The following is a 113,281-nucleotide window of genomic DNA, read 5'->3' on the forward strand; positions in this document are numbered from 1 at the left end:
ACGACCGTGATATTACCCGCTCCTGCAAAGGTTATGCTATTTAAAGTATTACCCGGTCCGACAATACCTAAAGTTCCTGCGCCAGCTATTTTCAGAGTTTCACCGGTATTAATGGCAGTTATTGCAACTATACCGCTACCAGCAGCTCCCGGGTCTAAATTTCCATTTAAATTTATAGTAGTATCGCTCCCTGCCGGAGCGGAAGATTGCAGTTGTAAAACAGAGGCTGCATTAGGAAATTTTATACCTCCAGCATTCAAGTTAAAAGCACCACCTACAGCATTTTTGGCATCTAAAGCATAAGTTGCAGCATTCGCCGGCACTCCCGCTTCACCAATATTTATTGCTGCTACATTTGTGGTGCTAAGGCTGTTATCCTGAAATATAGAGCCGGCTTTCATGTTTAACGCAGCTGTTCCTGCGAGATTTAAGCCTGGCTGCGCTATAACACCACCTATAATATTTATCGCATCTAAGATATTACCTGCGCCAATGGTTTTATTTCCTGCTACTACTAAAGCACCGCCGGTTCCATTAAATGTAACGCTTCCTCCTTGCCCGCCTGTCGTATTAGTTACATTATTACCAAAAGTGAATGTCTGAGCTGCACCGGGTGCTATAATCAATTGCGAGACAGCAGTATTTATATTAATGGGACTATTAAAGGCGACATTCCCCGGAACAGTAACCGTAAGCGACCCATTACCGCCAATATTATTACCGATATTAATTGTCGCAAGTGTTCCGATATTCGCATTAGTAGCAAGAAGGTTAGTAAAAACATCTAATGTACCGTTATTACCGTTAACTATAGGACTATTAAAAGTATAAGGACCCGCCGCGCCGTTAAATTGAAGTGTACCCGCAGCATTGTTATAATTAACCCCTGCCGTTGCAGTTAACGTCCCACCAATACTCGCTATCCCGTTACTAGTAAAATTAAAGTTATTAACTGTAACATTTCCTTGTAAATCAACTGTTGTAGCGTTATCACCTTGGATATTAAATACACCGACCGGATAACTCCCCGTTGTGTTCCCTCCAATCCCGTTAAGACCGCCTACATTACCGGTAACCGTACTATTATCAGCAAAATTTATCGTACCGGTTCCACCGGCTACTGAATTAATTATATTACCGGTTACATCAACGTCATTATCTAGTATAGCGGTCGCATCTGTACCGTTAAAATCCATATTGGAAGTTATGTCGTCCTGAAATTGCGATATAGAATTTGTCGTAAATTGCACCAAACCACCTGCACCGGTATTAATAGGCGTTGTCCAAATAAGTTGAGTATCACCGATAGCGACCTTAGTACCATCCGGATTCTGAGCAATTTCAATTTTTTTAGCAAAAATATTGCCGGTAATGGTTGTTATATTAAGTCCGTCCGTAATAAAGGCTTGGAGTCTCTTAGCATTAGTACCGACATTTGCTGAAATCTCGGTAGCAGATGTCGAGACGTGAAATGATACTATACCTTGATCATCTGCTCCGCTAACTATACCCTCAGTTGCTACAAATTTGTTACTATTAATATTTTCATTACTAAAGTTAACTGCAGAATTTGCTCCTTTAAAAATGAGCTGATTAAGTGTAGGTTGTACGTCAATATCATTGGCATCATTAGTAATATATTCATACTTTACACCATTAGCAATATTAATAGTCTTAAGCGTTGCCCAAGTTATATCCCTTACGGTCAGCCCTGAATTAACATTTAAGGTAGCCGCTGCAGCATTTTCTAACGTAGTTGAATAGGTGTTTGCATTTAATTTAATTGAGTTGGTAATTGTAGGGTCACTAATGTTTAGCGCCCCTGCACCATTGGCAAAATCAATATTATTTATATAATAAGTATCGGCAGGAACGGCATTACTGTCGGCGAATGGGCTAGCAGCACCGTTCGCATCCAAAGCACCGGCGGCGACAGGCTGAGTTATACCGGCACCGGTTAAAGTTTCATTAACACCGTCAGCAATGACAAAATTTACCTTTTGTATATCGGCACCATTACCATTTACATTATTAAATAGAGCCGAAGGTACTATCTACATTACAGTTAATGATTACACCGTCACTGCCATCCGGTAAATATATTGAAGCGATCTGCCAAGGGGTAGGACCGTCAAGAGTAATAGTGTGTGCTTTATTTACTACAGTAATAGCAGAACCGTTAGCAAATGGTCCTGGTACATCGAATCCTAGACCGGTAGATAAATTAGTAGCTGCGGTAGTAGTGCTATTCACTAAAGCCGCTGGCGCCCCGAATGCGCTACCTCCTGAAAGCATCAAGGCAGCGGTGGAAAGAGCCGAGGCAGCAAACATACTTTTTTTGAATATTTTTTTCTTTAGACTTTCTTTTTGACTTGACATAACAATCTCCTATTTTTCCATTAATTTATTTTCAATTTTCTTAACTTATGTTTCGAGAGCGATATTTTTTAGCAAGCATTTATAAGAGGAACGCCTTGATGTTATTTCTAAAATATTTTTTAAGTAAAAATTCAAGACGATTTAAACAGTGATATACGCGGATTTAATACTTAAATTATTAGAAAAACTAGTTCTAAGTTATTTACCGCAACGTATTTAGTTCCCAAAAAGCAATTTTTTAAAGATTTTACTCTTTTAAATATTAATTTTACTTTCGGTTTAATTTGATTAAATAATAAAACACGACGCTAGGAAATAATTAACGATTATAAAATAAGAAAAAGTTTTTAACTGCCGATATTGTTGATATAAATAACACAAGCTTATTAGTTGAAAAACTAATAATTTATTGCTATACCGCAACAGTAAGCCTTAGTTAATCTTTATTATATTCAGTATTTAACAACTTTAGCCATACAATTAAAAGTTACATTTTTATATTAAAAAAAATTAAATTATAGTGCTTTTTAAGCAATTATTTTATAAATACAGGGGTATTTTTAAGACAATGCCTTTGCGTGGGTAGCTGCAACGTCTTGTGAGGAGGCAATGCCCGCGTGAGCAGATTAAAGCACGCTCTATGTCATTCCCGTATCCTTGTATGTCATTCCCGCTAGCCCTATGTTATTCCCGCCGCCCCCTATGTCATTCCCGCGCAGGCGGGAATCCAGAAAAATTTATAGTCATCCTGAATTTATTTCAGGATCTACTAAAAGAGATGCCGCAAACTTGTTCAGCATGACAAAGAAAAGCCTGGATTCCCGCCTGCGCGGGAATGACATAAGGGGCAGCGGGAATGACACCGAGAGCGTTTTTAACCATCCACACAACAACGCCTTTGGTCGCTCGCCATGACGTTTAGGGTATCCACGCAACAATGCCATGGTATGACACCGAAGCGTTTTGCAAAATTTTTTAAATAAAAAATTGATTTGCGCGATATTATGAGGTATATATTATTTTTATAAGAGTATTTTATATAAAATTGCTCGTAAATCTTAACTTTACAATTTTCGGGGCATAGCGCAGCCTGGTAGCGCATCTGGTTTGGGACCAGAGGGTCGGGAGTTCAAATCTCTCTGCCCCGACCATATATATAATAGATTTTTTCTTTCTATTATGTCATTCCGTGATTTATTCACGGAATCCAGTCTTTTTATTAAGGTTTTTTCTGGATACCGTGGTCAAGCCCTCTAGTGTACGAACGTTTAAATAAAGAGGTAAAAATTCTGTCATTCCGTGGCTACGACCACGGAATCCAGCTTATAATATCATAAAAAGACTCTAAAATAAGTCTAATATGGCTTTATTTTCCTGGATGCCGTGATCAAGTCACGGCATGACACAGCCTTTTTTCAACGTTCGTACAGTAGTGGGTCAAGCCACGGTATGACACCGAGGACGGTTTGGGTATCCACGCAACAACACCGCCTCATAATGACAAGGTAAAATCGATCTTGAAATACGAGCAGCATAACAATGTCTCTACTGCACGCCTCAATCCTTACCGTTTTTCCCGAAATGTTTCCGGGACCGTTAGGTTTATCTCTGGCCGGTCAAGCATTACACAAAAATATCTGGTCATATGATATTGTTAATATCAGAGATTTCGGCATAACTAAGCATAAAAATGTAGACGACGAAGCTTACGGCGGCGGCGACGGCTTAATAATGCGGCCGGATGTTTTAGGTGCTGCTATCGATTATAGCCTATCTTTAAATCCCGGCAGTAAAATCTATTATCCGTCACCAAGAGGCAAATTATTTAATCAAAGCCTTGCAAGGGAAATGATCCGGCTAAATTCAGAAAGATTTAGACAAGATGAATTTAATGGTGAGCTGGCTAGGCGTACCGGAGTATGTGAGCACAGGCGAATCCAGAAAAATTCGCTTGTATCAAGCTTTATGAATGACGCTGTACGTCAAGATAAAATAATAATTTTATGCGGTCGCTATGAAGGGATTGACGAACGCGTAATTGAAGAGTATAATATCAATGAAATTAGCGTAGGGGATTACATCCTATCCGGCGGTGAACTGCCTACTCTTACTATCCTTGATTGCTTAATTAGGCTATTACCAGGCGTTTTAATAAATCAAAACACGTTATCCTCCGAATCTTTTGAGCAGGACGGCGAGTTTGCCGGTTTATTAGAATGTGCTTTATATACCAGACCCGAAAATTGGCGAGGAAGAAAAGTACCGAGTGTTTTACTATCGGGCAACCCTCGATTAATTAATGAATGGAAATGCCGGCAATCTACTGAGGTTACCAAATTACGTCGTCCGGATTTATTAACACGGATTTAGGATAGCTTTGTTGCGTGGCTCGAATTTTTGCAAAGTGTTCGGTGTCATACCGTGGCTTGACCGGCGTTGTTGCATGGATGGTAAAAGCAGCAATATGTCATTCTAGCTAAAAGCGGGAATCTAGAAAAAACACTTAAAATAAACAAAATTATATAAAAATTTACTATATAATTCGCTTAAATATTTTCTGGATTCCCGCTTTTAGGGCGTTGTTGCATGGCTACCAGAATCGTCATTGCGAGGAGGCATTTATGCCGACGTGGCAATCCAGTTAAACATATTTTTATACTAAACTTGTTTAGTATTCTAATTAAATCCCTCATTACATTCGGGATAGCCTGGATTGCCGCAGCCACTTCGTGGCTTCGCAATGACGGGTTTTTTATTAATTTTCGAGCCATGCAACAACGCCCGCTTTTAGCTAGAATGACATCAAAAATTTGATCCATGCAACAACGCCGCCGCTGCAGGCGGCGTGGCAATCTAGGCTCTCCCGAATGTAATGAGGGATTAATTAGAATATTAAACAAGTTTAGTATAACTGGATTGCCACGTCGGGACTACGTCCCTCCTCGCCATGACGGCATTTTTTGCAACGTTTTTGATCCACATAATTTTTTACTAGGAGTTAAATAAATGAATATTATTGACCAGTTTGAACAGGAACATATTTCCCGGCTTATCGCAAATAAAAAAATTCCTGCTTTTAACGCCGGTGATACCGTTAAAGTTACCGTCAAACTAATTGATAGATCAATAGAGAAAGACGGTAAGGAAAAAATAATTGAAAGATTTCAAGCTTACGAGGGCGTAGTAATCGCTAAAAGAAATAGAGGAGTTACTTCTTCTTTTCTAGTGCGTAAAATTAGCCATGGCGAAGGCGTAGAAAGGCGCTTTATGACCTACTCGCCGATAGTACACTCTATTGACGTAGTAAAATACGGCGTGGTTCGTCGTGCTAAGCTTTATTATTTAAGACAAAGAAGCGGTAAATCAGCCAGGATTAAAGAAAGGTTTGTGCATGCTAGTAAGAACCCTAAAGCTAAAGCTGTTTAATAGAAAATAGTATTATTGGATGTATGTCATTCCTGCGAAGGCAGGAATCCAGGTTTTTCTTTGTCATGCTGAAACAAGTTTAGCATGACGAGTATTAGATTGCCGCGTCTAGGCTTAAGCACCTCCTCGCAATGACATCATACTATAATACTCACAATATTCCCTAATCGGACAAATAGCACATTCCGGTTTTCTGGCTTTACAAATATATCGCCCGTGTAATACCAACCAGTGATGGGCATGTGCCAGCCATTTCTTACCGATAATTTGCAATAATTCGGCTTCCACTTTTTCGGGACTATTACCTTTGGCAAGCCCTAGCCTTTTTGCTACTCTAAATACATGAGTATCAACGGCTATGGTTGGCTGCTGAAATAAACAATTTAATATAACATTTGCTGTTTTTCTGCCTACTCCCGGCAATTTAATTAATTCTTCAAAGCCGTGCGGTACGCGGCTGTGATAATTATTTATTAGTAGGCTACACAAAGAAATTATATTTTTTGCTTTAGCGTTAAATAACCCGATAGATTTGATATAATTTTTTAGCCCTTCTTCGCCGAGCCGTAAGACTTTCTCCGGCGTGTCGTAAACCTCGAATAAGGATTTCGTCGCTAAATTTACCGATATATCAGTAGCCTGCGCCGATAATATTACCGCTACCAATAAAGTAAAATCATTCTTATATTCTAATTCCGTTTTAGGATTTTCATTATTATCGCTTAAAATTTTAAAAATTTTATCAACCCATAATTTATCTTTTATTTGTGCTTGCATAATACGCTATTAAAATGGTAAAATTTGACTTTCAAGAATAAACCTCTTGCATAACTTGCTTCTAAAGGTAATTTGTACGTCAAGCAGATAGCTGAATCCTCACGTTACTTGCGTGTACGTTGCGGTTCTGCGCTTCGTGTTTCCTTCAAATTCCTCTTTATTAGCTACGTTATGCAAGAGGTCTAATTAAAGTTTACTAGGTTTTAAGATGACTGAAAACAAAAATTTTGCCAATAAGAATTTTGAATTTATAAAAAATGAAATAGACAATAATAATGTTGTGCTATTTATGAAAGGCACTAAAGAGTCGCCTATGTGTGGGTTTTCCGGTAGTGTGGTTGCTATTTTAGAAAAACTAGATGTAGAATTTCGCGATATTAACGTGCTTAGCGATCCGGAACTTCGGGAAGCTCTAAAAATTTTTAGCGATTGGCCGACCTTTCCACAACTATATATTAAAGGTGAATTTATCGGCGGTTGCGATATAGCCAAAGAAATGTATCAAAGCGGCGAACTTGCAGCGTTGTTAGTGAGAGTTTAAGAGATATTTTCTCGCACCTGTATTAGTAGAATGCATTTTGAGCAAACATCCCCGATGTCATTCCCGTGAAAACGGGAATCCAGGCTTTTCTTTGTCATGCTGAACTTGTTTCAGCATCTCTTGTAGTAGATCCTGAAATAAATTCAGGATGACTTTTGAATATTTTTCTGGATTCCCGCCTGCGCGGGAATGACACCGAGGGCGTTTTTAACCATCCACGCAACAACGCTTGTAGCTTCTCGCAATGACGTTTTAGGTATCCACGCAACAACACCGGCTTGACCCACTACTGTACGAACGTTGAAAAAAGGCTGTGTCATGCCGTGACTTGATCACGGCATCCAGGAAAATAAAGCCATATTAGACTTATTTTAGAATCTTTTTATGATATTATAAGCTGGACTGAAGTGGTCGTAGCCACGGAATGACAGAATTTTTACCTCTTTATTTAAACGTTCGTACAGTAGTGGGCTTGACCACGGTATGATATTGTATTTATAATAACTATAAAAAATTAAAACCAATGAATAAAAATTTAATATATCCCGAAATTAACAGTAAAGAGCTACCGCCGAAAAGACTAGCGGTATTATTGCACGGCGTCGGTTCCGACGGTCACGATTTGATAGGGCTGGTGCCGTATATCAAAGATGATTTACCGGATTGTTATTTTATTTCTCCGCATGGGGTTGAGCCTTACGATATGGCACCTTACGGGCGGCAATGGTTTAGTTTGCAAGATCGCACTCCTCATAAAATGCAAAAATTACTGGAAAATAATGTTGCGCTTCTTGCAGAGATAATTAAGCAAAAACAAGCCGAGTTAAACTTGACTAATAAAGATACTATTATTATCGGTTTTTCTCAAGGTACGATGATCGGGCTATATTTAACGCTTGCTAGCCAAGAGCCGTTTTTATGTAGTATAGGTTTTTCAGGATTACTAGTTGCACCGACTGAATGCATTAATAAATCGACTCCTATTTGCTTAATTCATGGAGAGCTTGATGAGGTAGTTAGCATTAGCGAAATGGATAATGCCGCAAAATATTTATCCAAATATCAAATACCTTATGAAAGTCATAAAATTCCCAGGCTTGCCCACTCTATTGACGCAAAAGGGCTAGAATTTGCAATTAATTTTATTAAAAAACAATAGCGTTGTTGCCTGGATTGGAAAAATCTATAAACTCGTCATTGCGAGCGAGGATTGTTGCGTGGCTTGACATAAGTAGCAGTATGTCATTCCTGCGAAGGCAGGAATCCAGGCTAAAAAGCCTTAGCTTATAAGGCTTTTTTCTATATAATTGTAAGTTATAGTTACATCTTTAGTTTAATTTTTCTGGATTCCCGCCTGCGCGGGAATGACATAAGGGGCAGCGGGAATGACATCGAAAATTCAAGCTATGCAATAACGCCTTTAGTCGCTCGCAATGACGCGGTGTTAATCAAGCTATGTAACAACACTAAAAACAATAGGATAAATGAATGGATATTTTTGGCAATAAATTAGCAGATACTGATAGAGAAATTTACGAAATAATTAATAGTGAAAAGCATCGACAAAGAGACGTGGTTGAACTTATTGCCTCGGAAAATTTTACTAGCCGTGCCGTGCTAGAGGCTCAAGGCTCGGTACTTACTAATAAATACGCTGAAGGTTATCCGGGGAAGCGTTTTTATAACGGTTGCGAGGAGGTAGATAAGGCAGAGCTACTCGCCATAGAGCGAGCAAAAAAATTATTTAATTGTCAATATGCCAATGTTCAGCCTCATTCAGGCTCGCAGGCTAATCAAGCAGTTTTTTTGACGTTATTACAGCCGGGCGATACTATCCTTGGTATGTCTTTAGATAGCGGCGGGCATCTGACGCATGGAGCAGCTCCAAACATGTCCGGTAAATGGTTTAACGCGGTTTTTTACAGCGTTGATAAAGACAGTTATTTAATCGATTATGATGAAATAGAAAAACTAGCAATATTACATAAACCAAAGCTAATTATTGCCGGTTATTCCGCTTATCCAAGAAACTTAGATTTTGCCAAGTTCCGAGAAATTGCCGACAAAGTAGGTGCATATCTTATGGCAGATATTGCTCATATCGCAGGACTTGTGGCTGTTGGTGAGCATGCAAGCCCTTTGCCCTTTGCACATATTGTAACTTCCACTACCCATAAAACTTTGCGAGGTCCAAGAGGCGGCTTAATTTTATCGAACGACGAAGAGCTTGGGAAAAAAATCAATCTTGCTTTATTTCCCGGAATACAAGGCGGGCCGTTAATGCATATTATAGCTGCCAAAGCCGTAGCCTTCAAGGAAGCCTTACAGCCTGAATATAAAAACTACATAAAGCAGGTTTTAAGTAATGCTAAAGCTCTAGCGCAAAGCGTACAAGAAAGAGGATATGATATTTTAACCAAGGGTACCGATAACCATATCGTGTTAATAGATTTACGCAAAGACGGTATCACCGGCAAAATAGCCGCCAACTCTTTAGATAGAGCAGGCATTACCTGCAATAAAAACAGCATCCCGTTTGATGAAACCTCGCCCTTTATTACCTCAGGAATTAGGCTCGGCAGCCCCGCTTGCACAACTAGAGGATTTAAGGAACAAGAATTTATATTAGTCGGGCAAATGATCGCCGATATATTAGATAGCCTTAAAGACCATCAGAATAATAGCAAATGCGAGGAAAAAATTCACGCACAAGTAAAAAATTTAGTCAAAAACTTTCCTTTTTATAGTATACTCAAATGATGCAGAAGAGTATGTAGGTTTTTGGAAGTTGTAAAAGTATAGTTATGAATACAAAATTAGTCTTTCCGGGATTTTCGTCAGAAGTAATTAATTTTCTTCAACAATTACAAGCTAATAATAACCGTCTATGGTTTAAAGAAAATAAACATATATTTAAGGATTTATTAGAGCCGGCAGCTAATATATTTGTTGAACAAATGACTCAAAATCTTCAGGAAATTGCCGAAGAACCTATGCAAGGCAAGATTTTTCGTATTTATCGTGATGTACGCTTCAGTAAAAATAACACTCCTTACGACCCGTCTTTAAGAATAGGATTCACCCGCCTAAATACTAAGCAAGCTCAATGTAGTGATTACCCTATGTTTTATTTGTCACTACAACCGGACAAGCTTATTCTCGCTTGCGGTCTACGTGAGTTTTCTAAAAATGGGTTAATTGCTTACCGCGAAGCGATAATTGATAATCAAAGAGGGGCAAAGCTTGAAACTCTTCTCAACAGCTATATCAAGAAGAATTTCAAACTTGATCCGCCGGACTTAAAAAATATACCAAGCGGTTACGATAAAGATCATCCTAGAGAAAATTTATTGCGTCGTAAAAAGCTTGCTATATGGAGTTATTACTCCTCCCTAGATAACATTACTACCCCGAATGCCTTAAAATTTTGTCTTGAACAATATCGTATCATGCAACCTATTTATGAGTGGCTAAAGATACTCACTAGCTTTAGAGAAGAATCAGCTATGCGTAAATATAGCTTCGCTTATTAAGGTCTATATACAGCGTCATCGCGATCGCTTGATACAAGCGAATTTTTCGGCATTCGCCTGTGCTCACGTACTTTAGTACGGTAGCTTAGCTCTTCCTCAAATTCATCTTGTCTGAAACTTTCTGAATTTAGCCGTACCTAGCGAAACCCGTCATTGCGAACGACTGGAGGCGTTGTTGCGTGGATGGTTAAATCGCTTAAAACTTGTCATACCGTGGTCAAACCCACTACTGTACGAACGTTGAAAAAAGGCTGTGTCATGCCGTGACTTGATCACGGCATCCAGGAAAATAAAGCCATATTAGACTTATTTTAGAATCTTTTTATGATATTATAAGCTGGACTGAAGTGGTCGTAGCCACGGAATGACAGAATTTTTACCTCTTTATTTAAACGTTCGTACAGTAGTGGGTCAAACCGGCATTGTTGCATGGCTCAAATTTTTGATGTCATTCTAGCTAAAGGCCATAACTGTCCGAAGTTGAAAAATTAAGATTATTAAATAGTACTTTTTTTGCCGTTAATGCTAAAAATACTACTATTTTGATATATAATAGAGTGAAAAACTCAAACAGTTTCTCTATTTATTTTTCAACTTCGGACAGTTATGGCTAAAGGCGGGAATCCAGATTTTTCTTTGTCATGCTGAACTTGTTTCGGCATCTCTTGCAAAATATCCTGAAATAAATTCAGGATGACTATTATTTTCTAGATTGCCGCGCTCCTTGCAGTCGCTCGCAATGACGATTATGGTAACCACGCAACAACGCCTCTTCGCGGGAATGACATACTGCTGCTTTTATCGAACCGTGCAATAATGCCGGTCAAGTCACGGTATGACACCATACTTGTAATAACTATAATGCGGTAAATTATGAGCCATGCAACAACACCGGCACCTTACAATGCCTCGGTATAACAAATTTTAAGCGTTTTCTTGATCAAGTTTTGCCGCAAGCTTACGCATTTTATTCATATAGAAACCTGTTCCTGCCGGTACTAAACGTCCGACAATAACATTTTCTTTTAATCCAAGCAATTTATCCACTTTCCCGGCAATAGCTGCTTCGGTTAAAACTCTTGTAGTTTCTTGGAACGAAGCGGCAGAAATAAATGATCTCGTTTGCAGCGAAGCTTTAGTAATACCTTGCAATATTGCTTGAGCTTCAGCCGGTTTTAGATTGTTTTTAATAGCTTTCTCATTTATTTCGGTGAATTCACGACGGTCTATTTTTTCACCTATTAATAAGGTAGTTCCGCCGGAATCGGTAACTTCCACTTTTTGTAACATTTGACGAATTATTACTTCTATATGTTTATCGTCAATTTTTACACCTTGCAGGCGGTATACCGCTTGAATTTCTTTTACTATGTAATTAGCAAGTATTTCTACACCCATTACTTTTAAGATATCTTGCAATACCGGATTACCGTCAATTAATAAGTCACCTTTTTTAACAAAATCACCTTCATTTATTACTACGTGCTTACCTTTCGGTACCATATATTCAATAGGGGTTGAGCTATCACCTGGGTGAATAACTATACGCCTCTTGGACTTATAGTCTTTACCGAATTCAATTCTACCGTCTATCTCGGCAATCACGGCATGATCTTTTGGACGTCTTGCCTCTACTAGTTCGGCAACTCTAGGCAGCCCGCCGGTAATATCTTTGGTCATAGTCGATTCTTTCGGAATACGCGCTACTATATCGCCTACCGATATCTGCATTCCGTCTTCCACACTTAAAATTGCCCCGACCGGTAAGTAATATCTAGCTTCCAAGCCGTTTGATAACGTAATGACTTCTCCCTTGCTATCAAGTAATTGAATACGAGGGCGTAACTCTGCGCCGCGTGAATATTGCTTTGATTCAATGATAACTTTGCTGGCAATACCCGTTGCTTCGTCGGTTACGTCACGAATTGAAATACCCTCTACCATGTCCTTAAACAAGACTTTACCGGATTTTTCGGTAATAATCGGCACGGTATAAGGATCCCACTCAGCCAATTTTTGTGTTTTAGTAACTATATCCGTATCATCAACCAGCAATCTAGCACCGTACGGTATTTTATGACGAGCTTTCTCGTTACCTTTAGTATCAAGTAACAATAATTCACAGTTACGACTCATAACAATCTTGCGCCCTTCAGAATTAATAACTACGTTACGGCTTAAGATTTTAACTTTTGCATCGTAAGAAGCTTCTACCGAAGATACTTCCGCACCCTTAGTTGCCGCTCCTCCGATATGGAAAGTTCTCATAGTTAACTGAGTACCGGGTTCGCCGATAGATTGGGCGGCAATCACTCCGATAGCCTCGCCTTCGGCTACTAACGAACCGGTAGCAAGATCTCTGCCATAGCAAGTACTACATAGACCGGTAGCACTTTCACATGTTAAAACGGATTTAACCATGAGCCTATCTAAGCCCGCAGATTCAATTTCTTCTAATTTAGCTTCGTTAATCAGCTCGCCCCTGCTAAGAATTAAATCATTAGTAACCGGATGATAGGTATTAATAGCAACGGTACGCCCTAAAACTTGGTCGGCAAGAGCTACCATAACTTCACCGCCGTCGATAATAGATTTTACTTCAATACCTTTATTTGTTCCGCAATCTTTTTCCGTAATGATACAATCTTGCGCAACGTCAACTAATTTTCTTGTTAAATACCCTGAACTTGCTGTTTTTAGAGCTGTATCTATCTGCCCTTTACGCATTCCGTTGGCTGAGTTAAAGCACTCAAATTCAGTCAGTCCCTCACGGAAATTGGAAATAATCGGCGTTTGAATAATTTGTCCGTTTGACTTAGTCATCAAACCGCGCATACCGCCTAACTGCTTAATCTGTGCAAAAGACCCCCTCGCACCTGAAATAGCCATCATATAAATAGAATTTATTTTTTGATGACTTGGATCATCATTAACCGCGAGCGTCGCAATTTCTTTCATCATGTCATTTGCCACTCTTTCGGTACATCTTGACCAAGAATCCACTACTTTATTATATTTCTCGCCGTAGGTAATTAAACCGTTAGAATATTGTTGTTCAAATTCTTTTACCTCAGTACGCGTTTCTTCTATATGAGTACCTTTAGATTTCGGTACGACCATATCATCCATCCCGAAAGAAATACCGGAAGAACAAGCATATTTAAAGCCGAGTTTCATTAATTGGTCGGCAAAAATTACCGTAGCCTTTTGACCGCAATGACGATATACCAAATCTATTACCGCAGATATATCTTTTTTAGTTAGCGGTTTATTAATAAATTTAAATCCTATGTTAGGACTAGCCGGCAATAATTCACCGACCATTAACCGCCCAAAAGTAGTATCAACTATAGTAGAGGTCATTTCTCCTTCTGCATTTAATTGATTCCGGCGAAATTTTATTTTTGTATGGATAGTTATAAATTTCTCATATAATGCATGTTCCATTTCCGCTAAATCGGCAAATATCATCCCTTCACCGACTTCATTATCAAAAGCAAGAGTTAAATAGTAAAGACCAAGGACTATATCTTTATCGGGAACAATAATCGGTCTGCCGTTTGCAGGGCTTAAGATATTATTAGTAGACATCATAAATACCCTAGCTTCAAGCTGTGCCTCAATCGACAAAGGAATATGTACAGCCATCTGATCACCGTCAAAATCCGCATTAAAAGCGGCACAAACTAACGGATGAAGCTGAATAGCCTTGCCTTCTATCAATAACGGCTCAAATGCTTGTATCCCTAGGCGGTGCAATGTAGGAGCTCTATTAAGCAATACGGGATGTTCCCTTATAACCTCTTCTAATATATCCCAAACTTCCGGTTTTTCCGATTCAACCATTTTTTTGGCCGCCTTGATGGTGGTAGCAATTCCATATAATTCAAGCTTAGAATAAATAAACGGCTTAAATAATTCTAGCGCCATTTTTTTCGGTAAACCGCATTGATGCAGTTTAAGCTCAGGTCCTACCACAATAACCGAACGACCGGAATAATCGACCCTTTTGCCTAAAAGATTTTGACGGAAACGTCCTTGTTTACCTTTTAACATATCACTTAATGATTTAAAAGGACGCTTATTTGCATTTTTTACCGCTTTTCCGCGACGACCGTTATCAAATAATGCATCAACCGATTCCTGAAGCATTCTTTTTTCATTTCTGACTATTATGTCGGGTGCTCTTAAATCAATAAGCCTTTTTAAACGATTATTTCTATTAATTACTCTGCGGTAAAGTTCGTTAAGATCAGACGTTGCAAATCGCCCGCCGTCAAGCATAACTAGCGGTCTTATTTCCGGTGGAATCACCGGTAGGACGTTCATAATCATCCATTCAGGCTTATTTTCCGATTCAAGAAAATCTTCGACTAATTTTAAACGCTTTACTAACTTTTTCTTTTTAACCTCTGAAGAAGTATTTAATAATTCTTCATATAATTGTTCTTTTAATTTGGAGAAATCTAGCTCGGTAAGCATTTGCTGAACAACTTCAGCTCCTATAGATGCAGTAAAACTATCTTCTCCGTACTTATCTTTAGCTTTCTGCAATTCTTCTTCCGATAAAAGCTCGCCCTTTTGAAGGACTGACAGACCGGGATCAACAACTACATAACTTTCAAAATATAATATCTTTTCTATATCTCTCATCGTCATATCAAGAAGCGTACTAATTCTTGACGGTAATGATTTTAAAAACCATATATGAGCAACCGGCGCAGCAAGTTCTATATGCCCCATTCTTTCACGCCTTACCCTAGAAACAGTAACCTCAACGCCGCATTTTTCACAGGTAATACCGCGATTTTTCATACGCTTATATTTACCGCAAAGACATTCATAATCTTTTACCGGACCGAAAATTCTAGCACAAAATAAACCTTCTTTTTCCGGTTTAAAAGTACGGTAGTTAATAGTTTCCGGCTTTGTTACCTCACCGAAAGACCACGAACGTACTTGATCGGGGCTGGCTATATTGATCCTTATTTGATCAAATTGTTGAGTACTACTCAGTTGCCCGTAAAAATTTACCACTCCAGTCATAAATATTTTTCCTTAAAATTTATAAGACGGTTTATATTACTCGTATTTCAAAATATATTCGATATGTAGGTCGTCATTGCGAGCTAGCATTGTTGCGTGAATACTCAAACGTCATTGCGAGCCGCGTAAGCGGGCGCGGCAATCCAGGCTATCCCGAATGTAATGAGGGATTTAATTAGAATGCTAAACTTGTTTAGCATAAAAATATATTTAACTGGATTGCCACGTCGGGACTATGTCCCTCCTCGCAATGACGATGTTTCTGTAACGATTTCAATCCCCTCAACAATTCCCTATCACAATGATAGCCTGAACAAATCCCTAACTTGAAGTTGTATCCTCAAGTTTTACGTTAAGGCATAACGATCTAAATTCTTTTATCATTACATTGAAAGATTCAGGGATACCGGATTCAAAATTATTATCACCGCGCACTATAGAATCATAGATTTTGATCCTACCGTTTACATCATCCGACTTAACGGTTAACATTTCCTGCAATGTATAAGCAGCACCGTAAGCTTGCAGCGCCCAACATTCCATTTCTCCAAAACGTTGCCCGCCGAAATGTGATTTTCCGCCTAAAGGTTGTTGAGTTACTAAACTATAAGGACCGATAGAACGAGCATGAATTTTGTTATCGACCAAGTGATGTAATTTTAGTAAATATTTTTGCCCGACCGTAACTCGGCGATCAAAATATTCGCCGGTTCTACCGTCAATTAATTTTACTTGACCTGAAGTATCTTGATCGGCAAGCTTTAGCATTTCCTTAACGTCTTCAACTTTTGCTCCATCAAATACCGGCGTCGCAAAATATACCCCTTTACTATTTTCTCGACAGAAATTAATAATTTCTTCATCTGACATTTTTAGTATTTGGTTAGCAGTTTCACCGTATAAATGGGATATAAAAGATTTAACTTCCTTTATACTAATTTCTTCATTTTTATATTGAGTAACTAACCCGGATATTTTTTTAGCTAAATTGACCGATGCCCAACCGAGATGCGTCTCTAAAATCTGCCCGATATTCATCCGTGAAGGAAGCCCTAAAGGATTAAGCACAATGTCTACTACTGTCCCATCTTCTAAAAACGGCATATCTTCTTCCGGCATTATACGAGAAATAACCCCTTTATTACCGTGCCTTCCGGCCATTTTATCGCCGGGTTGTAATTTATGTTTAGTAGCAATAAATACTTTTACTACTTTTAAAGCCCCTTGCGGTAAATCATCACCACTTTGCACTTTTTCAACTTTAGTGGTAAATCTTTTATTAAGAATATCTTTTTTCTCATCGTAATGATGTTTTATTTGCTCAATTTCATTCATTACTGTTGAATCTTCAACTATAAGCTGCCAGAATTGACCTTTAGATAAATCTTCTAACATTTTCTTAGTAATCTCTTGACCGACTTTTACTGATTTAGGTCCGTTAACAATTACTTGCCCTGTTAGAATTTTTTCTAATCTGGCAAAAACAAAATGTTCAATAATTGCTAGCTCATCATCTCTATCTTTAGCAAGTTTTTCTATTTGTTGTTTTTCGATAGCGATTGCACGCTCATCCTTTTCAACTCCTCTACGAGAAAATACTCTAACTTCTACTACCGTGCCGCTAACCCCTGAAGGTACATGCAATGATGAATCTTTAACGTCAAAAGCTTTTTCTCCAAAAATTGCTCTTAATAATTTTTCTTCCGGCGTAATCGGCGATTCACTTTTCGGCGTTACTTTTCCGACTAGAATATCACCGGCTTTTACTTCCGCACCGACATAAATTATGCCGACTTCATCAAGATGGCGAAGGTTTTCTTCACTAACATTAGGTATATCACGGGTAATTTCTTCAGGTCCAAGGCGGGTATCTCTTGCGATTACTTCAAATTCTTCAATATGAATAGAGGTAAAAACATCTTCTTTTACTATACGTTCCGATATTAAAATTGAATCTTCAAAATTATAGCCGCTCCATGGAATAAAGGCAACAAGCACGTTTCTACCTAAAGCAATTTCACCGTTATCGGTACTTGGTCCATCAGCTATAATATCGTTTTTCTTAACATGATAACCGACCTTAACTAAAGGCTTTTGATTGATACAAGTATTATGGTTAGATTTCTGAAATTTTAATAAATTATAGATATCAACAGAAGGTGATCCATCGGCTTTTTGCTGAGTAGTTCTAATTACGATTCTATTTGAATCAACTTGCTCAACTATGCCGTCATGCAGAGCTAATACGGACGCCCCCGAATCCTTTGCTACTACCCCTTCAACCCCCGTACCGACAAAAGGCGCATCCGATTTAATTAAAGGGACTGCTTGCCGCTGCATGTTTGAACCCATTAACGCTCGGTTAGCATCGTCATTTTCTAAAAAAGGAATGAGAGAGGCCGCAATAGACACGATTTGCATAGGAGTGATATCAATAAAATCTACTTCATTCGGTTCCGTCAAAGCAAAATTACCGCCTTCAATCCGGCAATTAATAACTTCATCCTGTAATACGCCGTTTTTATCGACTTTAGAATTAGCTTGCCCGATTTTATATTTTCCTTCTTCAATAGCAGACAAGTAAACTACTTCATTAGTTACCTTACCGTTAGCGACTTTTCTATAAGGACTTTCAATAAAGCCGTGTTTATTAATTCTAGCATAGGTAGCCATTGAATTAATTAAACCGATATTTTGACCTTCCGGCGTCTCAATCGGGCAGATACGACCGTAATGAGTAGGATGTACGTCACGTACTTCAAAGCCTGCTCTGTCACGACTCAAACCGCCGGGACCAAGTGCCGACAATCTTCTTTTATGCGTGATTTCCGATAATGGATTAGTTTGATCCATAAATTGAGATAGTTGTGAGGTACTAAAAAATTCTTTTACTACGGACACTAAAATTTTAGAATTCACTAAATCATGAGGCATTACGGTATCAACATCACCCGCCGACATTCTCTCAACTACCGATTTCTCCATCCGAACCAGCCCTATCCTAAATTGATTTTCAATCAATTCTCCGACAGACCTAACCCTTCTATTACCTAAATGATCGATATCGTCGATAATTCCCTTACCGTCTTTCAGCTCTACTAAAACCCTTAAGATATTTTTAATATCATCAGTGGTAAGAACTGTATTTTCTTCAGGAATAGTCAACTCTAATCTGGAATTCATTTTTATCCGACCGACTTCGGAAAGATCGTATCTTTCAGGCTCAAAAAATAAATTATGGAACAAGCTTTCGGCCGCTTCAATATTTGCCGGCTCTCCGGGTCTTAATACTCTAACTATATCAAATAAAGCCGATTCACGATCTTGATTTTTATCGGCAAATAAAGTATTCCTTATATAAGGACCTGATTGAGGATTTATGACTAACACGCCGATAGACGTAATTTTAAGTTCGGCAATAACCTTTAACATATCGGCAGTGATTATTTCACCGACACTCGCCAATATTTCTCCGCTAGCCGGATCTACCAAATCTTCCGATAGATATTTACCGATTAGGGATTCATGCATTACTAAAATATGCTTTATTCCTTCGCTTGAATATTTTTTAGCTAAACGCGGAGTAACTTTTTGACCTGCCTCAAGTATTATTTCACCCGTATCGGCATTTATTAAATCAGTTGTTAAACGATGAGCAGTAATAGATTTCGGCATGAACTCAACCGCCCAACCTCTATCTTTCGCTTGATAAGTTACCGTCTGATAGTAAAATTTTATAATTTCACTAGTATTCATCCCTATTGCTCTAAGTAAAGTAGTAGCATAGAGTTTTCTTTTTCTATCTATTCTAAAATAAACGATATCTTTAGCATCAAATTCCAAATCAAGCCATGATCCTCTGTAAGGAATAACTCTAGCGGAATATAAAAGCTTTCCCGATGAATGTACTTTCCCCTCATCATGATAGAAAAACACCCCAGGGGAACGATGCATTTGAGAAACTACTACTCGCTCCGTACCGTTAATAATAAAAGTGCCGTTTTTGGTCATTAACGGGATATCTCCCATATAGACTTCTTGCTCTTTAATCCCCTTAATTTCCCTTGCGCCGGTATCCTCATCAATATCCCAGATACTTAATCTTAAAGTTACTTTAAGCGGAGCAGCATAGCTAAGACTTCTTTGACTACATTCTTCTACGTCATATTTCGGGGTATCAAATTCATATTTAACAAATTCTAAATTAGCAATATTTGAAGGGTCGGAAATGGGAAAGATAGAGTTTAATATGGATTGCAATCCTTTATTTTTTCTTTCAGGATCTTTTACCGTAAGCTGTAAAAAATTCTTCTCGTAGGAATTTTTTTGAATTTCAATTAAATTCGGTATATCCGCTACTAGATTTATATGTCCAAAATTCTTTCTTATTCGTTTACTATTCGACAAGGGCTGAGTTGTGATATTATCCCTTAATGAAGCCATATAATCTCCTAATAAAACTGTTGCCAACGTTATTTTAATAACAAAAATGAGCTATTTAGTATTCTCTAAATTAACCGGCGTTGTTGCATGGCTCGATCTTACCCCGTCATTGCGAGGATATGCTAGCTATCTCCGTGGCAATCGAGTCTTTGTCATGCTGAACAAGTTTTGCGCATCTCTTGCAAAATATCCTGAAATAAATTCAGGATGACTATTATTTTCTAGATTGCCGCGCTCCGCGCAAATGCTCGCAATGACGATTCCGGTAGCCATACAACAAAGCCAAATTAACTATAATATTTTCTAATTGTGTACAGCTAAATTCAGAAAGATTTAGACAAGATGAATTTAAAGGTGAGCCTGCGCTAGCCGTTAATAATACGTGAACACAGGCGAATCCAGAAAAATTCGCTTGTATCAAGCTTTCTGAATTTAGCTGTAATAACCCTAAAAAATAAAATATCTATAAGCTTCTTCTATACAAAAGAAATTTACAGAAACTTATAGATTTAACTTTAAAAAATTGGTTATACTAAACTATTACGAAACATAATTTTATATAAAAATAATATTGAGTTGCCGATTATATCAGCATTTTTATCAATATATTTTTTTACTTTTAACTAATTAATATTACAAAAATTTATTTTTATAATTTATTTTATTCTTTAGAAAAATCAGCATTTTATATTTAAATATATAATTTACTAAATTTTAATAATTTACAAAAGTGACTTTATTTACTTTAGCAAGTTAAATAATCTAAGTGCTATGCTATAGAGTTTGCTATCCTTAAATGGACGTTGTTGTATGGCTCGATAAAGCAGCAGTATGTCATTCCTAGCTAAAGGCGGGAATCTAGAAAAAATACTTAAAATAAACAAACTTATATAAAAATTTACTATATAATTCGCTTAAATGCTTTTCCGGATTCCCGTTTTCACGGGAATGACATCAAAAATTCGAGCCATGCAACAACGCCCCTTAAATGCGGATAGGGCGACAAATTATCATAAAGCTGATTAAAATAGAACAATCAAGGGTAAGGGGACTTAACCTTGATTGTAAATTAAAGGCTCAAATAATAGCGAAAAGCTAACATTTTTAATGGCAATAACAGATTTAATAATTTTAAATAAAAATAACTATTTGAGGTAAGCCAAGATTTTTTTAATAAAAAATTTTATAAATTTAATATTAAAAAAATACGGCTACTAATTTATAATTAAGAACTAAATCTTAATTACTTTAATTCAACTTTTGCACCTGCAGCTTCTAAGCTTGCTTTGATTTTTTCAGCTTCTTCTTTATTTACGCCGTGTTTAACCGGCTTAGGAGCTTCGCTTACTAAATTTTTAGCTTCTATCAAGCCAAGTCCGGTAATTTCTCTTACTACTTTAATTACTTCTATTTTTTTATCACCGCTACTTACTAATATTACATCAAAATCTGTTTTTTCAGCAGCCGCTTCAGCAGCAACCGGCGCAGCAGCAGCCATTGCCACAGGTGCGGCAGCAGATACGCCCCACTCTTCTTCAAGAGCTTTTACAAGCTCAGCTGCTTGTATTAATGTCAGGGATGATAATTCTTCTTTAATTTTAGCTAATTTTGCCATAGTTTTTTCCTTTTTACTTTAATGTCTTAATTAATTTTTACTAACATACGCCTGTATCACTCTTGCCAAGCTTGATGCCGGCGCTTGTAATACACCCACTATTTTCGTAGCAGGAGCTTGTAACAACCCTATAATTTTACCTCTAAGCTCGTTTAGCGACGGTAACTTAGAAAGCTCTCTTATTGAATGTTCATTTAATAGTTGGTCATTAACTATACCGCCTACTATTTTAAGATTGTCATTAGATTTAGCAAAATCTACAACAAGTTTTGCTACTTCAACCGGATCTTTAGAATAAGCAATAGCAGTAGGACCGGCAAATAAATTAACGGCACCGTCTAGCCCCGATTTATTAGCAGCTATTTTAGCCAAAGTATTTTTAACAACTTTAAAACCGGCTCCTTTAACTTTAAGAGACTCTCTAAGTGAACTAATTTGACTAACCGTTAACCCATGATAATGAGCAACAATTACGGAAGTTGATTCCTTATAAACCTTTTCAAGCTCTTCTACGACTATTGGCTTTTCCGATCTTAACACTTTTTAATTCTCCTTGAATAGTATTACAATATACTGGCTAAATCTATTTTTACTGATGGTCCCATAGTAGAAGACAAATATACCGCCTTTAAATAATTTCCTTTAACACCGGCAGGCTTTGCTTTAATTACCGCAGTGATTAAAGCTTGTAAATTTTTTCGTAAATCTTGCTCCGGAAAAGATAATTTTCCGACGCCTGCATGGATTATACCAGCTTTCTCTGCTCTATATTCCACTTGTCCGCTTTTGGCATTTTTTACGGCAGTCGTAATATCTAATGTTACGGTACCAAGCTTTGGATTAGGCATTAAACCTTTAGGTCCTAAAATTCTTGCAACCGAACCGATGACAGACATCATATCCGGTGTTGCTATGCAGACATCAAAATTAATTTTACCGGCTTTAATTTCTTCAATAATCTCTACCGAGCCGACCATATCTGCTCCAGCTTTCTTCGCCTCTTCTATTCTTTCTTCTTTGCAAATAACTGCAACTTTCACGGTCTTACCGGTACCGGCAGGCAAAGTAATAACTCCTCGTACCATCTGATCGGAATGCCGAGGATCTACACCTAATTTCATTACTATTTCTAAAGTTTCGTTAAACTTTACATATGATGCAGATTTTAAAAATTCAACGCCGCTTGTTAAATTATATAAAGCGGATGAATCTACTTTTTGCCTTGCTTCTCTTATTTTTTTACCGCCGCTAGCTTTAGCGGTAACAATTTTTTTATTTATTGACATATGATTAATTCCCTACAACTTCCAATCCCATGGATTCAGCAGTACCGCGAATAATTTTCGCCGCTGCATTAATATCGTTAGTATTAAGATCAACTATTTTAAGTTTAGCAATCTCACGACAGTCATCCATAGTAACTTTCCCGATCACGACTTCTTTTTTAGTAGCTTTCGATCCTTTTTCAATTTTGGCATATTGCTTTAAATAATAAGATGCCGGCGGCGTCTTAATTTTAAAAGTAAAACTACTATCTTCATAAACGGTAATCACGGTCGGTAAAGGCGTGTTAGGCGCAATACTTTGTGTCGCGGCATTAAAAGCTTTACAAAATTCCATAATATTTACCTTCCGCTGACCGAGCGCAGGTCCGATAGGCGGAGCAGGAGCAGCCTTAGCTGCCGGAATAATTAAATTAATATAACCTTTTATTTTTTTCGCCATTGATAAATCCTTACTTTATTCACGTATGTTATTTGTGAGTTTTATTACTTTTTTTATATCATTCCAGACGTTTTTACTTATCGCTGCCGACTTTGTTGCATGACTCGATACAAGCAACAGCATGTCATTCCTAGCTAAAGGCCGGGCTTTGTTGCACGGCTCTAAAAAAGTGCCGTATGTCATTCCCGCGCAGGCAGGAATCTAGCCGTATTTATGTCATGCTGAACTTGTTTCAGCATCTTTTAGTAGATCCTGAAAAAATTCAGGATGACTTAAAAAGTATTTTTCTGGATTCCCGTTTTCACGGGAATGACATCAAAAATTCGAGCCATGCAACAACGCCGAAGGCAATGCTCGCGTGGATACCGGAATCGTCATTGCGAGGAGGGACGTAGTCCCGGCGCGGCAATCCAGAAAATAATAATTTTCATAGCATTTTTTGCTATTTTTTTCTCCAGATTGCCACGTCGATGCTCCGCATCTCCTCGCAATGACGGGGTAAGATCGAGCCATACAACAACACCCAACCTTCACGAGAATGACAGAGAGCATACTTAACCTGTCCACACAACAACGCCGCCTCGCAATGGCGATTTTTAACCTCGTCAATTTCTTCTTTTACAAAACTGTATAGTACTAATTTATTTTAGTTATTTTTTTTCACTTGCGTAAAATTTAATTCTATCGGAGTTGCTTTACCGAAAATTGATATTGAAACCCTTAACTTATTTTTTTCTTGATCAACTTCTTCGACCATACCTGCGAAAGTTTCAAATGGTCCCTCTGTAACTATAACCGACTCGCCGATTTCAAATAATTTAAAATCCTTAGCTTCTTTAGCTTCTGATTCCAACTTACTAAAAATATTCTGTATTTCGCTTTCAGTAAGAGCTTGTGGAGTAGTTTTACTTCCTAAAAACCCGGTTACCCCCGGTATATTTTTTACTAAATGCCAAGATTTATCGCTCATATTCATCTTTATCAAGATGTAGCTAGGCATAAATTTTTTTTCAGTCTTAACGTTTTTGCCTCGCTTAACCTCAGGCACTCCGAAAACCGGTACTAATATATCTTCAAAAAATTCAGACATTTTTTGCTTAAGTATCTTATCGAGTATCATTTGTCTTATGCGTTTTTCAGAACCCGATAATGTATGAATAACGTACCAACGCATTTCATGTTTTTGAGAATCAGTTAACGTATTACTAATGCTTTGCTCTGTCACAATTTTCCCTATTTACCGGCTATTTAGCAATGTTAAGTAAAATTTGTATTATATTATGTATAGTGTAATCTAGTACTAAACAAATTAAGCTAAAAATAAAAACCGCGACCACTACTATAGATGTTGAAGCAATTAGTTCTTTTTTAGCGGGCCAAACAACTTTATAAGTCTCTTGTTTGACTTGCTCAAAAAATTTATAGATTTTATTTTCTTTAAACATATCCTAAATTGCTAATTCCAAACTATAGCTTCAACCATTAAGGTACAGCGTCATTCATAAAGCTTGATACAAGCAAATTTTTCCGGATTTGCCTGTGTTCACGTACTCTAGTACGGTAGCTTAGCTCACCATTAAATTCATCTTGTCTAAACCTTTCTGAATTTAGCTGTATATACACTAAATTTTGCAAGTTTCGCTTGTGCTCACGTTATTTAGTATACGCGTAGCTTAGCTCGCTCTGAAATTTAATGTCTATACCTTAATGCTTTTTGCTATACAAATCAATTTTTTACTTCTGCCTAAAGGTGGCAGGAGCGACAGGCATCGAACCCGCAACCTCCGGTTTTGGAGACCGGCGCTCTACCGATTGAGCTACACTCCTATCATATTTTAAAAAATAAATCAATATATATTTATTAAAATCCAACTATAAAGGTCTCTAAAGTCCGTCATTGCAAGGAGGCACAGGCGTTGTTGCATGGCTCGAATTTTCGATGTCATTCCTAGCTAAAGGCGGGAATCCAGACTTTTCTTTGTCATGTTGAACTTGTTTCAGCATCTGCTTGTATTAGATCCTGAAATAAATTCAGGATGACTATAATTTTCCGGATTCCCGTTTTCACGGGAATGACACCGAAAATTCGAGCCATGCACCACCACCACTAATGCTTCACAATGGCGTTTTCTATTTCTTAGCTTTGATAGTATCCGCTATTTGAGCCGGTACTTGGTCATAATGAGAGAATACCATGCTATATTGAGCTCTTCCTTGAGACAAAGACCTAAGCATATTGACATACCCAAACATTTCGGCTAAAGGAGCATTGGCAGTAATTACTTGCGCATTAGCACGCGGTTCCATACTTTGGATCGATCCTCTACGACTATTCAAATCACCGATAATATCACCCATATACTCATCGGCGGTAATAACTTCAACTTTCATAATCGGCTCAAGTAATTTTGGGCTACCTTTCGGCATACCTTCTCTGAAGGCAGCTTTTGCCGCAATTTCAAACGCCAAAACGCTAGAATCTACATCATGAAACGCGCCGTCAATTAAAGTAGCTTTAAAATCAATCATCGGATAACCGGCAATAACACCGGTTTCACGAATATTATTTAATCCCTTTTCAACACCGGGAATATATTCTCTTGGAACAGAGCCGCCGACAATTTTACTTTCAAAAATAAAAGTTTTACTTTTATCTTCATCTTTTAAGTCTTTTACCTCTTTTAGAGGCTCAAAAATAATCTTTACACGAGCAAATTGACCGGCACCGCCTGATTGCTTTTTATGCGTATAGTCAATTTCACAAGTCTTAGTAATAGTTTCACGATATGCTACTTGAGGAGCGCCTATATTCGCTTCAACTTTGAATTCTCTTCGCATACGGTCAATGATGATTTCTAAATGAAGCTCACCCATGCCCTTAATAACCGTTTGACCTGTTTCTTGATCGGTTGATACTCTCAATGACGGATCTTCAGAAGCAAGCCTTGCCAGTGCCAACCCCATCTTTTCTTGATCTGCAGTTGATTTAGGCTCTACGGCTAGCTCAATAACCGGCTCAGGGAACTCCATCCTTTCCAAGATAACTTGCCTATCGGCATCAGATAACGTATCACCTGTAGTGGTATTTTTAAGACCTGCTAACGCTACGATAGCACCTGCTCCCGCTTCCTTTACGTCTTCACGATCGTTAGCATGCATAAGCAGCATTCTACCGACTCTTTCTTTTTGTCGTTTTACGGTATTAATAACTGTTGTACCGACACTAATTTTGCCGGAATATATTCTAATAAATGTTAAAGAACCGACAAACGGATCAGTCATTACTTTAAAGGCTAAAGCAGAAAAAGGCTCGGTTACCGAAATTGGAAAATCCCGCTCTTCTTCCGTATCGACATCTATACCTTTTACCGTACCGATATCAACCGGTGAAGGTAAATAATCTACTACGGCATCTAACAAAGGCTGCACGCCTTTATTTTTAAAAGCACTCCCACATAAAACCGGATAAAATTTGCTTTCTATCGTACCTTTTCTTATTAACTTCTTAATTTCCTCTGCCGCTACTTCTTCGCCCGATAAATATTTTTCCATTATCCGATCATCTAAATCAGCAACCATATCAAGCAAACCGGCTCGGTATTTTTCAGCTAACTCTAACATATCCGCCGGAATTTCTTCGTAAAAATATTCAGCTCCTAAAGATTCATCTTTCCAGATCACGGCTTGCATTTTTACTAAATCTATTAACCCTTTAAAATGTTCTTCAATCCCGATAGGTAATTGTAGAACAAGCGGTTTTGCACCCAAACGATCTTTTATCATCTCTACACATCTGTAGAAATCCGCACCCATTCTGTCCATTTTATTGACGAAACACATCCTAGGCACATTATATTTATCCGCCTGCCGCCAAACAGTTTCCGATTGCGGCTCAACACCGGCTACACCGTCAAATACCGCAACCGCACCGTCAAGAACGCGCAACGACCTTTCTACTTCGATAGTAAAATCAACGTGTCCCGGCGTATCGATAATATTAATTTGTTTCCCGTTCCATTCGCAAGTGGTAGCAGCCGAAGTAATAGTAATACCGCGCTCCTGCTCCTGCTCCATCCAGTCCATAGTCGCGCCGCCCTCGTGGACTTCACCTATTTTATGAGACTTTCCAGTATAATATAAAATACGCTCCGTAGTAGTCGTTTTGCCTGCATCAATATGCGCACATATACCGATATTACGAATATCGTTAAGCTTCGCTTTTTCACTCATTTTTAGTTTACCTTATTTCATTTTTTTAGGACTAAAATGAGAGAAAGCTTTATTAGCTTCAGCCATTTTATGAGTATCTTCTTTCTTTTTGATAGCGGCGCCTCTATTATTTGATGCTTCAAATAATTCTTCAGCTAACTTATCGATCATCATTTTTTCGGATCGCTTTAATGCGGCATTAATAATCCAACGTGACGCCAGAGCATACCCTCTTCTTTCATCCACGGGAGCCGGTACTTGGTAATTAGCTCCGCCCACTCTAACCGAAGTCACTTCAAGATAAGGCTTTACATTATTCATGGCATTATTAAAAGCCTCATAAGGTTCTACCTTATGTTTTCTTTCCATCTTATTAAAGGCTGAATAAACTATTTTTTCCGCAAGAGATTTTTTACCTTCTTTCATAATATTATTAATAAATCTTGACAGCAAAGTACTGTTATATTTCATATCAGGTAAAATTACTCGCTTTTCCGCGGCGTGACGACGTGACATTTATTTTTCTCTCTATCTATTAATTATTTTTTTGCAGCTACGGCTTGTTTACGGGAAGCACCGTAACGTGAACGGCCTTGCTTACGCCCTTTAACACCTTGAATGTCATAAGCACCAAGTACTATATGATATTTCACCCCCGGAAGATCAGGAACCTGTCCGCCTCTAACTAATACTCTATCATGCTCTTTTACGCTATGTTTTTCACCCGGTATATAAGCATTAACGCTTCTTTTATTACTTAAACGTACCGTGGCAATTTTACGGAGAGCAGAGTTAGGCTTTTTAGGGGTCACCGTTTTGACTACAAGACAAACACCGCTTTTAAAAGGATTAGCCTCTAAGGCAGGAGATTTTGTTTTACGAGTTTTTGATTTTCTCCCAAAACGTACTAGTTGATTATATGTCGGCATTAAAAAAACACTCCAAAAAACTTTATTCAAAATATACTGTTCGTAAATGAAGAGTTGTCACCTCGTGACTTGTTGCACGGCTTCCAGAATCGTCATGGCGAGGCGCCTCTTGGCGCCGTGGCCATCCAGTTTTTGTCATGCTGAACTCGTTTCAGCATCTCTTATAGTTATATCCTGAAATAAATTCAGGAGGACTATTATTTTCTAGATTGCCACGCTCCTTGCAGTCGCTCGCAATGACGTTTGGGATATCCTCGCACCTCAGACAGCACTAAATTTAAATTATAATTACTTTTTCCATAAAAGCAAGAACGTTTTAATTAACAATTAGCTTTTTCTCTATTATTTTTGCTATATTGCTGATTATCATTACTAAAATGTAATAACAAAAAGCCGCAACAAGTGCGGGCAAAAAATAATTATACGTTTCACCCGACACTATGCTCGCCCTACGCATTAAATCCATCTCGCCGAGCGTCGAAATAATTGCCGATTCTTTTATCAAATTAACCAGCTCGTTTATTAGCGAAGGAAATATATTTTTAATTGCCTGCGGTAAAATTATATCTTTCATTATTAACGCCTTAGGTATAGCAAGAGCTTCCGCCGCCTCAACTTGCCCTTTATCGACGGCATTAATTCCCGCTCTAATTATTTCCGAAACATATGCCCCAGAATTAAGGGAAAAAGCCGTAACTCCGGCGACGAAAACGCTAAATTTAATACCGATTAAATAAGGTAAACCGAAATAAATAATACTTAACTGAATAAGTAAAGGTGTGCCACGAAAAATAGAAGTATAAAAATTTGCAAATAACCTTAATATAAAATTTTTGCTTACTTTACAAATTGCTAATAATATTCCTATTAGCAAGCCTAATATCACGGCAATCACACTATATTTTAAAGTTATTAACGTTCCTTTAACAATAAAAAGGATATGAGGAGAAAATTTTATAAAATATTCAAACATTATAATTTTGGAATAAAAATAAGTGGGGATAAGATAACATCTTGAAATATTTTTTGCAAGGAATCTAATAACTAGCTAGGGCATCGTCAAGTTAAGTTTATGTGCGTTAGATATTATACAGCTAAATTCAGAAAGATTTAGACAAGATGAATTTAAAGGTGAGCCTGCGCTAGCCGTTAATAATACGTGAGCACAGGCGAATCCAGAAAATTCGCTTGTATCAAGCGATCGAGAGGACGCTATACTATCAATATATTACCTATTGATTAGCGTTGTTGCATGGCTCGATAAAAGCAGCAGTATGTCATTCTAGTTAAAGGCGGGAATCCAGACTTTTTATTGTCATGCTGAACAAGTTTTGCGCATCTTTTTTAGTAGATCCTGAAATAAATTCAGGATGACTTAAAAATATTTTCTGGATTCCCGCCTTCGCGGGAAGGCGTTGTTGCGTGGATCGGAAAACAGTGATTTTTTGACCATCTTTACAAAGCCTCGGGGGAATGACATCGAAAATTCAAGCCATGCAACAACACCCTATTGATTAGTATAATTGCTAAGAATTCTTGCTCCTTTTTTAGAGGCTATTTTACCATAATTAAAAATTATTTCTAAAATATAATATAAATTATATATGCTTTTCTAAAGAATTATCTCTAAACTATTTAATTCCATTAATAAATTGAGGTATAAGTTAGTATGTCGTATATAAAATATATAGTTTTATGGTTAATTATATTAACTAATGTTAATCTTTATGCTGATAGCAAAGATATAATTTCCGGCAAGGAAACTTTAAAAGTACCGGTAAGTAACGAACATCTTCGTACTCTTAATATAGCTTCTACTCTTCTTATTTCTTGTGTAGATTTTCGTCTAAAAAGTGAAACCGTTGAGTTTATGAACAAATTAAATTTACTAGAAGATTATGATGAAGTATCGCTTCCCGGCTCTTCCCTTGCTTTAGTTAACAATCAATATCTTTATTGGGGTAAAACAATTGAAGATGTTATTGAGATTTTACAAAAACTACATAATATTAAACAAGTTATCTTTCTCGATCATCGTGAATGCGGAGCGTATAAACTTCTTGTTGGAGCAGAATATCTTACAACGCCTAAAAAAGAAACAGATATACATACGGAAACTTTAAATAAAGCACGCAAAATCATTAACAAAAAATTTCCAAATTTGAAAGTCTATACTTTTTTAATGGGACTTGACGGGGTAATAGAGCAAGTTTACGATAGACCCAACTAATATATAATGAGTTATGTAACCCCAACTATGGATAAGTTGTAGCTTAAAAATTTATCCATAGTTCGCGTTATGTATGGTCATTGCCTCATTTATACGGCGTTGCTGCATGGCTCATAATTTACCGTATTATGGTTATTATAAGTACGATGTCATACCGTGGCATGACACCGAAACACTTTGCAAAAATTCGAGCCATGCAACAAAGCCTCCGGTCGCTCGCAATGACGATTCCGGTAGCCACACAACAACGCCCATTTATACTTAACTTGACAATGCCGCTCGCATAGATTATGATACGTCCGTAGAGGATTTTAATACATTATGGGCAAAAACGAAGATTTTTGCTGCGTGATTCTTTAATTCTCACCGGAGCTAGTTTCAGAATGGGGGTAGTATGTTACGTCATAACAATTTAGCAGGAACTCATAAACAAACTACACCGTTAAATAATACCAACCCAGCTTCAGAAAAGCACGTGTTAGTATCCATTATTGCGAATTCATTATTCAAAGAATCTAATATAAATAATCAAGGGACGCAGAACAATAGCGTATATTCAGAGAATAATATTACAGATGCCGATGATCATAACACAGGGTGCGGTATGTGTAACTGTCTCGGAGTTATAGCTACCGTCTGTTGTGATATTTTATTATTCCTATGTGAGTAAAAAACCTAGATATATACTATAGTAAAGTAGTTTTCATAATTGATTTCCTTATTACATTCGGGGTAAGTTGGATTGTCACGCAACTTACAGCAGCGGCATTGTTGTGTGGCTCGAATTTTTGATGTCATTCTAGCTAAAGGCGGGAATCCAGAAAAATTATAGTCATCCTGAATTTATTTCAGGATCTACTAAAAAAAGATGCTGAAACAAGTTCAGTATGACATAAGTAAGGCTAGATTCCCGCCTTTAGCTAGAATGACATACTATATTAACCGATATATTCTGCAATAACACTCAAATAATCATCTAATATCGATTGGTTTTTATTAACGAATCTTAAAGCATTTTCTTGATAACCTTTTAACTCCTTCTTATTACTCGAAGTTAAGAGATATTGCAGCTTCGCGAGTAAATCATTCTCGTCTTTAATTTGAATTGCCGATTTGTTGTTAATCGCACCACTCGCAATATCGGTGTTTTTACTCATATCAGGGCCGAATATAATACAATTAGCAAAATATGCCGCTTCTAATATGTTATGCCCGCCTTGCTTAAACGACCCGCCGATAAAAGAAATTGTCGCTAAAGAAAAAAACAACCCCATTTCACCGAATTTATCGACAATATAAAGGTCATCGCTTAAAATCGGCAAATTATTTTGTGATTTAGCGGTAATTGCTAAATTTAACAAAACACAATTATCAATTATTGACTTTACACGCTCAGGGTGACGCGGGATTAAAATAAAATAACAATCTGAAAATTGCCGTTTTAAGATTTTAAGAATAGGAAAAATTACTTTTTCATCTTCCGGATGAGTGCTGGCAAACACGATAATCCGCTTATCCTTAAGGTGCGCAGCTAATATAGCTAATTCTTTTTCATTTACCTCAAGCTTTTGATTAGCGAATTTAATGTTACCTAAATTAACTACATCGGTAACGCCTAGATCGTTAAATTTTTGTCGATCGACTTCACTTTGTACAATAATCTTACTAAAATTTTTAACGATCAAGGCGAAAAAACTTTTTCTTTTTTGCCAAGATTTAAACGATTTATCGGAAATACGCGCATTTAGTAATAATAATTTACTATATTTTGCCCCTTCGCTAATCATGCACGGCCATAATTCGGATTCTATAAAAATCCCTAAATCAGGTCGCCAATTTTTTAAAAATTTCTTAACAAAAATAATGTTATCGATCGGCAAAAATTGATGAATAGCTATATCCGGCAATTTAGCTACTAACATTCTAGCAGAGCTTGTTGTCCAAGAAGTGACTAAAAAACGTATTTGCGGAAATCGGCTATTTATGCTTCTAATTAAATTCAAAGCAGCTACCGATTCCCCGACGCTTGCCGCATGTATCCATATTAAAAACTCTTCATTACTTCTTTTTTGCCCTAAAGCAAATCGTTCTTTTAGTCGACTTATATCTTCTTTACCTATTAGCAACCGAATAAAAATTATGATAAAATATATCGGTAACAGTACAAAACTTAACAGATGATATAAATATAATATTGCCTGCAAATGAAGAATTGGTTTTTGTGGTATCATTTTCCTACTTTCTCAATGTCATTCACATATTGTATTGTTGCTCGAATCGCCTCATCACAAGCCATTGTTGGCGTTGTTGCATGGCTAATAATTTACCATGGTTATTATAAGTACAGTGTCATGCCGTGGTCAAGCCCACTACTGTACGAACGTTGAAAAAAGGCTGTGTCATGCCGTGACTTGATCACGGCATCCAGGAAAATAAAGCCATATTAGACTTATTTTAGAATCTTTTTATGATATTATAAGCTGGATTCCGTGGTCGTAGCCACGGAATGACAGAATTTTTACCTCTTTATTTAAACGTTCGTACAGTAGTGGGTCAAGCCGGCGTTGTTGCATGGCTCGATAAAAGCAGCAATATGTCATTCCCGCGCAGGCGGGAATCCAGAAAATTATAGTCATTCTGAATTTATTTCAGAATCTACTAAAAAAGATGCGCAAAACTTGTTCAGCATGACAATAAAAAGTCTGGATTCCCGCCTGCGCGGGAATGACATAAGAGAGCAGGGAATGATATCGAAAATTCGAGCCATGCAACAAAGCCTGCTATCGCTCGCAATGACGGGCGTTTTGTATTACGTAATTGAAGTACACCTCATTTCGGTAAACTCTGTGTTAAACTGCTTAGCTGCTTCTCAAGGTTAATATCGTTTTGTTCTTTATTATCTGTAAAATTTAGAGGCGAGCCGACTATGACGGTTATAGTGCCGAACGGCAGCGGCATTATTAATTTATCCCAACTTTTTAACAAAAAATATCTCGATGTATTACTAACGATCGGTATTAATTTTTTATTATATTTACGTGCAATTTCGGTAATACCGCTATTTATTTTGTAAACCGGTCCTTTGGGACCGTCCGGCGTAATTATTACATTACTGCCTTTGGATAATTTTTGAATAATTACTTTCAATGCCCCAATCGGATTTTTATTAGTAGAGCCGATTATAACACCGCAACCGAATTTGCTAACGATATTATTTAGAAATTTGCCGTCTAAATGAGGAGATATTAAAGCGTAAACATCCGTATGTCCTTTAAACATACATGGACTTAAGGCAAGCATATTATGCCAAAAAGCAAAAATTACTCCTTGCTCTGCTAAAAATTTTTTCTTATCGCTTCCTTTTGGAAATATAAATTTCCGCCTTGAAGTAAAATAAACAAATTTTAAATAACCATATAGTAAAATCGTGATTATATTAACCGCACAATTATTATTTTTTAGAAATCTTTTAAAAGCTTTTCTCATTATTTTTTATAGTTAATTCAATCCAAACGTCATTGCGAGGAGGTGCTTTAGCGCCGACGTGGCAATCCAGGAAAAAATTAGTACAAAATGCTATGTAAATTATTATTTTCCGGATTGCCGCGCTCCCTTTGGTCGCTCGCAATGACGTTTGGGTATCCACGCGGGAATGACACCGGAAGTGCTTATAATCTAAAATACTTTAATCAACTTGTTTTAGTATACTACAAGCTTTTTCTATTCTAACACATGCTTCTTTTAAATCCTCAATAGACATAGCATAAGAAATTCTAAAATACCCTTCTAAGCCGAAAGCAATCCCCGGTACTACAGCAACTTTAGCCTCTTCAAGTAAATACTTGCCTAAATCATTACTATTTTTTATGATTTTACCGGATAAAGCTTTCAATCCAAATATTTTTTCACATTTAACAAACAAATAAAACGCTCCTTCCGGTTTATAGCAACTAAAATATTTTATCCTTTCTAAAATCGATAAAGCCAAATCACGTTTTTTCTGAAAATTTAAAGCATTTTGCTTAATAAAATCTTGCGGACCGTTTAAGGCTTCGATAGCAGCCATCTGACTGATAGAACAAGGATTTGAAGTACTTTGCGATTGGATAATAGCCATTGCTTTAATTAAATCCCTAGAACCCGCGCCGTAGCCTATTCGCCAACCCGTCATCGAGTAAGCTTTGGATACGCCGTTTACGGTAAATATCCGCTCCTTTAAATCACTAGCTATTTGCGCTAAAGTATAAAATTTAAAATCGTCAAAAATAATATGCTCATAAATATCGTCCGACATTATGTTAACATGCGGATATTTTCGCAACAATTTAGCAATATTTTCCAGCTCTTCGTAAGAATAGCTAGAGCCGGTCGGATTACTTGGGGAATTAATAATCAGCCATTTAGTTTTAAGCGTAATTAACCGCTCTAACGCTTCGCTACTTAACTTAAAATTACTTTCAATTCCGCAATTAGCAAAGACGGGCTTACCTCCTGCAAGTAAGACCATATCGGGATAAGAAACCCAGTAAGGTGCCGGAATAATAACCTCATCACCGTCATTTAAAGAAGCCGTAAACAGATTATATATAACCTGCTTGCCGCCGCTACATATTATTATCTCATCAAGTTCATAATCTAAATTATTCTCACGTTTAAATTTATTTTGCACTGCTTGTTTAAGAAGCGGCATACCTTCAACATTCGTATATTTAGTAGCACCATCCCTTATTGCTTTGATTGCCGCCTCTTTAATATTATCGGGCGTATCAAAATCAGGCTCTCCCGCACCGAGTGAAATGATATCTATTCCGGCTTTTTTTAGTTCAAGCGTCTTTTTAACCACTGCCAAAGTCGGAGAAGGCTTGATAATACTTAAGCGTTTAGAAATGATGGACATAAATTAACCCCTAATTTGTTGACGGTAACATTTGTAAGATATATATTTGTATTATTAATAAATAAAATTTAGATATCATGTTTGGTAGCAAAATAACTTCTACGATAAAAGATAAGATAAAACTTTATTATTATAAAATAACAAACATCCCTAATTGGTGTAAAAATAAGATTCTAGATTCTACAAACTATTATAATGATTGTAAGCACAAACTCAGCCATTTAAAAGAAACCAATTTTGAGTTAGGAATCGATCATTTATATAAAGGAAATCTAAATGATGCAATATTAAGATTTAAATTGGTCGATAAATTTTTTGCACGTGCAGACCCTAAAATATATTATTGGCTTGCCTTAGCTTACTTTTTAAAAAATAATTATTCAACAGCTCTGGATTATGCCCAAAAATCTTCTACGGAAGATAAGACTCAACTAGGAACGTTTTTACAAAATTATAAAAATGCCAAGGAAATTCCCGGAGCGATATGGCAACAATATAGAGATTTAACGGCAAGATACTATACTAATAGTTTTCGCAATGAAAATAATATCCATCTTCCTTATAGCTTTATTCACGAAACTATAAATCAGATAACCGATTTACCCGATAATTATAATATTTTAGAATTAGGCAGTAATGTCGGACTTATAGGATATGAAATTCAAAAACGTTTTCCTGAAAGCTTTAGCTTAACCGGTGTTGAAAGCTCTACCGTCATGAATAATTTACTAAGCGTATATTATCCTAATACCGAAATTTATGATCAAGTATTTGACGTTTCAATACCGGATTTTATCAAACAAACCTCCGATAAATTTAGACCTCTTGCAGAACTCGCTTATTCTCAGGAATTTGAAGGAGACACGGAACGCAGAACCGGAGCGTACTCTAACGTACGTGAGGATGAGGGGTTAGGATCGATGTACAAATTACCAGAAGAAGTAGAGTTATCCAAGAGGTCTTTTGATGTAATATTGAGTTTTTGCGGCTTATCCTTTACTAGCGGTTTGGAAATTTATTTTGATGCTATTTATTCTTTATTAAATGAATCAGGCTATTTCGCCTTCTGTTTACCTATTGCGGCCAGTACAAGTTATTCTTTAAAACGAAAAGAATTTATTTTTAATTTAGATGAAATTATTGAAATCTTAAATACCGGCAAGTTTACTATATTAAGCTCTCAAAAATTAATACTGGCGGAAAATAATAAATATTGTATTGTAGTATGTAAAAAAACTAGCATTTAAACTATGAAGATACTAATATTACCTATCATCTTATTAATGATCGGTCTTTGTCCTTTTATCGTTCAAGCCGATCTTGAATATATTGACGATGATAAGTATAATTACAATACTACCGGTATCGGCTGCAGTCAAATTTATGATCCGTATGAAAGATTAAATCGTAAAATTTTTGCTTTTAATTCGGTGTTAGATTATTTGATTTTACGTCCCTTAGCAGTCGGTTATAAGAAAGTTACCAATAATTATACTAAAACAAGAGTTAACAGCTTTGTTAATAATATCGATACTCCTCTTACTGCCGTAAATTACGGGTTACAGTTAAATTACGATAAAACCATGAAGAGTGCTTGGAGATTTATCATTAATACGACTCTCGGCATAGGGGGGTTATTTGACGTGGCAAGCAAAGTAGGTTTACCTTCGGAGCGGCAAACTTTCGGTAATACTTTAGCACATTACGGCGTCGGTCCGGGACCTTATTTAGTATTACCCATAATCGGCAGTACTAACGCTCGCGATATGACCGATTCGATATTTACAAACTATGCACTTAATCCTATGATGTATTATACTCATAATGATTTTGATCTAACTGTTTTAGCGATTAGTAAAATAAATGACCGATATATCGCATTACCTTTTAGTGATTATATCATGAACAACTCTACCGATCCTTATATCGCTATTAGGTCGGCTCTACATCAAGCCCGTGAAGCATCGGTTCAATATCCGACAAATTTTAAATGCCCACAAGTTAAAACAAAATTTAATACAAAAAATATTAATTAAATTATAGAGGTTGCTATGAATAGAATTATTACAGCTATATTTTTATTATTTACTACTTTCTCTGCCTATTCGGACAACAGCGCGCCTGAGGGATTAAATGATTATATTACTAAGCTTGTAAGTGAAGCTTCCGGTACACTTAACGATCCAAACTTAACCCAAGACGTAAAAATTGCGAAAGCGCGCAGCTTAATTTCAAATAATTTAGATTTTGAGTGGATGGCTAATTATACGCTTGGACGTCAAGGTAGACAAGATTTATCACCTGAACAAACTAAAGAATTTGTAGGTGTCTACTCTAAATATGTTACTAAAGCTTATACGGATTTAATAAAAGACTATAAGGGTGAACAACCGAAAATAATAGGAGTTCGCCAATCAGGTTCCACCTCCACGGATTTTATAGTAACGATGAATATAGTCAGCAATACGGGACAAGAACCTATTAGAGTAGAATATTTAGTACGTCAAATAAAAAACGGCGGGAAAGATACTTTTAAAGTTTCGGATATAGTAACCGAAGGCGTGAGCCTTATCAGCGCCCAACAGCAAGAATTTACTAATACGCTACAGAATGAAGGTTTTGACAAATTAATAGAAAATTTGAAAAAACATTCTTAGTAATTAGAGGCGTTGTTGCATGGCTCGAATTTCCGATGTCATTCCCGCGCAGGCGGGAATCCGGAAGAATTATAGTCATCCTGAATTTATTTCAGGATCTATTACATGGGATACTGAAACAAGTTCAGCATGACAAAGAAAAATCTAGATTCCCGCCTGCGCGGGAATGACATCAGGGGTGTTGACCAAAAGTGCATTCCTTAAACTGCCCCCTATATAGAGGAAGGAACAACATAAATCAACTATACACAAGCTATAATTTTTTATTAGCACAAAAGAGCATTTTAGGTTTGCGTTTTTAATATCAAACCATTAATAATAAATAATATAATTAAATTTATTTTTACTATGAAAGCATTTGAGTTTGATTGTGATTTTGGCGGACAAAAATCAAAATTTAAATTTTATATCGGAACACCGGAACAAGGGCATCACCCAATACAATTTCAAGCAGATTGGTTGTCAAAAGAGCGTGGAGGTACCGTACCATCAGAAGTAATGGATGCGATTAGTAAATTAAACGATCTTTCTAAAAAAAATAATGTGCCGCTTGAAGATTTGTGTGTATATGCTCTTGGATCAGCTCAAGAAGATCAAAACGCACCACCGGAAAATATAACGGAAGATGAGGAGGAGTTAGAAGAGAATAAGGAAGGGGAATAAATAACTTATATGTCATTCCCGCGGAGGCGGGAATCCAGGAAAAAATAGTCATCCTGAACTTGTTTCAGGATCTTGTGCAAAAGATGCTGAAATAAATTCAGCATGACAAAGAAAAGCCTAGATTCCCGCCTTCGCGGGAATGATATCGAGAACTTTTCAAGAACCATGCAACAACGCTGGAATGACATCAAAAATACGAGCCATAGAATAACACTTTAGCTAGGAATAACATCAAAAATTTATTAGAGATTAAAATGAAACAATATAACGATTTTTTAAAAATTATTCATCGTGAAGGGTATATATTCATTGCAAGCTTTGCGGTAGTAAGTTTTTTATTAGCTTCTTTTAATAGTAAACTTGGCGGCATAGGGTTTATCCTAACTGCTTGGTGTATATATTTTTTCCGTAACCCCGACCGCTACGTTCCTATAAATGATGACTTAATAGTAAGCCCGGCCGACGGAATAGTTCAAGAAATAAAAGAAGCTATACCGCCGGCAGAATTAGGTCTTGGCGACGAAGAAATGATAAGAGTTAGTATTTTTCTTAATATTTTTAATGTGCATGTTAATAGGGTACCTGCTAGCGGAAAAATTTTATCGCTGCATTACAATCCGGGGAAGTTTTTTAATGCTTCGCTCGATAAGGCAAGTATTTATAATGAACGTCAATCGGTGTTAATGGAAACTAATACCGGTCAGAAAATAGCTTTTGTACAGATAGCAGGATTAATAGCTAGAAGAATAGTATGCGATTTAGAAGAAGGTACCGAGGTTAAAGCAGGAGAGCGATACGGTATAATTCGTTTCGGCAGTAGAGCGGATATTTATTTACCGTTAAAAACAGCCTTATTTGTTACAAAGGGTCAAACCGCTATCGGCGGCGAAACTATCATCGCCGATTTTGGTCGTAAAAAAATAGCGGAATTTAAGTTTGAGAGGAGATAACGTCATTGCGAAGCCACGAAGTGGCTGTGGCAATCCAGGCTATCCCGAATGTAATGAGGGATTTAATAGAATGCTAAACATAGTTTAGCATAAAAATATGTTTATACTTGATTGCCGCGTCGGCATAAATGCCTCCTCGCAATGACGATCCGCGAGTGTTGTTGCGGGGTTCGTAATTTACCGTATTATGGTTATTACAAGTATGTTGTCATACCGTGGCTTGACACCGACATTTTGCAAAAATTCGAGCCATGCAACAACGCCCGCCTTTAGCTAGAATGACATAGATCACGGAAATGACCTCAGAATTTGATCGATATTATTATTTGAGTATATAAATTGTTAAAAATACGTAAAGCTATAATAAATAAGCCTATTCCCTTTATAAAATTAATTCCTAACTTTATTACCTTATTAGGGCTTATTACCGGTATGAGTTCTTTGAGATTTGCCTTAGACGGTAGATGGGAAATCGCCGTATATTGTATTATAGTCGCGGCAATTCTTGACGGCATTGACGGCAGGGTTGCAAGAATGCTAAACGCTACCAGCCCTTTCGGTGCCGAACTTGATTCATTATGTGATTTTGCCAATTTCGGTATAGCTCCCGCATATCTAATATATTTATGGTCTTTTCAGCAATATGAGTATAAAGTGTTTTCATGGGCAGTGATGCTACTATTTATCGTATGCATGGCACTACGTCTTGCACGTTTTAACATTAGTATTTTTCAGCCGAAGCAAGATAGAGCGGAATATTTTTTTACCGGTGTACCTGCCCCTTGCGGCGCGTTACTTGCTTTAATGCCGGTGATGTTAGATTTTGAAATTAGTACTTTACTAAATATAAATATTCGCGTTCACACTATAACCATTAATATCTATTTAGCTATAATAGCTTTTTTACTTGCTAGTAGGTTACCGACTATTTCAACAAAAAATTTAAATATAAAACCGGAATATTTATCCCTTGCAATGATTTTATTTGCAATCATTATTATAAACCTTATCATATATCCATGGTATTCGTTACCGTTAATAGCGATTATATATATTCTTTCTATACCTGCTTGCTATTTTCTCAAGCAAAAACTCGGTAGTAAATAACTATGCTTAATGTAACTCAAAATATTGAGAAATATAAAACTCATCCTTTAGCTAAATATTTGTTAGCGATAATTATAATAGCATTAATTAGTGCCGGTTACGGTATTTATGTCTGGGTCAATACGCAATCTACCGATAATGCTTATATTGATGCCGATATATCAAATGTAAGTTCCGAGATTAACGGCGTCTTAACTAACTTATTAATCTCTAATAACGCAAGAGTTAACAAGGGTGATTTGATTGGTGAAATTGACGATAGAGATTATAAGGCGCGCCTTAATGCGTTAGACGCCTCTATTAATGCCTCGCTAAAAAATATAGAAATTATCGATCAGAAAACTTTAATAGGGCAAATTAAATTAGAACAAGCAGAAGAAAAATTAAGTTTAGCGAAAATAAGCTTTGAGATTATTTCCACCGATTTTGCTAGAACTAAAGAGTTAAATAAAGAAAAATTTGCCAGTAGCAAAGCCTTGGATGATTCAAAGAATCTATTTGCAAAAGCAAAAACCGACTATAATCAAGCTAAATTAGATTTACAGATTGCTAAGCAAAATTTGCTACTATTAAGCCTTGAGAAGTCGGCAGAAGAAGAAAACCTAAAAGAATTGACGGAGAATAAAAAAATCACCGAGAGGAGTCTGCAAAATACTAAAATTATTGCGCCCGTGAGCGGTATATTTAGTAATAGCAGTTTAGAAGTCGGGAATTATATAGTTTCCGGTAGAATATTATTTTCTATCGTCCAAGATAAAACAATGTATATCCAAGCTAATTTTAAAGAAACACAAATAGAAAAATTCCGCCCCGGTTTAAAAGTAAAAATACAATTTGATTCTCTACCGAAAAAAGTAATATACGGCAAAATTCGTAATATCTCACCGGCAACCGGTTCAAAATTTACTCTAATTCCGCCTGATAATGCCACGGGCAACTTTACTAAAATCGTTCAGCGCGTACCGGTTTTAATAGATTTTGAAGTCCCCAGTAATGCTAATCTAATACCGGGTATGTCTACTATCGTTTCAATTAGAACCGATCAGAAAAAATAACTACTCTCTCAATATTTTACTTCTTAATTCCCTCTTACGAGGCGTTGTTGCATGGCTCAAATTTTCGATGTCATTCTAGCTAAAGGCGGGAATGACATAAGAGAGCAGGGAATGACATCACAAATTCGAGCCATGCAACAACGCCCGCAAATGCTCGCCATGACGATTCCGGTAGTCATGCAACAACGCTCTCTTACAACTAAAATTATTAACTAATGCTAGTAATTAAGATTAGTAATATTGCTAAAAGATTATTGGATTTGTACCTCATTCATGTTAATATAATTTACGAATAAACTTATTTTACGGTATTAACATGAATTTAAAAACTCTTCTCTTACTACTCACTAGTTTAACCTGTTCTGTAAGCTACGCTACTTCTACTAATCCCCCTGCTGCACCGACAGCGGCGGCAGTTCCTTCTTCTACCCCTCAATCCGATAGTAACGCACCTATTGCGGCAATGGCCGATCTTAGTTTTGTTAATGCTTGGGCAAGGCCTGCAACAAGTACGGCAGGTAAAATTAATAATTCCGCTATGTATTTAGTAATTAAAAATGATAGCGGTGCTAATTATAATTTAATAAACGTATCGTCGGATATCGCCAATAAAGTAGAACTTCACCAAACTTTTACCGATGAAAAAGGAATTAGTAAAATGGTAAAACTAGATAATCTTTTAATTCCTACGAAAACTAGCGTAGAGCTTAAGCCCGGCGGCGCGCATATAATGCTGTATGATTTAAAACAATCTTTAAAGGAAGGAGACGAATTTAAAGTATATTTGTTCTTTGATGACACCTCTATGAAAACAATTAAAGTAAAAGTAGCAAATAATGCTCCGACTCAATAACTAAAAAACTGAATTTGGGTTTTTAAGATATAGTAGCTTATGATTTTTGTGGAAGAAGAAAATAAAAAAGCCTAAAATCGTCATTGCGAGGAGGCATTGCCCGCATGGATACCCTAAACGTCATTGCGAGCGACTAGAAGCATTGTTGCATGGTTCGATAAAAGAAGCAGTATGTCATTCCTGCTGCCCCTTATGTCATTCCCGCGAAAGCGGGAATCCAGGCTAAAAAGCCTTAGCTTGTAAGGCTTTTTTCTATATAATTGTAAGTTATCGTTACATCTTTAGTTTAATTTTTCTGGATTCCTGCCTTTAGCTAGAATGACATAAGGCACTTTTTTAGAGCCATGCAACAATGCCGGTCAAGCCACGGTATGACACCGAACGCTTTGCAAAAATTCGAGCCATGCAACAAGACCCGTGGCAATGCCCGCGTGGATCAAAAATTAATAAAAAACTCGTCATTGCGAAGCCACGAAGTGGCTGCGGCAATCCAGGCTATCCCGAATGTAATGAGGGATTTAATCTAAATTCTTTTCTCTAATCTTTTTAAAAAAACTTTTCATCAATATTTTTGACTCTAGGGCGAGTATATCACCGTATATTTCCGGTCTATGAAAACAAGCTTTACTATTAAAAAAGCGTAAATTACTCTCAATAGCTCCCTGTTTAGGATCGTTTGCGCCGTAAAATAAACGACTTAATCTGCTATGCGCTATTGCACTAGCACACATTGCACACGGCTCTAAAGTAACATATATATCATGATCTATTAGATTTTTACTAGTCAAAATTCGGCATGCCTTATTAATTGCAATAATTTCGGCATGAAAAAGCGCATTATTTTTTTCTTCGGTAATATTATGAGCTACCGCAATAATTTTTTGATTTAACCGATTAACTATAACCGCACCAACCGGAATTTCGTTTTTGCCGAAAGCGAGCCTAGCTTGCTTTAGTGCTTCTTGCATAAAGAAATTATTTAATCTCATCACGATAATTAACTTGCTCTTCTAGGCCGTAAGGGTCTTGATGAATTATTATCTCGGCACCGGGAAATTCTTTTAATATTTCAAGAAGAATTTCATCGCTAATTTCATGCGCATTATGTAGCGATATATTACCGTCCATCTCTAAATGACACTGGATAAAAGGTTTGTGTGCTGCATATCTAGTTTTCATATCATGCATCCCTCTTATTTTTTTATGCTTATTAACTATCTCAATGATTTTTCGCCTATCTTCCTCCGGTAATTCTTGATCAATCAAATTCTTAAAAGCTTTTTTAAATAAGGAATAAGAAGCATAAAATATATATAGTGATATAGCAACGCCGAATAACGGGTCAATAAACCAAAAACGACCGCTTAAATTTATAGATATTATTACTAAAATATTTGTCAGCAAATCAGTGAAATAATGTAATTTATCGACTTTAATAATTTCCGAATGAGTTTTTTTTATTACATATGTTTGATAAAGCACTAATATCACGGTAAGAAATATACATAAATACATTACGTTAGTGCCGTGCGCAATATTTTCAGGGTAACTGCCGTCCGCTAAAGATTTAAATGAGGAAAAGCTGGTAAAAAGAGCCGAAGCAAAAAAGAACATCGATTGTGAAAAAATTGTTAAATCCTGCACTTTTCCGTGACCGAATCGATGATAATAATCCGGAGGTTGAAAAGCGAATCGTATTGCAATTAAATTAACGAAGGAAGATGAAATATCAAGCATTGAATCAATCAAAGAGGCAAGCATTGATTGCGAATTTGTTATAAACCAGCCGTAAGTTTTAATAATTAAGATAATCGCAGCTATCGTAAATGATAAATAAGACGCCGATTTTATTAAATTATTCTGCTTAATAGTATTCATAAAATATTTTGATTGTTTTGCGGTATAAAGTTAAGTAACATAATTGTTATGTAGTTTAGCTAAAAAAATATAAAATTCAATTATATTAGAGTAGATAATTATATTCAGCTTTACAAAAATACTTTTATAAGATAACTTTCAAACTTATATTTTACAATAGGCGATTTATATGAAATTAATATCTAAATTTATTGTTATTATCTTAGCATGTGGGATGTTACAAGCTTGCTCCGGACCAGGCGGCATGAATAAACAAGGTAGCGGTACGTTAATCGGCGGAGCAACCGGTGCTTTACTAGGAGCTCAATTCGGTAAAGGTACAGGAGCATTATTTGCCACCGGCGCAGGTGCGTTAATCGGTGCATTAATAGGCGGTCAAATCGGTGCCGGAATGGATGAGCAAGATAGAAAACTTGCGGAACTCAGTTCTCAAAGAGCTTTAGAAGCCGCACCTACCGGCAATACCGTAGAGTGGCGTAATCCTGATAACGGTCACCGTGGTTCCATTACACCTACCAGTACTTTTAAAAATGATCACGGTCAATATTGCCGCGAATATACTCACACGGTCGTAATAGGCGGACAGCAGCAAAAAGCTTACGGAAAAGCATGTCGTAAACCCGACGGACAATGGGAAGTCGTGAATTAGAGTATCGAAACGTCATTGCGTGTAGACAATGGTCTTGTTGCATGGCTCGAATTTTTGCAAAGTGTTTCGGTGTCATGCCGTGGCCTGACCCACTACTGTACGAACGTTTAAATAAAGAGGTAAAAATTCTGTCATTCCGTGGCTACGACCACGGAATCCAGCTTATAATATCATAAAAAGATTCTAAAATAAGTCTAATATGGCTTTATTTTCCTGGATGCCGTGATCAAGTCACGGCATGACACAGCCTTTTTTCAACGTTCGTACAGTAGTGGGCGTGACCACGGCATCCAGTCTTTTTATTAAGGTTTTTCCGGATACCGTGGGAGGGGCCACGGTATGACACCGTACTTATAATAACCATAATACGGTAAATTATTAGCCATGCAACAACGCCAATCCCTCCTCGCAATGACGCTCTACCTATACTAATAACATGGCACAACTTAAAAAAAACCAAAAGGAGTAAATAAATATGACTTTTGAATTAATAAGTACGGCATTTAATAATAAAGAACGCATTCCCGATAAATTCACCTGTAAAGGCGAAAATATTTCCCCTGCTTTAGAATGGAAAAATGCGCCGTTAGGTACAAAATCTTTTGCTTTAATTATGGATGATCCCGATGCTCCTATTGAAATAGCCCCGCCTATAGGGGTGTGGGATCACTGGATAATTTATAATATTCCGGCATCTATATTAAAATTGTCGGAAGGAAAAATAGATGCCGCTATTAAAACGCTTAATAACAGTTGGAAAGAAAAGCAATACGGCGGTCCTTGCCCTCCTCCCGGAAAAGCACATCGTTACTTTTTTAAATTATATGCCTTAAAAGCTTATCTTGAGCTTGACGAAAATGCTAGCAAGCAGGATTTATTATCAGCAATAGAAGAGCATATTTTAGGAAAAACCGAATTGATCGGCATCTATTCTATCGATAAATGAATAGGTGTCATTCCGTGGTTTGATCGGCGTTGTTGCATGGCTCGAATTTTTGCACAGCAATTCGGTGTCATACCGTGGCATGACACCATACTTGTAATAACCGTAATACAGTAAATTATGAGCCGCAACAACGCCTAAAAACGGCAATCCAGCCTTTACTTTGTCATGCTGAAGCAAATTCAACATCTCTTTAGTGTTCTACTTTTTATACTTCTTTCTAACCGATAACTAACTTTGAGTAGTATAAAAAGATTGTACTTTATTCAACAAATTATTATAATGATGCGGATATAAATAAAATTCAAAGAATAAAATGATTGTTTGGGGATGGAGTACAAGGGAAATTGGTACCAAAAAGATAGATGGAGCTTGTAAAACTTGTAATGCTAACCAGCTTTACTTGGTAGGATTACAGCGTACATTTAATCTTTTTTGGATTCCTGTTGTACCTCTTAATAAAATCACTTATGTATCTTGCTTATCTTGTGGATCTGAATATCACATCACAGCAGATTTACGAAAAATACAACGAAACGATTTAAATTTTAAAACTCCTTGGTGGTTTTTTTCCGGTCTTATTATTATTATAGTTATTATATTGTTTAGTATTTTTGATAGTAGTAAAAACGCAAAAAATATTCAAACCTTTAAAAACAATCCTCAAGCAGGAAGTTATTTTACATTTAAGATTCCGCATGATGAGGATTTCAAAAGTACACCGTTTACTTTAGGAAAAATTGAAGAGATAAAAGATAATAAAATATTAGTACGTTTTGCCAACTATGCTTACTCTCGAGATTACAAGGCAAAACAAGCTGCAAAGGATTCTAAGAATAATGCCGACAAGGAGCTAACTCCGGAAATTATTGAATTCAACATGCAGGATTTTCAGAAAATAGATATTCAAGAGGTGATAGGTAATTAATTTGATTATCATTTAATTCTCTGGATATCCATGACGAATGACATTGGGAACGTGTTTATCGATCCCCACCACATTAATAATATAAAATAACATACTTACCTTGGAAAATCCTTTAATAGAATTTCGTAATGTATCTAAGAAATTCGGTAATAAGTTACCGATCAATAATATTAGTTTTACTATAAAAAGAAATAATATTACTACCTTAATAGGTCCAAACGGTGCCGGTAAAACTACTATAGTCCGACTAATACTGGGCTTAGAAAAGCCAAGTAGCGGCGAAATAATAATTAACTCTAAATTAAAAATCGCCAAATTAAAAATCGGTTACGTCCCGCAAAAATTTAATCTGAGTACTTCTTTACCGATTACGGTCAAAAATTTTCTAGATTTATTAGCACCGAATAATAAAAATAATAAACTGAAAGAAATTATTACTTTTATTAATTTAGAGAAATTAAAAGAGCATGATATCTCAGAGCTTTCTATGGGGCAATTCCAAAAATTGGTTTTAGCGAGTGCTATACTTAGCAAGCCGGATTTAATTATCTTAGATGAACCTATCCAATCTCTTGACGTTGCAAGCCAACAAGAATTTTATCAGATCATTAACCACATCAAAAAAAATTTTGATATTACGGTTTTTATGATTTCGCACGATTTGTTTACCGTGATGAAAAACTCCGATCAAGTAATATGTTTAAACGGGCATATATGTTGTAGCGGGGTGCCGAATGAATTAACGCCTAATTCAGATTTTTCTAATGTACTTTCTTCGTTAGGATTTTATACTCATCACCACGATCATAAACATTAACCTAGCTACTCATGAAAAATATTTTTCTGCAATCATTAACCTTAGAGAATTATCGTAATTTTCGGCATTTTGAGGTTAAGACAGATAACAAAGCTATAATATTAATCGGCGAGAACGGGAGCGGCAAAACCAGCATTTTAGAAGCGATATCGCTACTTTATCCCGGAAGAGGGTTACGCTCTGCAAAATTCGCTGATATCTGTAAAAGCTGCGAAGATTATTGTATCATTCGTGCATTATTGCAAAGCAAGCTGGGACCGGCTGAGATTACCACGCATTTTAAACGTAGCTCCAATAAACGGCTTACCGAATTTAACGGCGCCAAAATACCGAATACCGAACTAAGTAAATTTACTAGTATGGTATGGCTGACGCCGCAAATGGAAGGTATATTTTCGGCGGGAGCTAGTGACAGAAGAAAATTTTTTGATAGAATTGTTTATAATTTCGATCCAAACCATGCGGGTTTAGTTAGTAAATACGAATATTATATGCAAGAGCGCAATAAAATCCTTATAGAAAATTATATAGATGAGAATTGGTCTAAAGTGATTGAGGAAAAAATGGCGGAGCTCTCTGCTCAAATCGCTTCTAACCGACTCAAAACTTTAAAATATATGCAACAAGCAATCGATGAGCTTGATAACGAGTTTCCTAAAGCCGACTTAGCTATTGACGGGGTAGTAGAGCAAAAAATATTAGCAGGAGAAAAGGAAATAGCGGGGTTCATAACCGATGAGCTTTACAGCACACGCAGTAAAGATAAATTAATCGGACGCACTAGTTTCGGGGTGCATAAAAGCGATATTATAATTAAGCACAAGAAAAAAAATATTTTAGCAAAACTTTGTTCTACGGGTGAGCAGAAAGCAATATTAATTGCTATAATGCTGGCGGAAGTTAATTATTTTATTAAGTCTAATCAAGCAACTCCCATTTTATTATTAGACGAGGTTTTTGTTCATCTTGATGACAAAAGACGAGAATATTTAACGGAGTTTTTCATAACCGTCGGTTTACAATTATGGATTACCGCAACCGACCTTCAGGGTATAGAAAGCCTTGCTAACCATGCTCAGTTAATAGAGTTATAAAATCCTTGCTTAATTTCTCCAAATTTCTTAAAATTGATTTTTTTATTAAGGACAAATATGACCCAACAAAACAATAAAATATCTTATGACGAAGTTCCGTACTCCCCGTTTTCTTTTGGCTATACCACCCCTGAACATTTAAGAACTATCGGGTTGTTATTCGGGTTAAATCCCCCGGAGGTAAAAACCGCAAGAATATTGGATATAGGTTGTGGGGTCGGGAGTAATATGTTCAATTTTGCCGAAACTTATCCTAAATCTTATTCCCTCGGTATTGATTTATCAAAAAAACAAATAGAACAGGGGCTTAAAGCAGTTGATGATTTAAAGCTTAAAAATATTGATTTAAAACATTTATCCATAATGGATATTGATGAGTCTTTAGGTAAATTTGATTATATAATCTGTCACGGGGTATTTTCTTGGGTGCCGGACGCGGTAAAAGAAAAAATTCTTGAAGTTGCAAATAAATTACTAAATCGAAACGGCATTGCTTTTGTCAGTTATAATACTTTGCCCGGTTGGAATATGCAAAGAACCATTAGAGAAATGATGATGTTCCACTCGGAAATTTTTCAAAATAATAATGATAAATTACAACAAGCAAAATTATTGTTAAGCTTTATTAATGAGTCGTTAGACAAATCGCCCTCTTCATATTCTAAATTCTTGCAAGATGAAGCAAAAATTTTAGCTTTATATGATGATTCATATCTGTTGCATGAGTATTTAGGTGAAGAAAATACCGGCTTTTATTTTTATCAATTTATGGATATGGCAAGGAAGCATCAGCTTAATTATCTTGGTGATACTTCACCTTCCTCGATGTTTATCGGTAATTTACCGATAAAGGCAGCAGAGCAATTACAAACTATTAATGATATAGTCCGTACCGAGCAATATATGGATTTTATTACTAACCGCAAGTTTCGCTCTACTTTGTTATGCCATAATGAGGCAGCTATAAATAGAAATATTGAATTTAATAAATTAAAAGGTTTCTACACCACCTTCAATGTTAGACCGGTAACTAATCGGAATGATATTGATCTCTCTAACGCGCAGGAAAATATTAGCTTCTATTACGAGAATTTACCGGAGCCTTTTATCTCAACCGCTTCGCCGGTTATGAAAGCTATTTTATATGTCTATAGCGAAAATATCGGTAATCCGATGAGTCTGGAGCGAGTTGCCGAAGCAGCATTTAAAAAACTCGGAAAATTTCAATTAACGGATTTTCTAGCAGCATTAGAAGCAAATTTTATTAAACTTATATTCCAAGATTTCGTAAAAATATATGCCGAGAAGCCGAATGCTATAGCAAGTATTACCGCAAAACCGAAAGTTAGCGAGCTTATGAGATATCAGGTAAAACATGCAAATTTCAATAATGCTAATAAGCTAATAAGCGTCACTAATCGGCTTAATAATATGATAGGTATACAAATACAAGAAAAATGTATTTTGGAATTATTAGACGGTACTAATTCTCTCGAGAATATTGAGGAAAAAATTCTTAAAAAATTTATTTCTAAAGAATTAACGGCTCTTGATGAAAAGGCACAGCCGGTAACAGATGAAGCATTACTTAAAGAATTTGTTAAGCATTTTGTTACTCTAACGTTAGAAAAATTTAGAATTAATTATTTTCTGATTGGGTAAAGATTATAGAGGAGCGGTAAGGTAACGCCGCAATCGGCGTTGTTGCATGGCTCGAATTTTCGATGTCATTCCCTGCTCTCTTATGTCATTCCCGCGTAGGCGGGAATCTAGAAAAAAGCACTTTTTAGGTCATCCTGAATTTATTTCAGGATATTGTTCAATAGATGCTGAAACAAGTTCAGCATGACAAAGAAAAGGCTGGATTCCCGTTTTCACGGGAATGACATCGAACACGCTTTAACCTATTCATGCAACACAGCCATCCTAACTTTGCATTAATACTATACTTAATTCGTTATTTTCCACTGTTACTTTAACAGCCATACCGCCGCTTACCTCACCGCTAAGAATCATTTTAGCCAGATTATTTTGTAATTCTCGCTGGATAAGACGCTTTAACGGGCGCGCGCCAAACATCGGATCATAACCTTTTTCAGCTAAATAATTTAAAGCCGACTCGTCAAATTCCAAAGTTATATTTTGTTGCAATAAAATTTTTTTCAAATTTTCCAACTGGATTTTAACTATATCGTGAATATTATCGCGGTTTAACCTATGAAATAATATAATTTCGTCTAACCTATTTAAGAATTCCGGTTTAAATACGGCTCTTACATATTCCATAACTTGATCTTTTACTTTATAGGTGTCTTCTCCTTCTTGCTGATTAATTAATATCTCAGCACCAAGATTGGACGTTAAAACTATAATAGTATTTTTAAAATCAACAGTTATACCTTGGCTATCGGTAAGCCTTCCCTCGTCGAGTATTTGCAGCATAATATTAAAAATATCCGGATGGGCTTTCTCAACTTCATCAAACAATATTACCTGATAAGGACGTCGCCGCACCGCTTCGGTCAATACTCCCCCTTGATCATAACCGATATAACCCGGAGGCGCACCGATCAACCGCGAAATAGCATGCTTCTCCATATATTCCGACATGTCAATACGCAAAATTGCGTTACGATCATCAAAGAGAAAATAGGCAAGCGCCTTAGTCAACTCGGTTTTACCGACGCCTGTAGGACCGAGAAATAAAAACGAACCTAAGGGGCGGTTAACATCCTGAATACCGGCACGTGATCTACGTACCGCGTCGCTAACGCCTTTTATTGCCTCATCCTGCCCTATTACCGACTCCCTTAATTTTTGCTCCGTAACAAGTAATCGCTCGCGTTCACTCGATAGCATTGTGTCGATAGGAATACCGGTAATTTTGGAAATAATATTTGCTATATCACTCTCTAATACTACTTCTTTTAAAACATTTTTTCCGCCGTTTAACTCTATTTCTTTAATCTTTTTTGTCAGCTCAGGGATAATACCGTATTTTAATTCACTTGCTTTAGTTAAATTTGTACTTCTCTCGGCACGTTCTAGTTCTCCTTTTGCTTTTTCTAGCTCCTCTTTTAATTTTTGCTCAAGCTGCATTTTTGCCTTTTCCGCTTGCCATTTTGTACTCATATCGTAAGAAACCGCTTCGAGTTTATTTAATTCTTCCGTTAAATGAGCGATTTTCTTTCTAGAATGCTCATCATTTTCTTTATTTAAAGCGGCAAGTTCCATTTTTATTTGAATAATACGACGGTCAAGCTCGTCTAGCTCCTCAGGTTTGCTTGATAATTCAATCTTTAACCTACTACAAGCCTCATCTATCAAATCAATTGCTTTGTCGGGTAAATAACGATCGGTAATATATCGATTTGATAAGGTAGCCGCCGCCACTATCGCGCTATCGGCAATTCTAACGGCATGATGTAGCTCATATTTTTCCTTAATACCTCGAAGTATCGAAATAGTATCTTCGACCGTCGGCTCGCTAATATAAACGGGCTGGAACCTCCTAGCAAGTGCTGCGTCTTTCTCTATATATTTACGATATTCATCCAAAGTAGTGGCGCCTATACAATGTAATTCACCTCTCGCAAGCATCGGTTTTAAGAGATTAGACGCATCCATTGCACCGTCGGTTTTACCGGTACCGACTAGCAAATGCAACTCATCGATAAATAAAATAATCTCACCGCCTGCTTCTTTAATCTCTCTAAGCACTGCTTTAAGACGCTCCTCAAATTCTCCGCGATATTTAGCACCGGCGATAAGCGCACCCATATCTAACTCAATAATACGGCAATTAACTAAAGTTTCCGGTACGTCTTTACTAAAAATTCTTTGAGCTAGCCCTTCAATTATAGCGGTTTTACCTACTCCGGGTTCGCCGATGAGAACAGGGTTATTTTTCATCCTGCGAGATAATACTTGCACCGTTCTTCTAATCTCCTCATCCCTGCCGATTATTGGGTCTAACTTACCGCTTTCGGCAAGCTCGGTAACGTCTCTGCCGTATTTTTTAAGAGCATCGTAACTATTTTCCGCTGATTCGGTATCGGCTTTTTTACCCTTTCTGAGCTGTAAAATTGCCGCAGCAATTTTTTTATTAGTGATAGAAGCGATTGTTAAAATCTTGCCTGCCGCCCCGTTATCATACGATAAGGATTCAAAAATTCGCTCAATCGTGACAAAATTATCACCGTTATCTTTGGCAAGGCTAGTAGCTTTTTCTAGGCATTTCAGGCTTTCGGCAGCGAAATAAAGCTGTCCTCCCCCCTCTACTTGAATTTTAGGAACTTTATTTAGCTCTAATTGTAAATTATCGTTAAGATTATTTAAATTACCGCCGATAATATTAATAAGACCGGCAATAATTCCTGTATCTTCATTTAAAAGAGCCGCTAATATATGCAGCGGCAACACTTGTTGATGATCGTTTTTGGCGGCTACTGCTTGACTACCGGCAATTATATTTTTAGCATGTGCAGTAAATTTATCAATGTTCATATGAATAATATTATCAAGTTAAAATGATTAAACATTTTTCAGTGGATTATTTTTATATAATTATTTTAAACTAGAAATACAAGACATAGGGAAACTAAATCATGGCACTATCATTAAAAGAACGATTTGATAACGATAAAGACTTTTTGATAAAACAAACAAATGAGTTTTTAATAGGTAATAAACAAGAACCTTTACAAACGAATAGAGATGAAATTATCAAGGCAGTTAAAGAAAGAAATTTTACTGATGCATTACAAAAATTAGAAATTTTACGGGAAGAAAAAACCGGTATTCAGCTTACTAAAATTGATCCTCTACTAGAAGGTACAACACCGGTAATAATTCGTGATGCACGAAAGGCTAAAGATCCTCGTATACTTGCTACTGAAGGCTACGAGATGCAATATTTAAATGCTGTAAGAGCGGCCATTGATATTGCTAAAATCGAAGGAAAGCCTGAGCTTGAAGAGCAGCTAAAAAATGAAGCAGTTACATTTATTGAAAACTTCAACAAGAAGAATGAAAATAAATCTCAGGAAGAAATTTCTATTAACGTCAAAAATAAAATTAATGATATAGCCGTAATTCTGGAAGAAAATGGTATTAAACAAATACATAAAAAACTTAATGTTGCTAAGGATTTTCAGAATCTTAATGATGAACATTGTAATATAGTTACTGTCTCAAATGTTAAAGATAAGCAAGGTAAAGAGCATATTGTTATCGAAGCAGAAGCAGCATTAAAGGGATTAACAATCGAGCAAAAAGCAGAATATGAAAAAATAAAAACGGAAAATAAACCTAAATGGTTTACCGCAATGAAGGATTGGGAAAGTAAATTAGTAGAAAGATATGCCGATAAAATAGTACAAGGAGATCATGTTATTTCTACCCAATTACGGCAAATAGTCGGTATGAAAAATGCTTTTGAAAAAATTACTGCAATAGCTGACTCAAATGGTGAAAATTTTAAAGTATTACACAATTCTAAACATGCAGGAACATTGGCCTCTATCTCTCATGATACAAATTCAAGACAAGAAATTACTGATTTAAACTCTAAACAAGCTCAGGAATGGATGGGCAAAGATCATATTCTTCATGCTAATACTTTAAATAGCGGTACTGCAAATTTTAAAACACCGCATAAAGATGCGAAGCTTGTGATTCTTACCAAAAGAGCCATGGATCATGTAGGCGGACATCACACTAACACAGCCTTTAATAAATTTAGAAAAATTGCTGCCTTTAATAATTTTGACGGAGCAAAACAACAGCTTAATGATATTGCTAATAATTTACCGGAAGAAGGCAATTTTAAGAGTATTAAAACTCATTTAAAACCTAGAGGAAAATTGGCAAGGTTATTTGGTATTAATAAACCCAAAGATGATTTGACAACAATGTTAAATACAGAAGTAAACGCAGGTAGATTATCTCTTGAAGCTCATAAAATATTAACAGACGCTGCCGATTTAAGAAAAGATGTAGAAAAAGCCGACGTTGCTTTTTTTAGAGGAGCAGATAAAGAAAATATAAGTAGCGATATTTCAAGAAAGCTTAATTTCGTAAGTACAGGAATCACAAACTCTAAAGATTTTGTTTTTAGAAAGGTCCCAAAGCATGAGGTACTTACCATGTGTGCAAGCGGCAAAGATCGCACAGGGCTTGCGGAGCATGATCAAACTAGCAGTGCCGTAGCTGCTAAATTAGGAATACAGGTTACTGATGTTGATAAACAACTTCTAAAAGCATGGCATACTGCCGGTCAAGCCGGAGGGGTTTATGCCGGCGGAGCAACTGTTGGTTGCTACGGTACATTACAAGTAACCAGTGAAGGATTCCCGGAAACAAGAAAGGAAGCTCTGCAAACTATAGTAGAGCCGACAGGGGCTAATAATAAAATCAAGAAACTTAAAAAAGATGAGATTATTAATGAAAAGCAGGAGCAGAAAAAAGCTGAAGAAACTCCTAATATGTATAAAGATGAAAGATATAATACATTACCGCCTAGACAGCAGGTGAGAGATCAATTTGTTACGGAAGCAGGTGTAGAGGCTTTATCAACTGAGCAAAGTAAAAACAAACCGCTAAATGTAAGCAAAAGTCAACAAAAAACGATTACACCTAAGCAGGAAATCACAAAAATAGATACGCCTCCTCCTACACCAACCCATGCACATGAGGCTCACAAAAAATGGGAAAGATAACTAAAGCAACAATATAATACTCTTAATTGAGCTTTAAAAATTAGCATTCAGGTTTATAAGTTAGAGCAATTAAATAGGATAAATGAAACAGTTTACTAAATATTACGAGGTATAAATGTCAAAACTAGCGATAATAACAGGCGGGACGAGAGGAATAGGTAAGGCTACCGCTATTGCCTTAAAAAATAAAGGCTTTACGGTTGTTGCCAATTTTTTCAGCAATCACGATGCAGCTAAAGAAATGTCGGAAAAACATTCAATACAAGCCAAACAATGGAACGTAGCGGATTATGACGAGTGCCGGCAAGCGGTCAAAGAAATCGAAGAAGAATACAAAAGACCGGTAAGTATTTTGGTGAATAATGCCGGTATTACTAAGGATGGAATGTTACATAGAATGAGCCAACAAGATTGGCATGACGTTATTAACGTCAATCTTAATTCCTGTTTTAATATGTCGAGCGCAGTGATCGCGCAAATGCGCAACCAAAATTACGGTCGCATCGTTAATATTAGTTCAATCAATGCTCAAGCCGGACAAGTCGGGCAAACTAATTACTGCGCTGCCAAGGCTGCGCTTATCGGCTTTACTAAAGCTTTAGCCAAAGAATCCGTTTCTAAAAATATCACCGTAAATTGTATTGCCCCCGGTTACGTCAGGACGGAAATGATGGGACAAATTCCTGAGCGCATCCTTGAGCAAATAGTTGCGGCTATCCCGATGAAAAGACTTGGAGAACCCGAAGAGATAGCCAGAGCCGTCGAGTTTCTAACCGATGAGAATGCCGGATTTATTACCGGCGAAACTTTATCGATTAATGGCGGTCATAATATGGTATAAATAAAGTTTATATGAAAAATAAAACGGCGCAAGATTACTTTGAAAAAGGGGAAGTACTATTTGCTGCAGAAAATTTAGAAGAAATTGATGTTTTTATTGAGGAATGTTACCGGCAAGGACATGCTTATTTTGAGAGAGGCAAAGAGGATATTAAGTATTTTCACGAAGCAGCAAAGCTTTTTCAGTATGTATTTGAGTTTAACCCAGAATATCCCGATATTTATTATCATATGGGGATAGCTTTTTATGAATCGAATAATAAATATCAAGCATATGTTGCTTTTAAAAAGCTTAGGATGCTTAATCCAAACTATAAGGATGCGAGTGATAATATGAAACAAATTCAGGAAGATTTAGGGATAGAGGAAAATAATCGCCAATTAAAGAGAGTTGAAAATCATGACGAAGGCTTTGAGGAAGTTAATTTTTCAGAAAATTCTTCAGACTATGAACCTGTAACGCGTGCAGAATTTAATAGCTTCAAAAAAATGACTTTCCAAGCGGTTATGACACTAAAAGAAAATGCGGATAACCAGCAAGAAATATTAGATATTAGCAGAAAAACTAAAAAAGCTTGGGTAATTAAAAATATAAAATTACTTAAAAATGAAAATCTTGAATTATATAAATATTGTCAAACATTTCATTACACTATAACGAATATATTTCAAGCTTATATTACTTTAGGCACTGGTTTGATAGGTGCAAATATTGATAAATTTGAGAAGATACACTGTAAAGTTTTAAGAAAATTTGCATGTTACGGCGCCGATCTTATGGAAATTGTTGTCGCTGGATATGCAGCACTTGGTCCCGGGATATGCGCAATTCATGAATTTACCGCTGATATTTATGATCTGATAATGGGCAAAAAATTTGATAATCGAGTAGAGTGTATAAACAAAATTATAGCAGAGAAATTTCATTTTAAAAGCGTAGCTATCGAGTTAGGCGAACTCGCTCTAATGATAACTAATGCTAATAAAGAGAAAATTTTAAACCCGCCGCTAATAGAAAATAAGAATTGGTTACAAACTAAACTGTCTTATGTGAAGCAAAAAGCCTTCGGCGCCTCTTCTCCAAATAAAAAAAACTCTCCTACTGAATCAGCTTTCGAGGACGTTACTCTTTTTATGATGTATTTATTCAAAAATCATAAGTCAATAATAGATAATAAGTTACCTTTTAAGGAGCAGGTACAGGTTATTCTAGGAAAAAATCTTACTAACTTATTAATCGATGATACAGAAAACTTTAAGCAAATAACATTCATACAGAGTATTATTCCGCCAAAAGATAGATCAGAAATAGAAAAGAATACTTTAAAGAAAATATGGAACATTGAACCTAGCCGGTTCAACTTAAGCTGGTTTAAGCCGCGACCAGTAAGTGATTTTTTGGAAGAAGAATATATTAAAAATTCTTTATCTTGTAGCAATTCTAATTTAGCAAAAATAGCAATATTTGATATAATGATAAATGCTGTAGTAAATAATAATAGCAAAAATTTTGAATGTTTAATAGAATTTAGTAAAAAATTCCCCCATATAATTAATTATATGGCATATTATTGCCCAGAGCGGTTTGGTGGTGGGGAGATAGCTGAAAAATGTATTGAGGATGCCCACCTTAGACATAAAGTTGTAGAAGAATTAACTGTAGTATTAAGTGATTCTAAAGTGCCACTACTATTATTGGAAAATGTAAATGAGGGTGAAGATAAAGGTTTGGGGGAAGAAATTGAATTTCAAGTGCTGGGGGATATTTAGGATAAAATTCTTTTAAATTTTATCCTAAATCCGTATCTATATTTATTAAGTAAAAGCAATTTTAATCCTGATTAAAAATCGTATTTCCCATAACCTCAGATGCCTTATAGTTATCAATAATTTCAGTAGACCATGTTGACGCAGCAGAACTAAAGACTGCTGCCTTACTACTATACTCAGTGGATTCATGTATATGTTTAAGTGCTATTTCCTTGGAAATCAACGCCAAATTTTCATAGATTTTCACACATAGAGAATAATTTTCTTTTGCTAAAGGTTGGGCATCTAATACAACCATTCCTCCTTTTTCCGTGAATCCTTTGTCCGCAAGATATTTACCGTGTTTTAAGTGTAATTCTACTTGATCTTGAATATTATAATCATTGTGCGTTTTCTTCTTTTCCTCAACGCCTAATGCTGCTTTAAAAGCCGCCTTCTCTTTACTTATACAATTAGTATACTGGTAGTGTTCCATTGCTTTTTTATAATTTTTATCTTGTAACTCTATATCTCCTAATTCCTCATGAGCTTCTTTATTAGATTTATTATTTTCAATAGCTTTTTCATAATATTCTTTTTTAGTTTGAGAGTCAGAAGTTACATTACCCATTTGGCAATAAATTTCGGCTAGTTTAGAGTGATAGGCTTTTATATGTGAGCTAGATAAAGAAGCATTTTCAACATCTTCTAGCAGTATTGATGTTAATAATTTGTCATAAAATTCTATATCCATCTTATGCGGTATTTCTACTGTAAGTAGTTTCTCATATATAATATTATGAATATTTTCATTAATCTCTTTAATAGACTTCAAATCAACAAATTCTTGCCATATTTTTTCGGTTAATATTTTAATTTTAAGATCACTCTCTATAACTAACTCCTTTAAAATTTTTATATTATTTTTTACCGTCTGTCTCAATAAACCTGACAATACATCATTAGTAGGAGATGTAATGTCCAGCATATCCAGTAATAGAGATTCGATCGTTGTTAAACTCATTATATCGTTGTTTGTAAGAATTGATTGTAACATTTTTAAGTTATAGATGTTATTTAGAGTATCTTCGGTTAAAATTTTTATATTTTTTATGGAATCAGAAAAATTTTCTACAGATATCTTTAAGTTGGAATAAAAAGAAGTTTGCATAGCAGTTTTAAAAGATTCTATTAATTGCTCATTTACATCCCCAATACTTAAAACTCCGTCAGCTAACATTTTAAACCAATTATCGCGCATGCGTGGGGAGATCATCTTACTTATACTTATATTTTCTCTATTAGTTGAACTTATTTCCGTAAAATATTTTAAATAATCTACGTAATTGCTTAATTTATTGTTTAATCCGTTTGATTCTTTATCTCCTAAAACTTCATATAATGCATTATTTAATGCTAAAAATTTTGTACCATCATTATCTGTAGTAGTATCATTATTAGAAGGATTACTTAACTTTTTAAAAATGTCTATTAATATTTTTAAGTTTGTAGTATCCGGCAAAAGTATGGTATCATGATAAATTGATTTTGATTCTAGGGTGAATAGTGAATCTTTTTCTTTATCCCATTTTGTTTTTATTTTATCACTTAATTTGCTTATACCCTCTCTTAACCCCTCCTTAATGGAAGATTGCAGGGTTAAAATATCCGATATATTCGTAGAACCCGCCGCTATTTTATTATTTTCTTTAGTCAAAGGAGGGAATTTTTTACCAAAAATATGGTCAAAGTTACCCAAATTTATGGTACCGGGATAAAAAGTAGGAAAAAGACAAAGTGAGGTTGAGAGCTTTAAAAATTTTATAATTTCCTCTTGCTTCTCTCTATATTTTTCTTCACCCCTTGCTCGCCATTCGACAATATCCGTAAGAGAAGTGGATATATTAGTAGTGGTTTTATATGGAGGAGTGTCGGTAACAACTAAATAAAGGCTATAACGAGTTAAGGTAACATTTTCCAGCAAAATAGCAAGTTTTTTTGTTATAGGTAGAAATTCCTTTTTAAGATCGCTATCTTTTATAGTAATGATAAATTTAGTAGAATAATTACTCAGAATTTTTTTCATATAAAATGTATTAATAATTGCTTCCGACTTAGAAAGCTTATCCTGAAGGGAATTATTCTCACATACTATTACATCATCCACTGATTTAGCTATATTTATAATAGGTTTACCCGGCAAACTATAGCCTAGAGGCGAAGAGGAAGGAAGAGAATTATGGGGTAATATTAAGGTCCCCTCCTCATTTACATTTATCGTAAGTGTTTTAGAAGCAAACAACTTAGTTAAAGTAGTTTTACCGCTGCCGGGATTTCCTAAAATAATTAAGGCTTTATAGTCTTTTTCCTCTGTAAGGTTAAGTTTTATGCCTCGCTTCTCCAAGATTTGATTATTTTTTTCCAATAAAGGATAAAAGTTGCTATTATACTCATCCAACAATTCTAATGTTGCTTCCGGATTGAATTTATTTTCAACTATTATTTCCTCCTTTGGTTTATTTTCATTAGATTCTAATTTCATTACACTACCCTCTTCTTTATAATTACTAATGGTTTCTGATGAAGATGATTGGAGGATTTTCCCTATCCCCCCCTCCTTTACTTGCTCTCCTGCTTTTGACGCTACCGATGGCGCTTTGTCTACTAATTGCTCTGTCGGTTTTAGCTGCAATGCAGGAATTAGGTTAGAAACCGGTATCGCTTTTACTAGTTGCTCTGCCTCCGACACTTCTTTTGGCGGTTGCTGTGGTTTCGATTCAGGAATCCGATCCTCTACCCATATATCTAATTTTTTGTCCGATGATGATATTTCAGATCTATTAATACATGTCTTAATATTTATTGACTCATTAGACTTTTTTGCTTTAATCTCTTTGTCTAATAAGTTCCTAATTTTCGGTGACATCCTCCCTTCAAGCCCCATAGTAAAAGTAAAATTTTTAGTAACACTAGGTAAGAACTCTGCTAGAGCTTGTAGTCCTTTATCATGTATTATATTATTATCAAAATTAAACTCGATTAGATTATTATTTTTTTTATGGGCTGCTAACCAAACTTCAAATCCTTTATCGCTTATATGATTTTCATTAAAATTAAGGTTCTCAATAGGAGAGTTCTAGGCTATTTTAGCAAAAGCATTTAAGCCGTTATCTCCTATTTTATTGTTGTTAAGAGAAAGAGATTTGATGGTTTTATTATTTGCAAGGATACCGGCTAAAATTTCCGCTTCTTCACTTGTAAGATCGTTGTCAGAAAGGTTAAGACTCTCGAGTGAGGTACAGTAAGTAAATATATCTTCTAACTTTTTTATTTCGTCTCCCGTTAATTTAATAGAATTAATAGTTAATGCCTTAACTTTATGTTTGGTATCCTTTATCGATTCTACAAGCACTTCCATATCAATCGGTCTTGTGGAAATCGTAATACTAAGTGAAGAGTCAAGAGATTCCGAATTATTTAATTTTGCTATAACTTCGTTAAATTGTGTACTAAATCCCAAAAGCATAACTTGTACCATTATTAAGTTAAAATTTTTACTAAATATTAACTTATATAGTATCTTTAGAAATTTAATTAGTTTAGTTAATAACTTATTATTAAATTAATTAAAAAGATGTTTGTGATAAAATTATCACGGGTAATTTATCGTTATAGCTAAGTAACTTCATAAATTACTTTTATTTTATCCTGTCTAATCCTTATTATACCTAAGGTAGTTAAATTAGTAAGTTAGTAATAAAAAATATGAAACGCCTTAAACACTCTACATCTATTATAAAAATTTTTATTTCCATTGGGATAATTGCCGGCATAATAACTTCATATTTATTATATTCTGCTACTCACCGATTCAAATCTAATATTATTGTAAAAATTGATAATAATGATATTAACATTTCTAGAGATTTCACACTTATTGATCAAAACGGTAAAAAATTTAAAAGTAATTATTTAAACAATCATTTGAGTTTAATTTATTTTGGAGTCACTTACTCTTTAACCGATTATAATTATATGAGGCAACTATCTGAAATTATTAAAATTCTACAAAAAGAACATATAATTGTTAGGCTGGTCTTTATTACTCTAGATCCTGAACATGATAATAGTGAGGTACTCAAAAAGTATTTAGAAAAGTTTAACAGTGATTTTATAGGTTTAACAGGTTCTGTTGAAGATATTCAAGATGTTGCTCATAAATTTGAGGTTTTTTACCGGCAAAAACAATTTGATGAGGAAAATCATAGTTACCGGCTTGAACATTCTGCTTTTGTTTACCTAATAAATAGTACAGGTAAATTCTTAAAATATTATTGTTTAGGATTACCGAAAGATTAGTTAGGGGTATCAACTTAAGAGATCGTCATTGCGAGGAAGTGTTGCCCGCGTGGGTACCCCAAACGTCATTGCGAGCGACTGAAGGTCTTGTTGCATGGCTCTAAAAAAGTGCCGTATGTCATTCCCGCGCAGGCGGGAATCTAGAAAATAATAGTCATCCTGAATTTATTTCAGGATCTACTACAGGATCTACTATAAGAGATGCTGAAACAAGTTCAGCATGACAATAATAAAGCCTAGATTCCCGCCTTTAGCTAGAATGACATAATGGGGTGTGGGAATGACATCATAAACTTGTTAGACTAATAGAGCATTAGCGGCAAATTTTTCTATCATTGGAGCAAATAAAACTTCCAATTCTTTTCTAACTTCTTCTTTATCTTCTATCTTTTTACCTTCTTTATTTAAAACTATCTCGCCGCTAGCTACATGATTCATTACGGCATCGATAATTGCCTTTTTGTCATGTTTACCGTCCATATATTTTAAAGCAAATTTTTCAAAGAAATTAACACCTATCGGCTCATGTTTCAAATTTGTAACCCACATAGCCGGACTATTACTAACTTGATATGCCACAAATTTTGAAGTTTTAGGCTTATCAAGGTTCGGCGCACTTCTTTGTTTTTGCATAGTAATACTAATATAACCTTGTAATACTAGCTTCATCGCATTATTTAAAAGTTCGGCTTTTATTTCGTTTAATTTAGTATTGTGCAATTTTTTATTAGCTTCAGACGTTACTTTTTCAAAGCTAATCGGATTATTAATATTCTCGTTAAAACTATAAAGGATAGCTTTCATATAAGGTGAGGAAGTCGATAAGTTAGATTCTTTATTACCGTTTAAAAAGTATTTTAAAGATTCAGCAGAATTATTAAGATCGACCTCAGCTAGAGGTTTTTCAGGCACTATATTAAAGACCATATTAAACTTAGTAATATCGTCATTATTAATATTTCTGTTTAATTTAACATTATCATGACATAATAAAGTAGTTCTAAACCGACGATTGGTAATAAAATCCATATATTGCTCAGTCCGTACTATATCATTCACGGCTTGCAGTTTTTCAGCTACTTTTGGCGGCATATTACCGAGATACATGGTAGATATATTACAATCGCTTAAATATTGTAAATTATGTTTTTTAGCTTCATCCATAAATTCATGAAAATAAAACTGGGCATTATCTTCTTCTAAATGATCATGGCGTAAATAATGATCGCTTTGTTTAGCAAGCAATCCTGCTTCTGTTTTTAATACTTCGGCATAAGGAGTTTTAGAATTTTCTAAACTATCTTTGACAAATTCAAGTAGTAATCTAGATTGAGCAACTTTATCTTGCACATTCGGAAATGAGCTTGAATGATAAAGCATCATGTCGCGAATAGTGCGAACCATATTCCAGCCGGGTAAGGTATTATAGCTAATATAGGCTATACCGTTTGCACTCAAATTTTTATTGCATACCTCAAAAATTTTATCTCTCACAAATTTCGGCACCCAAGAAATTACACCGTGGCAAATAATATAATCAAATTTACCGAAAGACTCGTCAATATCCGTTATAGAACAATGATGAAATTCTATATTCTTAAGCCCAAGCCCTGCTTTGTGCTTGTTCGCTTCATCAATTTGTACTTTAGATAAATCAACACCGACAAAATGAGCTTTAGGATAATTAACGGCATGCGGTATTAAATTACCGCCGGCTGCACAGCCGAGTTCTAAAACTTTAGCGGTTTCTAGCGGCGGCGGAGTCATACCGAATAATGTAGCAAGAGTGGTTAAATGATAAGGATTAGTTAGTGCATATGGATAACTTTCATATGGCACTTCATCATAAGTATTGTGTGGAGCTGCGAGTTTTACGTTCATATTTTTTCCTTGTAAATTAACAAATTAAAATTACTTGTCATAGCGTGGCGGCATTGTTGCATAGGACGATAAACACGCTCTCGATGTCATTCCCGTGAAAACTGGAATCCAGAAAAATACTTTTAAGTCATCCTGAATTTATTTCAGGATCTACTATAAGAGATGCCGAAACAAGTTCAGCATGACAATAATAAAGCCCGGATTCCCGCTTTCGCGGGAATGACATCCTTTTAAAGCAATTTCCGATCGCCCAAACAATGCCTACTATGGTCAAGCAACTAGATGACACCGTCACTTAAATATACTACATCAAAATTTTCTAAATTGGCAACCTATAAGTAAATCCTATACCAAATTCTCCGATACCTATGGTTTTTTTGATAGGATTTGCCGGCACAAATTGCCGGCTTTGAATATTTAGAGTATCGTAATTAATTTTTACGTTTTGAGCTACTTGCAATTTTGCGGCTAAATCAATGCTGAAATTCGGGGTTATATATTTTGAAACACCGAGACCGGCTTGCCAAGCAAAACAATTAGTGCGAGTTTTTCTTACTTTAAAATATTCTATATTCATTAAATCCCATCTGGAAGAAGTTGATTTAACTTTCACCTGCGCTATACCTGCACCGAATATTACAAAAGGAGTGAAGCTTTTTACTTCTTGAAAATCATATATAAGATTTACCATATATATATTAGATATTACTCTAGTTTTACCTGGAGTTTTCGGAATAGATAAACCGTTACTTAAATCTTGCTGCGGTAATACGTAATGAAGGCGATATTTCGGTTGATAGGTTGCCGAAAATTCGATAGCTATTTGCGGATAGAAAATATAGCCTATTTTAGCACTATACATACCCGATCTTTTTAAAGTAATAGCGGTATTAGAGTTTTTGTGACGAAATTTACTAACGACCGGCTCCACTATTCCGCCTTCCGCCCCTATATATAAAAATCTTTGATCGGCATTTACTTCTTCTTCCGCATAAGCAACCGAAGCGATAACAATAAAAGAATAAACACAGGCTATAATAAATATTTTAGATAATTTAATCATAAAAACAGATTTTAAAAAAAGCCTATTATATATCTGCTTTAGGTACGGTCAACTAAAATTCTATGCCGATTTTTTAATTTTTTTAACAATAGATACAATAATTCCTAAAATTAATAAGGTAATTGTAACAATAAGAGAAATAAAGGGCTGAATTTCCATAAAAGGATGAATAAATATTTTGATACCGATAAATATTAATATTAAAGCTAAAGAGTATTTTATATATCTAAATCTTTCTACAATATTCGCTAAACAAAAAAACAACGCTCTAAGACCTAAAATAGCAAAAATATTTGAAGTATAAATTATATAAGAATTATTCGTAATAGCAAATATTGCCGGAATACTATCGATAGCAAATACCAAATCTATAATTTCTATAAGTAGTAACGATACGAAAAGAGGAGTAATATATAATTTTTTATCTAGAATAATAAAAAATTTATCACCTACAAGTTTAGGCGTAATATTTAAATATTTTGTTAGTATTTTATAAATATAGGAATTTTGTACGTCAAAAATTTTATGTGATATGTAGAAAGTTTTTACGCCTGTAATAATAAGGATTACGGCAAAAATATATAATATCCAAGAAAATTTGGCTATGATAATAATACCGCCGTAAATCAGAATAGCCCGAAAGACTATTACGCCGATTATGCCTAAAAATAATACCCGATGTTGATAGTTAGAAGGGATAGAAAAAAATTGAAAAATCATCGAGATAATAAAAACATTATCGAGTGACATTGCTTTTTCAATTAAAAAACAGGTGAAATATTCTTTAGTGCTATCTCCTCCCATAGTGTAAAAGACATATACGCCGAATAGGCATGCTATCGTAAAATAAAAAAGGCTAAAAAGTAAACTTTGCCTGAAGCTCATCACACTATTTTTGCGGTGTATAAACCCTAAGTCAAAAATTAATAAAGCTAAAATTACAATGCAAAAAACAATCCAAGTCAAAGTTATTTCCTTATAAGTTTTTGAGGTTCTACTTGTGTGGTAATGTTGCGTGGAACGTAAAAATGCTATCCGATGTCATTCACGCGAAAGCGGGAATGACATAAAAGAGCATAGGAATGATATCGATCTCATCAAGCATTGCCTATTTGTGCGGCGAAATGTACTTCATTTATTCCTAGATGCTTTAATGCATCATACCATTTATTTTCAGGATGATCCGCAAAAATAAAATCTTTATCACAATCCATTATCAACCATAAATTATCTTCCAGCTCTTGTTCAAGCTGTCCGGCTTTCCATGCCGTATAACCTACAATAAATAAGCTATCTTTAGGTCCTTTACCGAAAGCTATATCCTCTGAAATTTCCGAATTAGAACTTACCGCTAAATCATTTTGAAACTGCAACAGCAAATTTTTATCATAATCATTTGAATGAAGGAAAAACCCTCTTTCATGCTCGACCGGTCCACCGAGATATATCGGTATCATGACATTATCGTCTATTGCATCGCTTTTTATTTTAAAAAATGATTTAAATTCTATATAATTTACTAAACGATTAAATATTAGCCCTATCGCTCCTTCCTTTGTGTGAGATAGCATATAAATTAAAGATTTATGAAATATCCCTTCTTTAATGACATAAGGCGTAGCAACTAAGGTCTTACCCGATAAATTATAAAAAACCTTCTCACTCATAATAATTTAATTTCTTTATTTTAATTTAACTCATTTAATTATAATATATATGCAATAGACTAAATTATTCAATAGAAGTTAATAATATTATCGTTTATATTTATAATTTGTTGTATACTACACGAACTCGGATGGTGTCATACCGTGGCTTGACCACGGTACCCAGTACTTAATTTTTCTGGACCTCGTGATCAAGTCACGGGGTGACATTTCTCGACTCTTTAACTTAACATTTTTACATTATTCTAATGATTACGTTATTTGACGTTACGATTTTTGCAATTATTACTATTTTCTCATTCATTGGGTTATATCAAGGGATAATAGGCTTTATCCTTAGAGTGGCAGGTTTTACGGCTTCTATAGCCCTTACCTATTTTTTATATCCATATGCGTTAGAAATAATACATAAATATACCGACAATGAAATTATAGGAATAATTTTTGCCGGTATTGCGTCATATATTATTTCTTTAATTTTATGTATTTTTATAACCTATAAATTCCTTGCCGTAATTTCTTTTATGAGAGGGGGATTTGTTGATAAATTCTTAGGGTTACTACTGGGACTCGCTATCGGTCTTATTATCTCTACTATTTTATTTCTTATTACGGCAATGTTTACTTCTACTAGCTATTTAAAAAGCGAAACTTTTGAAGGCTTTATACAAAGTAACGATAATAATAAATATTCAGGTATATTAGAAAGGTCTTTAACTACCGGTTATTTAGATGAAATAAGTAAAAATATTATAATAATAGTGCCGCCGAGTAGTTTAAAATCAATTGAGATATTAAATAATAAAGCTTCGGATAGTTCCAAAAATACCATACATAAAACATTTAAAAGTAAGAACTCCGGAACTAATCACGGATTTTCAGACGATCTACAAGATGAGCTTGACGGAATTTCATCGCATATAGATGATGAATAAATTTCGCAAAAAGTAAATTTATGAAATTATATAGTTTTGCCGAGCATCTCTCAGAGCTAAAAACTCGATTATTTAGAATAATCGCTATTTTTATTATTACTTTTATTATTTGTTATTATTTTAGCGATAATATATATAGTTTTTTATTACGGCCTTTGGCAAAATTAAGTCACGATAATTTAAGGAATATCATTTATACCGGTCTTACCGAAGCATTTTTTACTTATATAAAACTTTCGGCTTTTTCTGCCTTACTAATTATTATTCCGGTTATAGCAATTGAATGCTATTTATTTGTTAAACCCGGCTTGTATTCGCATGAAAAAAAAATTATCGCCTTTATTCTTTTTATGTATCCCGTTTTGTTTTGGGGCGGGAGTATTTTTGTATTTTATTTTGTAATGCCGAAAGCATGGATTTTTTTCCTTAGTTTTGAAAAACGTGATATAATAGTACCGATAATACTAGAAGCAAAAATTAGTGAATATCTAAATTTAGTAATTCAATTAATTATTGCATTTGGCGTAGCTTTTCAATTACCGATTGTTATTATAATATTGAATATATTAAAAATAATAAAGGTAAGCACGCTACAGAATAAAAGAAGGCTTGCCGTGGTAATTAACTTTATTATTGCCGGAATATTAACGCCGCCGGACGTGCTAAGTCAATTAGCTCTTGCAATACCGCTGCTTTTATTATATGAAATTTCAATTATAGTATGTCGTTTTATAGAAAAAACCGAAAAAATAACCAAGGAAATTAAATGTTAAATATTAAATGGATTAGAGAAAATAAAAATATCTTTGACGATATCTTAAGGAAAAGGTTCATTGAGCCGATGTCAGATAACATTGCTAAATTAGACGAAGATAAACGAAAAATAACAAATTTAATTCAAGAATTTCAACATGCACGTAAAACAAAATCCAAAACTCTTGGAGGTATGGACCCTAAGAGCGAAGATTTTGAAAGCATAAAACGTGATGTTGAACATATAAATGAAAAGCTAGAAGAGCTTAATACTAGTTTAAATAATAATACCGAATTAAACGATATACTGAATATGTTACCGAATATGCCGGAGGAAGAGGTTCCATATGGTATTGACGAAAGCATGAATAAGTTAATACGAACCCACGGCGAAACAAAAACTTACCCATATAGCAAACAGCATTTTGAATTAGGTGAAAAACTGAAGCTAATGGATTTTGAGCAAGCAGCTAAAATGTCCGGTAGTAGGTTTGTAACGTTAAAAGGAGATTTAGCAAAATTAGAGCGCGCTTTAATTAATTTCATGATTGATACTCATACTAGCGAGTTCGAGTTTGTTGAAATTTCACCGCCGGCGTTGGTTCGCGACATAGCAATGTATAATGCCGGTCAATTACCTAAATTTGCGCAAGATTCTTTTGAGACTACTAACAATTATAGACTTATACCGACTGCAGAAGTGCCGCTAGTGAATATGGTGGCCGATAGCATTATCGCACGTGAAAAATTACCGATTCGTTACGTTGCTCATACACCGTGCTTTAGATCGGAAGCGGGTAGCAGCGGCAGGGATACTAGAGGGATGATTAGACTACATCAATTTAGTAAAGTTGAATTAGTAACAATTACCACACCCGAAGAATCAAAACGCGAACATGAGCATATAACTAGTGCCGCCGAAGCAATTTTAAAAAAGCTTGACCTATCTTATCGAGTTATGCTACTTTGTACTGGAGATATGGGATTTTCAGCACAAAAAACTTATGATTTAGAAGTATGGTTACCCGGTCAAAAACAATATCGAGAGATTTCCAGCTGCTCTAATTGCGGGGATTTCCAAGCTCGAAGAATGAAAGCACGCTATAAAGAATTCGGTAGCTCGGAAACTACTTTTGTTCATACTTTAAATGCTTCCGGTTTAGCGGTAGGACGCACCATTGTAGCCATTTTAGAAAACTATCAAAATGAAGACGGTTCTATAACGGTGCCGGACGTTTTAGTGTCTTACATGGGAGGGCTGCAAAAAATTTCAGTATATAAAGAATAAATTGTTTTATTAACACTAAATATTAGGATAGGATTTTAAAGTTGGAGTGATGTCCGGAAACGACACATGAGCTGTTAACTTAAGAATCGATTAAAAGCCGGCTTGATGTCATTCCCGCGTAAGCGCGGCGTTGTTGCACGGCTCGAAAATTAATAAAAAACTCGTCATTGCGAAGCCACGAAGTGGCTGCGGCAATCCAGGCTATCCCGAATGTAATGAGGGATTTAATTAGAATACTAAACAAGTTTAGTATAAAAATATGTTTAACTGGATTGCCACGTCGGCATAAATGCCTCCTCGCAATGACGATTCCGGTAGCCATGCAACAACGCCGTCGTGACCACGGAATGACACCATTTTGTGCGCTTAAAAGCATCCACACAACACCGCTTCTTTGTACGATGAACGTTATCGGTAAATATTTATAGGTATCATTTGTGTTTAGTGATCTAAGAAAAGTTGATAAGGATATATATAATAATATTGCGGAAGATTTTATACCTATCGCATGTCATTATAACGAAAATACTTTGCTTACTAAAGATGGAAAATTACTACAAATTATCCAAATAAACGGTCTTAATTCAGAAAAAATTAGCGATAAATTATTTAATTTACGTGAGCTAGTCCGCTCTTCCATAAAAAAAAATATAACTAATCATGATTTTGCATTTTGGGTACATACGGTACGTGAAAAACAAAATTTAGACGATCCTACTTTATATAAAAAATTACTATCCGCTAACATCCATGAGTTGTGGCAAAAAAAAAATTACTGGCATGATAAATTTGTCAATACCTTATATATATCAATAGTCTATGATTCAACAAAAATTAAAATTAATAATTTTAATTCGTTAATAAACTCCTTATCCTCTAAATTAATCGTCGATTTTGAAACTACATATTTAGATAGCGCTTTTCAAAAATTAAATAATGTTGCCGATAATATCCTTTCAGACTTACAAGAATTCGGCGCAGAAAAATTAGGAATAATATTTGAAGGAGATAAATCTTTTTCTGCTCCTATGTATTTATTTAATCGGATAGCTAATCTTAGCGACGATTATTGCTTAGTACCGATAACTGATTTATCTAGTGCTTTGGGGAAAAGTGAGTATGCGGTCGGCAATGATAAAATTACGGTTATTGATAATGAAGCAAATAAACAATTTATTTCCATGCTTTCAATAAAAGAATATCAAGAAACCCCTTCTACCGCTCTGGATAAGTTTCTTCAATTACCTATCGAGCTAATAATAACGGAAATATTTTATTTTATCGACAAAAAGCAAATAATCTCCGCTCTAAAAGCTCAAGATTATATTTTAAAAATTAGCGGAGACGTGGAGCTTAGTAAATATAAAGGAATTAATAAAATAATAGAACTGCCTAACTCATCAAATCAGTTTTGTAATCAACAAATTTCTATCGCCGTTATAGAAAATGATCTGACAAAACTTGATAAATCTACTGCTAAAGCATCTACTGAACTCTCTAAGCTTGGCATTGTTCACGTAAAAGAAGATATTAATCTTGAACAAACATTTTGGGCACAATTACCTGGTAATTTTGTATTTATACGAAGAATGACGCCGATAATTTTAGAAAATATTGCAGCCATGGCGGCACTTCATAATTCACCGCTCGGTAGTCAATATAGCCCTTGGGGTAAAGCCTTGACTTTACTTAGAACAGAGAAAGGCACTCCCTATTTTATGAATTTTCATGATAAAACCGGCAAGGGGCATACTTGTATTTTCGGAACCGGAAAAACCGGAAAAACCGTATTATTAAATTTTTTGATATCCGAAGCTACAAAATACAATCCGACAATAATTTATATTTCTAATAACAATGATTCTAAAATTTTTATCGAAGCACTTGAAGGCAAGTGGGCTGAGCCGGAAAAAGAATTTTTTAATCCCTTTTTATTAGATAATACGGAAAAATCACAAGCTTTTATTCAAGAATTTTTAAAAGTAATATGTAATCATTATGTTAATCCACTTACCGAAGCGGAAATATCCTTTTTGCAAAAACTGAAAGATAAAATTCTTTCAACGGAAAAAGAAAATCGGAACTTTTCTACGATTTTAAAATCGGAAGATTTTAGCATAGAAGGTGGAGAACAAATACGCGTCAGACTACAGGATTTTCTAGAAGGAGGATTATATAGCGGAATATTTGACGGCTCGGCACTTAATATATTAGAGGGAAGTATAACAGGATTAAATTTATATAAATTGTCGGAAGAATATTTTACAAAACAATTTTATCCTACAGAAAGAAAACTTTTAGAACAATTTACTATAAATTTAACTAAACATCAAAGTGTTTGTGCCGGCTTAATATATGCCCTTACTTATCATTTAACTTTAGCCGGGACAGCTCCAAAAATATTTGCGGCCGACAATCTGGATAAGTTTTATAAACCTGAAATTTATTATGATACTATAAATTTGATTTTTGATAACCTAACTCAAAATAACGGTATTACGGTAAGTAATTTTGATTTTATTTATCTTAAATCGTCACCTAATCATATCTTGCAAAAATGGTTAGATTTAATTAATACTAAAATTATTTTATCGTCCGACGTAAAAATTGAAGATTTGGATAAAATTTTAGGCTTGAATAAGTCGGAAATATATAAATTATCACAATTTGTTCTTTCTTCAAGAATGTTTTTAATTAATAAAGACGGTGAGTCTATTGCCTCTGAGCTTAGTATTGCCGCATTGATAGGAATAGTCCGAATTTTATCGAGCAAAACTAAGGAATTGGATATTTATCGAGAAATATTAGAAAAATACCAAGGCCCTCCGGATAATTGGCTTAATTATTTATATATTGCATTAAATACGATGTACTAGGTTCGATGGCATTCCTAGCTAAAGGCGGGTGTTGTTGCATGGCTACCGGAATCGTCATTGCGAGGAGGCATCGGCGTTGTTGCATGGCTCGAAAAAAGTGCAGTATGTCATTCCCGCGTAGGCGGGAATCCATACTTTTTATTGTCATGCTGAACAAGTTTTGTGCATCTTTTTTAGTAGATCCTGAAATAAATTCAGGATGACTTAAAAATCTTTCCTGGATTCCCGCTTTTAGCTAGAATGACACCGAGAGCGTTTTTAACCATCCATGCAACAACACCGGTCAAGCCACGGTATGACACCGAAACACTTTGCAAAAATTGCAATATATTATCCATTAAACTTGTATTATTTAGAGTTTCAAAAGTGTTAAAAAAATATTACTTAGCCTTATTGCTTTTAATTTTTTCTTGTAATGCAGCGGCATCTATATGGGGTGATATTGGCGGTTGTGTGACTGATCCGTGCAATTGCGGTCAAGGTGATAGAACTGAAACTTGGAACGCCGGTACTGTAAATGAAGTACAAAAAACCTTTAAACCGGGTAGCTTATGCCCTCCTTGGAACAAAAGCGACGGACGTGATGAAGATACTTGCTTATTACAATATGATCATCCAAGCACATTTATCGGTTTTTATTTAAAAAGATGCGCCGAAGCAGCCCCTAGCAGTAATTATTTTTCTCCAAAGATTCGTATACGAATTCAAAGTTGTAATGCGGCTGCCTGTTGGAGTCAATCCGCTACTTTAAATTGGGACGGTGATTGTGTATTATGGCCTACCGGTTACGGCGTCCCTTTAACTCGAATTTGCGCACGTGTTGCAATACCTGAAACGCTGCCACAACCCGGATTAAGTACTGAAGGTAATCCTGCTGATCCCGGTTATACCGAAGGTAAACATCTAAATAAAGTCGGTTATGTAGAGAATGATGAGCCAATTATCGGCGTAGACGGAACAGTAATACCGCTTCAATCTCCTAAACTTTGCGCTTATAGCGATCCGGGGCTAGTCAACCTTGTTTCGGATTCAGGAGCTAACACGGATGCAATGGACTGGAATCCGAATAGTCAGCCTTTGCATAAAACTACGGAACTTAGCCCTATTGCAAAAGTATTAGAATTTTTAGTCAAGACTCTGGGCGGTACAAACCTACCAAGTTTACTTGGAAATGTATTAGATATGATGGGGGCAGAAAATTCTGAAATTTTAAAAGTTTTTAAAACAATATTTAACGCAATAGGACAAATTTTTAATTTTTTTCCAAGTTTGATAATCGATGCTATAAAAATATTCGGATCATTAAATAGCGCTGTAGATAATTATTCATTCGGCTGCGTACAATTACCCCTCGGACCTTATCCTCCACCATTTTGTTCATCATTGAATGAACTTACCGTTAGCCCGCTTCTTCATAACATTTGTAGCCAAAAAAATTCCGACGGTATTACATTTAATCAGTCTTCGACTATATCACCTTGCGTGGTCTCAAATGTAGCAAATAATGTTATTAATAATACTGTGCGGGTTAGCTTTAATAATCTTGTTCCCCTGTGTAGCGGGGCAAGTCCTGATCTTACGACGTGCATTGAGTTAAAAAATATAGGACCGTTTTCTTCAGCTCAGGGTATTCACGCGGCTACTGCTTATACGGATTTAATAAAAGCTTGTAGTTCTGCAACGGGGGACGCTCCATGTATTAATACTAACATACCTCTACCCTGTAGCGTAACGGCAAATGGTTGCAATCAAGGATTTAGGATTGTATATTCTCAAGAAATAGGGAGCAATTCTACCCCAAATGATTATTATATTAGCGATTTACCTGATTGCGGTACAGAAAAGGCAAATAATTCTACTACCTGCCAAAAAATATGGGGAGTTAATATCGGCGAATTTATTGATATAAGCGTAAAATTTCCTATGATTCAAGAGCAAGGTACCGATAACTTACTACCATTGCAACAAATTTTTTCATTAAAAGACAATAACAACAAGGCAAGAAATTTTTATGCCTCGATTGTTAACAAGGCTACCGATCAACAATCTCCTGCGGATATTTGCGTGTTTGAATCGGCTAGTTTAGTAGATTGTCAAGCAAGAGTAGATAAGGGTTATAGTCTTGTTACGTATAAGTGCGGGGAACATGCAGGGCTTAATTGCCCTAATAATACTTATTATACACCTCAATTTATTGCTTCAGTGCAAATAAGAGACGATAACGACAATATTCTAGATGAAACCAATAGTATTATTACGCCCCTATCCGTTACCGGTGATCCTAGCTCTACCGCCACAGAAACCGTAGCAACACTCGCCGGGTATGAGTTTAGTTCTTCCGTGGCATATATTCCTGCAATACCGCCGAAAAGTCCAACCGATAAATATATTGCTATGCCTTTTTCAGGTCCTAATTCTCTAAATCAATTTACTATTTACGGAAAATATAAAAATAATGAAAAACCCTATGACGCTAGCGGGCAAGTTAACCCTAATGCCGTATACTTAAAATATTTGGAATATATAAACGGTAAATATATTCAAGGAGGAACACATGCTTGTTTAATGCCCAAAGATTTTCAACATTGTCTTTCTCTCCCTCCTCCACCTCCAAGAGCTCCCAAGAATGATAATACTACCGAAATTAACTGTATACTTGCCAAGTTAACGGAGTCCGATACGGTTGATTGTCAAACCTTTAAAGATAAATCTACTTTATATCCGAATCTTGGAATATGTCAGGGCGATATAAGTAGCTGTACCCAAGGAGAAACTATAGCAGGTAAAGGAAGCGGTATTACGATTTATAAATGCCCTACCGCTATCGCCGGCATTACTACCGATTGTTATACTAATAATGATAAGGCTAATACTCCCGTATGCGTTCTAAGTAGAGATTATCAAAATAGGATTGATCCGGCTCCTGATAAAGGTCTTATATTAAACGATTCACAACATTATACTATTGAATATGATAATAATAATAAGCCAACATATAATTTAGCAATCTCGGATGTAAGGGATAAAACCTCTCAAGAATTAAATCTTTGTGTGTCGATTTTAGGAATCTGCCCTGCAATTACTACTCCTTCAAATGATAGCGGTAATGCTACTTGGCCTGAAACCGATATAGGAGATTTAGCTAAGGGAACATGTAAGCCTGATTGGATAACCATTGATCCAAATAAACCGTTAGAACGTTATTGCTTATCAAATTTTGATAGCAAAACCGTGGCTTTTGAAAAGCTAGCTCCCGATGTCGGTTGCAGAGAATCTAAAGGTATTACTATTGAAGACCCGGACAGTAATTTTCCTTCAAATGTTGACTCCTCAAATCAATATGATAACACTAGTAAAATCGGCAGTTTTACTTTAAATAAAGAACCGCAGGATAACGGTGCTTTTCCTGAGGATGTAATAATCACTCAAGGCTTATATCATGCAATTTATGAGTTTGAAATTGATTCCATTATAGATGATATAGAATATTTTCAGATACAAAAAGTAGCCTATGATGATTGTGTTTTAATAAAAATCAATGATCAGAAAGTTTTAAGTGAACCTACTGATGTTAACGACTTTAACCTTACTAGCTGTAACGGCGGAAAAGATCAAGGACACGCTAGAGTTACTACAAATGTACCTATTGACGTAAAAAGTAAATTAAAACAAGGCAAAAATACGATTTCTTTTCAATTAGGTGTCATAGGAAAAGGAGGATTATATTACTATATGGAATATAGAATGCGCAGGTAATATTAAAGTTTCGGATATAGTAGAGAGCTTTAAAAATACCGACATACTCCTAATAAATTGAAAAAATCTATTATTATATTTAATAATAATAGATTTTTTTGTTAAAAAGCTTTATAATGGTTAATTCTTTAAATTAATTTTAACTATTATAATAGCTTTTATGAATTTCCTTAGAGGCTATCAGTAAATAAGTGTTAACAAATCAGTTTATTAAGCATTAACCGAATCATAGCAATATAAATCTGATTAGTAGCAGATTTGACAGTATGTTCGTAATGTTTACTTAACCTTCTGAAATTATTTAACCAACCAAAAGTACGCTCTACTATCCATCTAATCGGTAAGATTTCAAATTTTTCTGATTTTCTCTTTACTACAGATAACAATGATTTTGTATTCAAAAAACACCAATTTTGTAAATTACCACTATAGCCTCCATCTGCAAAAAATCTTTCAATTGATGGATATTTATTCTTTGCTACAAGCAAGCTTTCTTTAGCACCGTCTCTATCTTGTATACTTGCTGAATGTACATTAACAGCTAGTAATAAACCATTTGCATCTGTTACTATATGACGCTTTATTCCTTTTATCTTTTTACCGGCATCATACCCTTTTACTTCACTTCTTTGCGTATTCTTAATTGATTGCGAATCAATTATTCCAATTCTCGGATTTGCTTTTTTTCCCCATTGATTCTCGGCATCTTGAAACCAGTTCTTCATTTATCTTTTGCCATAATCCTCTACGATTCCATTTATTATAATATTCATTAACTATTTTATAATTTGGATATTCTTTTGGTAAATATCGCCACTGACACCCTGTACGGCTCTGATAAAATATTGCATTTACTATTGATCTTCTATCTATTTTTATTTTCCTTCCTTTCTTCTTATAGGCAAAATATTCTTTTATTATTTCCCACTCTTCATCCCCTAATTCACTTGGATAGCTCATAATTCTTTTGCTTTTTTGCTACCTTGTATAACATTTCTTCTTCTATTTTTCTACTATTTATTCTTTAATTTTTATTTACTGATAGGCTCTTAAAAATTATGTTTTATTATTATTTATTTCTTTTATGCCGGTTTTAATAGTTCAGGCAGAGGATAAAGTATTTTCGCAAAAGCAGCAACAAGAATATAAAGTTGCTGAGGAAAATATGATAAAAGCCGCTATTTTAGGCCCTAATGATATTCCGCTATTGGATCAAGGCATATTACATTTACCGGAAAATTATGTCTTTATCCCTAAAGCTGAAGCAGTGGCGTGGCTAAAAAGTTGGGGAAATTCAGGGAGTTCCGGAATTATAGGTATAATAATGCCGATAGTTGATAATCAAAATTGGTTTATCGAGGTAAATTATGAAAAATCAGGATATATAAAAGATGATGATGCAAAAAACTGGAATGCCGATAAGTTATTACAAAATTTAAAAGAAGGAACTAAAGAGCAAAATAAATATAGAAAAGCAAAAGGCTTTGAAGAATTTGAAGTAGTTAAATGGATTGAAGTACCGACTTATAATGCTTTATCGCATAAATTAATTTGGTCGATAGTAGGACGCACCCCAGGAGATTTAGATGAAAAAAACTATAGCATAAATTATAACACATATGCATTGGGACGAGAAGGTTATTTTATAATTAATCTTATAACATCTTATGATTTTATAGAACAAGATAAATTACACGTAAAAACAATCCTTGCCGCCGTTGATTATAATAACGGTAAAAGGTACGAAGATTTTCTTGAAAGCACGGATAAAGTAGCAACTTACGGTCTTGCGGCATTAATCGGCGGAGCAGTAGCTAAAAAAGTCGGTTTGCTAACCGTTATAGGAGTTTTCTTATTAAAAATATGGAAAATAATAGCTATAGCAGTAGCGGTATTTTTCGGAAAAATTATGAATTTTTTTAAAAGAGATAAAGATTTGTAATTTATGAATGCATTAATAATATTACTTAGCACTCTTAAATTCAGCAAAGTTTTACTCCCTGCCGCTAGTATTATTTTGTCAATTTTTACATATGCCGCATTTTACGGGTGGTATTACGCCGCAGGTTTTATAGGATTAATTTTTTGTCATGAAATGGGGCATTATATAGCGGCACAGCAAAAAAACCTAAATGTCGGATTACCTACTTTTATCCCTTTTATAGGAGCATGGATAGAATTAAAAGAACAACCGATGAATGCTGAAGTCGAAGCTTACGTTGCCTATGCCGGTCCTTTTATAGGTACGATTGCTAGTTTTGTGGTATATTATTACGGCAGATATACGGCAAGTGAATTAGCATTAGTTTTAGCTCAAAGCGGATTTATTATTAATCTTTTCAACTTAATCCCTTTATCTCCTCTGGACGGTGGGCGAATTACCGCAATAATTTCTCCGCATATATGGTTTTTAGGTGTACCTATACTGCTTGCCGTATGGTTATATAAACCTAGCCCTATGTTAATATTAATTGCGATTATATCTTTACCTCAATTGCTCAAGGCTTGGAACTATACTTCAAAAAATCAAGAAAGTTATTATAATATTAAAAGCTCCTTACGTTTTGAATATGGAGTTTTATATATAGGTCTTGTTATAATCCTTTCTTTAATGATCTATTGCTTGATCGATGAACTTAAAAACTTAAGATAGGTGATATAGCTTCGCTTATTAAGGTCTATACAGCTAATTCAGAAAGCTTCAGACAAGATGAATTTAAAGACGAGCCTGCGCAGCTTACAAAAGTACGTGAGTACAGACAGTTCTGAGAAATTCGCTTGTATCAAGCGATCGAGAGGACGCTGTACTTAATTATCTTTAAGACAGGTTAATAGTGATTCGTACTTGATAAGATCAGTTTTAATAATATTTATTTTCGTAGTATTTGTTTCATTATTTATATTATTTTTAAGATTAGCTATTTCTTCCGATATCTCAACTTGACTAAGCTTTGTAACATTGATAGCAAATTCAGTTACTATATTAACCTCTATACCGGTTACTTCCGCCATACCTTTATAAATAAAATAAATAGTGTCATGCCCGCTAAGGTTATTTATAGAAATCTTTACTAACCCCGGTTTTAAACTAGCTATTAAAGGAGCGTGATTAGGTAAGACCCCAAATATACCTTCCTCCCCCGGCATTGTCACCATTTTAGCCTTGGCTTCAAAGACAATATTTACCGGCGTAATTATTTTAATATTAATTGTTTCATTCATATTGATATATTTGCAAAATTTTATGTCTTGCTCCGCATGACTACCAGAATCGTCATTGCGAAGCCACGAAGTGGCTGCGGGAATCTAGAAAAATACTTTTAAGTCATCCTGAATTTATTTCAGGATCTACTAAAAAAGATGCAGCAAACAAGTTCAGCATGACAAGGACTAGATTGCCACGTCGGCACTTTGTGCCTCCTCACAATGACGATTCTAGTAGCCCTACAACAAGACCACGCCTTTAGCTAGAATGACATCGAAAATTCGGGCCATGCAACAACGCCGATCAAGCCACGGCATAACACCGCGCCAATTACAATTATTACCTAAGCTTATCCCTTAACAGCCTTCGCCTTTTCTATAGCCTCTTCAATAGTCCCAACCATATAAAATGCGGCTTCCGGCAAGTCATCGTATTTGCCTTCTACTAAAGCTTTAAACCCTGAAATAGTATCTGCCAAATTTACAAATTTTCCCTCAGCACCGGTAAATACTTCCGCTACATGGAACGGTTGAGATAAAAATTTTTGTATTTTCCTTGCTCTAGTAACGATTAATTTATCTTCTTCCGATAGCTCATCCATGCCCAAAATCGCAATAATATCTTGCAACGATTTATAAGTTTGTAAAACCTGTTGTACCTGCCGTGCAACTTCATAATGCTCTTTCCCCACAATCACCGGATCGAGTATTTGAGAATTACTATCAAGCGGATCGACGGCGGGATAAATACCCAGCTCGGCGATCTGACGGCTTAATACCGTTGTTGCATCCAAATGCGTAAAAGAAGTAGCGGGAGCCGGATCGGTTAAATCGTCCGCCGGTACATATATAGCCTGCACCGAAGTTATAGAACCGGTTTTAGTAGAAGTAATACGTTCTTGTAATTCTCCCATATCCGTTGCTAGAGTCGGTTGATAACCGACCGCCGAAGGAATCCGCCCTAAAAGTGCAGAGACTTCCGAACCGGCTTGAGTAAAACGAAAGATATTATCGACAAAAAACAACACATCTTGTCCTTCATTCATATCTCTAAAACTCTCGGCAATGGTCAGCCCGCTTAAAGCTACTCTTGCTCTGGCGCCCGGCGGCTCGTTCATTTGACCGTAAACTAGCGCCACTTTCGATTTTTGCGGCTCTTCAAGATTAATAACGCCGACATCGATCATTTCGTTATAAAGGTCATTTCCTTCCCTAGTTCTCTCGCCTACTCCGGCGAATACGGTATATCCACCGTGTGCCTTAGCTATATTATTAATAAGTTCCATTATCAGCACCGTTTTCCCCACCCCTGCACCACCGAATAAACCAATTTTACCGCCTTTTGTATAAGGGGCTAGTAAATCTACTACCTTGATTCCTGTTACTAAAATATTTCTATCGGTTGATTGCTCGGTAAAAGCCGGAGCTTCTTTATAGATAGAAGAATAATTTTCAGTTTTAATTTCTCCCCTATTATCAATCGGTTGACCGGTAACGTTGATAATTCTGCCTAAAGTTTCAGTACCCACCGGTATACGAATAGACGTACCGGTATCAACTACTTCTATCCCGCGGACAAGCCCCTCCGTTGAGTCCATTGCAATACAACGCACCGTATCGTCACCGATATGCTGCGCTACTTCTAGCACTAATTTTTGATCATCGTTATAGCACTCAAGTGCGTTTAAAATTGGCGGTAACTTACCGATATTTGTAAATTTCACGTCCACTACCGCTGAAATAATTTGAGTGATTTTACCGATATTTTTTGTCATTTTTCTGCCTTTAAACGTTAGTGTTATCGATGTTATTCCTATCTGCCTTCTATGTCATTCCCGTGAAAACGGGAATCCAAAAAAATACTTTTAAGCCATCCTGAATTTATTTCAGGATCTTTTTCAATAGATGCTGAAACAAGTTCAGCATGACAAAGAAAAGTCTGGATTCCCGTTTTCACGGGAATGACATAAACAGGCTATACAGCATCCGCTCCGGCAATAATCTCTATCAACTCATTAGTAATAATAGCTTGCCGCGATCTGTTTAACTTCAAAGTTAATTTGTCGATTATATCATTAGAATTATTTGTCGCATTTTCCATAGCGGTCATTCTTGCGCCTTCCTCACTTGCCATATTTTGCAACAATGCATAATTTATTTGAGAATTAACATATAAATTAATCATATTAGCAATGAGATTTTCACCTTCATACTCATAAATATAATTTACGGCTTTTTCTTCCTCAATCTTATCATATTTTTCAATAGGTAAAATTTGTTGCTTAGTGATTATTTGCGTCATCGCATTTTTGAATTTATTAAAATATACCGAGCAGTAACTAATTTCTGAATTTTCCACCGCTTCCATAATTTTTTGCTTTATTTGAAAAAGTAAATTCTCGTCATGCGTTTTTGACAGTTCAAAATAACTATCGATATAATTTGCATATTTCTTTTTAAGTGCTTCGTAACCTTTTTTACCGATAATAATAAGCTTTATCTGTGCGCCTTTATTTTCCAAATCTATAATATCGGTTTTTACTTGTTTAATTATCGATGAATTAAACATCCCGCATAATCCGCGTTCAGAGGTCAATACTATCAATAGACGTGACTTATCTTGCGACTCATTAGAAAAAAATTTTTGATCTTCTTCAGATAAATCATATATATTATTACCGGACAATATAGTAGTCATCATTTTTTGTATCGCTTCTACATAATAACCGGAATTAACGATTTGACTCTTTACTTTTGCAAGTTTAGCCGCCGATACCAATTGCATCGCTTTAGTTATTTTTTGAGTAGACTTAATACTCTTTACTCTTGATCTTAATTGTTTTAAGGACATATTTTTTTATACCAACGATGTCATTCCTAGCTAAAGGCGGCGTTGTTGCATGGCTCGAAAATTAATAAAAAACTCGTCATTGCGAAGCCACGAAGTGGCTGCGGCAATCCAGGCTATCCCGAATGTAATGAGGGATTTAATTAGAATACTAAACAAGTTTAGTATAAAAATATGTTTAACTGGATTGCCACGTCGGCATAAATGCCTCCTCGCAATGACGATTCTGGTAGCCATGCAACAACGCCGCTAAAGGCGGGAATCTAGAAAATAATAGTCATCCTGAATTTATTTCAGTATCTTGGTGTAATAGATGCTGAAACAAGTTCAGCATGACAAAGAAAAGCCTGGATTCCCGCCTTTAGCTAGGAATGACATAGAGAGCGCTTTTAACAATCCACGCAACAATGCCGCCACGTCATGACAATTCTTAAACTAAAAATCCTTTCACAAATTCCTCTAAAAACACCTTTAACTTTTGTTCATTTTCGTCTGTTATGCGTTTTTCATTTTTAATAGAGTCTAAAATATCTTTTTTACTACTCCTCATTTCCTCAAGCAATTGATGTTCAAATTCCTTAACTCTTTCTACAGGAACATCATTTAAATATTTCTTAGTGCCGACATAAATACTAATTACTTGCTCTTCTACGGGAAAAGGGTGATACTGACTTTGCTTTAATATTTCGACAAGTTTTTTGCCGTGATCGATAAGCTTCCTAGTTGCGGGGTCTAAATCAGAACCGAATTGTGAAAAGGATTCAAGTTCTCTAAATTGTGCAAGCTCAAGTTTCACCGAACCTGCTACTTGTTTCATAGCTTTTATTTGCGCAGCGGAGCCTACCCTACTGACCGATATACCGACATTTACTGCAGGTCTTACACCTTTATAAAAAAGCTCGCTTTCTAAAAATATCTGCCCGTCGGTGATTGAGATAACATTAGTCGGGATATATGCCGATACGTCACCTGCTTGTGTTTCAATTATCGGCAAAGCGGTTAACGACCCTCCACCTTCCGCATCAGACATTTTAGCGGCTCGCTCTAACAACCTTGAATGCAAATAAAAGACATCACCCGGATAAGCTTCACGCCCCGGCGGTCTTCTAAGTAATAATGAAATTTGCCGATAAGCTACCGCATGTTTACTTAAATCATCGTAAATAATCAAAGCATGCATACCGTTATCACGAAAATACTCTCCCATACTACAAGCAGAATAAGGCGCAATAAATTGTAGCGCGGCCGCTTCCGATGCCGTTGCCGAGACAATAATCGTATAATCCATCGCGCCGGCATCTTCTAATTTTTTTACTATCTGCGCAACATTTGATCTTTTTTGCCCGACGGCAACATAAATGCAATAAATTTTATCCTTCTCATTCGCCAGAAGATGAGTTTGTTTTTGATTGATAATAGTGTCAATAGCTATCGCGGTTTTACCCGTTTGCCTATCACCGATAATTAACTCCCTTTGACCTCTACCGATCGGAATCAGCGAATCAATAGCTTTAATGCCCGTCTGCACCGGTTCGCTAACGCTAGTTCTGGCTATTATTCCCGGCGCCTTCATCTCAATATGCCGATACTGCTCTGCCGCAATATCACCTTTTCCGTCAATCGGTTTGCCGAGTGCATCAACGACTCGACCAAGCAAAGCTTTCCCAACCGGCACTTCTAAAATTTCTTTAGTTCTTTTTACTTTATCGCCTTGTTCTACTTGATTATCATCCCCCATAATCACAGCACCCACACAGTCGGTTTCTAAGTTAAGAACAAACCCCTTAATTCCTGACTCAAATTCTACTACTTCACCGACTTTTACGTTATCGAGACCGTATATTTTAGCTACACCGTCACCGATAGTTATCACCTGCCCAACTTCCTGTAATTCACTGAGCTGATCGATATTGGCAATTTCTTTTTGCAATATTTCGGCAACTTCAACGGCTTTTAACTTCATTTATTTTATCCTCCATCCAAAAACGGTATTGCTATAACTATATCATTGCAAGCCGCTATAGGCTTTGTTGCATGACTCGAATTTTTGCAAAGCAATCCGGTGTCATGCCGTGGCTTGACTGGTCTTGTTGCATGGCTCTAAAAAAGTGCCGTATGTCATTCCCGCGCAGGCGGGAATCTAGAAAAAATACTTAAAATAAACAAAATTATATAAAAATTTACTATATAATTCGCTTAAATCATTCTCTGGATTCCCGCTTTCGCGAGAATGACATCGAAAATTCGAGCCATGCAACAACGCCAATGCCTCCTCGGCAATGACGGCTTACGTTTCTACTCCTTAAGCTGACTTAAGTATCATATAGTAACCCTAGCCGCCTTTAAGGTTTTTGCTATTTTGTTTAAACTTCCCTGTATGGAATAATCTTGTAATATACTATCATATTTAATGACCACCCCACCGATAATTGCAGGGTCTAAAGTAAAAATTATCTCGGCTTTTTGTTTCAACTCTTCCTCTATATAATTCTTTAGCCAATCTTGTTCTTGTGACTGTAATAGTTTAACGGAAGTAACCTGCACCTTTTTTATATTTTTACTTTCATCTAGCAATTGGTGATAAGCTTTGACTATCTCCGATAAAATAGACATACGGGAATTTTTTATTAATAACAATAAAAAATTTTGCACCATATTATCAATTTTAAACGTTTTTGCTAGCAATTTAATTGCTTTAATTTTATGAAGCTTATGAATTATAGGCGAACACATAACCTTTTTGATATCAATATTATCATCGATAGCTTGATTTATAACCTTGATTTGTTCAAAAATTTCTTCCCAGGTATTATTATCTCTACCGTTATTAAACAATGCAGCGGCATAATTTTTAATTAATTTTTCTCTAGTCATGGTACTTTATAAGTCTTAGTGTAATAAACTATTTGTAAATTTTTACCTTAATTTTAGCCTTTAATGTCATTCTAGCTAAAGGCGAGAATCTATTATCCGTCATTGCGAGGAGGCATTTATGTCGACGCGGCAATCCGGTCCTTGTCATGCTGAACAAGTTTTGCGCATCTTTTTTTAGTAGATCCTGAAATAAATTCAGGATGACTATATTTTTCTGGATTGCCGCGTCGGGACTACGTCCCTCCTCGCAATGACGGGTTTTTCGAGCCACGCAACAATGCCTATAGTCGCTCGCAATGACGTTTGGAGTATTCGCACAACATATCGCAACTAGGAATGACATTTTTAAATATGTATAGCTCTATCAAATGCTTGCAATACTGATTCTGCCGTCATTTCAGATAATGTCGGATGTGGGAAAATACTATTAATTAAATCAAGTTCAGTTCCTTCCAAGCTTTTAGTAATTACATAACCGTGAATTAATTCAGTAACTTCCGTTCCTATTAAATGAGCTCCGAGCAACTCGCCGGTTTTAGCATCAAAAATAGTTTTTATCATCCCTTCACTATCGCCGATAACTAAGGCTTTACCGTTTGCCGCAAAAGGAAATCTCCCGACTTTTAGCTGATAGCCCGCTTTTTTAGCCGCCTCTTCCGTGAGTCCGACACTGGCGATTTGCGGAGAGGAATAAGTACACCCCGGAATATTATACTTATTAACGGCATGGGGTTTAAGTCCCGCTATAAATTCTGCGGCTATAATTCCTTCATGACTTGCTTTATGTGCAAGCCATGGTCCGCCTGCTACATCGCCTATAGCATAAATTCCAGCCTCACTAGTCTGCATAAATTCATTCGTAACTATATGACCGCTTTCTATTTTGATTTTGGTTTTTTCTAAACCTAAATTTTCGGTATTAGCAATAATCCCCACCGCCATCAGCAAAATTTCAGCCGGTAAAATTCCTCTATTTTCAAGTTCTATCTCTATTTTATCTTTCATTTTAGTTTGCTTTAAAAGCTTTACATCCGTGTAAAATTTTATCCCTCTTTTTTCAAAGCTTTTTCTAGCAATTAAAGAAATTTCAGCATCCTCAACGGGTAATATTCGGCTATGCGCTTCAATCACCGTAACATCCACGCCTAAGCTATTATAAAACGAAGCAAATTCTATCCCGATTGCGCCCGAACCTACTATAATCATCGATTTAGGCAGTTCTGACGGCACCATTGCTTCTTTAGAAGTCCAAATTTGTTTGCCGTCAGGCTCAAATCCTTTTAAAATTCTTGGGCGCGCTCCCGTAGCAATAATAATATTTTCTGCCTTTATCGCAGATTTACCGAGCGATGAATCTATATTTATTACTTTATCAGCACTTAGTGACGCTATCCCGTCTATTACGGTAACTTTATTTTTTTTAAGCAATAATTTAACACCGCCGGCTAACTTAGCGGATATTTCTCTTGAACGCTCAACTATTTTTCTTATATTAATCGTCGAACTACCTACTTCAACACCATAATCCGCAGCATGTTTTATATGCTCAAAAATTTCTGCCGATTTAAGTAGCGACTTGGTCGGTATACACCCCCAATTAAGGCATACTCCTCCTAAATGCTCTTTCTCGATTAAAGCAACTTTTTTCTTTAATTGCGCCGCTCTAATTGCCGCAACATATCCACCGGGCCCGCCGCCTATTACTACTAAATCATAATTGTCCATTTCAAACTCGCTTAAGTTGTTTTCTAATATTATTTGTAAATACGCTCTAAATGTCATTCCTAGCTCAAGGCGGCTTTGTTGCGTGGCTACCAGAATCGTCATTGCGAGGAGGCATTTATGCCGACGCGGCAATCAAGTATAAACATATTTTTATACTAAACTTGTTTAGTATTCTAATTAAATCCCTCATTACATTCGGGATAGCCTGGATTGCCGCAGCCACTTCGTGGCTTCGCAATGACGAGTTTTTTATTAATTTTCGAGCCATGCAACAATGCCGCTCAAGGCGGGGCGTTATTGCATGGCTCGAATTTTTGCAAAGTGTTTCGGTGTCATCTAGTTGCTTGACCACGGCATCCAGTCAGACTTTTTAATTTTTTCTGGATACCGTGGTCAAGCAACTAGATGACACTGATTAATAATCCACACCTACAAAATATAAACCGTAAGCCGGAGCGGTTGGACCTGCAGCCTTTCTATCTTTTACCTCTAACGCCGTTTTCATTTCTTGTGCTTGCCAAATACCCCGACCGACTAATATTAAACTTCCAACGATATTACGCACCATATGATGTAAAAATGACGGAGCGGCAAAGTAGAATTTTATTTCTTCATTCTCTTGAATAATTTCAATTTTCGACAAAGTTTTTATTGCCGATTTTGATTGGCAGGCCGTAGCTCTAAATGAAGTAAAATCATGATTTCCTACAAGATGTAAAGCTGCCTCTTTCATAGATTCAACGTTCAAAGGTTCGCTAATCCACCACGCTCTGTTAAAATCAATCACTACTGCATGCGGTCTATTAATAATTTTATACATATAATGACGAGTTAGAGCCGAAAACCTTGCATGGAAATTATCGTCTACGAGAATGCAATCTCTTACCCCCACTGTATAAGGACGCACAAAATGATTAATTGCTTTAATAATTTTATACGGTAGGATATATTTAGAAATATCAAAATGCGCTACCTGCCCTAAGGCATGAACTCCTGCGTCGGTTCTACCCGATCCCCAGACGGTTACTTGTTCACCGCTAAATTTATAAACGGCTTCTTCTAATATTTGCTGGACGGACATTACGTTTAATTGCCTTTGCCAACCGGCAAGTCCGGTACCTAAATATTCCACGTTAATTTTATATCGATAGTACATAACGCAAGTAGTTTATTATAAGGTCAGTATAAATATCGCAACGTCATTGCGAGGAGGCATTGCCCGCGTGGATGGTTAAAATCGCTTAAAACTTGTCATCTAGTTGCTTGACCACGGTATCCAGAAAAAATTAAAAAGCCTGACTGGATACCGTGGTCAAGCAACTAGATGACACCGCGGTACTTTTAAAGAATACCCGAAATATAGCAATTTTCGATCCATGCAACAACGCCTACAGCTTCTCGCAATGACGATTCCGGTATCCACCCAACAATACTCCTTGAAACATTAACCTTATCCCCCCATTAGAGAATCCGGATTATCGACCCGTTTCCCGTTACTTCTAAAACTACTAAGCTTTTTCGACCTAATCGGATGCTTTAATTTACGCAAAGCTTTTGATTCAATTTGCCTTATACGCTCTCTAGTTACATAAAATTGCTGCCCTACTTCTTCTAGAGTATGATCGGTATTCATACCTATACCGAAACGCATTCTAAGCACTCTTTCCTCACGCGGCGTAAGCGTTGCAAGTACCCTAGTTGTCACTTCCCGTAAATTTGATTGGATCGCAGCATCAAGAGGTGCTACGGCATTTTTATCTTCAATAAAATCGCCTAGGAAACTACCGTCGTCATCTCCTACTGGGTTTTCTAGACTTATAGGCTCTTTTGCTATCTTCATTACTTTGCGTACCTTATCGAGCGGCATCGATAAACGAGCTGCAATTTCTGCCGCGGTAGGCTCATAACCGAGTTCATTAAGCATTTGTCTTGAAGTACGAATGATTTTATTGATTGTTTCAATCATATGTACGGGGATACGTATAGTTCTTGCCTGATCGGCGATGGCTCTCGTTATAGCTTGCCTAATCCACCAAGTTGCATAAGTAGAAAATTTATAACCTCTACGATACTCAAATTTATCTACCGCCTTCATTAAGCCGATATTGCCTTCTTGAATTAAATCTAAAAACTGTAAACCTCTGTTGGCATATTTTTTAGCAATCGATATAACAAGTCGCAAATTGGCTTCTATCATATCTTTTTTTGCTTGCAAAGTTTGCCGCTCGCCTTTTTGGATAGTATTTACCAATTTTTTAAACTCAACTACCGAAAGACCTATACCGGATTCTATAGAAGATAATTCATTAATCATTTGATCAATATAATTTGATTCCTTATTAATTAGCTCCTTCCAAGCAGACTTTTTGTTTTTTTTCATCTGCTCTTTCCAAGCAGTATTAATAACGACGCCGATATATTCTCCTAAAAAGCTTTGACGGCTTATACCGTATTTTTCGGCTAATTTTAAAAATGCCGTTTCTTTATTTATTAAATCCCGATTTATGCTATACATTTTATTAAGAATTTCTTCTATTCTTTTGGAATTAAAATGAATATCCGAAACTTCATTTACTAATAACTCTAAATTAGCTATATATTTTTTACTATTTTGTAATGTTTTTGATTGAGAAGGCTTGGCATAATAATTTTTTGCCTCCATTACTAAATCTTCGCATATATGCGAGACTCTTTTCATACGCTCAATAATATTCGGTAGTATTTGCGATTCCATAGTAGAGATCGCTAAACCGCTTTCTTCGAGTTCATCAATTTCGGGATCAATATTTGGATCTTCTTCAAGCTCCGACTCTTCCTCATGTATTATATTAGATTCTATCTCGATCAAATCGCGTACTAACATCTTTTCGTTAACTAAATCTTCATACCATGTTATAAAAAATTTCATAGCAACAGGGCTTGCACATAATGATGAAATCATTAACTTCCGCCCTCCTTCGATTTTCTTAGCTATTTCTATTTCATCTTCGCGCGTTAAAAGATCGACTCCGCCCATATCTTTTAAATATAACCTTACCGGATCATCGGTAGTGCCTAAAGTTTCTTCTTCAGCTTCATCTTCCACTTCTTGATCGACATTACTAGCTAACTTAAATTCTTCATCCATGCCGATATCTAGCTTAATTTCATCATCTTCTCCGGGTTCTAAAATATCAACTCCGGCATCGGAAAATTTTAATATTGCCTTTTCTAGATAGTTTACCGTTAAATTTTTATTAATAGGCAGAGCTTTATTTAAATCGTCATAAGTTACGGCTATCTTTTTAGCTTTAGCTTTTTTAACCAAACTATCTAGTTTATCTACATCCTTATTTATATTGCTCATACGTTACATGCCTAGATCAATTGTTAAAAGACTTAGAGGCTGTCTTCAAAGTTAATTTTAAAGCTAATTAAATTCTTTTTTGCTACAAATTATAAGTTTTTTTTGAAATAGGAACAGCTATTCCAGCAAAAAACTTATTAATTTTCGCTATAAAACCTCTTTAATTATCAATTAAAATAACTCTGAAGACAGCCTCTCATTTAAAATTTGAAGTTCACTTGAAACTTTCAAAATTTCTTTTTGGTACAATAAAGCTTTTTCAAATCCTTCATTGTCGCCGGTTTGAATAATAGAAACATATTCTTGTTTTAATGATATCAGATAATGTTTTTTAAGTAACCATTGCCAAAATAGGTCTAAATGAACATTATCTTTATTAAAAGGCATACCTAAAAACAGATTATCAGAGCTTGATAATAGTAAAAAAATATCAAGAAAGCTAGTATTTTCCACAATCATACTAATATTGTCCACCTCTATATTAGTATCGATAATTTCTTCAAAATACCAGTTACGAAACTCCTCAAGTAGTTTGTTATTAAAATTTAAATTCAATAAAAAATCTCGTGCATCTCCGTTTTGTAGCATCTCCGGAAATTTAACCAATATAGCGCAAAATGCATGTTCTAATATCTCGAATTCTGAATAATCAGGGCTTGAAGGAACAATATTTAAATTTTTAGTAGCGCTCTTCCCTCTACTAACTAAATTTTGCCATATTTGATCTTTAAAAAATCTATAATAATTAGTACTTAAATCCCTATCTGCTATTTTTGCACAATAATTTTTCAGATTCCTCTCCAAAACAGCCTTATCTTCTGCGGTTCTAAAAACTTTGCCGCTATATTCTATATCCCAAATCATTTCCGATAGGCTAATTCTTTTCTCTACTAGATGTGTAAAAAATTCCGTATTATTTTTATTAACGGCATCATCAGGGTCCAAGCCCGCCGGTAATCTAATGAAAGAAATCTTTTTATTACTATTTATTAACGGCAAAGCAATATTAATTGCTCTTATACTTGCCTTTACTCCGGCAGCATCCCCGTCAAGGCATAATATAATCTCATCCCCGGCACGCCATAATTTTTGCAAATGGCTTTCGGTAACGGACGTACCTAAACTTGCTACCGCCTCATTAAATCCGGCTTGATAGAGAGCAATAACATCAAAATAACCTTCAACTAAAATCGAGCGATTCTTTTTATATGCGCTGCTAATTGCTTTATTTTCGCCGTACAGAGTTTCACTTTTTTGAAATACTATAGTTTCCGGAGAATTTAAATATTTAGGCATGCCGTCATTAAGGACTCTACCGCCAAACCCAACTATTTTATTATATATATTCCTAATAGGAAAAGTTATCCGATCATAGAATATTTCATATATTTTGCCGTTTTCTCTCTTCCCTATCAATCCGGCTTTTTCAAGCTTTACGGGTTCGATACCTTTTTCTTTAAAAAAGTTTTGTAATTCTTTACCGGGCGGTGCAAAGCCTATTGAAAACTCTTTTATTGTCTCTTCATTAATACCGCGATTATGTAAATAATTTAGTATTTTAGGGGAAATTTGCGATCTAAAAAACTTATTAGCCAGTTCTAAAATATTTAAAATCTCATCGGATTCTTCATAAAGCTCTTTTTGCTGCTCTGTTAATTTGGGTAATTCTATACCGTAATCACTAGCAAGTTTTACGGCTGATTCCGAATAAGATAACCCGCTAATTTGAGCGTTAAATTTTATTACGTCACCGGATGCCGCACAACCGAAGCAATAATAAAATCGTTTAGAATCGTTAACTGTGAAGGAAGGAGTTTTTTCTCGATGAAAGGGACATAAACCGATATAATTACCGGATTTTCTAGTTAAGGTTACCTTTTGCCTTACTACATCCGAGATATTAATACGATTTCTTAAAAGTTCATAAAATTCTAACGGAACTCTCATAATATACTCGTTGAACTTGAAAAATTGGCGTCGTCGCCTTTGTAAGTCCTCCGGTGCTCACGTACTTAAGTGTACGCTCCGCTCCTCGGCTTACAGCCTCCTTGCTCTTTTCCAAGTTGAACTTCGTATATCACAACTATCACAACTCTTCATTTTACAGGAGTATACTAAAAATAACAGTAGAAAGGCAATAAGCAAGCGGGATTAATAAATTATCGTTAACGCCTATTTGTTTTGAATAGAACTCAACAGCGGTTGCAGCTATAGAACTAATTATTATAACGATAAAACTTGTATTATACCCTATGAAAAAATAGACTAGTATACTGATGAAAACCGCCGAGCTTAAGAAAGCACTCGCTCCCGCTATTGATTTGCCGTTATCTAAAGGCTCACCTATTTTTATCCCGACTAACGCCGCTAAACAATCGGAGATTATCAAAATTAGCCACGAACAAATTACTAAATTTTTAGGAAAAAGAAGAGCGGTGACAAAAAAGCCCAACATCATAAAGCTAACACCGCTTAAGCGAAATGAGCCGCTAGCCTCTTCCGACCTCATAATTCTTGTAAAAAATTTAGTTACAAATTCTCTAATCGTCCCATTATAATGCCGAGATATATCAAGATATAAAGCGCATCCCGCAATTACGAATAACAACAAGATAGCAGTTAATCTAGATGTAAATACATAACATAACGGTATCGCTAAAGCAGATAAGTGGAAAATTTTACGTCTTAGTTCAAAATTTAAGTCTATAATTTTCATATATCTAAACAAGCTTACATTATTGCGTGGATAGGTTAAAGATGTTTATGTCATTCCGGCAACGACGCATGGGTGGCGACTTAAGGGCGTTGTTGCGAGGAACCGTAGGCTTTGTTGCATGGACGGTAAAAAGCAGCTTCGATGTCATTCTAGCTAAAAGCGGGAATCCACAAAACACCCAATAAAGTCATGCTGAATTTATTTTAGTATCTTTTTCAATAGATGCTGAACAAGTTCAGCATGACAAAGAAAAGTCCGGATTCCCGCCTGCGCGGGAATGACATTTTCTAGCGTTATTCCTTAAATTAACACTAACAATCCAATACAATTTATTAAAGGCTTGTTTGACAAATTTTATTAATATAAATATACTAGCTTAAGTACATATTTATAATTTAATAGTCTGCTTAAGAGCAGTGTATCAAAAATACTTAATTTAGACAAGATAATTATGGCAAAATTTCCTATTACCAATAAAGGCTTTGAAAAATTAGAGCTAGAACTTAAAAATTTAAAACACGTAGAACGTCCGAAAGTTACTCAAGATATAGCCACAGCTAGAGAGTTTGGTGATTTGTCGGAAAATGCCGAATATGATGCCGCTAGAGAGAAACAGGCTTTTGTTGAAGGACGTATTTTACATTTTGAGGATATAATGGCAAGAGCCGAGATTATTGATATCTCAAAGCTTTCAGGTGATAGTATAAAATTCGGCGCAACGGTTACATTAATTGATGATGAAACCGAAGAAAAAGTTACCTATATCATTGTTGGAGAGTATGAAGCGGATATTACTAAAAAAAGAATCTCGATAGCTTCGCCGCTTGCTAAAGCTCTGATCGGCAAGTCGGTAGGCGACGTTGTAGAAGTAACAACACCCAAGGGACTAAAATCTTATGAAGTATTAGAAGTAAAATACGAGGATCCGGAACTTTAATTAACGCGAATTATTGATAAGTTTTTAAGCTAAAACTTATCAATAGTTGGGGTTTAATTGGCGTTGCTGCATGGATGGTTAAAAACGCTCTCGGTGTCATTCTAGCTAAAGGCGGGAATCCAGCAAAAAATACTTTTAAGTCATCCTGAATTTATTTCAGGATCTACTAAAAAGATGCGCAAAACAAGTTCAGCATGACAAAAAAAAAGCCTGGATTCCCGCTTTCGCGGGAATGACATCCTTTTTATGGCAATTTCTAATCCATGCAACAACACTGGTTTAATTAGAAAATTATTAAGGAGTATTATGCCTAATGACAAACCTATATGACTGTATAAAAATTGATTTTAACGACTTAAATACCTATCGAGATAATTTATCCTTAGAAGAAACAAATAACCCTCATCCAATAACAAATTTGTTAATGCTGAAGTCAGAAATTCAAGTTGGGGGGTTAAAAGCATTGCATCACGCTCTAAATTCTTCTACTAAACCTTCTATTGCTGAATTAAAAGAAAAATATACTGAAAAATTATTAAAAGACCTAGAATTACTTACAAAAAGAAAGGATTTTCAAGACGCTAAAAACAGAAAGCAACAACCGGAAAATTTTGAATTCAAAGCAGAATTTTATGAGGAAATCAAAAAACCTGCTACTGAAATATCTTCTGAATTAAATAATTTTTTAAGCTCTTGTGCTAATCTAATTGATGACACGGGAGGGAAAAATACTCTTACGACTACAGAAGCAATTTCGGCTAAAATGCTCCTAGAATTTGATAAACCGAATATAACTTCTAAGAATATAGCAGCTAGCTTAGAAAATAGGCTAAATGCTTACAAACAAGAAGTTCAAGAACAAACTACTAAAGATATCGGCGGTACAATCACGGACATAAACGGTAACACGGTTCAAGTTGATCCACGAGCAGAAATCTTATTTAAAGATAAATCAGGTAGTACAAGAATTATTAATGCAGAAACCCTAAAGAATGAATCATCTTTAACCGGAGAGCAAAAAGATTTTATTACTACTTTATGGCATCAAGGTACATTTGGAGCCGGTTGGTTTCCTATTAATGCTTATACTGAGAATTTTCAAGATAAAATGCAGCAACTTTACCCGAACGGTACTCCTGATATGAACAGAGAAAGAGATTTTTTAATGGTGGAAGTAGCAGAAGATAATAAAGTAATAGTTCGGAGTAGATCTAATATGGGTATTCATATTGACCGTGCAAGTTCCAACGAATCCGTAGATTATGCTCAAGGGGTTTTAGAAGTAGATATTACTAATTTGAAAGGAAAGGATTTCATCCCCGGCTGTGCTTCAGAGATGCCTAAAATGAATGTTTATATCTCTGAATTTAATAAAGATATTAGATATGACCTACCGAAGAAATTAAAAATCTCACAAGATATTGCAAATGATAATATAAGACAAACTCTATTTGAGGATAAAAAAATCGCTTATATTAATGAAATAATCAAAGGAACTCCTAAAGCCGGCGTTGCATTAGATTCATTATCTCAAATAACCGATCTTAATAAAAAAACTCTTAAAAACTTTCAAGATCAAGGAATATTAGTAGGGCTTAAGAAAATCGAACTCAGAGAAATACAAAGCTTACCGGCAGATGCAAAAATTGAAGCTTTGGCAGTTAAATGTTTTAAAAAAACTAATAAAAATTCCGAAGAGCGTAACAATTTTGCGAAAGACCAATTAGACAAATATTGTGATAAAAATAATGTTGAGGTTTTAGATGATAAAGAAATACAAAGATTAAAAACCGGAATAATTTCCATATTAGAACCGATAATTAAAGAGGAAAAAGAAAAAGCTACTTTAGAAACTAATATAGGCGCAGCGCTTAGAAGATGTGCTAAAATGGAAAACAAAGAAATGAGTTTTGGACAAAAATGGAGAGCAATCGTAGTTGATCCAATAAAGCAATTTTTCAAAAAAGATAAATTAGAAGGAATAATTGATAAGCATCCGGAAATTGTTAAGGCTTTTAGGCAAGCTAGCAATACCCCAAATACTTTTTTATCTACACAATCTCATTTAAAAAGCAACAAGAAAGAAAGTCCTGAAAGATAGTATTTATTTTTATATGGTACAGCTAAATTCAGAAAGCTTCAGACAAGATAAATTTAAAGACGAGCTAAGCTACCGTACTAGAGTACGTGAGCACAGGCGAATGTCGAAAAATTTGCTTGTATCAAGCGATCGAGATGACGCTGTACAATTCATTACTTTACCCGGGCTATCCAATTACCGAAATACTCTAAATTTGATGGAGGAGCATGTTAGCGGCGTAATTAACAATTCCTTAGCGGAAACCGTTTATTTAGTCGAGCATTCGGAAGTTTATACTGCCGGCACTAGTTACCGGCAAAATGAATTACTAAACCCCGATAATATTCCGGTAATTTATACCGGTCGAGGCGGGAAATTTACTTTTCACGGCGAAGGGCAAAGAATTATCTATCCCATTCTTAATTTAGCAGCACCTAACCGTACGAAAGATTTAAAATTATATATTAAAATGTTAGAGGAATGGCTGATAAATAGTTTACTGTGTTTAGGAATTAAAGCATATATTATTAGCGATAAAGTAGGGATTTGGGTGAAAGACAAAAATAATGATTTTGCCAAAATTGCCGCAATAGGGGTAAGGGTAAAAAAATGGGTTACTTATCACGGAATAGCTATAAATATCTCAACGGATTTGGACAAATTTACCGGTATCATCCCTTGCGGATTAACCGATTCGTTAGTAACTTCCTTGACTCAAATCGGCGTTAATATTAAAATGAATCAATTTGATAAAATTCTTCAAACAGAATTTAAAAAGGTATTTAATTAATGCGAAAAATTGCATTAGCTATTTTAATAATATGCCTCCTTTGGGTTAGCGGTTTTGCATATTATATATATCTAATAAATTCCTATAAAACTAATAACACCATAACTAATGCCGTAATAGTATTTGCCGGAGGCGGGCGGCGAGTAGAAACCGCTATTGCTCTATTAAAAGCCGGATATGCTCCTATATTATTTATTACCGGTATCTCTTCACAAGATCAATTAAGAAATTTGTTAAAAGAACATGAGATTAGAGACGAGCAGGTAATATATGCAACGAATAATATAATGTCCGAAGAGGATTATGCCAAAAAAGCAGCAGATTTTATTGTAGCGTATAATCTTACTTCCGTGCGTTTAGTAACTTCCGCTTATAATATGCCGGCAGCTTTAAGAGAATTAACTTCAGCAATTCCTCAAACTCGTCAAGTTTACGTAACACCGCACCCGATCGCTTCGATACCGAGGCAATATAAAATATTACTCAAATCCTATAATCGGTATTTAATGAGTCTTTTTTAACTTTATTCTTTCGGTTACAATAATTGAATGTATTTTTTTTAGCGTAGCATCAAAATCATTGTTGGTTACTATATAATCATACTCTTTTGCATGCGATATTTCACTTGTTGCCGATTGCATTCGTAACTTTATTGCATCGTTACTATCTTCGGCCCTATCCTTTAGACGTCGCTCTAAAATTTCAAGGCTAGGTGGGAGAATAAAAATCGATATTACATTACTTGCGGCTTGCTTAATATTTCCGGCTCCTTGCCAATCAATATCAAATAAGACATCTAAACCTTGATCTAGTAAGTCATCGACATATTTTTTTATTGTGCCGTAATAATTATCGTAAATTTTAGCATATTCTAAAAACATATTTTGTTTTATTAATTCTTCAAATTCCGGTTTAGTTTTGAAATAATAACTTATTCCTTCAACTTCCTTAGGCCTTGGCATTCTAGTGGTTGCTGAAACAGATAATCGCAAATTATCGTCGATTTGTAATAATGCTCTAGTTAAACTGGACTTACCCGCTCCGGACGGTGAGGATAAAATTATAATAAGCCCCTTATCCTGAGTTATACTTCTTGAATATAGTGTCATATCTGCTATTTTTGATATAAAATTACTTATAACTATAATGACTTTGCATAAAAAAACAATCATAATTACCGGCGCTTCTAGCGGTCTTGGCAAGGCTTTAGCTACTAAATACGCCGCTAAGGATACTAGGCTTTTTTTATTTGCTAGAGATCAGCAGCGACTTGAAGAAGTAGCTGTTATTTGTAAAAGCTATCAAGCTGAGGTAATTTCAATTATTTGCGACGTGAGAGATAAAGAACAAATAGCTATTCATTTAGCGGAAATTATTAAAAATAATAAAATCGATATTTTAATTAATTCTGCAGGAGTATCGGCCGGTACATTAGATAAGCCCGAAACTTCACAGCAAGTAGAAGAAATATTTGCTACTAACTTAAACGGCAGTTTAAATTTTATCTTACCTTGTATGCAGCACATGATTAAAAATAAAAGCGGCACGATAGTTATGATAAGCTCGATGGCCGGCATGTTAGGCATCGCCGGTGCTCCTTCATATTCAGCTAGCAAAGCGGCTATTAAAATATTCGGCGATGCTTTAAGGGGTTATCTTACTCAGTTTAACGTGCAAGTATGTGTGGTAATACCGGGCTATATCGATACTCCCATGACTAAAGTTAATAAATTCCCGATGCCTTTTAAAATCTCGGCAAGTAATGCCGCGCAGATTATAATAAACGGTGTTAATGCACGGAAAGGTTTAATAATATTTCCTAAATTAACCTATTTCGTGTTAAAATTGATGAATTTACTACCTTATCAATTAATAGATTATATTAACTCTAAACTACCCGGCAAACCCGGCTTTGATGAGTAAAGTTTACTTTGCTAAATTTTTAATTTGCTCCCCTTTTGGGATCGTGTTATAATCAAAAAAATCATAGACACATATAGTAATGAGAATAATCTCAGTTAAGAAATTAAAAGATTTTTGGGAGAGTGGGTATAGAGACGCAGAGCAACCTTTAAAAGTATGGTATCAAATTTTTAGAAAAGAAAATTTTTTAACTCCTAACGAAATAAAATTACTATTTCCTAGCTGTAGTATTATTAGTAAAAATCGAATAGTATTTAATATTTCAGGGAATAAATATAGATTAGTTATTCATATAAGATATGACCTTCAAATTATATATATAAGGTTTATAGGATCGCATGCAGAATATGATAAAGTAAATGTTAAGGAGGTTTGATTATGGAAATAAACATTATAAAAACAGAAGCAGAATATAACCAGACTTTGAAGGAAATAGATAATTTACTAGAAGCTGCTGAAAACTCAGAGGAAGCAGAGAAATTAGAGATATTATCTTTGTTGATTGAAGATTATGAAGATAAGCATTACAAAATAGAAATACCTGATCCTATTGAGGCTATTAACTTTAGAATTGAGCAACTTGGTCTTTCTCGTAAAGATTTAGAAAAAAGTATAGGCTCTCGAAGTAGAGTATCTGAAATTCTTACCAAAAAAAGAAACCTTACTTTGCCTATGATTAGGAGGTTACATGAAAATCTCCATATACCGGCTGATATTTTAATTCAAGAATCTAAAAAGAAAATAGCCTAAAATAAACAACATATTATGACTGATTCTAAAATTGAAGATATCGATTTTGCCGATGCTTTATCGGAGCGTTATCTTGCTTATGCTTTATCGACTATTATGTCGAGGTCTCTGCCTGATGTGCGTGACGGGTTAAAACCCGTGCATCGTCGGTTATTATATGCCATGCTGCAATTAAAGTTAGAGCCGAATTCTGCTTATAAAAAATGTGCAAGAGTGGTAGGTGACGTAATCGGTAAATACCATCCGCACGGTGACGTAGCGGTATATGATACGTTAGTGCGTCTTGCTCAACATTTTTCTCTTCGTTACCCCCTAATTGACGGACAGGGAAATTTCGGCTCAGTCGACGGCGATAATGCGGCGGCAATGCGTTATACCGAATCACGTATGACCGAAATTTGTACGCTTTTAATGGAGGATATCGATAAAGAAACGGTTGATTTCCGCCTTACTTATGATGATTCCGATTATGAGCCGGTAATAATGCCGGCTAGTTTTCCTAATTTACTGGCTAACGGTTCGGAAGGCATAGCGGTAGGTATGGCAACCAATATCCCTCCCCATAATTTACATGAGTTATGCGATGCTTTGCTCTATTTAATTGATCACCCTGAAGCTAGCGTTTCTAATATTATGAATTTTGTTAAAGGACCGGATTTCCCGACCGGCGGCATAATTATTGATAAAGCCGAGGTAATTAATCAAGCTTACATGACGGGACGCGGTAGTTTAAGAGTCAGAGCCAGATGGGAGAAAGAAGAGCTAACTTACGGCGCGTATCAAATTATAGTTACGGAAATACCTTATCAAATCCAGAAATCAAGGCTTATCGAGCAAATAGCTTTGCTATTAAAGGATAAAAGAATTCCGCTAGTCGGAAATATTCGGGATGAATCAACAGACATTATCAGGCTGGTTATCGAGCCGCGTGATCGCAATTGCGACCCGCAAATAGTCATGGAGTCGCTTTTCAAATTGACGACTTTAGAAAGCAGAATCCAGTTTAATATGAATGTGATCGGCAGTAATAATGTGCCGAGAGTTATGAATATTCTGGAAATATTGCAAGAATTCTTAAGCCATCGGCAAAATATCGTTACACGTCGATCAACTTATCTTTTAAATAAAATAAAACATCGTTTAGAAATATTAGACGGTCTGCGGATAGCTTATTTAAACCTTGATGAAATTATCAAAATCATTCGGGAAGAAGACGAGCCGAAAGAAATTATGATAGAGCGGTTTAAATTAACCGAAATCCAAGTAGAGGCGATACTTAATACTAGGCTTCGCTCTTTACGCAAGCTTGAAGAGCAAGAAATTATTAATGAATACGGCAATCTAAAAAAACAACAAGCCGTGCTGGAGGAAATACTACATAATCCAAAAGAATTATGGAAAATCGTTAAGAAAGAAGTAAAATTAGTGCAAACTAAATTCGGTTTAAATACCTTGCTTGGCGCACGCCGCACTAGCTTTGATGAAGTTAATGTTACCGCTCAAATAGTCGATATATCGGCTTTTGTAACTAAAGAACCGATTACGATTTTATGCTCAAAAATGGGTTGGGTGCGTTCTTTAAGAGGTCATAACAATGATTTATCCAATATTAAATATAAAGAAGGCGACGAAGAGAAGTTTATTTTGGAAGCCTACACGACCGATAAAATTCTGATAGTCAGCTCGGAAGGTAAATTTTTTACTATTTTAGCCGATAATATTTTTAAAGGCAAAGGTAACGGCGAATCTATTAAATTATTGGTGGATATAGGCAATAACCATATAACTAATATACTCGTTTATAAGCCTGATCAACTTTTATTGCTAGCAAGTGATAACAGCAAAGGTTTTATCGTTAATTCAAATGAAGTGATAGCGCAAACTAAAGGCGGGAAGCAAATTATGCAGATGCCGGAAAATTATTCTTGCATTGCCTGCTTGGAAATTAACGGGGACAGCGTCGCCTGCATCGGTGAAAGCCGAAAGTTATTAGTATTTAATATCGACGAAATACCGGAGATGAAAAAAGGGCAAGGGGTAATATTGCAAAAATTTAAAAATGCTAAACTTACCGATATAAAAATATTCAATAAAAATGAGGGTCTAAGCTGGAATATAGGAGGTAAAACACGGCTTGAGAAAAATATTACGGAATTTTCGGCTAAAAGGGGTGCCGTCGGTAAAATTCCACCGAACGGCTTTCCGAAAAATAATAAATTTTCGTGATTAATGTCAGTTAATAGCATTGTTGTGTGGTTTGAATTTTTGCAAAGCGTACGATGTCATGCCGTGACTTGATCACGGCATCCAGTCTTTTTATTAAGGTTTTTTCTGGATACCGTGGTCAAGCCACGGTATGACACCATACTTGTAATAACCATAATACGGTAAATTATGAGCCATCCAACAGCACCTCAGTTAATTGCCGATGTATAAACAAATTTTGCTTGCTTTGCTTGTTCAATAGATTCCTTTATTCGATTGGCATTAATTGGATTAGACAATAAATATAATGTTTCTTGAGTAGATTCATATTCTTCTTCTGTTAAAAGAATTATATTTTTATGATTCTTTCTTTTAATAAGATAGGCAATATGATCATGTTCTACGGTATTGAGTACAGAACTCAAATTTTTTCTAAGAGAGGTGCAACTAATGGATTTCATAAAATTTTTACTTAATGTACATATAACATGTACACGTTAACTCAAATTTTATTAATTTACAAGTAAAATTTTTGTTTAAGTATTAATGGTAATATTGAGAAAAATGTTATAAACTCATTAAAAAACTATCAATAAATAATAGGTATTAACATGAGTACAATAAAAGCTTTGGAGGTAATTTTAGCCGATAGTTACGCTTTATATTTAAAAACCCAAAATTATCATTGGAATGTGGAAGGACTAGAATTTAGAAGCTTGCATTTATTGTTTGAAGGACAATATGAAGATTTAGCGGAGGGCATAGACGAACTCGCCGAAAGAATCCGTACACTTAAGTCCAAAGTATCGCCTTTATCTGATTTAATGAAACATACTTCTATTAAAGAGCCAAATATAAATTCTAACTCAACTGCAATGCTTAAAGATTTAGTTCATGATCAAGAAATTATCATTGCTACGCTTTATAAAGGTGTTAAAATTTCTCAAGAAGAAGGTGACGAGGGAACTGCTGATATGTTAATAAACAGGCTTAAAGTTCATGAAAAAAACAAATGGATGCTGAGTAGTAGTATAAGATAACTTTGTCATGCCGTGGCTACGACCAGTGTTGTTGCATGGCTCGATTTTTTAGCCGTCATTGCGAGGAGATGCGTAGCATCGACGCGGCAATCCAGGAAAAAATAGCTAAAAATGCTCTGAAAACCATTGTTTTTTCTAGATTGCCGCGTCGCTACGCTCCTCGCAATGACGATTTTTATAATGATTTCGAGCCATGCAACAACGCCGCTACGACCACGGCATGACACCATACTTACCAAACAACAACAAAACCTTCACATGACAACAAAATCACCGCCTAAAAAAGCCTACAATAAAGTTATCGGGGCTTTTTTAGGCACTATCATTGAATATTACGATTATAGCTTATACGGTTTTTCTGCCGGCATCATTGCCGAGAAATTTTTCCTAGCTACCGATCATTTAACGAGCTTAATAAATGTTTTTGCCGTTTACGCGGTTGCCTATTTATCAAAACCTATCGGCGCGTTTATTTTCGGGCGAATAGGGGATTTATACGGTCGTAAGGTAGCATTAAGCATTACTATTATCGGTATTGTAATTCCGACCGCAATAATCGGTTTATTACCCGAATATTCTTCAATCGGTATTTGGAGTACGATAATTTTAGTTTTATGCCGCTTTATGCAAGGTATCTTTATCGCCGGCGAATATGACGGTGCGGCAATTTACGTTATTGAACATTTAGGTCCTAAATTCCAATTTACCGCTTCAGCTATCACTAGATGCACCGGCGTTATCGGTTTATTAATCGGGATCGGCACAACTAATTTTTTTAACACTCATATTTTTCCCGATTGGGGTTGGCGTATTCCGTTTTTATTAAGCTTACCGCTTGCTTTGGTAACTATCTATTACCGACAAAAATTTGACGAAACACCTGAATTTAAAGAGACTAAAAACAAGCAATTAGTTACCGAAGAATTTACTTCCTTAATCAAAAAACAATGGCAAGTTATTTTAATGCTAATATTTTTAGCGGGAGGCTTTGGAGTAACATATCAGATATCTATTATTTTTATGAAGCAATATTTACCGATGGTGTTACCTCAAACCGTTTTTATTATTAGTAGTTTCTCGGTGTTAATAGTAATGTGCTTTGCAGTGTTTATGCCGATTGCCGGCTTGATAGCCGATCGCTTGGGTGCTATGATAGTGGTAAAAACTGCTCTTCTAGGTACGATTATTGCGAGTAGTTTTTTTATTGTTGCGGTTTATTACCAAATGACTAATTTAGGACTTGCCGCTTGCCTAATGCTCGCTGCTTCCGTCGCTCCCTTTAATGCCCTTGCTCATAGCGTCGTTATTCAAGCTTTTCCGGTTAAAGAGCGTTACCGCGTAATAAGTTTCGGTCATACCGTCGGCTCAATGTTAATGTCCGGCACCGCTAATTATATCTGTTTATTATCAATGAAATCATTTAATTTTAATCTATTTCCTATTTTATATCTTTGCGGCTTTGCTATTTTAGCTTATTTTATGGTAGTATTATTTAATCTTAACTATCAAAAAAATAATAAATAATGCAGTCAAATACCCTAATGGAAAAGATGTACATTACTTTATGCACTCTATTCACGGTATTATTAATAGTCGTCAATTTCATATATCAAAAATTTGTGTATTTACCGATTCTACCTTTTCATACATTTGAATTATCGGTGGGGGTAATTTTCTATCCGCTAACATTTCTAATAACCAATTTAATCGTTGAATTTTACGGTAAAGCAAAAGCAAAATTTTGTATTAGACTTGCATTAACGATGAGTATTTCGGTATCTTTAATTTTAATGCTAATGAATAAATTAGATGCAACTAGCTGGTCAAAGCTCGATAACCACCTATTTAATAAAGTATTTGGCATGTATAGTATTACATTAGTCGGGTCGTTGATAGCAAATTACACTGCCCAACTTGTCGATATTAATCTTTATTTATTAATTCGCAAGCTCACCGGCGATAAATATCTTTTTTTAAGGAGTTTAAGCTCTGCAATATCATTATTTATCGATACGGTAATTGCGGTTACGTTCATCACAATCTCCGGAGATGTAATACCTTATTCACAAATGCTGCCCTTGATATTTAATAGCTACTTATTTAAATTATTTTTTGTAATCGTAACTATCCCGCTATTTTATCTGCTGGTTTATTTGATAAGGAATATTCTAGCTAAAGGCGGGGAGCGTGTCCCGGTTTAAGGGGAATGAAGCCGGTTCGATTTATCCCTACAGCAGTTGCGTAGACCGGCATTGTTGCATGGCTACCGGAATCGTCATTGCAACCAACGCCACAATGCCGCGCGAATGACATCAAAAACTTAAAATTAAGAAAAAAATACTTAATGTATACTACAGCAACTACTGCTTGGTTCCCCTATTGTACTTACCTGGTCTTTCTCAAGCTTACTAATTACCTGAGCGAGATCATTAGTTGCTGCTTGTGTTGCTGCAATAACATTATTGACATTTGTACTGGCCTGCTGATGTAAAGTATCTATATCTCGGCTTTGTTGTGCTGTTTTTTCTCTTATCTCCTTAAGTTTTTTTTCTCTTTCTTCTTTACTTAACGTCATATTATCCTCTTTATTATGGTTAAAATTAATTATTATATAGTTCTGGTTTTAGAATTCGGCAAATTGCTATTCGGAGTCTTAGAAGGATATAAAGTAGTAGTATAGTTTTTCCCTTGTTCCTTTCCTTGTATTTGCTTTTTTATTTTACTTGCTACCTGCCAGTTCAATACCTTATTATGATGGTCAATATCCTTAACTACCCCGTTACTCATAATTGCGGCATGTTGATTTTGTAATGCTTGATGTTTTTCTTTAGCGTCCTGATATTTCGTCGGTTCTTTCTCATGCCACGTGGCTATTACTTTACCTAACTTCTCTATTTTTTCTTGATGAGCTAATTTATGAGTTTCATGTTCAGCTACTTCTTTATCAGATTGCTTTTTAACGTGATTTATTTTTTCTGCTAAGGACGTACGTATTTTTAATATTTCTTGATTATATGCTAATTCATCTTGCAAATTTTTAACTTCTTCCGGTTTTAAATTTTTTCTTTTAAGCTGCTCTTTTACTTTTTTGATTTCGTGATTTATACCTTTTAACTCATCATGAATTTGTTTGTACTCCGCATTTACTTTTTCATTATCGGCATAAATTTGTTTATGTCGCGTGTGTTTCTCTTTTATTTCCTCATGGCTTAGTAAATTACTATCTAATAGATCGTGATCTACAACACCCTCATTTTTTAACTTATTCGTTACCTTGTCTAAGTCTTTATTTTTCTCTTTGTACCAATCAATGTTTTCATCAATATTTTGTTTAAAATTCTTATATAAATTATTAATCTTTAAGATTTTTTCTCGCGCTTCTTTTTCTTCCCTCTCTATAAGCTCTTGCACCCTTTTTGCTTTTAAGATTTGCTCCTCTTGATCTTGAATTTTATCGATATCTTTATCTACTTCAAAGCTTTTAACTTTAGTTTCAACTGCTTTTTCAAGTCCCGATATATCAACTGTTATACCGTTTGCTGCAGCTTCATTAGCCAGACTTTTTATATCTCCTAAAAGATAATCAGCCTGCACGCGAGAATATACATTTTCCAATTCTGTTTTTAATTTGTTTAATTTTTCCTTTATAATCTCGTTTACACTTAGCATAATGATTACCATCTTTTAGTTACTAAATACGTTAACAAATCTTAATACATCAGTCAAGAGATATTAAAGTATTTTAGTAAAGTATTATTCCTGAATCTCCAGCCATTCATTTAATAACAAATCTCGCTGCTGCTTATACAAACTTAATTGCCGTGTTATCAGATTATACTTAGCAGGATCGGCTAAATATAAATTACTATCATAAAGTTCTGTTTCTAAATTTTTAATTTGTAATTCTAATTTTTCTATTTCTAACGGCAAAGTTTCAAGTAAACGTTGATATTTATAAGATAGTTTTTTATTTTGAGATTCTTTATAGGAAGGCGAGGAGGAAGGGGGTTTTGTAAGTTTTTTTGTAGAAGGCGCGCTTGAAAAATATTGTTTATAATCTTCATAACCTCCTGTTAAATCAATAATTTTTCCTTGCGTAAAAACTAAAGTCCTAGTAGCTAATTTATCTAAAAAATCACGATCATGGCTAACAACTATTAATGTTCCCGAATAATCTGCAAGTATATCTAGCAAAATTTCTAAGCTATCCATATCCAAATCGTTGGTTGGCTCATCTAAAATAAGCAAATTCCCCGGATTAATTAAAATTCCGGCAAGTAATAATCTATTCGCTTCGCCACCGGATAAAATAGAGGTTTTAGCATTAAGCAGCTTCGGGTCAAACATAAATTGTTTCAAATAACCGGCTACATGCATAGTTTTCCCGGGCAAAAATATCTGATCACCACCGGTGGGACACAAAGTTTGCTGCAAAGTACGGTTAGGATTTAGCTTTTCTCGATGTTGATCAAAATAGGAGATATCTAAATTACCGCCATATATCACTTTACCGGTTTCGGGCGATAGTTGCTTAGTTAATAATTTGATGAATGTCGATTTTCCTGAGCCGTTTGCTCCGATTACTCCTATTTTTTCGCCTTTTTTCACTCGAAAACTAAAATTATCGATAATCTTATTACCGTTATAACCAAAGGAAACACTATCTACTTCTATAATAAATTTGCTTTTAGCAATATTTTCCGTAAGTTCTGCTTGGATTTTTTGCTTTGATCTAGATAACTTTTCTGCATGCTCTCTTGATATTTCTCTTAAAGCTCTAAGCTCGCCGAGCCTCTTTTGATTTCGTTTACGTCTAGCCGTAACTCCGGCATTTAACCAATCATTTTCTTGCTCTAATTTTTTATTTAATTTTCTTAAAGTCGCTTCTTCTTGTGCCACGATAATTGTTTGCCATTCATCGAAATATTTAAAGCCTTGCTCGGATTTACGCAAAACTCCGCGATCAAGCCACCAAATTTTGTTAGTAACGTTTGATAAAAAAGCTCTATCATGGCTAACGCAAATAATAGCACCGCTATAAGATTTAACAAATTCTTCTAACCACTCAATTGTTTTGATATCAAGGTGATTAGTCGGCTCGTCAAGCAATAATATTTCTGGCTCTAATACTAAAGCTTTAGCAAGGTAGGCTCTTCTAATCTGCCCACCTGAATAAGCAGATAAATTATCACTCCCTTTGATTTCTAATTTTTCTAAAATTATATCGATTTGATATTTATCTATTTTTTTATCAAGAGCTGCAGCTGCAATAAAATCGTAAACACTAACGCTTAAATTATTGATAACATCTTGTGTTAAATAGCCTACTTCCGCGATAGGGTCTTTAAATAACTCGCCTTTATCTAATTCATAAGTTCCTGATATTACTTTCATAAGGCTAGATTTACCGCAGCCGTTACGACCGACTAGACAAATTTTATCACCTTTATAAAGGTAAAGCTCTAGGTTTGATAAAATAACTTTATCGGCAAAATTTAAATTACCGTTTTTAATATAATATATCGGCGTCATAAAATTTATTTGTGGAAGGGGTATAAAGGCAAATTAGAAAGTGTATTTTTGACAAATATTTCTGATGTCATTCCTAGCTGCAGCGGGCTTTGTTGTATGGCTACCAGAATCGTCATGGCGAGGCGCCTCTTGGCGCCGTGGCCATCTAAGTATAAATATATTTTTATACTAAACTTGTTTAGTATTCTAATTAAATCCCGAATGTAATTCGGGATAGTCTGGATGGCCACAGCCACTTCGTGGCTTCGCTATGACGGATTTTTATTACTTTTTGAGCTATGCAACAAAGCTGCGACCAAAGGGAGTGCGGCAATCCGGAAAATAATAATTTACATAGCATTTTGTACTAATTTTTTCCCGGATTGCCACGTCGGGATTACGTCCCTCCTCGCAATGACGGTGTGGGGGCTACCCACCTATGATAGATAGAGTCTAAAATCCTAAACTTTCTTTATTACTAAACTTGCATTAGTACCGCCAAAGCCGAAAGAATTAGATAAAACATAATCGATTTTTGCTTTTTTAGCTTGCAACCCTACTAAGTCTATTTTAACTTCTTCCATGGGGTTTTCTAAATTCAATGTCGGCGGCGCGATTTGATCTTGAATTGCCAGAATAGAAAATATTAGCTCAACACTTCCGGCAGCTCCCAGTAAGTGACCGATCGATGATTTTGTGGAAGACATTAAAACTTTTGGATTAGCTTCTAAAAATAATCTTTGTACCGCTGCTAATTCAATTGCATCACCTATTATTGTTGAAGTCCCATGAGCATTAATATAATTAATCATCTCAGCAGGGATATTAGCATCCTTAAGAGCATTACTCATTGCTTTATAAGCTCCTTTTCCTTCAGGATGCGGAGAAGTAATATGATACGCATCACCCGTTGAGCCGTACCCGACAATCTCCGCGTAAATTTTAGCACCTCTTCTAACTGCATGCTCATATTCTTCCAAAACTACGACTCCGGCTCCTTCCCCCATGACAAAACCGTTACGATTTTGATCCCAAGGTCTGGAAGCAAATTCAGGAATATCATTATATTTTGTAGATAAAGCCCTTGCCGCAACAAATCCCGCTACTCCTACCGGTGTTACCGGAGCTTCTGCGCCGCCGGCAATCATAACATCCGCATAACCGTATTTTATAATGCGCATGGCATCGCCTATAGCATGCGCTCCGGTAGAACAAGCAGTTACTGCCGCTTGATTTGGACCGCTAAAGCCGTATTTTATAGAAACAAGACCGGATAAAAGATTGATTAAGGAAGCAGGTATAAAAAACGGACTAACTTTTCCGTTATTTTCTTGATGCAATTTTACGGAGGTGTCCTCTATCATCTTAAGACCGCCGATGCCGGAACCGAGTATTAAACCGGTTCTATCACAAGATGCTTCATCCTTAGGTAGCCAACCGCTATCTTCGATTGCTTCGGTTGCCGCAGCAACTCCGTAATGGATAAATCTATCCATTTTACTTAACTTGTTTACCTCTGCGGGATCGGTAAAATTCTCAAGCTTAAAACCGTGTTCTTCTGAACTATCAATAAGACCGGCAATTTTACAGGCAAGATTTGAAGTATCAAATTCCGTAATAGTTTTGATTCCGCTACGCCCCTCTATAATACCGTTCCAAGATAATTTTACATCAAGCCCTAGAGGAGTAACAAGTCCAAGCCCGGTAATAACTACTCTTTTAGTTGACATTTTCTTATATTTTCAAAAATTTCAGATTAGAAAATTAGTTTACGCAGATATAGATTGTTGTTTTTGGATATAGTTTACAACATCCGATACGGTTAGTATTTTACTTGCTTCTTCATCGGATATATCAATTTTATATTTAGCCTCTATTGTCATCATCAATTCGACCGTACTTAAACTGTCAGCTTTAAGGTCCTCTTTTAATCGTGATTCAGCACTTATCGTATCTTTTTTTACTCCTAACGTAATAGCAACAATTTCAATAACATCTTGTTCGACACTATTCATTGTACTCATAATTGAACTCCGTAAATCGTTTAAACTAAATAAATTGTTTATATTTCTATATCTTCAAGAATTAAATATTCTTGAAAGCAAAAAAATATATTCCCTTGAACTTAAAAAGAGCGGCTTATTTTTAGATAAACGCCATACTCAAGTGGTGTGAAGAAGAGTATACAGCGTCATTCAGAAAGCTTGATACAAGTGAATTTTTCGGCATTCGCCTGTACTCACGTACTTTAAGTACGGTAGCTTAGCTCTTCCTCAAATTCATCTTGTCTGAAGCTTTCTGAATTTAGCTGTACCTTACCTAAATTCAAAAAAGCCTTACCTTAAATCAAAACTTTTAGCATAAAAAATTATTTTATGCTAGCATAAAATAATCATATTAATCTTTATCGTCAATCTATATAGTAAATTTCCTTAAATTTAATTCAAATCTCCGTTAGTAAACTGATGGTTATACCATCAGCATACCGCCATTTACGTGAATAGTTTGACCCGTAACGTAAGCAGCCTCGTCACTTGCTAAAAAGGCTACCGCATTTGCTATGTCTTCGGGTTTACCGTAAGCTTTAAGAGGAATCTTTTGTAATATAGCTTCTTTCTGCGCTTCATTTAATTTACCGGTCATATTAGACTCAATAAAACCGGGGGCTACTGCATTAATTGTTATCCCGCGGGTTGCAACTTCATAGGCTAAAGATTTGGTCATACCGATAAGCCCTGCTTTTGAAGCACAATAATTAGCTTGTCCCGCATTACCGGAAACCGCAACTACCGAAGCTATATTAATTATCCGACCGTATTTATTCGGCATCATTTTCTTTATAGCTTCACGATTTAAAATAAAATTAGCTTTTAAATTTATATCGATAACTTTATCAAATTCCTCATCTTTCATTCTTATAGCTAACATATCCTTAGTAATACCCGCATTACATACTAAAATATCTAGCTGCGGGGCAGCGGCTATTAAATTAGCGCATTCATCGGGATTTGCTAAGTCGCATGTTATCGCGGTATAATTATCTTTTAAAATACTCCCTAGACTCTTTAATTTTTCTTCATTACTACCGCTAATAATTACATGACTTCCGAGTTTATGCATTAATTTAGCAATGGCGCCGCCGATAGCACCCGTTGCACCGGTAATTAAAGCTGTTTTATTTGTTAAATCTATCATTTTTATTTTCCTTTACAAAATTGGACCAAAAGCCTGGAAGAATCGGATTTTTGATATCATTCCCGCGCTGCATTGTTTGCGTAAATAAGAAATTAACAAAAAAATCCCGTCATTGGGAGGATATGCTAGCTATATCCGTGGCAATCTAATTTTTGTCATGCTGAACTTGTTTCAGCATCTCTTGCATTCGATGTCATTCCCGCCTGCGCGGGAATCCAGAAAAATTATAGTCATCCTGAATTTATTTCAGGATCTACTAAAGATGCTGAAACAAGTTCAGCATGACAAAGAAAAGCCTGGATTCCCGCTAGGCATTGTTGCATGGCTCGAAAATTAATAAAAAACTCGTCATTGCGAAGCCACGAAGTGGCTGCGGCAATCCAGGCTATCCCGAATTACATTCGGGATTTAATTAGAATACTAAACAAGTTTAGTATAAAAATATGTTTATACTTGATTGCCGCGTCGGCACTTTGTGCCTCCTCGCAATGACGATTCTGGTAGCCATGCAACAATGCCTACGACTCCTCGCAATGACGTTTGAGATATCCACGCAGCAATGACATCAAGAACGTTTTACTATCTGTGCTTATTCTTCTTCACTATCTAAACTTACCTTACTGATTTGTGAAGATTTTTGGCGTATTAGCCGTTCAATTTCCGTAGAAATTTCCGGATGTTCCTTTAAATATTGTTTGACGTTCTCCCGCCCTTGCCCGATTCTTGTTTCTCTATAAGAAAACCACGAGCCTGATTTTTCAATCAGTTCAAGTTTAACGCCAAGGTCAATCATTTCTCCTTCCTTTGAAATACCGGAGCCGTACATTATATCAAATTCTGCAGTTCTAAACGGCGGTGATACTTTGTTTTTAACAACTTTTACTTTCGTCTGGCTACCTACTACTTC

Annotated in this window: 134 protein-coding genes, 2 tRNA genes and 4 pseudogenes (2 of these 140 cut by a window edge); 71 read left to right on the forward strand and 69 right to left on the reverse strand. The window is 35.6% G+C overall.

Translation table 11 applies throughout. The features are described from left to right. Together AAGD64_RS08860 and AAGD64_RS08865 are read right to left on the reverse strand one after the other, a co-directional pair. Positions 1-1,919, reverse strand: partial view of a hypothetical protein gene (locus AAGD64_RS08860; protein WP_341793148.1) — the 5' portion only. The gene continues 8,713 nt to the left of window position 1, outside the view; only the first 1,919 of its 10,632 coding nucleotides appear in the window; it begins with the start codon at positions 1,917-1,919; its stop codon lies off the left edge, out of view. A 112-nt stretch (positions 1,920-2,031) separates the two neighbouring features. Beyond that, on the reverse strand, positions 2,032-2,379 hold the full coding sequence (locus tag AAGD64_RS08865; RefSeq protein WP_341793149.1) for a hypothetical protein: 348 nt from the start codon (positions 2,377-2,379) through the stop codon (positions 2,032-2,034). Positions 2,380-3,019: 640 nt separating this feature from the next. On the opposite strand from AAGD64_RS08865, the gene AAGD64_RS08870 reads away from it, so the two are divergent. From AAGD64_RS08870 to AAGD64_RS08885, 4 genes are all read left to right on the forward strand, one after another. Continuing rightward, positions 3,020-3,181, forward strand: a complete 162-nt coding sequence (locus AAGD64_RS08870) for a hypothetical protein (protein WP_341793150.1) — start codon at positions 3,020-3,022, stop codon at positions 3,179-3,181. A 272-nt stretch (positions 3,182-3,453) separates the two neighbouring features. Continuing rightward, positions 3,454-3,530: transfer RNA gene (locus tag AAGD64_RS08875), tRNA-Pro, on the forward strand. Between the two features lie 232 nt (positions 3,531-3,762). Then, on the forward strand, positions 3,763-3,888 hold the full coding sequence (locus AAGD64_RS08880) for a hypothetical protein (RefSeq protein ID WP_341793151.1): 126 nt from the start codon (positions 3,763-3,765) through the stop codon (positions 3,886-3,888). A 30-nt stretch (positions 3,889-3,918) separates the two neighbouring features. Then, positions 3,919-4,749: a palindromic element RPE3 domain-containing protein gene (locus AAGD64_RS08885; protein WP_253310108.1), complete on the forward strand. Its 831-nt coding sequence runs from the start codon at positions 3,919-3,921 to the stop codon at positions 4,747-4,749. A gap of 176 nt (positions 4,750-4,925) precedes the next feature. Here AAGD64_RS08885 and AAGD64_RS08890 read toward each other — a convergent pair whose 3' ends face one another. Then, positions 4,926-5,198 carry a hypothetical protein gene (locus tag AAGD64_RS08890; RefSeq protein ID WP_341793152.1) on the reverse strand — a complete coding sequence of 91 codons (273 nt, stop codon included), beginning with the start codon at positions 5,196-5,198 and terminating at the stop codon, positions 4,926-4,928. On the opposite strand from AAGD64_RS08890, the gene AAGD64_RS08895 reads away from it, so the two are divergent. Both AAGD64_RS08895 and rplS read left to right on the forward strand, forming a co-directional pair. Beyond that, positions 5,197-5,385 (forward strand): hypothetical protein, encoded by a 189-nt coding sequence (locus AAGD64_RS08895; protein WP_341793153.1) that lies wholly within the window; start codon positions 5,197-5,199, stop codon positions 5,383-5,385. The two genes, AAGD64_RS08890 and AAGD64_RS08895, sit on opposite strands and share 2 nt — an antisense overlap. Next, positions 5,386-5,805 (forward strand): 50S ribosomal protein L19, encoded by a 420-nt coding sequence (gene rplS, locus AAGD64_RS08900; protein ID WP_341793154.1) that lies wholly within the window; start codon positions 5,386-5,388, stop codon positions 5,803-5,805. It begins immediately after the preceding gene. A gap of 114 nt (positions 5,806-5,919) precedes the next feature. Here the strand turns inward: rplS and nth are convergent, their stop codons facing one another. Together nth and AAGD64_RS08910 are read right to left on the reverse strand one after the other, a co-directional pair. Continuing rightward, positions 5,920-6,582 carry an endonuclease III gene (gene nth / locus AAGD64_RS08905; protein WP_341793155.1) on the reverse strand — a complete coding sequence of 221 codons (663 nt, stop codon included), beginning with the start codon at positions 6,580-6,582 and terminating at the stop codon, positions 5,920-5,922. Positions 6,583-6,614: 32 nt separating this feature from the next. Next, positions 6,615-6,759, reverse strand: a pseudogene (locus AAGD64_RS08910) (palindromic element RPE1 domain-containing protein); the annotation flags it as partial. A gap of 31 nt (positions 6,760-6,790) precedes the next feature. On the opposite strand from AAGD64_RS08910, the gene grxD reads away from it, so the two are divergent. Beyond that, complete coding sequence (gene grxD, locus AAGD64_RS08915) at positions 6,791-7,123, forward strand: Grx4 family monothiol glutaredoxin (RefSeq protein WP_253308431.1); 333 nt, start codon at positions 6,791-6,793, stop codon at positions 7,121-7,123. Between the two features lie 143 nt (positions 7,124-7,266). Here grxD and AAGD64_RS08920 read toward each other — a convergent pair whose 3' ends face one another. Beyond that, positions 7,267-7,443, reverse strand: a complete 177-nt coding sequence (locus AAGD64_RS08920) for a hypothetical protein (RefSeq protein ID WP_341793156.1) — start codon at positions 7,441-7,443, stop codon at positions 7,267-7,269. Positions 7,444-7,494: 51 nt separating this feature from the next. After that, complete coding sequence (locus tag AAGD64_RS08925; protein ID WP_341793157.1) at positions 7,495-7,647, reverse strand: hypothetical protein; 153 nt, start codon at positions 7,645-7,647, stop codon at positions 7,495-7,497. Here AAGD64_RS08925 and AAGD64_RS08930 point away from each other — a divergent pair. From AAGD64_RS08930 to AAGD64_RS08940, 3 genes are all read left to right on the forward strand, one after another. Then, positions 7,647-8,282 carry a dienelactone hydrolase family protein gene (locus tag AAGD64_RS08930; RefSeq protein WP_341793158.1) on the forward strand — a complete coding sequence of 212 codons (636 nt, stop codon included), beginning with the start codon at positions 7,647-7,649 and terminating at the stop codon, positions 8,280-8,282. The genes AAGD64_RS08925 and AAGD64_RS08930 overlap by 1 nt on opposite strands. Positions 8,283-8,611: 329 nt before the next feature. After that, entirely contained in the window at positions 8,612-9,883 is a 1,272-nt protein-coding gene (gene glyA / locus AAGD64_RS08935; RefSeq protein ID WP_341793159.1) for a serine hydroxymethyltransferase, read from the forward strand. A 44-nt stretch (positions 9,884-9,927) separates the two neighbouring features. Further along, on the forward strand, positions 9,928-10,656 hold the full coding sequence (locus AAGD64_RS08940; protein ID WP_341793160.1) for a DUF2461 domain-containing protein: 729 nt from the start codon (positions 9,928-9,930) through the stop codon (positions 10,654-10,656). Between the two features lie 8 nt (positions 10,657-10,664). Here the strand turns inward: AAGD64_RS08940 and AAGD64_RS10655 are convergent. The 3 genes and pseudogenes from AAGD64_RS10655 to rpoC form a co-directional block, all read right to left on the reverse strand. Next, positions 10,665-10,793, reverse strand: a pseudogene (locus AAGD64_RS10655) (palindromic element RPE3 domain-containing protein); the annotation flags it as partial. 13 nt (positions 10,794-10,806) lie between these two features. Next, a complete protein-coding gene (locus tag AAGD64_RS08950; protein ID WP_341793161.1) occupies positions 10,807-10,932 on the reverse strand; it encodes a hypothetical protein in 126 nt (41 codons plus the stop codon). Positions 10,933-11,580: 648 nt separating this feature from the next. Next, a complete protein-coding gene (gene rpoC / locus AAGD64_RS08955; protein WP_341793162.1) occupies positions 11,581-15,702 on the reverse strand; it encodes a DNA-directed RNA polymerase subunit beta' in 4,122 nt (1,373 codons plus the stop codon). Between the two features lie 162 nt (positions 15,703-15,864). Between rpoC and AAGD64_RS08960 the strand changes: the two genes are divergently transcribed. Beyond that, positions 15,865-16,032, forward strand: coding sequence for a hypothetical protein (locus AAGD64_RS08960; protein ID WP_341793163.1), 168 nt, complete (start codon positions 15,865-15,867; stop codon positions 16,030-16,032). Here AAGD64_RS08960 and rpoB read toward each other — a convergent pair. After that, on the reverse strand, positions 16,024-20,145 hold the full coding sequence (rpoB, locus tag AAGD64_RS08965; RefSeq protein WP_341793164.1) for a DNA-directed RNA polymerase subunit beta: 4,122 nt from the start codon (positions 20,143-20,145) through the stop codon (positions 16,024-16,026). The genes AAGD64_RS08960 and rpoB overlap by 9 nt on opposite strands. A gap of 46 nt (positions 20,146-20,191) precedes the next feature. Here rpoB and AAGD64_RS08970 point away from each other — a divergent pair, with 46 nt between their 5' ends. Continuing rightward, positions 20,192-20,356: a hypothetical protein gene (locus tag AAGD64_RS08970; protein WP_341793165.1), complete on the forward strand. Its 165-nt coding sequence runs from the start codon at positions 20,192-20,194 to the stop codon at positions 20,354-20,356. 3 nt (positions 20,357-20,359) lie between these two features. Here AAGD64_RS08970 and AAGD64_RS10660 read toward each other — a convergent pair whose 3' ends face one another. The 7 genes from AAGD64_RS10660 to AAGD64_RS09010 form a co-directional block, all read right to left on the reverse strand. Next, positions 20,360-20,566: a hypothetical protein gene (locus tag AAGD64_RS10660; RefSeq protein WP_410526073.1), complete on the reverse strand. Its 207-nt coding sequence runs from the start codon at positions 20,564-20,566 to the stop codon at positions 20,360-20,362. Positions 20,567-20,885: 319 nt separating this feature from the next. After that, entirely contained in the window at positions 20,886-21,029 is a 144-nt protein-coding gene (locus tag AAGD64_RS08985; protein WP_341793166.1) for a hypothetical protein, read from the reverse strand. Between the two features lie 359 nt (positions 21,030-21,388). After that, positions 21,389-21,760: a 50S ribosomal protein L7/L12 gene (gene rplL / locus AAGD64_RS08990; RefSeq protein WP_253308425.1), complete on the reverse strand. Its 372-nt coding sequence runs from the start codon at positions 21,758-21,760 to the stop codon at positions 21,389-21,391. 30 nt (positions 21,761-21,790) lie between these two features. Next, positions 21,791-22,300: a 50S ribosomal protein L10 gene (gene rplJ, locus AAGD64_RS08995; protein ID WP_341793167.1), complete on the reverse strand. Its 510-nt coding sequence runs from the start codon at positions 22,298-22,300 to the stop codon at positions 21,791-21,793. Between the two features lie 23 nt (positions 22,301-22,323). Then, positions 22,324-23,046, reverse strand: coding sequence for a 50S ribosomal protein L1 (gene rplA / locus AAGD64_RS09000; protein ID WP_341793168.1), 723 nt, complete (start codon positions 23,044-23,046; stop codon positions 22,324-22,326). 4 nt (positions 23,047-23,050) lie between these two features. Next, on the reverse strand, positions 23,051-23,485 hold the full coding sequence (rplK, locus tag AAGD64_RS09005; protein ID WP_253308422.1) for a 50S ribosomal protein L11: 435 nt from the start codon (positions 23,483-23,485) through the stop codon (positions 23,051-23,053). Positions 23,486-23,500: 15 nt separating this feature from the next. Beyond that, positions 23,501-23,668, reverse strand: coding sequence for a hypothetical protein (locus AAGD64_RS09010; protein WP_341793169.1), 168 nt, complete (start codon positions 23,666-23,668; stop codon positions 23,501-23,503). Here AAGD64_RS09010 and AAGD64_RS09015 point away from each other — a divergent pair. Next, complete coding sequence (locus AAGD64_RS09015) at positions 23,662-23,880, forward strand: hypothetical protein (protein ID WP_341793170.1); 219 nt, start codon at positions 23,662-23,664, stop codon at positions 23,878-23,880. The two genes, AAGD64_RS09010 and AAGD64_RS09015, sit on opposite strands and share 7 nt — an antisense overlap. Further along, positions 23,795-24,043, forward strand: coding sequence for a hypothetical protein (locus tag AAGD64_RS09020; protein WP_341793171.1), 249 nt, complete (start codon positions 23,795-23,797; stop codon positions 24,041-24,043). Before AAGD64_RS09015 ends, AAGD64_RS09020 begins: the two co-directional genes overlap by 86 nt. An 88-nt stretch (positions 24,044-24,131) precedes the next feature. Here AAGD64_RS09020 and nusG read toward each other — a convergent pair whose 3' ends face one another. The 7 genes from nusG to AAGD64_RS09060 form a co-directional block, all read right to left on the reverse strand. After that, positions 24,132-24,710: a transcription termination/antitermination protein NusG gene (gene nusG / locus AAGD64_RS09025; protein ID WP_253308421.1), complete on the reverse strand. Its 579-nt coding sequence runs from the start codon at positions 24,708-24,710 to the stop codon at positions 24,132-24,134. Between the two features lie 19 nt (positions 24,711-24,729). Continuing rightward, positions 24,730-24,930, reverse strand: coding sequence for a preprotein translocase subunit SecE (secE, locus tag AAGD64_RS09030; protein WP_341793172.1), 201 nt, complete (start codon positions 24,928-24,930; stop codon positions 24,730-24,732). Positions 24,931-25,236: 306 nt separating this feature from the next. Next, a tRNA-Trp gene (locus AAGD64_RS09040) sits at positions 25,237-25,312 on the reverse strand. A gap of 303 nt (positions 25,313-25,615) precedes the next feature. Then, positions 25,616-27,715, reverse strand: a complete 2,100-nt coding sequence (gene fusA, locus AAGD64_RS09045) for an elongation factor G (RefSeq protein ID WP_341793174.1) — start codon at positions 27,713-27,715, stop codon at positions 25,616-25,618. Positions 27,716-27,727: 12 nt separating this feature from the next. Next, entirely contained in the window at positions 27,728-28,210 is a 483-nt protein-coding gene (rpsG, locus tag AAGD64_RS09050; protein ID WP_253308417.1) for a 30S ribosomal protein S7, read from the reverse strand. Positions 28,211-28,233: 23 nt separating this feature from the next. After that, the gene (rpsL, locus tag AAGD64_RS09055) at positions 28,234-28,623 is read right to left on the reverse strand and encodes a 30S ribosomal protein S12 (protein WP_253310106.1); all 390 of its coding nucleotides are present in this window, start codon (positions 28,621-28,623) and stop codon (positions 28,234-28,236) included. Between the two features lie 316 nt (positions 28,624-28,939). Further along, entirely contained in the window at positions 28,940-29,596 is a 657-nt protein-coding gene (locus AAGD64_RS09060; protein WP_253308416.1) for an amino acid ABC transporter permease, read from the reverse strand. A 696-nt stretch (positions 29,597-30,292) separates the two neighbouring features. Between AAGD64_RS09060 and AAGD64_RS09065 the strand changes: the two genes are divergently transcribed. The 3 genes from AAGD64_RS09065 (at position 30,293) to AAGD64_RS09075 (ending at position 31,523) form a co-directional block, all read left to right on the forward strand. Beyond that, positions 30,293-30,853 carry a carbonic anhydrase gene (locus tag AAGD64_RS09065; RefSeq protein WP_341793175.1) on the forward strand — a complete coding sequence of 187 codons (561 nt, stop codon included), beginning with the start codon at positions 30,293-30,295 and terminating at the stop codon, positions 30,851-30,853. A 106-nt stretch (positions 30,854-30,959) separates the two neighbouring features. Continuing rightward, a complete protein-coding gene (locus AAGD64_RS09070; protein WP_341793176.1) occupies positions 30,960-31,118 on the forward strand; it encodes a hypothetical protein in 159 nt (52 codons plus the stop codon). A gap of 129 nt (positions 31,119-31,247) precedes the next feature. Beyond that, entirely contained in the window at positions 31,248-31,523 is a 276-nt protein-coding gene (locus AAGD64_RS09075; RefSeq protein WP_341793177.1) for a hypothetical protein, read from the forward strand. 268 nt (positions 31,524-31,791) lie between these two features. Here AAGD64_RS09075 and waaA read toward each other — a convergent pair whose 3' ends face one another. Then, a complete protein-coding gene (gene waaA, locus AAGD64_RS09080) occupies positions 31,792-33,048 on the reverse strand; it encodes a lipid IV(A) 3-deoxy-D-manno-octulosonic acid transferase (RefSeq protein WP_341794197.1) in 1,257 nt (418 codons plus the stop codon). A 9-nt stretch (positions 33,049-33,057) separates the two neighbouring features. On the opposite strand from waaA, the gene AAGD64_RS09085 reads away from it, so the two are divergent. Beyond that, positions 33,058-33,240 carry a hypothetical protein gene (locus tag AAGD64_RS09085; RefSeq protein ID WP_341793178.1) on the forward strand — a complete coding sequence of 61 codons (183 nt, stop codon included), beginning with the start codon at positions 33,058-33,060 and terminating at the stop codon, positions 33,238-33,240. Positions 33,241-33,420: 180 nt separating this feature from the next. Then, positions 33,421-33,732: a hypothetical protein gene (locus tag AAGD64_RS09090; protein ID WP_341793179.1), complete on the forward strand. Its 312-nt coding sequence runs from the start codon at positions 33,421-33,423 to the stop codon at positions 33,730-33,732. On the opposite strand, the gene AAGD64_RS09095 is transcribed toward AAGD64_RS09090, so the two are convergent. Genes AAGD64_RS09095 through AAGD64_RS09105 form a run of 3 tightly spaced genes read right to left on the reverse strand, consistent with a single transcriptional unit; the run spans position 33,683 to position 35,750 of the window. Continuing rightward, complete coding sequence (locus tag AAGD64_RS09095) at positions 33,683-34,339, reverse strand: lysophospholipid acyltransferase family protein (protein ID WP_341793180.1); 657 nt, start codon at positions 34,337-34,339, stop codon at positions 33,683-33,685. The two genes, AAGD64_RS09090 and AAGD64_RS09095, sit on opposite strands and share 50 nt — an antisense overlap. After that, a complete protein-coding gene (locus tag AAGD64_RS09100) occupies positions 34,323-34,499 on the reverse strand; it encodes a hypothetical protein (RefSeq protein WP_341793181.1) in 177 nt (58 codons plus the stop codon). The genes AAGD64_RS09095 and AAGD64_RS09100 overlap by 17 nt, the downstream gene beginning before the upstream one ends. A gap of 39 nt (positions 34,500-34,538) precedes the next feature. After that, on the reverse strand, positions 34,539-35,750 hold the full coding sequence (locus tag AAGD64_RS09105; RefSeq protein WP_341793182.1) for a pyridoxal phosphate-dependent aminotransferase: 1,212 nt from the start codon (positions 35,748-35,750) through the stop codon (positions 34,539-34,541). Positions 35,751-35,827: 77 nt separating this feature from the next. Here AAGD64_RS09105 and AAGD64_RS09110 point away from each other — a divergent pair, with 77 nt between their 5' ends. From AAGD64_RS09110 to AAGD64_RS09165, 12 genes are all read left to right on the forward strand, one after another. After that, complete coding sequence (locus AAGD64_RS09110) at positions 35,828-36,997, forward strand: palindromic element RPE1 domain-containing protein (RefSeq protein ID WP_341793183.1); 1,170 nt, start codon at positions 35,828-35,830, stop codon at positions 36,995-36,997. A 3-nt stretch (positions 36,998-37,000) separates the two neighbouring features. Next, complete coding sequence (locus AAGD64_RS09115; protein ID WP_341793184.1) at positions 37,001-37,786, forward strand: VacJ family lipoprotein; 786 nt, start codon at positions 37,001-37,003, stop codon at positions 37,784-37,786. A 15-nt stretch (positions 37,787-37,801) separates the two neighbouring features. After that, positions 37,802-38,407 carry an ABC transporter substrate-binding protein gene (locus tag AAGD64_RS09120; protein WP_341793185.1) on the forward strand — a complete coding sequence of 202 codons (606 nt, stop codon included), beginning with the start codon at positions 37,802-37,804 and terminating at the stop codon, positions 38,405-38,407. A gap of 348 nt (positions 38,408-38,755) precedes the next feature. Continuing rightward, positions 38,756-39,070 carry a DUF2610 domain-containing protein gene (locus tag AAGD64_RS09125; protein ID WP_341793186.1) on the forward strand — a complete coding sequence of 105 codons (315 nt, stop codon included), beginning with the start codon at positions 38,756-38,758 and terminating at the stop codon, positions 39,068-39,070. Positions 39,071-39,324: 254 nt separating this feature from the next. Further along, entirely contained in the window at positions 39,325-40,020 is a 696-nt protein-coding gene (locus AAGD64_RS09130; RefSeq protein ID WP_341793187.1) for a phosphatidylserine decarboxylase, read from the forward strand. Positions 40,021-40,131: 111 nt separating this feature from the next. Then, positions 40,132-40,293, forward strand: a complete 162-nt coding sequence (locus AAGD64_RS09135) for a hypothetical protein (RefSeq protein ID WP_341793188.1) — start codon at positions 40,132-40,134, stop codon at positions 40,291-40,293. Positions 40,294-40,359: 66 nt separating this feature from the next. Beyond that, entirely contained in the window at positions 40,360-41,127 is a 768-nt protein-coding gene (pssA, locus tag AAGD64_RS09140) for a CDP-diacylglycerol--serine O-phosphatidyltransferase (RefSeq protein WP_341793189.1), read from the forward strand. A gap of 2 nt (positions 41,128-41,129) precedes the next feature. After that, a complete protein-coding gene (locus tag AAGD64_RS09145; protein ID WP_341793190.1) occupies positions 41,130-42,182 on the forward strand; it encodes an HlyD family secretion protein in 1,053 nt (350 codons plus the stop codon). Between the two features lie 51 nt (positions 42,183-42,233). Continuing rightward, positions 42,234-42,398, forward strand: coding sequence for a hypothetical protein (locus tag AAGD64_RS09150; RefSeq protein ID WP_341793191.1), 165 nt, complete (start codon positions 42,234-42,236; stop codon positions 42,396-42,398). A gap of 100 nt (positions 42,399-42,498) precedes the next feature. After that, the gene (locus tag AAGD64_RS09155) at positions 42,499-43,035 is read left to right on the forward strand and encodes a copper chaperone PCu(A)C (protein ID WP_341793192.1); all 537 of its coding nucleotides are present in this window, start codon (positions 42,499-42,501) and stop codon (positions 43,033-43,035) included. Positions 43,036-43,081: 46 nt separating this feature from the next. Then, entirely contained in the window at positions 43,082-43,261 is a 180-nt protein-coding gene (locus AAGD64_RS09160; protein ID WP_341793193.1) for a hypothetical protein, read from the forward strand. Positions 43,262-43,379: 118 nt separating this feature from the next. After that, complete coding sequence (locus AAGD64_RS09165; protein WP_341793194.1) at positions 43,380-43,562, forward strand: hypothetical protein; 183 nt, start codon at positions 43,380-43,382, stop codon at positions 43,560-43,562. Here the strand turns inward: AAGD64_RS09165 and AAGD64_RS09170 are convergent. Beyond that, a complete protein-coding gene (locus AAGD64_RS09170; protein ID WP_253310103.1) occupies positions 43,554-44,024 on the reverse strand; it encodes a nucleoside deaminase in 471 nt (156 codons plus the stop codon). The two genes, AAGD64_RS09165 and AAGD64_RS09170, sit on opposite strands and share 9 nt — an antisense overlap. Continuing rightward, positions 44,011-44,913: a cation diffusion facilitator family transporter gene (locus AAGD64_RS09175; RefSeq protein ID WP_341793195.1), complete on the reverse strand. Its 903-nt coding sequence runs from the start codon at positions 44,911-44,913 to the stop codon at positions 44,011-44,013. Before AAGD64_RS09175 ends, AAGD64_RS09170 begins: the two co-directional genes overlap by 14 nt. Positions 44,914-45,082: 169 nt before the next feature. On the opposite strand from AAGD64_RS09175, the gene AAGD64_RS09180 reads away from it, so the two are divergent. Then, positions 45,083-45,562, forward strand: a complete 480-nt coding sequence (locus tag AAGD64_RS09180; protein ID WP_253308403.1) for an RT0821/Lpp0805 family surface protein — start codon at positions 45,083-45,085, stop codon at positions 45,560-45,562. Positions 45,563-45,603: 41 nt separating this feature from the next. Then, complete coding sequence (locus AAGD64_RS09185; RefSeq protein ID WP_341793196.1) at positions 45,604-45,738, forward strand: hypothetical protein; 135 nt, start codon at positions 45,604-45,606, stop codon at positions 45,736-45,738. Positions 45,739-45,788: 50 nt separating this feature from the next. Here the strand turns inward: AAGD64_RS09185 and AAGD64_RS09190 are convergent, their stop codons facing one another. Further along, positions 45,789-46,022, reverse strand: coding sequence for a hypothetical protein (locus tag AAGD64_RS09190; protein WP_341793197.1), 234 nt, complete (start codon positions 46,020-46,022; stop codon positions 45,789-45,791). Between the two features lie 15 nt (positions 46,023-46,037). Between AAGD64_RS09190 and AAGD64_RS09195 the strand changes: the two genes are divergently transcribed. Further along, on the forward strand, positions 46,038-46,508 hold the full coding sequence (locus tag AAGD64_RS09195; protein WP_341793198.1) for a YbhB/YbcL family Raf kinase inhibitor-like protein: 471 nt from the start codon (positions 46,038-46,040) through the stop codon (positions 46,506-46,508). On the opposite strand, the gene AAGD64_RS09200 is transcribed toward AAGD64_RS09195, so the two are convergent. Further along, positions 46,464-46,694, reverse strand: coding sequence for a hypothetical protein (locus AAGD64_RS09200; protein ID WP_341793199.1), 231 nt, complete (start codon positions 46,692-46,694; stop codon positions 46,464-46,466). The two genes, AAGD64_RS09195 and AAGD64_RS09200, sit on opposite strands and share 45 nt — an antisense overlap. 127 nt (positions 46,695-46,821) lie before the next feature. Here AAGD64_RS09200 and AAGD64_RS09205 point away from each other — a divergent pair, with 127 nt between their 5' ends. The 5 genes from AAGD64_RS09205 (at position 46,822) to AAGD64_RS09225 (ending at position 51,193) form a co-directional block, all read left to right on the forward strand. Continuing rightward, complete coding sequence (locus tag AAGD64_RS09205) at positions 46,822-47,433, forward strand: hypothetical protein (RefSeq protein WP_341793200.1); 612 nt, start codon at positions 46,822-46,824, stop codon at positions 47,431-47,433. Positions 47,434-47,533: 100 nt separating this feature from the next. Then, positions 47,534-48,250: a metal ABC transporter ATP-binding protein gene (locus AAGD64_RS09210; RefSeq protein ID WP_253308400.1), complete on the forward strand. Its 717-nt coding sequence runs from the start codon at positions 47,534-47,536 to the stop codon at positions 48,248-48,250. A gap of 11 nt (positions 48,251-48,261) precedes the next feature. Beyond that, a complete protein-coding gene (gene recF, locus AAGD64_RS09215; RefSeq protein WP_341793201.1) occupies positions 48,262-49,344 on the forward strand; it encodes a DNA replication/repair protein RecF in 1,083 nt (360 codons plus the stop codon). A gap of 57 nt (positions 49,345-49,401) precedes the next feature. Then, positions 49,402-51,006 carry a class I SAM-dependent methyltransferase gene (locus tag AAGD64_RS09220; protein ID WP_341793202.1) on the forward strand — a complete coding sequence of 535 codons (1,605 nt, stop codon included), beginning with the start codon at positions 49,402-49,404 and terminating at the stop codon, positions 51,004-51,006. Between the two features lie 46 nt (positions 51,007-51,052). Next, complete coding sequence (locus tag AAGD64_RS09225; RefSeq protein WP_341793203.1) at positions 51,053-51,193, forward strand: hypothetical protein; 141 nt, start codon at positions 51,053-51,055, stop codon at positions 51,191-51,193. Positions 51,194-51,270: 77 nt separating this feature from the next. On the opposite strand, the gene clpB is transcribed toward AAGD64_RS09225, so the two are convergent. Continuing rightward, positions 51,271-53,850 carry an ATP-dependent chaperone ClpB gene (gene clpB / locus AAGD64_RS09230; protein ID WP_341793204.1) on the reverse strand — a complete coding sequence of 860 codons (2,580 nt, stop codon included), beginning with the start codon at positions 53,848-53,850 and terminating at the stop codon, positions 51,271-51,273. Positions 53,851-53,951: 101 nt separating this feature from the next. Between clpB and AAGD64_RS09235 the strand changes: the two genes are divergently transcribed. The 3 genes from AAGD64_RS09235 to AAGD64_RS09245 all read left to right on the forward strand — a co-directional run bounded on the left by AAGD64_RS09235 (position 53,952) and on the right by AAGD64_RS09245 (position 58,673). Further along, positions 53,952-56,063: a hypothetical protein gene (locus AAGD64_RS09235; RefSeq protein WP_341793205.1), complete on the forward strand. Its 2,112-nt coding sequence runs from the start codon at positions 53,952-53,954 to the stop codon at positions 56,061-56,063. 115 nt (positions 56,064-56,178) lie between these two features. Next, a complete protein-coding gene (locus AAGD64_RS09240) occupies positions 56,179-56,904 on the forward strand; it encodes an SDR family oxidoreductase (protein WP_341793206.1) in 726 nt (241 codons plus the stop codon). Between the two features lie 11 nt (positions 56,905-56,915). Next, on the forward strand, positions 56,916-58,673 hold the full coding sequence (locus AAGD64_RS09245; protein ID WP_341793207.1) for a hypothetical protein: 1,758 nt from the start codon (positions 56,916-56,918) through the stop codon (positions 58,671-58,673). Positions 58,674-58,734: 61 nt separating this feature from the next. Here AAGD64_RS09245 and AAGD64_RS09250 read toward each other — a convergent pair whose 3' ends face one another. Both AAGD64_RS09250 and AAGD64_RS09255 read right to left on the reverse strand, forming a co-directional pair. Continuing rightward, complete coding sequence (locus AAGD64_RS09250) at positions 58,735-61,578, reverse strand: hypothetical protein (RefSeq protein ID WP_341793208.1); 2,844 nt, start codon at positions 61,576-61,578, stop codon at positions 58,735-58,737. A 210-nt stretch (positions 61,579-61,788) separates the two neighbouring features. Beyond that, on the reverse strand, positions 61,789-62,190 hold the full coding sequence (locus tag AAGD64_RS09255; RefSeq protein ID WP_341793209.1) for a hypothetical protein: 402 nt from the start codon (positions 62,188-62,190) through the stop codon (positions 61,789-61,791). A 227-nt stretch (positions 62,191-62,417) separates the two neighbouring features. Here AAGD64_RS09255 and AAGD64_RS09260 point away from each other — a divergent pair, with 227 nt between their 5' ends. Together AAGD64_RS09260 and AAGD64_RS09265 are read left to right on the forward strand one after the other, a co-directional pair. After that, the gene (locus tag AAGD64_RS09260; protein ID WP_253308393.1) at positions 62,418-63,011 is read left to right on the forward strand and encodes an SCO family protein; all 594 of its coding nucleotides are present in this window, start codon (positions 62,418-62,420) and stop codon (positions 63,009-63,011) included. Further along, positions 62,987-63,115, forward strand: coding sequence for a hypothetical protein (locus AAGD64_RS09265; RefSeq protein ID WP_341793210.1), 129 nt, complete (start codon positions 62,987-62,989; stop codon positions 63,113-63,115). Before AAGD64_RS09260 ends, AAGD64_RS09265 begins: the two co-directional genes overlap by 25 nt. Before the next feature lie 193 nt (positions 63,116-63,308). On the opposite strand, the pseudogene AAGD64_RS09270 reads toward AAGD64_RS09265, so the two are convergent. From AAGD64_RS09270 to AAGD64_RS09285, 4 genes and pseudogenes are all read right to left on the reverse strand, one after another. After that, a pseudogene (locus tag AAGD64_RS09270) lies at positions 63,309-64,868 on the reverse strand (methyltransferase regulatory domain-containing protein); the annotation flags it as partial. A gap of 343 nt (positions 64,869-65,211) precedes the next feature. Continuing rightward, positions 65,212-65,955, reverse strand: a complete 744-nt coding sequence (locus AAGD64_RS09275; RefSeq protein ID WP_341793211.1) for an outer membrane beta-barrel protein — start codon at positions 65,953-65,955, stop codon at positions 65,212-65,214. 60 nt (positions 65,956-66,015) lie between these two features. Continuing rightward, positions 66,016-66,921: a TerC/Alx family metal homeostasis membrane protein gene (locus AAGD64_RS09280; RefSeq protein WP_253308391.1), complete on the reverse strand. Its 906-nt coding sequence runs from the start codon at positions 66,919-66,921 to the stop codon at positions 66,016-66,018. Between the two features lie 131 nt (positions 66,922-67,052). After that, on the reverse strand, positions 67,053-67,622 hold the full coding sequence (locus tag AAGD64_RS09285) for a YqgE/AlgH family protein (RefSeq protein ID WP_253308390.1): 570 nt from the start codon (positions 67,620-67,622) through the stop codon (positions 67,053-67,055). A 248-nt stretch (positions 67,623-67,870) separates the two neighbouring features. On the opposite strand from AAGD64_RS09285, the gene AAGD64_RS09290 reads away from it, so the two are divergent. The 5 genes from AAGD64_RS09290 (at position 67,871) to AAGD64_RS09310 (ending at position 73,474) form a co-directional block, all read left to right on the forward strand. Then, on the forward strand, positions 67,871-68,557 hold the full coding sequence (locus AAGD64_RS09290) for a CvpA family protein (protein ID WP_253308389.1): 687 nt from the start codon (positions 67,871-67,873) through the stop codon (positions 68,555-68,557). A gap of 20 nt (positions 68,558-68,577) precedes the next feature. Beyond that, the gene (gene tatC, locus AAGD64_RS09295) at positions 68,578-69,330 is read left to right on the forward strand and encodes a twin-arginine translocase subunit TatC (RefSeq protein ID WP_410526074.1); all 753 of its coding nucleotides are present in this window, start codon (positions 68,578-68,580) and stop codon (positions 69,328-69,330) included. Then, positions 69,324-70,598 carry a serine--tRNA ligase gene (serS, locus tag AAGD64_RS09300; protein WP_341793212.1) on the forward strand — a complete coding sequence of 425 codons (1,275 nt, stop codon included), beginning with the start codon at positions 69,324-69,326 and terminating at the stop codon, positions 70,596-70,598. The genes tatC and serS overlap by 7 nt, the downstream gene beginning before the upstream one ends. A gap of 182 nt (positions 70,599-70,780) precedes the next feature. Further along, positions 70,781-71,026, forward strand: a complete 246-nt coding sequence (locus AAGD64_RS09305; RefSeq protein ID WP_341793213.1) for a hypothetical protein — start codon at positions 70,781-70,783, stop codon at positions 71,024-71,026. Positions 71,027-71,035: 9 nt separating this feature from the next. After that, on the forward strand, positions 71,036-73,474 hold the full coding sequence (locus AAGD64_RS09310) for a VirB4 family type IV secretion/conjugal transfer ATPase (RefSeq protein WP_341793214.1): 2,439 nt from the start codon (positions 71,036-71,038) through the stop codon (positions 73,472-73,474). Here the strand turns inward: AAGD64_RS09310 and AAGD64_RS09315 are convergent. Next, a complete protein-coding gene (locus AAGD64_RS09315) occupies positions 73,437-73,622 on the reverse strand; it encodes a hypothetical protein (RefSeq protein WP_341793215.1) in 186 nt (61 codons plus the stop codon). The two genes, AAGD64_RS09310 and AAGD64_RS09315, sit on opposite strands and share 38 nt — an antisense overlap. Before the next feature lie 46 nt (positions 73,623-73,668). Continuing rightward, on the reverse strand, positions 73,669-73,812 hold the full coding sequence (locus tag AAGD64_RS09320) for a hypothetical protein (RefSeq protein ID WP_341793216.1): 144 nt from the start codon (positions 73,810-73,812) through the stop codon (positions 73,669-73,671). A gap of 28 nt (positions 73,813-73,840) precedes the next feature. Between AAGD64_RS09320 and AAGD64_RS09325 the strand changes: the two genes are divergently transcribed. Further along, complete coding sequence (locus AAGD64_RS09325; protein ID WP_341793217.1) at positions 73,841-77,230, forward strand: hypothetical protein; 3,390 nt, start codon at positions 73,841-73,843, stop codon at positions 77,228-77,230. 194 nt (positions 77,231-77,424) lie between these two features. Here AAGD64_RS09325 and AAGD64_RS09330 read toward each other — a convergent pair whose 3' ends face one another. Then, positions 77,425-77,955: an IS5 family transposase gene (locus tag AAGD64_RS09330; RefSeq protein WP_253307782.1), complete on the reverse strand. Its 531-nt coding sequence runs from the start codon at positions 77,953-77,955 to the stop codon at positions 77,425-77,427. Beyond that, on the reverse strand, positions 77,885-78,190 hold the full coding sequence (locus AAGD64_RS09335) for a transposase (RefSeq protein ID WP_253307783.1): 306 nt from the start codon (positions 78,188-78,190) through the stop codon (positions 77,885-77,887). Before AAGD64_RS09335 ends, AAGD64_RS09330 begins: the two co-directional genes overlap by 71 nt. 124 nt (positions 78,191-78,314) lie before the next feature. Here AAGD64_RS09335 and AAGD64_RS09340 point away from each other — a divergent pair, with 124 nt between their 5' ends. From AAGD64_RS09340 to AAGD64_RS10665, 3 genes and pseudogenes are all read left to right on the forward strand, one after another. Beyond that, positions 78,315-79,172 (forward strand): DUF2167 domain-containing protein, encoded by an 858-nt coding sequence (locus tag AAGD64_RS09340; RefSeq protein ID WP_341793218.1) that lies wholly within the window; start codon positions 78,315-78,317, stop codon positions 79,170-79,172. A 3-nt stretch (positions 79,173-79,175) separates the two neighbouring features. After that, a complete protein-coding gene (locus AAGD64_RS09345) occupies positions 79,176-79,883 on the forward strand; it encodes a site-2 protease family protein (RefSeq protein WP_341793219.1) in 708 nt (235 codons plus the stop codon). A 5-nt stretch (positions 79,884-79,888) separates the two neighbouring features. Then, positions 79,889-80,019, forward strand: a pseudogene (locus AAGD64_RS10665) (palindromic element RPE3 domain-containing protein); the annotation flags it as partial. Between the two features lie 19 nt (positions 80,020-80,038). Here AAGD64_RS10665 and AAGD64_RS09350 read toward each other — a convergent pair. From AAGD64_RS09350 to atpG, 4 genes are all read right to left on the reverse strand, one after another. After that, positions 80,039-80,452, reverse strand: a complete 414-nt coding sequence (locus tag AAGD64_RS09350) for a F0F1 ATP synthase subunit epsilon (RefSeq protein WP_341793220.1) — start codon at positions 80,450-80,452, stop codon at positions 80,039-80,041. 332 nt (positions 80,453-80,784) lie between these two features. Next, positions 80,785-82,209 carry a F0F1 ATP synthase subunit beta gene (gene atpD / locus AAGD64_RS09355; RefSeq protein WP_341793221.1) on the reverse strand — a complete coding sequence of 475 codons (1,425 nt, stop codon included), beginning with the start codon at positions 82,207-82,209 and terminating at the stop codon, positions 80,785-80,787. Positions 82,210-82,247: 38 nt separating this feature from the next. Next, positions 82,248-82,391 carry a hypothetical protein gene (locus tag AAGD64_RS09360; protein WP_341793222.1) on the reverse strand — a complete coding sequence of 48 codons (144 nt, stop codon included), beginning with the start codon at positions 82,389-82,391 and terminating at the stop codon, positions 82,248-82,250. Between the two features lie 18 nt (positions 82,392-82,409). Further along, complete coding sequence (gene atpG / locus AAGD64_RS09365; RefSeq protein ID WP_341793223.1) at positions 82,410-83,285, reverse strand: ATP synthase F1 subunit gamma; 876 nt, start codon at positions 83,283-83,285, stop codon at positions 82,410-82,412. 49 nt (positions 83,286-83,334) lie between these two features. Between atpG and AAGD64_RS09370 the strand changes: the two genes are divergently transcribed. After that, positions 83,335-83,535 carry a hypothetical protein gene (locus tag AAGD64_RS09370; RefSeq protein ID WP_341793224.1) on the forward strand — a complete coding sequence of 67 codons (201 nt, stop codon included), beginning with the start codon at positions 83,335-83,337 and terminating at the stop codon, positions 83,533-83,535. A gap of 177 nt (positions 83,536-83,712) precedes the next feature. Here the strand turns inward: AAGD64_RS09370 and atpA are convergent, their stop codons facing one another. Beyond that, complete coding sequence (gene atpA, locus AAGD64_RS09375; protein ID WP_341793225.1) at positions 83,713-85,245, reverse strand: F0F1 ATP synthase subunit alpha; 1,533 nt, start codon at positions 85,243-85,245, stop codon at positions 83,713-83,715. A 71-nt stretch (positions 85,246-85,316) separates the two neighbouring features. Between atpA and AAGD64_RS09380 the strand changes: the two genes are divergently transcribed. Then, positions 85,317-85,439, forward strand: a complete 123-nt coding sequence (locus AAGD64_RS09380) for a hypothetical protein (RefSeq protein ID WP_341793226.1) — start codon at positions 85,317-85,319, stop codon at positions 85,437-85,439. Between the two features lie 162 nt (positions 85,440-85,601). On the opposite strand, the gene atpH is transcribed toward AAGD64_RS09380, so the two are convergent. The 8 genes from atpH to AAGD64_RS09425 form a co-directional block, all read right to left on the reverse strand. After that, on the reverse strand, positions 85,602-86,156 hold the full coding sequence (gene atpH, locus AAGD64_RS09385; RefSeq protein ID WP_341793227.1) for an ATP synthase F1 subunit delta: 555 nt from the start codon (positions 86,154-86,156) through the stop codon (positions 85,602-85,604). Positions 86,157-86,184: 28 nt separating this feature from the next. After that, positions 86,185-86,499, reverse strand: coding sequence for a hypothetical protein (locus AAGD64_RS09390; RefSeq protein ID WP_341793228.1), 315 nt, complete (start codon positions 86,497-86,499; stop codon positions 86,185-86,187). A 2-nt stretch (positions 86,500-86,501) separates the two neighbouring features. Beyond that, entirely contained in the window at positions 86,502-87,881 is a 1,380-nt protein-coding gene (gene lpdA / locus AAGD64_RS09395; protein ID WP_341794198.1) for a dihydrolipoyl dehydrogenase, read from the reverse strand. A gap of 115 nt (positions 87,882-87,996) precedes the next feature. Beyond that, positions 87,997-88,233 (reverse strand): hypothetical protein, encoded by a 237-nt coding sequence (locus AAGD64_RS09400; RefSeq protein ID WP_341793229.1) that lies wholly within the window; start codon positions 88,231-88,233, stop codon positions 87,997-87,999. A gap of 63 nt (positions 88,234-88,296) precedes the next feature. Beyond that, positions 88,297-89,037: a tRNA pseudouridine(38-40) synthase TruA gene (truA, locus tag AAGD64_RS09405; RefSeq protein ID WP_341793230.1), complete on the reverse strand. Its 741-nt coding sequence runs from the start codon at positions 89,035-89,037 to the stop codon at positions 88,297-88,299. Positions 89,038-89,331: 294 nt separating this feature from the next. Next, positions 89,332-91,227: an RNA polymerase sigma factor RpoD gene (gene rpoD / locus AAGD64_RS09410; RefSeq protein WP_341793231.1), complete on the reverse strand. Its 1,896-nt coding sequence runs from the start codon at positions 91,225-91,227 to the stop codon at positions 89,332-89,334. Positions 91,228-91,398: 171 nt separating this feature from the next. Continuing rightward, entirely contained in the window at positions 91,399-93,174 is a 1,776-nt protein-coding gene (dnaG, locus tag AAGD64_RS09415) for a DNA primase (protein ID WP_341793232.1), read from the reverse strand. 154 nt (positions 93,175-93,328) lie between these two features. Continuing rightward, on the reverse strand, positions 93,329-93,943 hold the full coding sequence (locus tag AAGD64_RS09425; RefSeq protein WP_341793234.1) for a diacylglycerol/polyprenol kinase family protein: 615 nt from the start codon (positions 93,941-93,943) through the stop codon (positions 93,329-93,331). Between the two features lie 26 nt (positions 93,944-93,969). On the opposite strand from AAGD64_RS09425, the gene AAGD64_RS09430 reads away from it, so the two are divergent. Together AAGD64_RS09430 and greA are read left to right on the forward strand one after the other, a co-directional pair. Continuing rightward, a complete protein-coding gene (locus AAGD64_RS09430; RefSeq protein WP_341793235.1) occupies positions 93,970-94,128 on the forward strand; it encodes a hypothetical protein in 159 nt (52 codons plus the stop codon). A gap of 263 nt (positions 94,129-94,391) precedes the next feature. Then, positions 94,392-94,880 carry a transcription elongation factor GreA gene (gene greA, locus AAGD64_RS09435; protein ID WP_253310100.1) on the forward strand — a complete coding sequence of 163 codons (489 nt, stop codon included), beginning with the start codon at positions 94,392-94,394 and terminating at the stop codon, positions 94,878-94,880. 140 nt (positions 94,881-95,020) lie between these two features. Here the strand turns inward: greA and AAGD64_RS09440 are convergent, their stop codons facing one another. Continuing rightward, complete coding sequence (locus AAGD64_RS09440; protein WP_341793236.1) at positions 95,021-95,200, reverse strand: hypothetical protein; 180 nt, start codon at positions 95,198-95,200, stop codon at positions 95,021-95,023. Here AAGD64_RS09440 and AAGD64_RS09445 point away from each other — a divergent pair. The 3 genes from AAGD64_RS09445 to AAGD64_RS09460 all read left to right on the forward strand — a co-directional run bounded on the left by AAGD64_RS09445 (position 95,194) and on the right by AAGD64_RS09460 (position 98,271). Continuing rightward, positions 95,194-96,981 carry a hypothetical protein gene (locus AAGD64_RS09445; RefSeq protein WP_341793237.1) on the forward strand — a complete coding sequence of 596 codons (1,788 nt, stop codon included), beginning with the start codon at positions 95,194-95,196 and terminating at the stop codon, positions 96,979-96,981. The genes AAGD64_RS09440 and AAGD64_RS09445 overlap by 7 nt on opposite strands. A gap of 100 nt (positions 96,982-97,081) precedes the next feature. Continuing rightward, positions 97,082-97,750, forward strand: coding sequence for a lipoyl(octanoyl) transferase LipB (gene lipB, locus AAGD64_RS09455; protein WP_341794199.1), 669 nt, complete (start codon positions 97,082-97,084; stop codon positions 97,748-97,750). After that, positions 97,750-98,271: a YdcF family protein gene (locus AAGD64_RS09460; protein WP_253308373.1), complete on the forward strand. Its 522-nt coding sequence runs from the start codon at positions 97,750-97,752 to the stop codon at positions 98,269-98,271. Before lipB ends, AAGD64_RS09460 begins: the two co-directional genes overlap by 1 nt. Here the strand turns inward: AAGD64_RS09460 and gmk are convergent. Beyond that, a complete protein-coding gene (gmk, locus tag AAGD64_RS09465; protein WP_253310098.1) occupies positions 98,254-98,859 on the reverse strand; it encodes a guanylate kinase in 606 nt (201 codons plus the stop codon). The two genes, AAGD64_RS09460 and gmk, sit on opposite strands and share 18 nt — an antisense overlap. A gap of 43 nt (positions 98,860-98,902) precedes the next feature. Here gmk and AAGD64_RS09470 point away from each other — a divergent pair, with 43 nt between their 5' ends. The 4 genes from AAGD64_RS09470 to parC all read left to right on the forward strand — a co-directional run bounded on the left by AAGD64_RS09470 (position 98,903) and on the right by parC (position 102,649). Then, positions 98,903-99,673, forward strand: a complete 771-nt coding sequence (locus tag AAGD64_RS09470) for an SDR family NAD(P)-dependent oxidoreductase (protein WP_341793238.1) — start codon at positions 98,903-98,905, stop codon at positions 99,671-99,673. 79 nt (positions 99,674-99,752) lie between these two features. Beyond that, positions 99,753-100,049: a type II toxin-antitoxin system HigB family toxin gene (locus AAGD64_RS09475; RefSeq protein WP_341793239.1), complete on the forward strand. Its 297-nt coding sequence runs from the start codon at positions 99,753-99,755 to the stop codon at positions 100,047-100,049. A 2-nt stretch (positions 100,050-100,051) separates the two neighbouring features. After that, complete coding sequence (locus tag AAGD64_RS09480; RefSeq protein WP_341793240.1) at positions 100,052-100,423, forward strand: type II toxin-antitoxin system HigA family antitoxin; 372 nt, start codon at positions 100,052-100,054, stop codon at positions 100,421-100,423. 15 nt (positions 100,424-100,438) lie between these two features. Further along, a complete protein-coding gene (parC, locus tag AAGD64_RS09485; protein WP_341793241.1) occupies positions 100,439-102,649 on the forward strand; it encodes a DNA topoisomerase IV subunit A in 2,211 nt (736 codons plus the stop codon). A 188-nt stretch (positions 102,650-102,837) separates the two neighbouring features. Here the strand turns inward: parC and AAGD64_RS09490 are convergent, their stop codons facing one another. Next, positions 102,838-103,089: a type II toxin-antitoxin system Phd/YefM family antitoxin gene (locus tag AAGD64_RS09490; protein ID WP_253308369.1), complete on the reverse strand. Its 252-nt coding sequence runs from the start codon at positions 103,087-103,089 to the stop codon at positions 102,838-102,840. 150 nt (positions 103,090-103,239) lie between these two features. Here AAGD64_RS09490 and AAGD64_RS09495 point away from each other — a divergent pair, with 150 nt between their 5' ends. Genes AAGD64_RS09495 through AAGD64_RS09510 form a run of 4 tightly spaced genes read left to right on the forward strand, consistent with a single transcriptional unit; the run spans position 103,240 to position 105,869 of the window. After that, positions 103,240-103,668: a Dps family protein gene (locus AAGD64_RS09495; protein WP_341793242.1), complete on the forward strand. Its 429-nt coding sequence runs from the start codon at positions 103,240-103,242 to the stop codon at positions 103,666-103,668. Between the two features lie 35 nt (positions 103,669-103,703). Next, positions 103,704-103,892 carry a hypothetical protein gene (locus AAGD64_RS09500; RefSeq protein ID WP_341793243.1) on the forward strand — a complete coding sequence of 63 codons (189 nt, stop codon included), beginning with the start codon at positions 103,704-103,706 and terminating at the stop codon, positions 103,890-103,892. A 34-nt stretch (positions 103,893-103,926) separates the two neighbouring features. After that, a complete protein-coding gene (locus AAGD64_RS09505; protein ID WP_341794200.1) occupies positions 103,927-105,192 on the forward strand; it encodes an MFS transporter in 1,266 nt (421 codons plus the stop codon). Between the two features lie 26 nt (positions 105,193-105,218). Next, a complete protein-coding gene (locus AAGD64_RS09510; RefSeq protein ID WP_341793244.1) occupies positions 105,219-105,869 on the forward strand; it encodes a queuosine precursor transporter in 651 nt (216 codons plus the stop codon). On the opposite strand, the gene AAGD64_RS09515 is transcribed toward AAGD64_RS09510, so the two are convergent. From AAGD64_RS09515 to AAGD64_RS09535, 5 genes are all read right to left on the reverse strand, one after another. Next, positions 105,841-105,981, reverse strand: coding sequence for a hypothetical protein (locus tag AAGD64_RS09515; protein WP_341793245.1), 141 nt, complete (start codon positions 105,979-105,981; stop codon positions 105,841-105,843). The two genes, AAGD64_RS09510 and AAGD64_RS09515, sit on opposite strands and share 29 nt — an antisense overlap. Before the next feature lie 28 nt (positions 105,982-106,009). Beyond that, positions 106,010-106,243 carry a hypothetical protein gene (locus AAGD64_RS09520; RefSeq protein WP_341793246.1) on the reverse strand — a complete coding sequence of 78 codons (234 nt, stop codon included), beginning with the start codon at positions 106,241-106,243 and terminating at the stop codon, positions 106,010-106,012. A 32-nt stretch (positions 106,244-106,275) separates the two neighbouring features. Continuing rightward, positions 106,276-107,337: a hypothetical protein gene (locus tag AAGD64_RS09525; protein ID WP_341793247.1), complete on the reverse strand. Its 1,062-nt coding sequence runs from the start codon at positions 107,335-107,337 to the stop codon at positions 106,276-106,278. Between the two features lie 84 nt (positions 107,338-107,421). Then, on the reverse strand, positions 107,422-109,200 hold the full coding sequence (locus AAGD64_RS09530; RefSeq protein ID WP_253308364.1) for an ABC-F family ATP-binding cassette domain-containing protein: 1,779 nt from the start codon (positions 109,198-109,200) through the stop codon (positions 107,422-107,424). Positions 109,201-109,205: 5 nt separating this feature from the next. Continuing rightward, positions 109,206-109,436 (reverse strand): hypothetical protein, encoded by a 231-nt coding sequence (locus tag AAGD64_RS09535; RefSeq protein WP_341793248.1) that lies wholly within the window; start codon positions 109,434-109,436, stop codon positions 109,206-109,208. On the opposite strand from AAGD64_RS09535, the gene AAGD64_RS09540 reads away from it, so the two are divergent. Beyond that, entirely contained in the window at positions 109,423-109,629 is a 207-nt protein-coding gene (locus tag AAGD64_RS09540; RefSeq protein WP_341793249.1) for a hypothetical protein, read from the forward strand. The genes AAGD64_RS09535 and AAGD64_RS09540 overlap by 14 nt on opposite strands. An 11-nt stretch (positions 109,630-109,640) precedes the next feature. Here AAGD64_RS09540 and fabF read toward each other — a convergent pair whose 3' ends face one another. The 3 genes from fabF to fabG all read right to left on the reverse strand — a co-directional run bounded on the left by fabF (position 109,641) and on the right by fabG (position 112,374). Further along, positions 109,641-110,909, reverse strand: a complete 1,269-nt coding sequence (gene fabF / locus AAGD64_RS09545) for a beta-ketoacyl-ACP synthase II (protein ID WP_341793250.1) — start codon at positions 110,907-110,909, stop codon at positions 109,641-109,643. Positions 110,910-110,948: 39 nt separating this feature from the next. Continuing rightward, entirely contained in the window at positions 110,949-111,203 is a 255-nt protein-coding gene (gene acpP, locus AAGD64_RS09550) for an acyl carrier protein (RefSeq protein WP_253308362.1), read from the reverse strand. Positions 111,204-111,648: 445 nt separating this feature from the next. Further along, entirely contained in the window at positions 111,649-112,374 is a 726-nt protein-coding gene (gene fabG / locus AAGD64_RS09560) for a 3-oxoacyl-ACP reductase FabG (RefSeq protein ID WP_341793251.1), read from the reverse strand. A gap of 112 nt (positions 112,375-112,486) precedes the next feature. Here fabG and AAGD64_RS09565 point away from each other — a divergent pair, with 112 nt between their 5' ends. Together AAGD64_RS09565 and AAGD64_RS09570 are read left to right on the forward strand one after the other, a co-directional pair. Then, the gene (locus AAGD64_RS09565) at positions 112,487-112,711 is read left to right on the forward strand and encodes a hypothetical protein (RefSeq protein ID WP_341793252.1); all 225 of its coding nucleotides are present in this window, start codon (positions 112,487-112,489) and stop codon (positions 112,709-112,711) included. Continuing rightward, on the forward strand, positions 112,696-112,866 hold the full coding sequence (locus AAGD64_RS09570) for a hypothetical protein (RefSeq protein WP_341793253.1): 171 nt from the start codon (positions 112,696-112,698) through the stop codon (positions 112,864-112,866). Before AAGD64_RS09565 ends, AAGD64_RS09570 begins: the two co-directional genes overlap by 16 nt. Positions 112,867-112,963: 97 nt before the next feature. Here AAGD64_RS09570 and recA read toward each other — a convergent pair whose 3' ends face one another. Then, a protein-coding gene (gene recA / locus AAGD64_RS09575) for a recombinase RecA (RefSeq protein WP_253308360.1) crosses the window boundary here: on the reverse strand, positions 112,964-113,281 show its final stretch. It continues 696 nt past the right edge of the window; only the last 318 of its 1,014 coding nucleotides appear in the window; its start codon lies off the right edge, out of view; the stop codon is at positions 112,964-112,966.

This window comes from Rickettsia endosymbiont of Ceutorhynchus obstrictus (assembly GCF_964026565.1).
In the GTDB taxonomy this organism is placed as follows: Bacteria; Pseudomonadota; Alphaproteobacteria; order Rickettsiales; family Rickettsiaceae; genus Rickettsia.

What these genes read in the sequence shown, in the direction of transcription:
- AAGD64_RS08960 (WP_341793163.1), top strand. Translation starts at nt 15,865, where the DNA reads ATGAGGGATTTAATTAGAATGCTAAACTTGTTTAGCATAAAAATATAT.
- AAGD64_RS09125 (WP_341793186.1), top strand. Translation starts at nt 38,756, where the DNA reads ATGAAAGCATTTGAGTTTGATTGTGATTTTGGCGGACAAAAATCAAAA.
- AAGD64_RS09150 (WP_341793191.1), top strand. Translation starts at nt 42,234, where the DNA reads ATGGCTCAAATTTTCGATGTCATTCTAGCTAAAGGCGGGAATGACATA.
- AAGD64_RS09115 (WP_341793184.1), top strand. Translation starts at nt 37,001, where the DNA reads ATGAAGATACTAATATTACCTATCATCTTATTAATGATCGGTCTTTGT.
- AAGD64_RS09345 (WP_341793219.1), top strand. Translation starts at nt 79,176, where the DNA reads ATGAATGCATTAATAATATTACTTAGCACTCTTAAATTCAGCAAAGTT.
- rpsL (WP_253310106.1), bottom strand. Translation starts at nt 28,623, where the DNA reads ATGCCGACATATAATCAACTAGTACGTTTTGGGAGAAAATCAAAAACT.
- AAGD64_RS09185 (WP_341793196.1), top strand. Translation starts at nt 45,604, where the DNA reads ATGGCTCGAATTTTTGCAAAGTGTTTCGGTGTCATGCCGTGGCCTGAC.
- AAGD64_RS09475 (WP_341793239.1), top strand. Translation starts at nt 99,753, where the DNA reads ATGAGAATAATCTCAGTTAAGAAATTAAAAGATTTTTGGGAGAGTGGG.
- AAGD64_RS08930 (WP_341793158.1), top strand. Translation starts at nt 7,647, where the DNA reads ATGAATAAAAATTTAATATATCCCGAAATTAACAGTAAAGAGCTACCG.
- AAGD64_RS08970 (WP_341793165.1), top strand. Translation starts at nt 20,192, where the DNA reads ATGAGCTATTTAGTATTCTCTAAATTAACCGGCGTTGTTGCATGGCTC.
- AAGD64_RS09180 (WP_253308403.1), top strand. Translation starts at nt 45,083, where the DNA reads ATGAAATTAATATCTAAATTTATTGTTATTATCTTAGCATGTGGGATG.
- AAGD64_RS09275 (WP_341793211.1), bottom strand. Translation starts at nt 65,955, where the DNA reads ATGATTAAATTATCTAAAATATTTATTATAGCCTGTGTTTATTCTTTT.
- clpB (WP_341793204.1), bottom strand. Translation starts at nt 53,850, where the DNA reads ATGAACATTGATAAATTTACTGCACATGCTAAAAATATAATTGCCGGT.
- AAGD64_RS09525 (WP_341793247.1), bottom strand. Translation starts at nt 107,337, where the DNA reads ATGCTAAGTGTAAACGAGATTATAAAGGAAAAATTAAACAAATTAAAA.
- gmk (WP_253310098.1), bottom strand. Translation starts at nt 98,859, where the DNA reads ATGACACTATATTCAAGAAGTATAACTCAGGATAAGGGGCTTATTATA.
- AAGD64_RS09245 (WP_341793207.1), top strand. Translation starts at nt 56,916, where the DNA reads ATGAAAAATAAAACGGCGCAAGATTACTTTGAAAAAGGGGAAGTACTA.
- AAGD64_RS09130 (WP_341793187.1), top strand. Translation starts at nt 39,325, where the DNA reads ATGAAACAATATAACGATTTTTTAAAAATTATTCATCGTGAAGGGTAT.
- serS (WP_341793212.1), top strand. Translation starts at nt 69,324, where the DNA reads ATGTTAAATATTAAATGGATTAGAGAAAATAAAAATATCTTTGACGAT.
- AAGD64_RS09175 (WP_341793195.1), bottom strand. Translation starts at nt 44,913, where the DNA reads ATGAATACTATTAAGCAGAATAATTTAATAAAATCGGCGTCTTATTTA.
- AAGD64_RS09330 (WP_253307782.1), bottom strand. Translation starts at nt 77,955, where the DNA reads ATGAAGAACTGGTTTCAAGATGCCGAGAATCAATGGGGAAAAAAAGCA.
- atpA (WP_341793225.1), bottom strand. Translation starts at nt 85,245, where the DNA reads ATGAAGTTAAAAGCCGTTGAAGTTGCCGAAATATTGCAAAAAGAAATT.
- AAGD64_RS09490 (WP_253308369.1), bottom strand. Translation starts at nt 103,089, where the DNA reads ATGAAATCCATTAGTTGCACCTCTCTTAGAAAAAATTTGAGTTCTGTA.
- AAGD64_RS09095 (WP_341793180.1), bottom strand. Translation starts at nt 34,339, where the DNA reads ATGAGAAAAGCTTTTAAAAGATTTCTAAAAAATAATAATTGTGCGGTT.
- AAGD64_RS09460 (WP_253308373.1), top strand. Translation starts at nt 97,750, where the DNA reads ATGCGAAAAATTGCATTAGCTATTTTAATAATATGCCTCCTTTGGGTT.
- AAGD64_RS09010 (WP_341793169.1), bottom strand. Translation starts at nt 23,668, where the DNA reads ATGACATACGGCACTTTTTTAGAGCCGTGCAACAAAGCCCGGCCTTTA.
- AAGD64_RS09315 (WP_341793215.1), bottom strand. Translation starts at nt 73,622, where the DNA reads ATGACAATAAAAAGTATGGATTCCCGCCTACGCGGGAATGACATACTG.
- AAGD64_RS09520 (WP_341793246.1), bottom strand. Translation starts at nt 106,243, where the DNA reads ATGACGTTAAGTAAAGAAGAAAGAGAAAAAAAACTTAAGGAGATAAGA.
- grxD (WP_253308431.1), top strand. Translation starts at nt 6,791, where the DNA reads ATGACTGAAAACAAAAATTTTGCCAATAAGAATTTTGAATTTATAAAA.
- atpH (WP_341793227.1), bottom strand. Translation starts at nt 86,156, where the DNA reads ATGACTAGAGAAAAATTAATTAAAAATTATGCCGCTGCATTGTTTAAT.
- AAGD64_RS09530 (WP_253308364.1), bottom strand. Translation starts at nt 109,200, where the DNA reads ATGACGCCGATATATTATATTAAAAACGGTAATTTAAATTTTGCCGAT.
- dnaG (WP_341793232.1), bottom strand. Translation starts at nt 93,174, where the DNA reads ATGAGAGTTCCGTTAGAATTTTATGAACTTTTAAGAAATCGTATTAAT.
- AAGD64_RS09255 (WP_341793209.1), bottom strand. Translation starts at nt 62,190, where the DNA reads ATGGTACAAGTTATGCTTTTGGGATTTAGTACACAATTTAACGAAGTT.
- AAGD64_RS09390 (WP_341793228.1), bottom strand. Translation starts at nt 86,499, where the DNA reads ATGTCATTCCTAGTTGCGATATGTTGTGCGAATACTCCAAACGTCATT.
- AAGD64_RS09335 (WP_253307783.1), bottom strand. Translation starts at nt 78,190, where the DNA reads ATGAGCTATCCAAGTGAATTAGGGGATGAAGAGTGGGAAATAATAAAA.
- glyA (WP_341793159.1), top strand. Translation starts at nt 8,612, where the DNA reads ATGGATATTTTTGGCAATAAATTAGCAGATACTGATAGAGAAATTTAC.
- AAGD64_RS09290 (WP_253308389.1), top strand. Translation starts at nt 67,871, where the DNA reads ATGATTACGTTATTTGACGTTACGATTTTTGCAATTATTACTATTTTC.
- AAGD64_RS09340 (WP_341793218.1), top strand. Translation starts at nt 78,315, where the DNA reads ATGCCGGTTTTAATAGTTCAGGCAGAGGATAAAGTATTTTCGCAAAAG.
- AAGD64_RS09505 (WP_341794200.1), top strand. Translation starts at nt 103,927, where the DNA reads ATGACAACAAAATCACCGCCTAAAAAAGCCTACAATAAAGTTATCGGG.
- AAGD64_RS09170 (WP_253310103.1), bottom strand. Translation starts at nt 44,024, where the DNA reads ATGAGATTAAATAATTTCTTTATGCAAGAAGCACTAAAGCAAGCTAGG.
- tatC (WP_410526074.1), top strand. Translation starts at nt 68,578, where the DNA reads ATGAAATTATATAGTTTTGCCGAGCATCTCTCAGAGCTAAAAACTCGA.
- AAGD64_RS09570 (WP_341793253.1), top strand. Translation starts at nt 112,696, where the DNA reads ATGGCTCGAAAATTAATAAAAAACTCGTCATTGCGAAGCCACGAAGTG.
- rplK (WP_253308422.1), bottom strand. Translation starts at nt 23,485, where the DNA reads ATGGCGAAAAAAATAAAAGGTTATATTAATTTAATTATTCCGGCAGCT.
- AAGD64_RS09120 (WP_341793185.1), top strand. Translation starts at nt 37,802, where the DNA reads ATGAATAGAATTATTACAGCTATATTTTTATTATTTACTACTTTCTCT.
- AAGD64_RS09065 (WP_341793175.1), top strand. Translation starts at nt 30,293, where the DNA reads ATGTCGTATATAAAATATATAGTTTTATGGTTAATTATATTAACTAAT.
- AAGD64_RS09235 (WP_341793205.1), top strand. Translation starts at nt 53,952, where the DNA reads ATGGCACTATCATTAAAAGAACGATTTGATAACGATAAAGACTTTTTG.
- AAGD64_RS09105 (WP_341793182.1), bottom strand. Translation starts at nt 35,750, where the DNA reads ATGTCCATCATTTCTAAACGCTTAAGTATTATCAAGCCTTCTCCGACT.
- AAGD64_RS09070 (WP_341793176.1), top strand. Translation starts at nt 30,960, where the DNA reads ATGGCTCATAATTTACCGTATTATGGTTATTATAAGTACGATGTCATA.
- lpdA (WP_341794198.1), bottom strand. Translation starts at nt 87,881, where the DNA reads ATGGACAATTATGATTTAGTAGTAATAGGCGGCGGGCCCGGTGGATAT.
- AAGD64_RS09225 (WP_341793203.1), top strand. Translation starts at nt 51,053, where the DNA reads ATGGCTCGAATTTTCGATGTCATTCCCTGCTCTCTTATGTCATTCCCG.
- lipB (WP_341794199.1), top strand. Translation starts at nt 97,082, where the DNA reads ATGTCGAAAAATTTGCTTGTATCAAGCGATCGAGATGACGCTGTACAA.
- rplL (WP_253308425.1), bottom strand. Translation starts at nt 21,760, where the DNA reads ATGGCAAAATTAGCTAAAATTAAAGAAGAATTATCATCCCTGACATTA.
- AAGD64_RS09350 (WP_341793220.1), bottom strand. Translation starts at nt 80,452, where the DNA reads ATGAATGAAACAATTAATATTAAAATAATTACGCCGGTAAATATTGTC.
- rpsG (WP_253308417.1), bottom strand. Translation starts at nt 28,210, where the DNA reads ATGTCACGTCGTCACGCCGCGGAAAAGCGAGTAATTTTACCTGATATG.
- AAGD64_RS08865 (WP_341793149.1), bottom strand. Translation starts at nt 2,379, where the DNA reads ATGTCAAGTCAAAAAGAAAGTCTAAAGAAAAAAATATTCAAAAAAAGT.
- AAGD64_RS09085 (WP_341793178.1), top strand. Translation starts at nt 33,058, where the DNA reads ATGAAGAATTGGTTTTTGTGGTATCATTTTCCTACTTTCTCAATGTCA.
- AAGD64_RS09250 (WP_341793208.1), bottom strand. Translation starts at nt 61,578, where the DNA reads ATGTCACCGAAAATTAGGAACTTATTAGACAAAGAGATTAAAGCAAAA.
- fabG (WP_341793251.1), bottom strand. Translation starts at nt 112,374, where the DNA reads ATGATAGATTTAACAAATAAAACAGCTTTAATTACCGGTGCAACGGGT.
- AAGD64_RS09260 (WP_253308393.1), top strand. Translation starts at nt 62,418, where the DNA reads ATGAAACGCCTTAAACACTCTACATCTATTATAAAAATTTTTATTTCC.
- AAGD64_RS08895 (WP_341793153.1), top strand. Translation starts at nt 5,197, where the DNA reads ATGCAACAACGCCGCCGCTGCAGGCGGCGTGGCAATCTAGGCTCTCCC.
- AAGD64_RS08940 (WP_341793160.1), top strand. Translation starts at nt 9,928, where the DNA reads ATGAATACAAAATTAGTCTTTCCGGGATTTTCGTCAGAAGTAATTAAT.
- AAGD64_RS08890 (WP_341793152.1), bottom strand. Translation starts at nt 5,198, where the DNA reads ATGGATCAAATTTTTGATGTCATTCTAGCTAAAAGCGGGCGTTGTTGC.
- AAGD64_RS09195 (WP_341793198.1), top strand. Translation starts at nt 46,038, where the DNA reads ATGACTTTTGAATTAATAAGTACGGCATTTAATAATAAAGAACGCATT.
- AAGD64_RS09540 (WP_341793249.1), top strand. Translation starts at nt 109,423, where the DNA reads ATGGCCACAGCCACTTCGTGGCTTCGCTATGACGGATTTTTATTACTT.
- rpoC (WP_341793162.1), bottom strand. Translation starts at nt 15,702, where the DNA reads ATGACTGGAGTGGTAAATTTTTACGGGCAACTGAGTAGTACTCAACAA.
- AAGD64_RS09020 (WP_341793171.1), top strand. Translation starts at nt 23,795, where the DNA reads ATGACATCAAAAATTCGAGCCATGCAACAACGCCGAAGGCAATGCTCG.
- acpP (WP_253308362.1), bottom strand. Translation starts at nt 111,203, where the DNA reads ATGAGTACAATGAATAGTGTCGAACAAGATGTTATTGAAATTGTTGCT.
- AAGD64_RS09155 (WP_341793192.1), top strand. Translation starts at nt 42,499, where the DNA reads ATGAATTTAAAAACTCTTCTCTTACTACTCACTAGTTTAACCTGTTCT.
- AAGD64_RS09285 (WP_253308390.1), bottom strand. Translation starts at nt 67,622, where the DNA reads ATGAGTGAGAAGGTTTTTTATAATTTATCGGGTAAGACCTTAGTTGCT.
- rpoD (WP_341793231.1), bottom strand. Translation starts at nt 91,227, where the DNA reads ATGAGCAATATAAATAAGGATGTAGATAAACTAGATAGTTTGGTTAAA.
- AAGD64_RS09165 (WP_341793194.1), top strand. Translation starts at nt 43,380, where the DNA reads ATGCAACAATGCCGGTCAAGCCACGGTATGACACCGAACGCTTTGCAA.
- AAGD64_RS09220 (WP_341793202.1), top strand. Translation starts at nt 49,402, where the DNA reads ATGACCCAACAAAACAATAAAATATCTTATGACGAAGTTCCGTACTCC.
- AAGD64_RS09515 (WP_341793245.1), bottom strand. Translation starts at nt 105,981, where the DNA reads ATGTCATTCGCGCGGCATTGTGGCGTTGGTTGCAATGACGATTCCGGT.
- AAGD64_RS09060 (WP_253308416.1), bottom strand. Translation starts at nt 29,596, where the DNA reads ATGTTTGAATATTTTATAAAATTTTCTCCTCATATCCTTTTTATTGTT.
- AAGD64_RS08885 (WP_253310108.1), top strand. Translation starts at nt 3,919, where the DNA reads ATGTCTCTACTGCACGCCTCAATCCTTACCGTTTTTCCCGAAATGTTT.
- AAGD64_RS09370 (WP_341793224.1), top strand. Translation starts at nt 83,335, where the DNA reads ATGGCTCGAAAATTAATAAAAAACTCGTCATTGCGAAGCCACGAAGTG.
- rpoB (WP_341793164.1), bottom strand. Translation starts at nt 20,145, where the DNA reads ATGGCTTCATTAAGGGATAATATCACAACTCAGCCCTTGTCGAATAGT.
- parC (WP_341793241.1), top strand. Translation starts at nt 100,439, where the DNA reads ATGACTGATTCTAAAATTGAAGATATCGATTTTGCCGATGCTTTATCG.
- AAGD64_RS09240 (WP_341793206.1), top strand. Translation starts at nt 56,179, where the DNA reads ATGTCAAAACTAGCGATAATAACAGGCGGGACGAGAGGAATAGGTAAG.
- AAGD64_RS09015 (WP_341793170.1), top strand. Translation starts at nt 23,662, where the DNA reads ATGTCATTCCCGCGCAGGCAGGAATCTAGCCGTATTTATGTCATGCTG.
- recF (WP_341793201.1), top strand. Translation starts at nt 48,262, where the DNA reads ATGAAAAATATTTTTCTGCAATCATTAACCTTAGAGAATTATCGTAAT.
- rplS (WP_341793154.1), top strand. Translation starts at nt 5,386, where the DNA reads ATGAATATTATTGACCAGTTTGAACAGGAACATATTTCCCGGCTTATC.
- fusA (WP_341793174.1), bottom strand. Translation starts at nt 27,715, where the DNA reads ATGAGTGAAAAAGCGAAGCTTAACGATATTCGTAATATCGGTATATGT.
- AAGD64_RS09500 (WP_341793243.1), top strand. Translation starts at nt 103,704, where the DNA reads ATGGCTCGATTTTTTAGCCGTCATTGCGAGGAGATGCGTAGCATCGAC.
- AAGD64_RS09510 (WP_341793244.1), top strand. Translation starts at nt 105,219, where the DNA reads ATGTACATTACTTTATGCACTCTATTCACGGTATTATTAATAGTCGTC.
- atpD (WP_341793221.1), bottom strand. Translation starts at nt 82,209, where the DNA reads ATGACAAAAAATATCGGTAAAATCACTCAAATTATTTCAGCGGTAGTG.
- AAGD64_RS09205 (WP_341793200.1), top strand. Translation starts at nt 46,822, where the DNA reads ATGATTGTTTGGGGATGGAGTACAAGGGAAATTGGTACCAAAAAGATA.
- AAGD64_RS08920 (WP_341793156.1), bottom strand. Translation starts at nt 7,443, where the DNA reads ATGACACAGCCTTTTTTCAACGTTCGTACAGTAGTGGGTCAAGCCGGT.
- rplA (WP_341793168.1), bottom strand. Translation starts at nt 23,046, where the DNA reads ATGTCAATAAATAAAAAAATTGTTACCGCTAAAGCTAGCGGCGGTAAA.
- AAGD64_RS09320 (WP_341793216.1), bottom strand. Translation starts at nt 73,812, where the DNA reads ATGGATAATATATTGCAATTTTTGCAAAGTGTTTCGGTGTCATACCGT.
- AAGD64_RS09200 (WP_341793199.1), bottom strand. Translation starts at nt 46,694, where the DNA reads ATGTTGAATTTGCTTCAGCATGACAAAGTAAAGGCTGGATTGCCGTTT.
- AAGD64_RS09445 (WP_341793237.1), top strand. Translation starts at nt 95,194, where the DNA reads ATGACAAACCTATATGACTGTATAAAAATTGATTTTAACGACTTAAAT.
- atpG (WP_341793223.1), bottom strand. Translation starts at nt 83,285, where the DNA reads ATGTCCTTAAAACAATTAAGATCAAGAGTAAAGAGTATTAAGTCTACT.
- nth (WP_341793155.1), bottom strand. Translation starts at nt 6,582, where the DNA reads ATGCAAGCACAAATAAAAGATAAATTATGGGTTGATAAAATTTTTAAA.
- truA (WP_341793230.1), bottom strand. Translation starts at nt 89,037, where the DNA reads ATGTACTATCGATATAAAATTAACGTGGAATATTTAGGTACCGGACTT.
- AAGD64_RS09480 (WP_341793240.1), top strand. Translation starts at nt 100,052, where the DNA reads ATGGAAATAAACATTATAAAAACAGAAGCAGAATATAACCAGACTTTG.
- AAGD64_RS09145 (WP_341793190.1), top strand. Translation starts at nt 41,130, where the DNA reads ATGCTTAATGTAACTCAAAATATTGAGAAATATAAAACTCATCCTTTA.
- AAGD64_RS09495 (WP_341793242.1), top strand. Translation starts at nt 103,240, where the DNA reads ATGAGTACAATAAAAGCTTTGGAGGTAATTTTAGCCGATAGTTACGCT.
- AAGD64_RS09425 (WP_341793234.1), bottom strand. Translation starts at nt 93,943, where the DNA reads ATGAAAATTATAGACTTAAATTTTGAACTAAGACGTAAAATTTTCCAC.
- AAGD64_RS09075 (WP_341793177.1), top strand. Translation starts at nt 31,248, where the DNA reads ATGTTACGTCATAACAATTTAGCAGGAACTCATAAACAAACTACACCG.
- AAGD64_RS09110 (WP_341793183.1), top strand. Translation starts at nt 35,828, where the DNA reads ATGTTTGGTAGCAAAATAACTTCTACGATAAAAGATAAGATAAAACTT.
- AAGD64_RS09380 (WP_341793226.1), top strand. Translation starts at nt 85,317, where the DNA reads ATGACTCGAATTTTTGCAAAGCAATCCGGTGTCATGCCGTGGCTTGAC.
- secE (WP_341793172.1), bottom strand. Translation starts at nt 24,930, where the DNA reads ATGTTTAAAGAAAATAAAATCTATAAATTTTTTGAGCAAGTCAAACAA.
- AAGD64_RS08870 (WP_341793150.1), top strand. Translation starts at nt 3,020, where the DNA reads ATGTCATTCCCGTATCCTTGTATGTCATTCCCGCTAGCCCTATGTTAT.
- fabF (WP_341793250.1), bottom strand. Translation starts at nt 110,909, where the DNA reads ATGTCAACTAAAAGAGTAGTTATTACCGGGCTTGGACTTGTTACTCCT.